This is a genomic window from Janthinobacterium sp. GW456P, assembly GCF_002127655.1.
GTDB lineage: Bacteria > Pseudomonadota > Gammaproteobacteria > Burkholderiales > Burkholderiaceae_D > Janthinobacterium.
This window is the reverse complement of the sequence record NZ_NEHB01000021.1, coordinates 1-101654: the sequence shown is the minus strand read 5'-3', so window position 1 is coordinate 101654 and position 101654 is coordinate 1. Positions and strand designations below refer to the sequence as shown.

Annotated in this window: 82 protein-coding genes, 2 tRNA genes and 2 pseudogenes; 36 read left to right on the top strand and 50 right to left on the bottom strand. The window is 59.9% G+C overall.

Translation table 11 applies throughout. The annotated features are described in order from the left end of the window. Window positions 1–548, bottom strand: a pseudogene (locus CBW66_RS19230) (peptidase M24); the annotation flags it as partial. After that, window positions 545–1648, bottom strand: coding sequence for a galactose-1-phosphate uridylyltransferase (gene galT / locus CBW66_RS19225; RefSeq protein ID WP_086137628.1), 1104 nt, complete (start codon window positions 1646–1648; stop codon window positions 545–547). The pseudogene CBW66_RS19230 and the gene galT, both read right to left, overlap by 4 nt. A gap of 261 nt (window positions 1649–1909) precedes the next feature. Between galT and CBW66_RS19220 the strand changes: the two genes are divergently transcribed. Together CBW66_RS19220 and CBW66_RS19215 are read left to right on the top strand one after the other, a co-directional pair. After that, the gene (locus CBW66_RS19220) at window positions 1910–2908 is read left to right on the top strand and encodes an LLM class flavin-dependent oxidoreductase (RefSeq protein ID WP_086137627.1); all 999 of its coding nucleotides are present in this window, start codon (window positions 1910–1912) and stop codon (window positions 2906–2908) included. A gap of 150 nt (window positions 2909–3058) precedes the next feature. Further along, a complete protein-coding gene (locus tag CBW66_RS19215; protein WP_086137626.1) occupies window positions 3059–4273 on the top strand; it encodes an MFS transporter in 1215 nt (404 codons plus the stop codon). A gap of 41 nt (window positions 4274–4314) precedes the next feature. Here the strand turns inward: CBW66_RS19215 and CBW66_RS19210 are convergent, their stop codons facing one another. The 6 genes from CBW66_RS19210 to CBW66_RS19185 all read right to left on the bottom strand — a co-directional run bounded on the left by CBW66_RS19210 (window position 4315) and on the right by CBW66_RS19185 (window position 11633). Next, window positions 4315–5928 carry a M28 family peptidase gene (locus tag CBW66_RS19210; protein ID WP_086137625.1) on the bottom strand — a complete coding sequence of 538 codons (1614 nt, stop codon included), beginning with the start codon at window positions 5926–5928 and terminating at the stop codon, window positions 4315–4317. Between the two features lie 135 nt (window positions 5929–6063). Beyond that, window positions 6064–6900, bottom strand: a complete 837-nt coding sequence (locus tag CBW66_RS19205; protein ID WP_070218149.1) for an HDOD domain-containing protein — start codon at window positions 6898–6900, stop codon at window positions 6064–6066. Between the two features lie 120 nt (window positions 6901–7020). Then, window positions 7021–8106 (bottom strand): BMP family ABC transporter substrate-binding protein, encoded by a 1086-nt coding sequence (locus tag CBW66_RS19200; protein ID WP_086137624.1) that lies wholly within the window; start codon window positions 8104–8106, stop codon window positions 7021–7023. Window positions 8107–8127: 21 nt separating this feature from the next. Continuing rightward, window positions 8128–9057, bottom strand: a complete 930-nt coding sequence (locus CBW66_RS19195) for an ABC transporter permease (protein WP_086137623.1) — start codon at window positions 9055–9057, stop codon at window positions 8128–8130. Next, window positions 9050–10126: an ABC transporter permease gene (locus CBW66_RS19190; RefSeq protein WP_086137622.1), complete on the bottom strand. Its 1077-nt coding sequence runs from the start codon at window positions 10124–10126 to the stop codon at window positions 9050–9052. The genes CBW66_RS19195 and CBW66_RS19190 overlap by 8 nt, the downstream gene beginning before the upstream one ends. Beyond that, a complete protein-coding gene (locus CBW66_RS19185; protein ID WP_086137621.1) occupies window positions 10119–11633 on the bottom strand; it encodes an ABC transporter ATP-binding protein in 1515 nt (504 codons plus the stop codon). The genes CBW66_RS19190 and CBW66_RS19185 overlap by 8 nt, the downstream gene beginning before the upstream one ends. Before the next feature lie 22 nt (window positions 11634–11655). Between CBW66_RS19185 and CBW66_RS28640 the strand changes: the two genes are divergently transcribed. The 9 genes from CBW66_RS28640 (at window position 11656) to gluQRS (ending at window position 26055) form a co-directional block, all read left to right on the top strand. Beyond that, window positions 11656–11868: a hypothetical protein gene (locus CBW66_RS28640; RefSeq protein WP_139841609.1), complete on the top strand. Its 213-nt coding sequence runs from the start codon at window positions 11656–11658 to the stop codon at window positions 11866–11868. A gap of 214 nt (window positions 11869–12082) precedes the next feature. Beyond that, on the top strand, window positions 12083–12895 hold the full coding sequence (locus CBW66_RS19180; protein WP_086137652.1) for an outer envelope protein: 813 nt from the start codon (window positions 12083–12085) through the stop codon (window positions 12893–12895). Window positions 12896–12973: 78 nt separating this feature from the next. Further along, window positions 12974–14815, top strand: a complete 1842-nt coding sequence (gene tssF, locus CBW66_RS19175; RefSeq protein WP_086137620.1) for a type VI secretion system baseplate subunit TssF — start codon at window positions 12974–12976, stop codon at window positions 14813–14815. Beyond that, entirely contained in the window at window positions 14779–15819 is a 1041-nt protein-coding gene (gene tssG / locus CBW66_RS19170; protein WP_086137619.1) for a type VI secretion system baseplate subunit TssG, read from the top strand. Before tssF ends, tssG begins: the two co-directional genes overlap by 37 nt. A 78-nt stretch (window positions 15820–15897) precedes the next feature. After that, window positions 15898–18054 carry a type VI secretion system Vgr family protein gene (locus CBW66_RS19165; RefSeq protein ID WP_086137618.1) on the top strand — a complete coding sequence of 719 codons (2157 nt, stop codon included), beginning with the start codon at window positions 15898–15900 and terminating at the stop codon, window positions 18052–18054. 2 nt (window positions 18055–18056) lie between these two features. Beyond that, window positions 18057–19352 (top strand): DUF2169 domain-containing protein, encoded by a 1296-nt coding sequence (locus CBW66_RS19160; protein ID WP_086137617.1) that lies wholly within the window; start codon window positions 18057–18059, stop codon window positions 19350–19352. Then, complete coding sequence (locus CBW66_RS19155) at window positions 19349–24307, top strand: RHS repeat-associated core domain-containing protein (protein WP_086137616.1); 4959 nt, start codon at window positions 19349–19351, stop codon at window positions 24305–24307. Before CBW66_RS19160 ends, CBW66_RS19155 begins: the two co-directional genes overlap by 4 nt. Continuing rightward, a complete protein-coding gene (locus CBW66_RS28635; protein WP_139841608.1) occupies window positions 24304–24936 on the top strand; it encodes a hypothetical protein in 633 nt (210 codons plus the stop codon). The genes CBW66_RS19155 and CBW66_RS28635 overlap by 4 nt, the downstream gene beginning before the upstream one ends. A 192-nt stretch (window positions 24937–25128) precedes the next feature. Further along, window positions 25129–26055, top strand: a complete 927-nt coding sequence (gluQRS, locus tag CBW66_RS19150; RefSeq protein ID WP_086137615.1) for a tRNA glutamyl-Q(34) synthetase GluQRS — start codon at window positions 25129–25131, stop codon at window positions 26053–26055. Window positions 26056–26132: 77 nt separating this feature from the next. Here the strand turns inward: gluQRS and CBW66_RS19145 are convergent, their stop codons facing one another. Next, window positions 26133–28364, bottom strand: a complete 2232-nt coding sequence (locus CBW66_RS19145; protein WP_086137614.1) for a TonB-dependent receptor — start codon at window positions 28362–28364, stop codon at window positions 26133–26135. Window positions 28365–28879: 515 nt separating this feature from the next. Between CBW66_RS19145 and CBW66_RS19140 the strand changes: the two genes are divergently transcribed. Together CBW66_RS19140 and bla are read left to right on the top strand one after the other, a co-directional pair. After that, entirely contained in the window at window positions 28880–31555 is a 2676-nt protein-coding gene (locus CBW66_RS19140) for a PAS domain-containing protein (protein WP_086137613.1), read from the top strand. Then, window positions 31548–32441, top strand: a complete 894-nt coding sequence (gene bla, locus CBW66_RS19135; protein ID WP_086137612.1) for a class A beta-lactamase — start codon at window positions 31548–31550, stop codon at window positions 32439–32441. Before CBW66_RS19140 ends, bla begins: the two co-directional genes overlap by 8 nt. On the opposite strand, the gene CBW66_RS19130 is transcribed toward bla, so the two are convergent. The 13 genes from CBW66_RS19130 to CBW66_RS19070 form a co-directional block, all read right to left on the bottom strand. Continuing rightward, on the bottom strand, window positions 32442–32876 hold the full coding sequence (locus tag CBW66_RS19130; RefSeq protein ID WP_086137611.1) for a DUF695 domain-containing protein: 435 nt from the start codon (window positions 32874–32876) through the stop codon (window positions 32442–32444). Window positions 32877–32918: 42 nt separating this feature from the next. Then, entirely contained in the window at window positions 32919–33563 is a 645-nt protein-coding gene (locus tag CBW66_RS19125) for a hypothetical protein (protein ID WP_139841607.1), read from the bottom strand. Window positions 33564–33663: 100 nt separating this feature from the next. Continuing rightward, entirely contained in the window at window positions 33664–33930 is a 267-nt protein-coding gene (locus CBW66_RS19120) for a PAAR domain-containing protein (protein ID WP_086137609.1), read from the bottom strand. Window positions 33931–33943: 13 nt separating this feature from the next. Beyond that, window positions 33944–35560, bottom strand: coding sequence for a DUF2875 family protein (locus tag CBW66_RS19115; RefSeq protein ID WP_086137608.1), 1617 nt, complete (start codon window positions 35558–35560; stop codon window positions 33944–33946). Between the two features lie 79 nt (window positions 35561–35639). After that, on the bottom strand, window positions 35640–37919 hold the full coding sequence (locus tag CBW66_RS19110) for a DUF3274 domain-containing protein (protein WP_086137607.1): 2280 nt from the start codon (window positions 37917–37919) through the stop codon (window positions 35640–35642). A gap of 18 nt (window positions 37920–37937) precedes the next feature. Continuing rightward, window positions 37938–40733: a type VI secretion system Vgr family protein gene (locus tag CBW66_RS19105; RefSeq protein ID WP_086137606.1), complete on the bottom strand. Its 2796-nt coding sequence runs from the start codon at window positions 40731–40733 to the stop codon at window positions 37938–37940. A gap of 81 nt (window positions 40734–40814) precedes the next feature. Then, the gene (locus CBW66_RS19100; RefSeq protein WP_139841606.1) at window positions 40815–41690 is read right to left on the bottom strand and encodes a hypothetical protein; all 876 of its coding nucleotides are present in this window, start codon (window positions 41688–41690) and stop codon (window positions 40815–40817) included. A 76-nt stretch (window positions 41691–41766) separates the two neighbouring features. Continuing rightward, on the bottom strand, window positions 41767–42756 hold the full coding sequence (locus CBW66_RS19095; protein WP_086137604.1) for a PHB depolymerase family esterase: 990 nt from the start codon (window positions 42754–42756) through the stop codon (window positions 41767–41769). Window positions 42757–42895: 139 nt separating this feature from the next. Then, the gene (locus CBW66_RS19090) at window positions 42896–45106 is read right to left on the bottom strand and encodes a TonB-dependent receptor (protein ID WP_205701150.1); all 2211 of its coding nucleotides are present in this window, start codon (window positions 45104–45106) and stop codon (window positions 42896–42898) included. A 147-nt stretch (window positions 45107–45253) separates the two neighbouring features. Next, window positions 45254–46048, bottom strand: coding sequence for an alpha/beta fold hydrolase (locus CBW66_RS19085; RefSeq protein WP_086137602.1), 795 nt, complete (start codon window positions 46046–46048; stop codon window positions 45254–45256). Between the two features lie 116 nt (window positions 46049–46164). Beyond that, entirely contained in the window at window positions 46165–46803 is a 639-nt protein-coding gene (locus tag CBW66_RS19080) for a TetR/AcrR family transcriptional regulator (RefSeq protein ID WP_205701149.1), read from the bottom strand. Between the two features lie 106 nt (window positions 46804–46909). Beyond that, window positions 46910–47866: a bifunctional helix-turn-helix transcriptional regulator/GNAT family N-acetyltransferase gene (locus CBW66_RS19075; RefSeq protein ID WP_086137600.1), complete on the bottom strand. Its 957-nt coding sequence runs from the start codon at window positions 47864–47866 to the stop codon at window positions 46910–46912. 82 nt (window positions 47867–47948) lie between these two features. After that, window positions 47949–48380: a hypothetical protein gene (locus tag CBW66_RS19070; protein WP_086137599.1), complete on the bottom strand. Its 432-nt coding sequence runs from the start codon at window positions 48378–48380 to the stop codon at window positions 47949–47951. 128 nt (window positions 48381–48508) lie between these two features. Between CBW66_RS19070 and CBW66_RS19065 the strand changes: the two genes are divergently transcribed. From CBW66_RS19065 to CBW66_RS19050, 4 genes are read left to right on the top strand one after another with little or no spacing between them, the layout of a single operon-like run. Beyond that, complete coding sequence (locus CBW66_RS19065) at window positions 48509–49003, top strand: hypothetical protein (protein ID WP_139841605.1); 495 nt, start codon at window positions 48509–48511, stop codon at window positions 49001–49003. A gap of 52 nt (window positions 49004–49055) precedes the next feature. Further along, a complete protein-coding gene (locus tag CBW66_RS19060) occupies window positions 49056–49577 on the top strand; it encodes a DUF1993 family protein (RefSeq protein WP_086137597.1) in 522 nt (173 codons plus the stop codon). Beyond that, window positions 49561–50292 carry a DUF1566 domain-containing protein gene (locus CBW66_RS19055; RefSeq protein WP_086137596.1) on the top strand — a complete coding sequence of 244 codons (732 nt, stop codon included), beginning with the start codon at window positions 49561–49563 and terminating at the stop codon, window positions 50290–50292. Before CBW66_RS19060 ends, CBW66_RS19055 begins: the two co-directional genes overlap by 17 nt. A 51-nt stretch (window positions 50293–50343) precedes the next feature. Further along, a complete protein-coding gene (locus tag CBW66_RS19050) occupies window positions 50344–50862 on the top strand; it encodes a hypothetical protein (protein WP_086137595.1) in 519 nt (172 codons plus the stop codon). A gap of 13 nt (window positions 50863–50875) precedes the next feature. Here the strand turns inward: CBW66_RS19050 and CBW66_RS19045 are convergent, their stop codons facing one another. Beyond that, a complete protein-coding gene (locus CBW66_RS19045) occupies window positions 50876–51592 on the bottom strand; it encodes an SDR family oxidoreductase (RefSeq protein ID WP_086137594.1) in 717 nt (238 codons plus the stop codon). Between the two features lie 152 nt (window positions 51593–51744). Between CBW66_RS19045 and CBW66_RS19040 the strand changes: the two genes are divergently transcribed. Continuing rightward, window positions 51745–53049, top strand: a complete 1305-nt coding sequence (locus tag CBW66_RS19040; RefSeq protein ID WP_086137593.1) for an MFS transporter — start codon at window positions 51745–51747, stop codon at window positions 53047–53049. A gap of 347 nt (window positions 53050–53396) precedes the next feature. Then, window positions 53397–54977, top strand: a complete 1581-nt coding sequence (locus tag CBW66_RS19035) for an isocitrate lyase (protein WP_086137592.1) — start codon at window positions 53397–53399, stop codon at window positions 54975–54977. A gap of 388 nt (window positions 54978–55365) precedes the next feature. Here the strand turns inward: CBW66_RS19035 and CBW66_RS19030 are convergent, their stop codons facing one another. Next, window positions 55366–56196, bottom strand: a complete 831-nt coding sequence (locus tag CBW66_RS19030; RefSeq protein ID WP_086137591.1) for a helix-turn-helix transcriptional regulator — start codon at window positions 56194–56196, stop codon at window positions 55366–55368. Between the two features lie 118 nt (window positions 56197–56314). Here CBW66_RS19030 and CBW66_RS19025 point away from each other — a divergent pair, with 118 nt between their 5' ends. From CBW66_RS19025 to CBW66_RS19005, 5 genes are all read left to right on the top strand, one after another. Next, a complete protein-coding gene (locus tag CBW66_RS19025) occupies window positions 56315–57754 on the top strand; it encodes an MFS transporter (RefSeq protein ID WP_086137590.1) in 1440 nt (479 codons plus the stop codon). Between the two features lie 441 nt (window positions 57755–58195). Further along, window positions 58196–58666, top strand: a complete 471-nt coding sequence (locus tag CBW66_RS19020) for a nuclear transport factor 2 family protein (protein WP_170932909.1) — start codon at window positions 58196–58198, stop codon at window positions 58664–58666. A gap of 9 nt (window positions 58667–58675) precedes the next feature. Next, on the top strand, window positions 58676–59236 hold the full coding sequence (locus CBW66_RS19015) for a TetR/AcrR family transcriptional regulator (protein WP_086137589.1): 561 nt from the start codon (window positions 58676–58678) through the stop codon (window positions 59234–59236). Window positions 59237–60263: 1027 nt separating this feature from the next. Next, entirely contained in the window at window positions 60264–61766 is a 1503-nt protein-coding gene (locus tag CBW66_RS19010; RefSeq protein ID WP_205701148.1) for a hypothetical protein, read from the top strand. 5 nt (window positions 61767–61771) lie between these two features. Next, a complete protein-coding gene (locus tag CBW66_RS19005; protein WP_139841604.1) occupies window positions 61772–62806 on the top strand; it encodes a hypothetical protein in 1035 nt (344 codons plus the stop codon). Window positions 62807–62986: 180 nt separating this feature from the next. Here the strand turns inward: CBW66_RS19005 and CBW66_RS19000 are convergent, their stop codons facing one another. Next, window positions 62987–63304 (bottom strand): BPSL0067 family protein, encoded by a 318-nt coding sequence (locus CBW66_RS19000; protein ID WP_230492035.1) that lies wholly within the window; start codon window positions 63302–63304, stop codon window positions 62987–62989. 484 nt (window positions 63305–63788) lie between these two features. On the opposite strand from CBW66_RS19000, the gene CBW66_RS18995 reads away from it, so the two are divergent. Together CBW66_RS18995 and CBW66_RS18990 are read left to right on the top strand one after the other, a co-directional pair. Continuing rightward, a complete protein-coding gene (locus CBW66_RS18995) occupies window positions 63789–64388 on the top strand; it encodes a hypothetical protein (protein WP_086137586.1) in 600 nt (199 codons plus the stop codon). A 4-nt stretch (window positions 64389–64392) separates the two neighbouring features. After that, on the top strand, window positions 64393–65451 hold the full coding sequence (locus CBW66_RS18990) for an ATP-binding protein (RefSeq protein ID WP_139841603.1): 1059 nt from the start codon (window positions 64393–64395) through the stop codon (window positions 65449–65451). 311 nt (window positions 65452–65762) lie between these two features. Here CBW66_RS18990 and CBW66_RS28630 read toward each other — a convergent pair. Together CBW66_RS28630 and CBW66_RS28625 are read right to left on the bottom strand one after the other, a co-directional pair. After that, window positions 65763–65906: pseudogene (locus tag CBW66_RS28630) on the bottom strand (integrase core domain-containing protein); the annotation flags it as partial. Window positions 65907–66300: 394 nt separating this feature from the next. Further along, entirely contained in the window at window positions 66301–67029 is a 729-nt protein-coding gene (locus CBW66_RS28625; RefSeq protein WP_139841602.1) for a hypothetical protein, read from the bottom strand. Between the two features lie 1119 nt (window positions 67030–68148). Here CBW66_RS28625 and CBW66_RS18980 point away from each other — a divergent pair. Beyond that, window positions 68149–68466, top strand: coding sequence for an AlpA family transcriptional regulator (locus CBW66_RS18980; RefSeq protein ID WP_205701147.1), 318 nt, complete (start codon window positions 68149–68151; stop codon window positions 68464–68466). Window positions 68467–68503: 37 nt separating this feature from the next. Here the strand turns inward: CBW66_RS18980 and CBW66_RS18975 are convergent, their stop codons facing one another. From CBW66_RS18975 to acs, 4 genes are all read right to left on the bottom strand, one after another. Next, entirely contained in the window at window positions 68504–69127 is a 624-nt protein-coding gene (locus CBW66_RS18975; RefSeq protein WP_086137582.1) for a DUF4102 domain-containing protein, read from the bottom strand. Window positions 69128–69137: 10 nt separating this feature from the next. Next, a complete protein-coding gene (locus CBW66_RS18970) occupies window positions 69138–70427 on the bottom strand; it encodes an integrase arm-type DNA-binding domain-containing protein (protein WP_086137581.1) in 1290 nt (429 codons plus the stop codon). Between the two features lie 221 nt (window positions 70428–70648). Next, window positions 70649–70739, bottom strand: a tRNA-Ser gene (locus CBW66_RS18965). A 208-nt stretch (window positions 70740–70947) separates the two neighbouring features. Then, window positions 70948–72954: an acetate--CoA ligase gene (gene acs / locus CBW66_RS18960; protein WP_086137580.1), complete on the bottom strand. Its 2007-nt coding sequence runs from the start codon at window positions 72952–72954 to the stop codon at window positions 70948–70950. A gap of 297 nt (window positions 72955–73251) precedes the next feature. On the opposite strand from acs, the gene CBW66_RS18955 reads away from it, so the two are divergent. The 6 genes from CBW66_RS18955 to CBW66_RS18930 all read left to right on the top strand — a co-directional run bounded on the left by CBW66_RS18955 (window position 73252) and on the right by CBW66_RS18930 (window position 77398). Further along, the gene (locus CBW66_RS18955; RefSeq protein WP_086137579.1) at window positions 73252–73866 is read left to right on the top strand and encodes a YqhA family protein; all 615 of its coding nucleotides are present in this window, start codon (window positions 73252–73254) and stop codon (window positions 73864–73866) included. Window positions 73867–73945: 79 nt separating this feature from the next. Continuing rightward, the gene (locus tag CBW66_RS18950; RefSeq protein WP_070218188.1) at window positions 73946–75487 is read left to right on the top strand and encodes a fumarate hydratase; all 1542 of its coding nucleotides are present in this window, start codon (window positions 73946–73948) and stop codon (window positions 75485–75487) included. A gap of 65 nt (window positions 75488–75552) precedes the next feature. Next, window positions 75553–76398, top strand: a complete 846-nt coding sequence (gene murI / locus CBW66_RS18945; protein ID WP_086137578.1) for a glutamate racemase — start codon at window positions 75553–75555, stop codon at window positions 76396–76398. Window positions 76399–76540: 142 nt separating this feature from the next. Next, window positions 76541–76616: transfer RNA gene (locus CBW66_RS18940), tRNA-His, on the top strand. A gap of 281 nt (window positions 76617–76897) precedes the next feature. Beyond that, on the top strand, window positions 76898–77128 hold the full coding sequence (locus tag CBW66_RS18935) for a hypothetical protein (RefSeq protein WP_086137577.1): 231 nt from the start codon (window positions 76898–76900) through the stop codon (window positions 77126–77128). Between the two features lie 69 nt (window positions 77129–77197). Continuing rightward, window positions 77198–77398 (top strand): hypothetical protein, encoded by a 201-nt coding sequence (locus CBW66_RS18930; RefSeq protein ID WP_086137576.1) that lies wholly within the window; start codon window positions 77198–77200, stop codon window positions 77396–77398. A 171-nt stretch (window positions 77399–77569) separates the two neighbouring features. Here the strand turns inward: CBW66_RS18930 and CBW66_RS18925 are convergent, their stop codons facing one another. The 5 genes from CBW66_RS18925 to CBW66_RS18905 all read right to left on the bottom strand — a co-directional run bounded on the left by CBW66_RS18925 (window position 77570) and on the right by CBW66_RS18905 (window position 81251). Beyond that, window positions 77570–78280, bottom strand: a complete 711-nt coding sequence (locus CBW66_RS18925; protein ID WP_086137575.1) for a hypothetical protein — start codon at window positions 78278–78280, stop codon at window positions 77570–77572. Between the two features lie 62 nt (window positions 78281–78342). Continuing rightward, complete coding sequence (locus CBW66_RS28620; RefSeq protein ID WP_139843061.1) at window positions 78343–79392, bottom strand: hypothetical protein; 1050 nt, start codon at window positions 79390–79392, stop codon at window positions 78343–78345. Between the two features lie 411 nt (window positions 79393–79803). Next, window positions 79804–80259, bottom strand: a complete 456-nt coding sequence (locus tag CBW66_RS18915) for an STY0301 family protein (protein ID WP_139841600.1) — start codon at window positions 80257–80259, stop codon at window positions 79804–79806. Window positions 80260–80267: 8 nt separating this feature from the next. Beyond that, entirely contained in the window at window positions 80268–80654 is a 387-nt protein-coding gene (locus CBW66_RS18910) for a BPSL0067 family protein (protein ID WP_086137572.1), read from the bottom strand. 150 nt (window positions 80655–80804) lie between these two features. Then, complete coding sequence (locus tag CBW66_RS18905; RefSeq protein ID WP_086142924.1) at window positions 80805–81251, bottom strand: response regulator; 447 nt, start codon at window positions 81249–81251, stop codon at window positions 80805–80807. A gap of 289 nt (window positions 81252–81540) precedes the next feature. On the opposite strand from CBW66_RS18905, the gene CBW66_RS18900 reads away from it, so the two are divergent. Continuing rightward, on the top strand, window positions 81541–83646 hold the full coding sequence (locus tag CBW66_RS18900) for a TonB-dependent siderophore receptor (protein WP_086137570.1): 2106 nt from the start codon (window positions 81541–81543) through the stop codon (window positions 83644–83646). Between the two features lie 108 nt (window positions 83647–83754). Here CBW66_RS18900 and CBW66_RS29265 read toward each other — a convergent pair whose 3' ends face one another. Beyond that, on the bottom strand, window positions 83755–83931 hold the full coding sequence (locus CBW66_RS29265; RefSeq protein WP_216356463.1) for a hypothetical protein: 177 nt from the start codon (window positions 83929–83931) through the stop codon (window positions 83755–83757). A gap of 42 nt (window positions 83932–83973) precedes the next feature. On the opposite strand from CBW66_RS29265, the gene CBW66_RS18895 reads away from it, so the two are divergent. Both CBW66_RS18895 and CBW66_RS18890 read left to right on the top strand, forming a co-directional pair. Next, window positions 83974–84633, top strand: coding sequence for an FxDxF family PEP-CTERM protein (locus CBW66_RS18895; RefSeq protein WP_086137648.1), 660 nt, complete (start codon window positions 83974–83976; stop codon window positions 84631–84633). A 259-nt stretch (window positions 84634–84892) separates the two neighbouring features. Further along, on the top strand, window positions 84893–85342 hold the full coding sequence (locus CBW66_RS18890; RefSeq protein WP_086137569.1) for a hypothetical protein: 450 nt from the start codon (window positions 84893–84895) through the stop codon (window positions 85340–85342). Between the two features lie 355 nt (window positions 85343–85697). On the opposite strand, the gene CBW66_RS18885 is transcribed toward CBW66_RS18890, so the two are convergent. The 13 genes from CBW66_RS18885 to rluB form a co-directional block, all read right to left on the bottom strand. After that, window positions 85698–86081: a hypothetical protein gene (locus CBW66_RS18885; RefSeq protein WP_086137568.1), complete on the bottom strand. Its 384-nt coding sequence runs from the start codon at window positions 86079–86081 to the stop codon at window positions 85698–85700. A gap of 159 nt (window positions 86082–86240) precedes the next feature. Next, on the bottom strand, window positions 86241–86813 hold the full coding sequence (locus tag CBW66_RS18880) for a hypothetical protein (protein WP_086137567.1): 573 nt from the start codon (window positions 86811–86813) through the stop codon (window positions 86241–86243). Window positions 86814–86981: 168 nt separating this feature from the next. Further along, on the bottom strand, window positions 86982–87329 hold the full coding sequence (locus CBW66_RS18875) for an energy transducer TonB (protein WP_070218202.1): 348 nt from the start codon (window positions 87327–87329) through the stop codon (window positions 86982–86984). Window positions 87330–87389: 60 nt separating this feature from the next. Next, window positions 87390–89150, bottom strand: a complete 1761-nt coding sequence (locus CBW66_RS18870; RefSeq protein WP_230492024.1) for a methyl-accepting chemotaxis protein — start codon at window positions 89148–89150, stop codon at window positions 87390–87392. Window positions 89151–89671: 521 nt separating this feature from the next. After that, on the bottom strand, window positions 89672–90136 hold the full coding sequence (locus CBW66_RS18865; RefSeq protein ID WP_086137564.1) for a hypothetical protein: 465 nt from the start codon (window positions 90134–90136) through the stop codon (window positions 89672–89674). After that, window positions 90136–91131 (bottom strand): tRNA dihydrouridine(20/20a) synthase DusA, encoded by a 996-nt coding sequence (gene dusA / locus CBW66_RS18860; RefSeq protein WP_076569141.1) that lies wholly within the window; start codon window positions 91129–91131, stop codon window positions 90136–90138. Before dusA ends, CBW66_RS18865 begins: the two co-directional genes overlap by 1 nt. Before the next feature lie 120 nt (window positions 91132–91251). Then, window positions 91252–93084, bottom strand: a complete 1833-nt coding sequence (gene typA, locus CBW66_RS18855) for a translational GTPase TypA (protein ID WP_086137563.1) — start codon at window positions 93082–93084, stop codon at window positions 91252–91254. A gap of 207 nt (window positions 93085–93291) precedes the next feature. After that, window positions 93292–94227: a tRNA pseudouridine(55) synthase TruB gene (gene truB / locus CBW66_RS18850; RefSeq protein ID WP_086137562.1), complete on the bottom strand. Its 936-nt coding sequence runs from the start codon at window positions 94225–94227 to the stop codon at window positions 93292–93294. Window positions 94228–94229: 2 nt separating this feature from the next. After that, a complete protein-coding gene (gene rbfA / locus CBW66_RS18845; RefSeq protein WP_086137561.1) occupies window positions 94230–94646 on the bottom strand; it encodes a 30S ribosome-binding factor RbfA in 417 nt (138 codons plus the stop codon). Between the two features lie 118 nt (window positions 94647–94764). Then, a complete protein-coding gene (infB, locus tag CBW66_RS18840) occupies window positions 94765–97623 on the bottom strand; it encodes a translation initiation factor IF-2 (RefSeq protein WP_086137560.1) in 2859 nt (952 codons plus the stop codon). 46 nt (window positions 97624–97669) lie between these two features. After that, a complete protein-coding gene (gene nusA, locus CBW66_RS18835) occupies window positions 97670–99235 on the bottom strand; it encodes a transcription termination factor NusA (RefSeq protein WP_070222358.1) in 1566 nt (521 codons plus the stop codon). Then, window positions 99232–99720 (bottom strand): ribosome maturation factor RimP, encoded by a 489-nt coding sequence (gene rimP, locus CBW66_RS18830; protein ID WP_086137559.1) that lies wholly within the window; start codon window positions 99718–99720, stop codon window positions 99232–99234. The genes nusA and rimP overlap by 4 nt, the downstream gene beginning before the upstream one ends. A 344-nt stretch (window positions 99721–100064) precedes the next feature. Beyond that, on the bottom strand, window positions 100065–101654 hold a 1590-nt coding region (gene rluB / locus CBW66_RS18825; protein WP_086153658.1), incomplete at its 5' end, for a 23S rRNA pseudouridine(2605) synthase RluB.

Below are 101654 nucleotides of genomic sequence, written 5' to 3'. Positions count from 1 at the left end.
GACCACAGGGCGCGGGCGCAGGCGCCGGCTAGCTCCTGCTCGCTCCAATCGGGACGCGCGGCGCGCAGCGCTTCGCTGGCGGCGGCCGAGGCCAGGCGGCCGACATCGCGGTAGCGCACCTGTTCCGGCGCCAGCAGGGGCAGGCGCTCCTCGCGCAGGGCGACGGGCAGGCAGCGCTCGTGCAGGCCGGGCCGGTCGCACAGCACGCTGCCCCCGCCTGCCGCATGCTGCACGAAATGCTCGCGCAATTCGGCCAGCCGGGGCTGCATCCACGGCGTCACTTGCCAGGTCCAGCAGCCGCGCACCTCTTCCTGGCGCAGGCGCTGCGCCTCGGCCGCATCGGTCAGGATGTAGGCCGCATCGCGCGTGACGAGCACCTCGGCACAGCCGCACTCGGCCGTCTGGCAGGTGCTGCCCGAGGCGCCCGCCGTGGCCCAGGCGAACCAGTCCACGCCGCGCAGGCGCAAGGCGCCGGCCCTTTCCTGTTCCAGCCAGCCACGCATCTGCGCCAGTTTGTGCGCAATTTCCAGTTCGACATTCCAGTTCATGCGATTTCCTCTGCCATTTCCCATGCCACGCGCACTTGCTGCAGTTGCCGCGCCGATTCCTCGGGCAGGGCATCCATGGCGTACATGCCGGCGGCCAGCTCAGTGCCGGCCAAATATTTGAGCCGTTCGCGCGTGCGGTACGGCGGATAAAACTGCGCGTGCAACTGCGTTTCCGGATGCGCGCGTCCGTCTGGCGGCGCCTGGTACCAGGCCATCAGGTAAGGCATGGCACGCTGCCACAAGCCGTCGTATTTCAGCAGCACGGTCTTGAGGGCGCGCGCCAGGTCGTCGCGCTGCTGCGCCGACAAGGCCGCAAAGCTGTCCGTCTGCCGCAGCGGCATCACCCACGCTTCATACGGATAGCGGGCGCAGGCGGGCACGAAGGCGATCGCCTCCGGCCCCAGGTACAGCAGGCGCGCGCCGCCATCGGCTTCGCGCCGCGCCATGTCCACCAGCAAGGCCTGGCCATGGCTGGCGAAATATGCGTGTTCCTGCTCCAGCATGCGCGCCGGCACGGGCGGAACAAAGGGGTAGGCATAGATCTGGCCATGCGGCTGGTGCAGGGTCACGCCCATTTCCGCGCCGCGGTTCTCGAACGGCAGCACGTACGCGATGCCGGGCCGGCTGGCCAGCTGTGCCGTGCGCTCCCCCCACACCTGCAGCAGTAAGGCGATGTGACCAAGCGCCAGCGTGCCCATCGAGGCGCCCGCATCCTGCGCGAACACCACCACTTCGCAATGGCCGCGGGCGGGCGCCGTGGCGACCGTCAAGTCGGGCGGGTCATGGGCGTGCGGCGCCAGGGTGGGAAAGCGGTTGTCGAAGACGGCGATCTCGTAGTCGCCAGCAGGCAATTCCGTCGGTTGCGCGGGATCGCGCGTGGGCGCCAGCGGGTTGTAGCGCGCCGGCGGCAGGAAGGGACGGCCCTGGCGGTAAGCCGCATACGCCACCCATTCGCCGCGCAAGGAATGCCAGCGCAAATGCGGATTGGCCTCCTGCGGCTCGGGGAAAGGACTCGGCGCAACGCCAGCGACGACGATGGGACGCCGGCTGTACAGGGTCAGCTGGCGCCCGTCGGGCTTGGCAAGTTGCTTGCAATACATGATGTTTCACAATCTTAAGACGTGAATTCTTAAGACTTGCACTGGCAACAAAAGTTCCACAGTCTGCAAATATTTCCCAGGTTCGCTCAACATCGATTTTCCATTGAGACGAGTTTTTTACCGATCAGTACGCAAATTCCCGATTCGCATTATCATGTGCACAGCCTGTCATCCCTGCCGCTTTCAAGGCCGACCCTATTGTCGTCAGGGGATAGACAAATCGTCCATTGTGATTTTCCACCACGTCCCGATATCGCTACCATGATTCCATTTTCCATACTCGACCTCGCGCCCATCGCCGAAGGCAGCAATGCCAGCCAGTCGTTCAAGAACACGCTGGACCTGGCGCAGCACGGCGAACGCTGGGGCTACAACCGCTACTGGCTGGCCGAACACCACGGCATGCCCGGCATCGCCAGCGCCGCCACGGCCGTCGTGATCGCCCATGTGGCGGCCGGCACGACAACCATCCGCGTGGGCGCGGGCGGCGTCATGCTGCCGAACCACTCGCCGCTCGTCATCGCGGAACAGTTCGGCACCCTGGAAGCGCTGCACCCGGGCCGCATCGACCTGGGCCTGGGCCGCGCGCCCGGCTCCGACCAGACGACGGCGCGCGCGCTGCGCCGCGACCTGCAGTCCGACGCGGAACAGTTTCCGCAGGACGTGCTGGAACTGATCGACTATATGTCCGACGAGCCGCGCCAGCGCGTGCTGGCCGTGCCCGGCAAGGGCGCGAAAGTGCCCGTGTGGATACTCGGGTCCAGCCTGTTCGGCGCCCAGCTGGCGGCCCACCTGGGCTTGCCGTATGCGTTTGCCTCGCACTTCGCGCCGCAAATGATGCTGCAAGCCGTGGCCTACTACCGCGAACACTTCAAGCCGTCGAAGCAGCTGGCGAAACCGTACGTGATGCTGGGCTTTAACGTCTTCGCCGCCGACACGGATGCCGAGGCGCACCTGCGCGCCACGTCGATGCAGCAAGCCTTCGTCAACCTGCGCACGGGCCGCCCGTCGCGTCTGCAGCCGCCCGTGCCCGGCTACCTGGAGCAACTGGGGCCGCAGGAACGCGCCATGCTCGACTCCGTCCTGTCCTGCACGGCCATCGGCGCGCCGGACACGGTGAAGGCGAAGATGGCCGCCTTCATCGCCGAGACGGGCGCCGACGAACTGATGATCACCTCGCAGATCTTCGAGCACCAGCACCGGCTGCGCTCGTATGAAATCACGGCGCAGGTGCATGCGGAGCTGGCGCGCGCGCAGTAAGTTTTAACACTCTCCCCCGGTATATCCCCCTATACCCTTTTCCCGGCCGTCGGCAACGATCGCCGGGATTTTTTTGCCGTGCCCGGCAAGAAATGCGCCACCCCGCTATCATGCTGATCCAAAAGCGTCATTCCAAGAAAGTTGTATCGCATGAAATCCGCACCATCGAATGTCGACGCCAGCGCCCTGCTGACGTCGACCCGCATCCTGTTGTTCGCCCTGTCCGCCGGCGTGCTCGTCGCCAGCCTGTATTACGTGCAGCCGCTCACCTCCATGCTGGCCGCCTCGTTTGGCGTGAGCGTGCCGCAGGCGGGCTACCTGGTCACGGCCACGCAGATCGGCTACGTGCTGGGCATCGTGTTCCTGGTGCCCCTGAGCGACGTGCTGAACCGCCGTCAGTTGCTGACGTGGATGCTGATCGCCAAGATCGCCGCCCTGCTGCTGGCCGCCACCAGCCAGAACATCATCGTCTTTGCCATCGCCAGCGTCTTGATGGGCATCACATCCAGCGCTTTGATGGTGGTCACGGCCATGGTGGCCTCGTATGCGCCCGATCACAGCCGGGGCCGCATGGTGGGCACCGTCATGACAGGTTTATTATTGGGCATCTTGCTGGCGCGTACCGTCTCCGGCACCGTGTCGCAGATCAGCGGCGGCTGGCGCACCGTCTATGTGCTGGCGGCCATCGTCGTGGCCGCCCTGCTCGTCATGCTGCGCCGCATCCTGCCGAACGAGGCGCCGCGCGGCACGCTGCAATACGGCAAGCTGCTGGCTTCGCTGGCCGACATCATCCGCCAGGAACCGCTGCTGCGCCAGCGCGCCCTGTTCTCGGGCCTGGGCCTCGGTACTTTCAGCGTGTTCTGGACGGGACTGACCTTCTTGCTCAGCGGCGCGCCGTATCACTATTCGGAAATGCAGATCGGCCTGTTCGGCCTGGCGGGTGCCACCGGCGCCTTTGCCGCGAATACGGCGGGCCGCATGGCCGACCGCGGCTATGCGCGCCAGGCCACGTGGCTGCTGGCCGTCGCCTCGATCGCGGGCTGGGCGCTGATCGGCTTCGGCGCCCATTCGCTGGTGCTGCTGTTGATCGGTATCGTCCTGCTGGACATGGGCGTGATGGGCTTGCAGGTGACGCACCAGTCCATCATCTATAAACTGGCGCCGCATGCGCGGGCGCGCGTGACCACCGTGTTCATCGCGGGCGGCTTCATCGGCGCATCGGCCGGCTCGGCCCTGGCCAGCGCCAGCTTTGCCGCTGGCGGCTGGCCCGCCCTGTGCATGGTCGGCGGCGCCATGCCGCTGTTGCTGCTGATCGTGTGGAGCAAGTACCGGCATACGCAGCGCAGGCTGGAACGGACGGCTTGATCCGGCACTGAGGCAGCAACAATGTTGGCACGGACCACGTCTTATTTCGCGGCCTGCGCGCGCGCCTTGCCAAACGCATCGCCCGCCTTCCAGGCCGGCATCTTCGCCGCGTTCGCCACGGCTTGCCCCAGGTTCAGCGTAAATTGCGCCTGCTGCGTCATGCCCGACAAATCCCAACTGGCGTCGTACTCATCGGTGACCTGATGGTAGCGGGGGCCGTAGGCGGCCGCCTTGGCTTTCGATTTTTCCACGTCCTTGATGTACTCGCGTCCGCCATTGATGGAAAACGCGGGTACGCCCGCCTTGGCAAAGCTGAAATGGTCGCTGCGGAAGTAGCCGCCGGCCAGGTCGGGACGCGCGGCCGCAATGTGCATGCCCATGGCCTTGGCCGTTGCCGCCGCCATCGCGCCCAGCTCCGTGCGCTCGCTGCCCTGCGCGCCGATGTCGTGCGTGGCGCCCACGAAGTTCAGGCTGTCCAGGTTCAGCGCCGCGGCCGTCTTGTCCAGCGGCCACAGCGGATCAGCCGCGTAAGCGGCGCTGCCCAATAGCCCCTGTTCCTCGGCCGCCACCCACAGGAAGATCTGCGTGCGTTTTGCCGGCTTTTTCACGGCTTCCTGCGCCATGGCCAATAAACCTGCCGTGCCGGACGCGTTGTCGACGGCGCCGTTGTAGATCGTATCTCCGCTGTCGCCTTGCTTGCCCAGGTGATCCCAGTGGCCGCTGTAGATGACGGCTTCCTCTTTCAATGCCGGGTCGGAGCCCGGCACCATGCCGGCGATATTGAATTGATCCACCTTGCGCACGATGGACTTCATTTCGCCCGACAACTTGGCGTCGAGCGCGACGGCCTTGAAATTCTTGTTTTCCGCCTGCGCGCGCAAGACGTCCAGGTCTTGCCCGCCCGCCGCAAACAGCCGGCGCGCCGCGTCTTCCGCGATCCAGCCCTGCAGCGGCGTGCCGGCCGTGCGGTCGGCCAATTGAAAACGTTCGCTGCCGCTCCAGCTGTTCTGCACGACGCTCCAGTCGTACGAGGCGGACGGTTTCGTGTGGATCAGCAATACGCCCGCCGCGCCCTGGCGCCTGGCTTCCTCGAATTTATACGTCCAGCGGCCGTAATAGGTCAGCGCCTTGCCGGCAAAGCGGTTCGGCTCGGCGGTAGTGGGCTGCGGGTCGTTGACCATCATGACGACGATCTTGTTTTTGACATCGGCGCCCTTGAAATCGTTCCAGCCCTCTTCCGGCGCCGTGATGCCGTAGCCGACGAACACCAGCGGCGCGTCGAACGTGTGCGCGGCAACGGAATCGCCCGTGGCCCAGACCCAGTCGGGGCCGAACGCCAGCGGCACGGCCTTGCCGCCCGCCAACGCCTGCAGGCTGCTATCTTGCGGCAAGGATTTCACGCCGGCGATCTGCACGCTCTGGCGGTAGCTGGTGCCGCGTACAGGTTGCAGGCCGGCCATCTGCGCCTGGGTTTCCAGGTAGGCCACCGTCAGGTCGGCGCCGCGCTGGCCAGTGCCCCGGCCTTCGAGCAAATCGTTGGACAGGAAGGCCAGGTGGGCGCGCAAGGGCGCTTCCTGCACCACGGGCAAACCGGTAGCGGCCTGGGCGGAAAACGCCAGCGCAGTCAAGGCCAGGGAAGAAAACAGCTTCTGCATAAGATCCTTTGGATAAGAGGAAACATTCAGTCCGGCGGATAGCCGGGCCGGCGATTGTATGCCATGGGGAAGGCGCGGCAAAATGCGGACGAAAAAAATCCCCGCGGCAAGGCGGGGATGTCATGGCCGAGTAAATTACACGAGCAAGGCGGCCGCCAGCGATTCGATCTCTTCCGCCGATTCCTCGAGTATCGTGTGCAGGGTGCTGCCGCCGATGCCGAAGTCGATCTTCGCCGCCGCCTGGCGCCGCGCGGCGCTTTCCGGCGGGTGCAGGGGCGAGCCGACGGGCGACAGATCGTTGGCCAGCACCAGGGTCGCGCCCAGGGTGCGGGGGGGGAACGTGCTGCCGCCGTGCCACATGCCTTCCACGGCCTGCAAGACCATGTCCGGCACTTGCAGCTGGCGCAGCACGCCGCGGCCGATCAGTTTTTCGCCGTATTCGATCCAGTCTTCGGTATTGTCATCGAGCAAACCCGGATATTCCTCGGCGCGCGACAGCAGATAAAAGCCGCCCACTTCATGCACGATAGCGGCGAACATGGCCGTTTCCACGTCCACGTGCGTGACTTTGCGGGCGATCACCTGGCTCAGCGCGGCCACGTGGGCCGTGTGTTCCCACAGCCTGGCCGCCTTGGCGCGCAATTGCGGGTCCGTGATCTGGCTGCCCAGCTGGCGCACGATGACGGACGCCACCATCGACTTCAAGGTGGCAAAGCCAAGGCGCGAAACGGCCGCGCGCACATTCGCGATTTCATTGCCGGAGCGGTTGTAGGCGGCCGAGTTGGCCAAGGCCACGACCCGCGCCGACAGCAGCGGCTCGGCCATGACCATGCGGGCGGCCGCTTCGATATGGCAATCGGGGTCGTCCAGCGCTTCCTGCAGCTTCAAGGTGGCCTTGACGTTGGCGGGGAACGTCAGCTCGCCCTTGCTCGCTTGCAGCGCGATAATCTTGAATACTTCCAGTCTGTCCATGGGTCTATCTCCGGTACGGGCCTATTGGGCTCTGCTGTGTGGGTGGGCCGGGAACGCGCATGGTTCCCCGGCCTGGCTCCCGTTTCCGGCAATATTACAGCAAGTTTATACGCAACCCTATTACTTTCCAGAAACTTTCCCTGCCACGCCTTCGACAAAATAATCCATCTTCGTCAGCGCCGCATCGTCGAGCACGCCTTTGTCCAGGCGCACCTTGCCATCGTTATCCTTGATCGGCGCGCTGAAAGGGCTGAGCTTGCCAGCTACCAAGTCTTTCTCGCGCGCCAATACAAACTGTTTCACGTCGGCCGGCACGGCAGGGTTGATGCCTTCCAGCTTGACCATGCCATCCTTGATGCCGCCCCAGGTGCTGCTGGACTTCCACGTGCCGTCCAGCACGGCTTGCGCCTGCTTCGTGTAGTACTCGCCCCAGTGGTGGGTGACGGCGGCCAGCTGCGCCTTCGGCCCGTACTTTTTCATGTCCGAGTGGTAGGCGATCGCATACTTGCCCTTCTCTTCCGCCGCCTGCACCACGGCGGTCGAGTCCGTATGGTGGGTGACCACGTCGGCGCCCTGGCCGATCAGGGTGATGGCCGCGTCGCGCTCCTTGCCCGGGTCGAACCAGCTATTCACCCACACCACCTTGACTTCCGCCTTCGGGTCGACGCTGCGCATGCCGCGCGTGAAGGCGTTCACCCCCTGCAACACTTCCGGGATGGGGAATGCCGCCACGTAGCCGGCCACGTGCGTCTTGCTCATCTTGCCTGCCAGCACGCCGGCCAGGTAGCGGCCTTCATAGAAACGGGCATTCGTATTGGCCACGTTGACGGCCGTCTTGTATCCGGTCAAATGAATGAACTTCACATTAGGAAATTGTTTCGCCACTTTCAAGGTGGGATTCATGTAGCCGAACGAAGTCGTGATGACCAGCTTGCTGCCCGTTTGCGCCAGGTCGCGGATCACGCGCTCCGCATCGGCGCTCTCCGGCACGTTTTCCACGAAGCGGGTGCTGATCTTGCCGCCCAGCGCCTTTTCCATTTCCTTGCGCGCCAGGTCGTGCTGGGTGGTCCAGCCCGCGTCGCCGATGGGGCTGATGTAAACAAAACCGACATTCAGCGGCGCGGTCGCGGGCGCGGCGGCCATGGCGGGCATGGAGGACATCAGCGCCACACTGCAAACGGCGGCGCACAATAGTTTCTTGGACATGGTTTTCCTTGTAGTCAGTGATTAATTTCCGGGATTGAAATTTTTCCCCAGCGAAGCGGGCATGTTGAGCTTGATGTAATTGGCATTGCTGGAAATGAGCACGAGCACGACGATGGCCGCCACATACGGCAGCATCGACAGCAGCTGCGACGCGATCGGCACACCCAGCGCCTGCGCGTGGAAGGTCAGAATCGTGATGCCGCCAAACAGATAGGCGCCGCCCACCACGCGCGCCGGGCGCCAGGTGGCAAACGTGGTCAGCGCCAGCGCGATCCAGCCCCGCCCCGCCACCATGCCCTCGACCCACAGCGGCGTGTACACAAGCGATAAAAACGCGCCGGCCAGGCCGCAGCAGGCGCCGCCGAACAGCACGGCCGCCAGGCGGATGCGGCGCACGGGGTAGCCGAGCGCATGCGCGGACGCCGGCGACTCGCCCACGGCGCGCAGCACCAATCCTGCCCGCGTGCGGTACAAAAACCAGGCAATGGCCAGGCACAGCAACAAGGACAGATACACCATCGGATGCTGGCGGAACAGGGCCGGACCCAGCACGGGAATGTCTTCCAGGTAGGGGATGCCGAAGCGGCCATTCTGCAAGCTGTTGCCCACATACTTCAGGCCGATATACGTGGACGCGCCCGCGCCGAACAGCGACAAGGCCAGGCCCGTCGCATACTGGTTCGTGCCCAGCCATACCGTCAGCCAGGCAAAGAAACCTGACAGCAGCATGCTGGCCCCTGCTCCCGCCAGAAAGCCCAAGGTGGGGCTGCCCGTGTTGACGGCCACGGCAAAGCCCGTGATGGCCGACACCAGCATCATGCCTTCGGCGCCCAGGTTCACCACGCCCGCCTTTTCATTGACGAGCAAGCCCAGCGCGGCCAGCATCAGCGGCGTGCCCGCGTTGATGCTGGCGGCGAGCAGCGGCGCAATGGTGAGGGCCAGGTTATCCATGTTTTCTCCAGCGCAGTTTGTATTGGATCAGCACGTCACAGGCAAGCAAGGCGAACAGCAAGATGCCCTGGAACACGCCCGTGATGGCGCTGGGCAAACCCAGGCGCGATTGCGCCAGTTCGCCGCCGATATAGAACAGGGCCATGACGAAGCTGGAGAAAATCACGCCGACCGGATGCAGCCGCCCGACAAAGGCGACGATGATGGCGGCAAAGCCGTAGCCGGGCGACACGCTGGGCGTGAGCTGCCCCATCGGCCCCAGCACTTCGCAGGCCCCCGCCAAGCCGGACAGGGCGCCGCAGATCAGCATCGACGACCATAAGGTCTTGCGCGAGGAAAAGCCCGCGTAACGGGCGGCGGCCGGCGCCATGCCGCCCACGCGCAGGCGAAAACCCGCAATGCTTCTGGATAAATACAGCCAGCCGCCCAGCGAGGCCAGCAGGGCAAAGACGATACCGACATGCAAGCGTGTATCGCTGATCACCATCGGCAACAGCAAGCCGTCGGACAGCAGTTTCGATTGCGGAAAATTAAATCCTTCCGGATCGCGCAGCACGCCATACACGAGATAGCTGAGCAGCAATTGCGCGATGTAGACCAGCATCAGCGAGACGAGGATTTCGCTGGCGTTGTAGCGGTCGCGCAGCCAGGCCACCAGGCCCGCCCACGCCATGCCGCCCGCCATGCCGGCCAGCAGGGACACGCCGATGATGGCCGCGCCGCCGACGCCGTCATCGAGGTACAGCGCCGCCGCACCGCCGCAGATGGCGCCCAGGGTCAGCTGTCCTTCCGCGCCGATGTTATAGATGTTGGCGCGAAAGCAGATGGCCAGGCCGACGGCGATCAGCAGCAAAGGCGCCACTTTGATGCCCAGCTCGGACCAGCCATGCGCGTCGCGCAAGGGTTCGACGAAGAACACGGCCAGGCCCGCCAGCGGATCGTGGCCCAGCGCGATAAACAGCAGCGCGCCGCACAGTACCGTGAGCAGCACGGCCAGCACGGGCGACAGCCACGACATCAGGCGCGACGGTGTGGGCCTGGCCTCCAGGCGCAAGGCGAACTTAGCCATGGGCAGCCTCCTGCGGCCACAGCCCGCTCATCCATTGCCCCACGAGATCGACGCTGGCCTCTCCCACGTCCAGCGACGGCGATATCTTTCCTTTCGCCATCACCAGCAGGCGGTCGCTGATCTCGAACAATTCATCGAGCTCTTCCGACACGACGAGCAAGGCACAGCCCGTGTCGCGCAGCGCCAGCAGTTCGGCGCGGATTTGCGCGGCCGCGCCCACATCCACGCCCCACGTCGGCTGCGCCACCACCAGCACCGTGGGTTCGCGCATGACTTCGCGTCCGACTATGTATTTCTGCAAGTTGCCGCCCGACAGGCTACGCGCCAGCGCCTGCGGCCCGCCCGCCTTCACCTGGAAGCGCGCGATGATGGCAGCCGCCCGCTGCGCGATGACCTTGTGGCGCACGAAGCCGTGGCGGATGGTAGCGGGCGTCTGCAAGCTCAATAAGACGTTGTCGGCCAGCCCCATGTCGGGCACGGCGCCGCGTCCCAGCCGCTCCTCCGGCACGAAGCCGAAACCGAGGGCCCGCCGGCGGCCCGGCGGCAAGCGGCCGGCAGGCGTGCCGTTCAGCACAATGCTGGCGGGCGCCGCGCGCATGTCCTCGCCCGACAGGGCGGCCAGCAATTCCTGCTGGCCATTGCCGGACACGCCCGCGATGCCGACGATCTCGCCCGCGCGCACGTCGAAACGGATATCGATCAATTGGGTGGCGAACGGATGGCTCTTCGGCAAATCCAGATTGCGCACGCTCAGCATGGCGGCGCCGGGCGTGCGCGCCACGCGCGTGACGGCGGGCGGCTCGGCGCCTATCATCATGCGCGACAGGCTGGCCGCCGATTCCTGGGTGGGATCGCACACGCCCGCGTTCTTGCCGGCGCGCACCACCGTGCAGGTATGGCAAAGGGCGCGAATCTCGTCGAGCTTGTGGCTGATGTACAGGATGCTGCAGCCTTCGGCCGCCAGCTGGCGCAGGGTAGCGAACAGCTTTTCCACGGCGCCCGGTGTCAGTACGGACGTCGGTTCATCGAGGATCAGCAGTTGCGGCTTAGCCAGCAAGGCGCGCACGATTTCCACGCGCTGGCATTCGCCCACGGACAAGGTGTGCACGTGGCGCCGCGGTTCCAGGTCCAGGCCATACTGGCGCGCTGTGTCTTCGATGCGCTGCGCCAGCTCCGCCATGTTGGTGCCGGCGGGCAAACCGAGAGCGATGTTTTCCGTAACCGTCAAGGTATCGAACAGGGAAAAGTGCTGGAACACCATGGCGATGCCGAGCGCGCGCGCGGCCGACGGGTTGGCGATCTCGACCTCGCGGCCATTCCACAGGATGCGGCCGCCGTCGGGCTGCACGGCGCCGTAGATGATTTTCATCAAGGTCGATTTACCGGCGCCGTTTTCGCCGAGCACGGCGTGAATCTGCCCCGGCGCGACGGTGAGGTCGATGCCGTCATTGGCCACCACGGCCGGATAGCGCTTGCTGATGTCGTGTAATTCCAGGCGTGCCGTCATTGTTTTTTTCGTGCCTCGCTGCGTGGTCGCCGGCATCATCGCCGGTGGAAAAAATCAAGCTCTTGTCTCTATCGTATCGGCATCCGCGGCGCTTGGGGGACGGCGTGGCGGCGCGCATTTCTATTTCCGCAAAAAAACAACACCTGTATACAATTTTGAAAAAAATTATCAGCTTTACAGCGGCCGCCTTGCCCCGCAAGGGCGAGAAGGTGCGATGATTATATGCAAGAACTGATAGTCAGTATGCAGACAAGACATATCGCCCAACGCGGCGCTTCTCGCATCATGGATTGAACGGCGCGCAGTGCTCCATCGCAGCGCTGCATGCGCGCTAGTGTGCTTCCCCCTGCGCCCAGTCATTCCCAGTTCCCGTTTTCTCACACCATCAGGAGCCGAAAGTGCCAAAAACCATACCGTGTCTGTTGCTCTGCCTCACTACCACCCTCGGCGTGGGCGCGACCGCCCAGGCTGCCGAATGGAGCGATACCGCGCTGAGCTGGCGCGCTGGCAATGACTACCGCGAGCCGTTCAATCCGGACGACATCAAGAAAAACATCTTCGCCATCACGCACGCCAGCGGCTACAAATACGGCAGCAATTTCGTCAACCTGGACTTCCTGATCTCCGACAGCAAGGACCCCGGCGCGCTGGGTAAAACGTCCGGCGCGCAAGAGGCATACCTGGTGTACCGCAACACCATCGACATCGGCAAGGTGCGCGGCAGCGACATCAAGTTCGGCCCCGTGCGCGGCGTCGGCGTGACCCTGGGCTTTGACGTCAACACCAAAAATGACGTCGGCTACAACTCGCGCAAGCGCATGCTGGTGGCCGGCCCCACCCTGATGTGGGACGTGCCCGGCTTCTTCAACACCAGCCTGCTGTTGCTGCGCGAAAGCAATGCTCCCAGCGGCGCCTTCCCACCCATCTCGCAAGTGACGGGACGCTACACGTTTAAAACGCACGCCATGCTGGCGGGCGCCTGGGCCATCCCCTTGTCGCCGCTGTTCTCGTTCGAAGGTTTCTTCAACCTCATCGACTCGAAAGGCAAGGATGAAGTGGGGCGCGATACGGCCGTGGAAACCAATATCGACATGCAAGTGATGTACGACGTGGGCGCGGCCCTGGGCAGCGCCAAGAACACCTTCCGCGTGGGCCTGGAATACCAGTACTGGAAGAACAAGTTCGGCAATTCGCCCGCCACCACGGGCAACGTGGGCCAGACGGCGAAGACGCCGATGATACGCGCCGAGTACCATTTCTAAGAATCATTGTCACGCATCAACATCCACCGTCGCGCCTGATGCCAGCATGAAGCTTTCCTGCTGGCGGAGAGCGCGACTGTGGAACAACTATTGCCGTATTACGAGCGCGAGCTGGGCCTGTTCCGCCAGTACACGCGCGAGTTTTCCAGCCGCTATCCGAAGGCGGCCGGGCGCCTGCTGATCGCCGGAGACACTTGCGAAGACCCGCATGTCGAGCGCCTGATCCAGTCCGTCGCCCTGCTCACGGCCAGGGTCGCCAAGCGCCTCGACGACGCCTATCCGCAATTCACCAATTCCCTGCTTGAAACGTTGTACCCGCATTACCTGCGGCCTTTTCCTTCCTGCTCCATCGTGCGCATCGCCGCCGACGAGGCGCCGGGCGGCGGCCAGCTGGCCCAGCTTGTCCATGTTGCGCGCGGCACGGTGCTGCGCTCACAGCCGGTGCAGGGCGTGGCTTGCAAATTCACCAGCGCGTATGACGTGACCCTGGCGCCGCTGGCTATTTCTCGCCTGCATTTCTCACCGCTCATCGACGCGCCGCCCGGCCTGCGCCTGCCCGCCGGCGCCAGCGCCTTGCTCAGCATTCAGTTCACCAGCAGCAGCGACAACTACCACCTGGACCGGGCCGGCTTTTCCTACCTGCGCCTGTTTGCCGATGGCGAACCGTCCGTGCGCGCAGCCCTGCTCGACGCCCTGTTCCTGCGCGGCGCAGGCGCGTATGTGGCACTGGACGAGCACAGCCCGTGGCATGCGGTCGACGGCATGCCGCTGGCGCCGGCCGGCTATGCGGATGACGACGCGCTGATCCCGTTTTCCGCCCGTTCGCACCCGGCCCTGCGCCTGCTGACCGAGTATTTCGCCTTCCCGGAAAAATTCCATTTCATCGATATCGAGTGGTCCCGGCTGGCCGCCCTGCTGCCGAAACAATGCCGTCAGTTCACCCTGCACTTGCCCTTGAAGGGCGTGCGCAGCGACAGCCACGAAGCGCGGCTCTTGTCCAGCGCCAGCCGCGACAACCTGCTGACCGGCTGCACGCCCGTCGTCAACCTGTTCGCCAAGTCCGGCGTGCCGATCCGCCTCACGCATACGGAGCCCGATTATGCCCTGGTGGCCGATGCGACACATGCGTTTGCCTACGACATCCACAGCATCGAGACCGTCACTTTGGTGCGCAAGGACGAGGCCGGCGAGCGTCTGAGCACCATCCTGCCGCTGTATGCCTCGCTGCAAGGCTCTCAGACAGAGCATGGTCAATACTGGCTGGCGCGCCGCGACGACGCCGTGGCAGCCATCAGCCCCGGTCATGAGATGCGCCTGAGCCTGATCGACCCGCAGTTTTCCCCGGACAACGCCGCCTGTGCCACCGTCTCGACGCAGCTGCTGTGCAGCAACCGCGACTTGCCCACGCAGCTGCATTATGGCTTGCCCGGCGGCGATCTGCTGGCCGAAGACGTGCCCGACGGCATCCCCGCGCGCTTCCTGCGCAAGCCCACGCCCAGCATGCGCTTCCTGGAGGACACGCACTGGCGCCTGATTGCGCACCTGTCGCTCAATTACTCGAGCCTGACGCAAGCGGGCCTGGGCCAATTCCAGAAAATGCTGAGCCTGTACGACCTGCCCCGTTCAGCCACCACGCAACGCCTGATCCGCGGCATCGTCACGCTTGAGCACGGCAGCACGCGCGCGTGGATTCCAACCTTGCCGTTTCCCACCCTGATGCCCGGCATCGCCATCCGTGTGGGCATCGACGAGCAAGCCTTCGCCGGCTGCAGCCTGTATATTTTTGCCCAGGTGCTGCAGCGCTATTTCGCCCTGAACAGCCAGCTCAACTGCTTTAGCCAACTGACGCTGCTGTCCCAGCGCAGCGGCGAGGAACTGATACGATGCCCGGAACGCAGCGCCGACGCCACGCCAGCGTGATCCAGCAATTGCTCGACGCGCCGCAGCGCTTCGAGTGCTGCCAGGCGCTGCACCTGCTGCAGGCGTGGCTGGCCGAACACGGTATCGATGAGCACACGGCGCTGGCGAAGATCATACGCTTCGACAATAGCGTCTCGCTGCGCTTTCCGGCCAGCCAGGTCGAGGCGCTCACGACAAACGGCATCGCCGATGCGGATGCCTTGCTGCAAGCGCTGCTGTCGGGTCATTTACACCATATCCACATCACGCCCACCTTCATGGGCCTGCTGGGTTGCCAGGGCAGTTTGCCCAGCCACTATTCGGAGCGCATTGCCGCGCATCAGTACAGCGAACGCGAGAATAGTCCGCGCGCGTTTCTCGACCTGATTTCCAGCCGTGCCGTGGCCCTGTTTTACCAGGCCTGGCAAAAATACCGCATCGAGCTAGCCGACCACAGCAGTGAATTCTTGTCGCGCCTGCTGGCCCTGGCCGCATGCCCGCCGCTCCAGGATGAGGCGGTGGTCGGCCTGTACGCCGGCTTGCTTCAGCAGCGCAACATCTCGTCCATCGTCATGATGCGCCTCCTCGCCGACCGCTTCGGCGTGCCCTGCCATATCGACGAAGCGACAGGCGCCATGGACGTGCTGGTGCCGCGCGAACAAACGGCGCTGGGCATGGCAAACGCCGTGCTGGGCCAGCGCGCCACCGTCGGCGAGCGCTGCCGCCGCCCTGACCTGGCCGTGCGCGTGCGCCTCGGCCCGCTCACGGCAGAGCAGCACGCCAGCTTCCTGCCGCGCGCTCCGGCCAGCGAGGCGCTGCGGCAGATGCTGATGCTGTTCCGCCAGCCGCTCCTGCGCTACGACATCGTGCTGGTGCTGCACGCCAGCGATGTGCGGGGGACGACGTTGGCGGCCACAGGGCAGGCTGGCCTCGGCCGCAACAGTTTCCTGGGCGAGACAGCAACGCCGCACGACCGCGATGACATGCATTACGAAATGCAATTGATGCCCTCACTCAACGATTAAACCTTGCGGCCGCGCAAAAACGCTTGTGTTCGCTATTGCTACAGTCGGCCAACGATTCCTACCGTAAAGCGATGCGCGATGAGCCAGTTTCCCGATATGACGGCGGCATGGACGGCATTCGTGGGCGACATGCAGGGCCAGCGTTTGCTGCGCCTGCACTTTCCGCACAGCGACGGCCCTGCCGGCATCCAGTTCCTGGCCAACAGCCTCGCCGCCAGCGAAAGCCTGTCACGCGACTTTTCCTACGTGGTGGAAGTATTATCCGACGACGCCACCATCGCCCTCGACAAAGTGATGGGCAAGATGGTGACCATCGAACTGGTGCGCGAAGACGGCAGCTTGCGCAACTTCAATGGCTACGTGTTCGAATTCCGCTCCCTGCGCACGGACGGTGGTTTCGCTTTCTATGAAATGGTGCTGGAGCCGTGGCTGTCGCACCTGCATTTGCGGCAAAACAATGTCGCCTTCCACGGCTTGACGGTGGCGGCGCTGACGGACAAGGTCTTCGATGACTACCTGATGCGCGACTACAGGCTGGCCGCCAGCGGCATCGATCCCGCCATCACCTACACTTGCCAGCACAACGAGAGCGACCACAACCTGCTGCACCGCCACTGGGAACAGCTGGGCTGGCATTACCGCTACGAACACCGCCATGACGGCCACACCCTGTGGCTGTCCGACGACTCCACCACCGGCCAGCCCATCGATGGCGATCTGAGCGAAATACCCTTCCAGCACCAGGCCGGGTCCCTGGAAGACGATGGCGTGCATCAATGGAGCACGGTGCGGCGTATGGCCCCAAGCCAGATGACGGTGGCCAGTTTCAATTTCAAGAATCCGCGCAGCGCCCGTGCCAGCCGCGACTCGCTGAACCGGCAAGGCGCCGTCCCCAGCCTGGAAGTGTATGAAAACACGGGCAGCTACGGTTTTAAAAACATCGACGATGGCGAGCAGCTGGCGCAGCGCCGCATGGAAGAGCTTGATGCCCAGGGCCAGCTGTTCGAGGCGCAGGGCAACGACCGCACGACGCAGCCAGGGCGCTGGTTCACCCTGAGCGGGCATTTCGACAGCGCAACTTCCGGCAAGGGCGCCGGCGAATACCTGATCCTGTCCGTGCACCACTACGCCAGCAACAACTATCAGCAGGGAGACGGCGCCACCTCTCACTACAGCAACACATTTACCTGCATCGCCCGTGACATCCCCTGGCGTCCGGGGCGCAATTTTCATAGCCGCGAACCGAAGATCTACGGCGTGCAGACAGCCACCGTAGTCGGGCCGCCCGGCGAGGAAATCCATACGGACGGTTACGGACGGGTGAAGGTGCAATTCCACTGGGACCGCCTGGGCACCTTCGACGACAAAAGTTCGCCGTGGATAAGGGTGATATCGAACTGGGCCGGCCCGAATTTCGGCCACATCAGCCTGCCAAGGATCGGCATGGAAGTGGCCGTGCAATTTCTCGACGGCAACGTCGCCATGCCCCTCATCATCGGCTGCGTCTACAACGCGCGCAATATGCCGCCATGGGAGTTACCGGCCAACAAGACGCAAAGCGGCATGCTGAGCCGCTCGTCGAAAAAAGGGTCCGCCGCGCACGCCAACGCCCTGCGCTTCGAAGACCGCAAGGACGCCGAGGAACTGTGGCTGCATGCGGAAAAGGACCAGCGCATCGAAGTCGAGCACGACGAGTCGCACTGGGTCGGCAACGACCGCCGCAAAACCGTCGACCGCGACGAGACCGTGCACGTCAAGCGCGACCGCACGGAGACGGTGGACCACGATGAAGACATCACCGTGCATAACAACCGCAAGGAGCGCGTGGACTATGACGAACACATCGACATCGGCGACAACCGCCGCGAACACGTGGGCGGCAACGAGCAGGTGCAGATCGACGGCCACCGCTCGGAACGGGTGATGCTGGCCAAGGAGGAATCGATCGGCCTGGCCAAGGTGCTGACCATCGGCGCCGCCTACCAGACCACCGTCATCGGCGCCATGAATACCACCGTGGTGCTGGCGCAGGCGGAGCAGGTCGGGCTGACGAAAAGCGTCATCCTCGGCGCCGACAGCACGCTTACGGCCACCGATTCGCACACGATGACGGTGGGCACGTCGAGCATCACCATCACGCCGGGACGCATCGAACTGGTTGCCGATGAAATCATCATCCGCGGCAGATCCAAGGTGCAGATCCACGGCGACGACATCGACAACAATCCGGGCTGACGATGAACGACGCCGGCACAGCCCATTTCAATATCCCTAACCTGCTCTTCGACAACCGCACGCCGCACGCGGCCAGCCAGTTCGACATGATCGACCAGTTTGGCGAGGCCTTTCACGTGGTGGTGGCGCGCATGGGCTACACCCTGGGCCCGTGCGGCGCAGACGGCCTGGCCAGCCTGCTGCCCCTGGCGCGCCCATCGCCGCTGGCCACCGAAGACCGCCACCTTGACGGCGACACGCAGGCAGGCACGCTGCAGGAAAGCGACTTCGCGCCCTATAAACCGCGCTGCGACGTGATCGTCAATGGCGTGGCGCACGCGCCGCGCGGGCAGGCGCAGCCGCAGTTTCTCGTCAACCTGCAGGTACGGTCGGAAAAGAAGACCCTGATCGACAAGACCCTGCAGGTGTGTGGCGAACGCGCCTTCCGCAAGAAAGCCGTCCTGACGCGCCTGGCGCAAGGCTGCGCCCGCATCGCCACCGTGGGCTTGCTGCGGCCCAATCCGTGGCAGCTATCAGCGCCTGAGCCTTTCCTGCAATTGCCGCTGCACTACGCCTACGCCTATGGCGGCCAATGCCGCATCGAGGCCGATGACTGCAACGCGGCGAAGCACGACTCCTGCCAGGGCAATCCGCTGGGACGGGGTTTCGCACGGCACTGGTACCTGGATGCGAAACATATCGACGAGATGCCCGCGCCCCGCATTACCCATCCTTCGCTGCCGTGCACGGTCGCCCAGTTCTGGCAAGGCGCGGGCGGCAAGGAGCTGCCTGCGCCGGCGGGGCTGGCCGTTATCGGCCGCGGCTGGCTGCCCCGCCGCGCGCTGGCGGGCCACTTCGTGGAAAAAAACACATGGGGTGCCGATGAAGTCCCCACCCTGCCGGAAGATTTTGATTTCGCGTACTGGAACAGCACGCCGCCGGACCAGCAATGCCCGTATCTGGCCGGACGGGAACAATTTACGCTGACCAACCTGTGCCGCCACGACCATCCCTCCGCCCGCATCGACCCGCGCGGCAACACCGTGCTGCGCTTCGCCCTGCCACAACAGGTGCTGTGCCTGCTGCTGGCGGACAAGAACGACCAGTTGCTCGTCTGGCGCCTGGCCATCGATACGGTGCTGATCGACCCTGAAGCGGCCAGCGTGGAACTGGTGTGGCGCGCCATCGTGCCGGCCGACGCAGGCCAGGTCGCCTCGCGCCTGCTGCACCTGACGGAGCCGGCGCAGATCGCCCGCATCGAACTGCTGGAGCAGGCGCAGGAAGCACTCAGCGAAGCAGCCGGGCAAGGTAAAAAATGACCAACGAAACCGTCACCAAGTCGGGGCGCTTCTATTGCGTCAGCGTCAGCCCCGACATTTGCAAGACGCCTGTCGGCGCCAGCACGCCTCCACTTCCCTACAGCATTATCGGTGAATTCTCGGAAGCACAAAACGCCTCGCCCAACGTCAAGTCGCACAGCGAGCCCGTCATCCTGCACCAGCGCAGCACCATTCCCACCGTCAAGGGCGACGCGGCCGGCAAGGCGGGCGGCGTCAAGAGCGGTACCGTCGGCAAGCAGGTCGACACCAAGGTCGCCAGCGCCATCCACCGCGCCAACGGCGCCAAGCTGGTGCAGGTGGGACGCGAAGTGTGGATGAATTCGCGCAATACCGTGGGCAAGATTTACGAGCGGGGCGGCGAGGCGGCGAAGCCGACACTCAACTCGATTTCCTTGGCCGTTAAGCGGGCGCGAGAGGAACTCAAACCTGCGGCAAAGATTTATCAGGATCAAATATCAGAGCAATTACATCAAGAGAGTGATGCCCTGGTAAATACTGGCGGCAACCTTGTGATGAGCGGCGGAGCAATGGTTGCTGCAACGGTCGTGGCGCCTCCAATTGCCCCTGTCACCATTCGTGCAGCCCCCGTCGCCGTAGGCAGTGGAAACCTTGCCATGGCAGTTGGCAGTGTAGTCAATATCACTGCAACAGCCATGGATCACACTGCAGACTATGTGATCACTGGCCATCTCCCAAGCTTGGGAGAACTCGGAAGTAGCGTCATTCGTGACGTCGCGTATCCCTTGGTTGATGCACTGGCACTCAATAAAATTCCCTTTGGCAAAGTACTGAATTCAATACTGGGGAAAAAACTGGCGCCATACATAAAAAAACTGACAGACAAGCTGCCGGCAAAAAAGAATATCAAGGAACCTCCCAAACTCGACAAACCTCCCCCAAAAAACGGCGGTGACGACGGCAAAAGCCGCGGCAAGAAGGAACCGAAATCGGAGCCGCCGTCCGACTGCTGCCCCAAGGATAGCGGCCCTGCCAAAAAGCCCGTCAAGGGCCGCAAGCCCGTGCATTTCGGCACCGGCCAGGAAATCCTTTACCAGACGGATTTTGCGCTCGAGCGCAGCATCCCCATCGCCTGGACGCGCTGCTACCGCTCCGGCGCCGAATGCGAAGACTGGGGCTTGCTGGGCGCGCGCTGGTCCACGCCCTACACCAGTAGCCTGTCGCTGTGCGATGCCGGCATCGTGCTGCACGACGACAGCGGCCGCGCCCTGCGCCTGCCCCACCTGGTAACGGGCCAGCGGCACGACAGCCGCAAGGAAGGTTTTACGCTGACGCGCGACGGCACCGACACTTTTAGCTTGCTGTGGCGCGACGGCAGCAGCGACCGCTACGCGCGCGCGGAAGATGGCTGGCTGCCGCATGGCTACGACGGCGTCAACGCCATGCTGCCCCCGTCCGCCCCCGTCGCCACGCAGCGCTTTGCGCTCGTGCGCAGCGAAGGGCGCGATGGACGCGGCATCAGCATCGAACGCTTCATGCATGCCAAGCCGGGCGAAGTGCTGCTGCGCCTGCGCAGCGACGATGGCAGCGTGCTCGAAGCCCTGCGCGGGGAGTCGGAAAAAGCCACCCACATCGGCAGCATCGACGAAGTATTGCCCGACGGCAGCCGCCTGTGCCATGTCCGCTACGCGTATGCAGCTGAGACAAACGATGCCCAGCCGCCGTTCGCGCCGCGCCACAACCTGGTCAGCCAGTCGAATGCCCTGGGTGACACGCGCCGCTACAGCTACCGCCACCACCTGCTCACGTCATGCAGCAGCTACAGGGGTTTTACGTACGAATTGGAATGGATCAGCCTGGACGCGCTGCGCGCCCGCTGGAGCGGTTCCCCCTTGAGCGAACCGGAGCTGGCGCAGCGCCATCCCGTCAGCGTGGCCAACAGTTACCAGGCGCGCGCCATCGCCACGCGCGCCCAAGATGGCAGCGAGCACACGCGCATCGATTACGTGGACAACGACACCAGCAGGGTCGCGGAAAACGGCGGTGTCCTCGAATATACATTCGACGCCAACTGGCTGGTCACCGAGGTGCGCCGCGTAAATGGCGACAAGGCCGCCTCGCTGGGCCGGCGCGAATGGGACCGCGATGGCATGCTGCTGGCCGATATCGATGCCAACGGCGCCGCCACGCGCTACGCCTATGATGCGGCCGGCAACCTGATCCGCAGCACCGATGCCAAGGGATATGGCAGCAGCATCGCATACGATGACCGGAACCAGCCCGTCGCCTTCACGGATGCGCTGGGCAACACCACCTTGCGCGAATACGATGCGGCAGGCCGCCCCGTCAGCATCACGGATGCGCTGGGCCATGACACGCGCTACCGCTACGACCAGCGCGGCCAGCTGGTGGAACTGATCGACGCCAAGGGCGGCAGCAAGCATTTTCTGTACAACCGCCAAGGCTTGCCGATCAGCTACACGGACTGTTCCGGCAACAGCAGCGAATACAGCTACGACCAGCAGGGAAGATTGACGGCGGCACGCGATGCCATGGGCCATGTCAGCAGCTATGAGTACGATGGCCTCGGCCGCCTGACCGGGCTCATCGCACCAGACAAAACACGGGAACACTACGCCTACGATGCGGATGGCAATCTGGTCTTGCACGTGGATGGCGCCGGCCAGCAAACGCGCTACCGCTACAACGGCCAGGGCTTGCCCGTGGAACGCACGGACGCCATCGGCCAGACGGTGCAGTACCGCTACGATGCCGCGCTGCAACTGACGGAATTGATCAACGCCAAGGGCGAAAGCTACCGGCTCGCGTATCACGCGGAAGGCTGGCTGATCGCGGAAACGGGCTTCGACGGCAAGCGCACGCAATACAGCTACGACCAGGCCGGCAACCTCATCACCACCGAGTGCGGCGGCCAGCGCACGCAGCTGCTGCGCGACGCGCTCGGTTTGTTATCCGTCAAGACCACGGCGGACGGCGTGTTGCGCTACGCCTACGATGCGCTGGGACGCCTGACGGCCGTGTCCGCGCCGCAAGCGGAACAGCGTTTCGTCCACGATGCGCTGGGCCAGCTGACCGAAGAGCGCAGCGCATATTTCCTGCGATCCCTTCCCGATGCCGGCAGGCTGCCCAACGCCCCGCGCGTGCCGGATGCCAGCTTCGTCATGACGCACGCCTATGACGAACTGGGCAACAGCATCCAGACGGTCTTGCCGAACGGCCGCCGCATCGACACCCTGCGCTACGGCTCCGGCCACTGGCATGGCGTGCTGTGGCAGGGGCAGGCCGTGGTCGACGTCGAGCGCGACAAGCTGCACCGCGAAAAACAGCGCACCCTGGGCAACAGCGGCCTGATCGCCACGCGCCAGTACGACCCGCAATCGCGGCTCACACGGTTGACCCTGGCGCGTGGCGCCGACGCGCCCGTCCCCGTGCGCGAACGCCGCTTCGACTACGATGCGCAAGGCAATCTGACCACCATTTTTCAAACAGGCGCCACCGCTACCGGCCCGCTCGGCAAACTCAGCTATACCTACGACCCCGTCGGTCAGTTGCTGGCCGCCGTGCAACCGGGCCTGGCGGAACGCTTTGCCTTCGATCCGGCCGGCAATCTGCTCGACAAGGCGCCCGCGCCCGGCAACGTACTGAAACGCTATGGCGATACCGAATACGATTACGACGAACAAGGCAATGCCACCGGCAAGCGCTTCCATCCGCCGGGCAGGGAGTCGACCTGGAGTGAGCTGGAGCTGCACTACGACGCCGAAAACCGCCTCAGCCACGCCACCAGGATGGAGCGCCAGTCGCGCCACCGCGCCCGCTACTTTTATGACGCCTTCAGTCGCCGCATCGCCAAGCGGGTAGAAGAAGCACGCTGGAACAAGCAACAAGACATCAGCACAGACCAGCCCGCCCGCACGAGCGCTGCCACCACCTTCTTCGTCTGGGACGGCGACACGCTGGTGCAGGAACTTGGACACGAAGAGACGGTCTCATACCTGTATGAACCGGACAGTTTCGTGCCGCTGGCCAGGATCGCTTCGCCAGCCTGCCGCCAGGCAAGCGCCGTACACCTGCCACGCGTGGCGCAATGGGATTTACGCGCCACCCGGGACGACGCCGAACTGCAGGCGCTCATTGCGCAAGAACAGGCGGACACCGAAGCGCTGCATGTCTCCGCATGGCAGCATGCCCTGGCGGCAGCCGACGGTGCGGCAGCACACGACCGCATCACCTACTACCACTGCGACCACCTGGGCACGCCACGCGAACTGACGGATGCGCAAGGGAACGTGGTCTGGAGCGGGCGCTACAAGGCATGGGGGCCCTTGCTGCACGTCGAGGGAGAAATCAAGCAGCCACTGCGGTTTCAGGGTCAGTATGAGGATGGGGAAACGGGGCTGTTTTACAACCGTAATCGGTATTATGAACCGAATTGTGGGCGTTATGTCAGCCAAGACCCGATCGGCCTTTCCGGCGGACTGAATGGTTATGCGTACGCACCAAACCCCATCCACTGGAACGACCCGCTAGGGCTGGCAAAATGCAAAGTCATCATCAGTGCCGCGGACGAAATAAGAAATTTGCCCGCATTGCACAATATGCTCCCCAGCAAGATCAGAAATATTTTACGGAACAGAGGATACACGATGGTAGGTTCCAGAAATAATGCAACAGGATCAAATACAGCAGGACAAGTCTGGACAAAAAGTCTGCCGGACGGATATACAGCATCAGTGCGAATTGATCCAGCGGAAAGTCGCTCACCACCACTAGGACGTGCTGATGAAATACCGCACGCCCATAAAGAAATTGTCCCTACGTCCAGCGTATCAAACGGAAATTATGGGCCTCCAAGGCTCTCCGGATCACTCTTATGCGACGATACTGGAAACATCGCGATGCAGGGTGATTTTAAAGGAATGCATATTGAGATAAAAAAAGGTAAATTAAAATGATAAAAAATACCTCAATAAAAAATACAGTATCAAACTCAGAAAACATGGATAACTTAGATGTTAAAAACATACTAAAAATACTCAAACAAAAGGAAACCGAAAACAAATTAACAAAAGAACAAATTGAAATTTTAAAAAAAATTGGCAATTCCAAAAAAGACAAAGAAATTGTCTGGAGTTTGCTTTTTGAAATAGACCCAATAGAAAAAATACTCAATATTGCAAAACAAAAAATGCAAGAAATTTATACCTTTGAAGGAAATCAAATTATCTCAAATGAACTACGCCATGCGATAGCATATGCATTACTAAAATCAAATAATGAAAATTTTAAGAAAATAATTCACAAACTGACGTCAAGCAAATCTAACGTACTAAAATTAATAGCGTCAGAATACTATCTATACAAGAAAAACAATCACAAAGCAATTGAAATACTTCTAAAAATTCTAGAGGATGAAGAAATAGATCACAATATTTCAGATGCAATAGATATGCACATATCAAGCTGCACAAATTCCGAAACGCTATCTTTTATTGAAAAAAAGATAAAATCCAACATTGGAAATAAAAAAACTCAGGAAATATTAAATTACGTATTATCAATCATGAAAATCTCCATGAAATAAAAATAACAATTCCGACAATATTTCACAATTCGCCAACTTGAAAACATTTTCAATTTAAATACGCTCGACTGCAGTAATGCATCAGCACAACACACTCCAGCAAGTTTGACTTGAACCATTTCATCAGCGATACTTAATACGGAAGCATTAATTTTGTGTGTTTTACTATTTTTCTGATTCTATTTTTCCTGAATGATATCCTTACACGGAAACCCTCCCTACATCGGCCGCTTCGCCCCCTCCCCCTCCGGTCCCCTGCATATGGGCTCGCTTGTTGCCGCCATGGCCAGTTATCTCGATGCCAAGGTGCATCACGGCACGTGGCTGCTGCGCATCGAGGATCTGGACTATGACCGCAATGTCGAGGGTGCCGACATGGGCATCCTGGCCAGCCTGCAGCGCTGCGGCATGCACTGGGATGGCGAGGCGACATGGCAGAGCCGGCGGCTGCCGCTGTACGAGGCGGCGCTCAAGCGCTTGCAGAACGATGGCCTCGTGTACGCGTGCGGCTGTTCGCGCAAGGAGATCCAGGATTCTCTGCTGCAGGCAGGGGCGGCGAAACATGGCGCGACGGTGTACCCGGGCACTTGCCGCCACGGCCTGGCGCCGGGCAAGGCGGCGCGGGCTTGGCGGCTGCGCGTGCCGCAAGGGCCGCAAGCCGTGTACGCGTTTGCCGACCGCTGGCATGGCGCGCAGCGGCAGGATCTGGCCAGCGAGGTGGGCGACTTCATCGTGCTGCGCGGCGACGGCTTTTGGGCTTATCAACTGGCGGTGGTGGTCGACGATGGCGCGCAGGGCATCACGCAAGTGGTGCGCGGCGCGGACTTGCTCGATTCCACCCCGCGCCAGTTGTACCTGCAAGATGTACTGGGCTTGCCGCATCCGCGTTTCATGCACGTGCCTGTCGTCACCAATGACAGCGGCGAAAAACTGTCGAAACAGACGGGCGCCCTTGCCTTCGATACGGGCACGGACCCGGCCGCCCTGCTGACCACGGCGCTCGTGCCCGCCGCCCGCTTCCTGGGGCTCGACGTGCGCGCCGACAAGGTGGACGATTTCTGGCGGCAAGCCATTCCCGCCTGGGCGCAACTGTTGTCGCGCCTGCCCGCCACGCCATAAAAAAACCCGCTGCGGCGCAAGGCGGCAGCGGGTTCGCATCGAGCGCCAGCCGTCAGGACTGGCGCCGGTGTACAGGCTTAGAAATTGCCCTTGAACTGCACGCCGAACTGGCGCGGCTCATTGATGAAGCCCGTGCGGTTGTTGAAGTCGATGGCGCCCGTGATACGCTGGGTGTCGGTGATGTTGCGGCCAAAGGCGGCCACTTCATACTTGCCGGCATCCCAGGTGTAACCCACGCGCAAGCCGCCTTCGACCATCGGCTTGCCGGTGAACTCGGTTGCTTCATACAGGAAGAAGTTGATCTTGCTGCGGTAAGCCCAGTCCGTGAAGACGAAGAATTCGCCGTTTTCCATCGGGATCGAGTAGCGGCCCGTGGCGGTGATCGTCCACTTCGGCGCTTGCGGCAATGGATTGCCGTCGATGACGGCGCGGTTCGCAGCGTTGATCGGATCGGTCACGGTGCAACGCGTTTGGGCGCAGGTGGCGATCGACAGGCTCGGGTCCTTGATTTCCGTGAAGTTGTAGCTGCCGCCCAGCGACATCTTCAGGCTCGGCGTGACAAAGCCTTCCAGTTCCAGCTCGGCGCCGCGGCCGTTCGTCTTGGCGGCATTGATCAGGCGCGTGACGTTCGACGTGCCGCCCACCACCGTCAATTGCTGGTTTTTCACCTGGTAGTCATACACGCTGAACGCGACGCGGGCGCGGCGGTTGAACAAGTCGGCCTTGATGCCCGCTTCGTACGAGGTAATGGTTTCCGCATCGGCAACTGTCACGGCCACCTTGTCGCTGGCAGGGGCGATACTTGGCGCGCGGAAACCGGTGGCGATACGGGCGTAGAAGTTCACGTCCTTGTTGTATTTATAGGTGCCGCTCAAGTCCCAATTGACCTTGGCTTTGCTGACATCGGCGCTGGTCGGGTTGACCTGCACGATGTTGGTCGCTTCCACCGTGTTGAAATCCTTCTTGTCCTTGGTGTAGCGCAAACCGGCGCGCAGCATGAAGTCATCGTTAACGGCGTAGTTGACGGAACCAAACGTGGCCCAGGCCGAGTTTTTCTGGCGGCTGGCCAGGTGCGTGGTCAGCACGTGCGTGTTGGTATCGAAGTTGTCGGTGAAACCGTTGGCATCTTCGTTGAAGTAGTACACGCCTGCCTGCCAGTTCAGGGGACCGGCATTTTTCGATTCAGCGCGGAACTCCTGCGAGTATTGTTTCACGCTGCTGATGCCGCCGGCCGTTTCAACCTGGAAAGGGATGAAGCCGGGACCCGTCGGCGTACCGCCGTCGATGTCGCCATGCGACACGTAACTGCCGACCTGCTCGAAGCCGGTGATCGAGTACAGTTTGATACCGTCCAGGTCCCAGCTCAGGCGGGCGCTGGCGCCGTTGGTGCGCAGGCGCTGGAAGTTCGGTGCATTGGTAAACGACTTGTTCGGGTCGAAACCGTCGACGATATCGTTCGTGCCCTGCTTGATCAGGTTGGCGTAGAAGACGCGCGCGCTGCCCGTGGTGTTGCGCTGGTGCACATTGAACAGGGCGTTGAACGTGGCGTTCGGCGCATACATCAATTGCACGCGTTCAGCATGTTCGTTGTAGCCATCCAGCGCGTTTTTCTGGCCCGTAAAGGTGTTGTCGACGTAATCGTCGCGGTGCTGGCGCAGGGTCGAGAAGCGCAGCGCCCATTCCTTGCTCAGCGGCACGTTGACGGCGCCGTCGAAGTTGGTCGTGTTGTGCGTGGCGGCGGAAACGTTGTAATAGCCTTCAACCTTGTCCAGCTTCGGCTTGACGGATTCGAACTTGACCACGCCGGCCGGCGTATTGCGGCCAAACAAGGTGCCTTGCGGGCCGCGCAGCACTTCCACGCCAGCCACGTCGAAAATCGGATACCCCTTGAGGATAGGATTTTCTTGCACGACATCGTCGTAAATCAGGGAAACAGGTTGCGATGCGAAGATGTTGAAGTCGGTATTGCCGTAGCCGCGGATGTAGAAGCGGGGGAAGGTGCGGCCGTTCGACGATTCCACGTTCAGGCTCGGCACTTTGCCGGCCAGCACGCGAATGTCTTGTCCGCCGGACACCAGCACGTCGAGCTTCTCGTCGCGCAGCAGCGACACGGAGACGGGTACGTCGCGGATATTTTCCTTGCGGCGCTGTGCCGTCACGGTCACGGTTTCCAGCTGGCTGGCGGCAGGGGCCGTATCAGCAGCGACTTCATCAGCATAGGCCGAGCCGATAGGCAGGGCAGCGGACAGTGCCAGCATTGCAGCGCTTTTGGCGCACAAACGCTTGTGCATCTTGGACATCTTGATCATGTGGTTTCCCAGAAGTTTAAAAAAAGAATTGCGAAATCTGTCTTTCTAGCAACCTGTCTCCGGGTTATATACGGCGCTGGACGATCGTTTGCACCATCACGGTGCAACAGCGCGAGCGGATGTTCCCCCGCTCTCGGCGTCACTGGCTCTGCCCTGGCTGTCACTCAAGTTGACAGCGGTTCCGGCCGCATCTCTGGGATGTCTGATGAACACCAACTTTTAAGTAAGGCGCCAATTTAATTCAAGCGGCTGATGCGCTGCAAGAATATTGTTATGTAAAATATTTATTCACCACTATTCAAGGCCGACTAGTGGTTATTCAGCCACAATACGCCGATCGGCTTGCTGTTTTGCCATTGTCCCGCCCTGGCGACGTAATTGCGGCAATGCGGCGCAAAAGCGCCTGAAGGACAGGCCCAGGCCGGTATTTGACTGTAATATCGCCATACCTGAGCTTGCCGCGCTGCCCCATCCCAGTGCAGCGGCGGCGCGCCGCACCATTATTTATCCTACCCATGCCAGAACCGAGCCAGCACAGCCACGAGCCCCCGCCTTCCCCCGCCGCCGCCCAGGCCGCGCACATGCTGCTGAGCGCCCATTGCGACATCGTCTGGAGCACGAAAACCTTCGGCCAGTTCGATGCCGACCAGCCGTCCTGGCGCGCCTTCACGGGCCAGACGGAGGCCGAACTGCGGGGCCGCGGCTGGCTCAATGCCCTGCATCCGGACGACCGCAACTTGCCTTACGTCATGCCGTCGTACCTGACGACCGTGTTCGAGGCGGAATACCGGCTGCGCCACGTCAGCGGCGCCTACCGCAATATGCTCGTGCGCATGCTGCCCGTGCTGGCGCCCGACGGCAGCATCGTTGAATGGCTGGGCTCGCATTGCGACGTGACCGAGCAGCGGCAGACGGAACAGCGGCTGCGCCTGGCCATGCAGGGCGGCCGCATGGGCACGTGGGAAATCGACCTGGGCAGCGGCAGCATGGCGTGTTCCGACGCATTCAAGGCCAATCTGGGCTTGCCGCCAGCCAGCCACATCGATTACGCGCAGCTGACGGGCGCCATGCTCGACGGCGACCTGCAGCACTGGCAGACGGTGGTGCACGCGGCCATCGCCAGCGCCAGCGATTTCGAAATCGACATCCGCGTGCGCTGGCCCGACGGCTCGCTGCACTGGGCGCATATGCGCGGCACCTGCGCCAGCGATGGGAGCGGCAAGGTGATCGCCCTGTCCGGCATCTCGCTCGACCTGACGGCCAGCAAGCAGAACGAGGAAACCTTGCGCCTGACCCTGGCGGCGGGCGAAGTGGCCACTTGGAACTGGGACATCGTGGCCGACCGGGTCACGGCCGACAGCAATATGGCGCGCCTGTTCCCCGTGAATGCCGATGCGGCCACGGCGGCGCCGCTGGCGCGCTACCTGGACATCATCCATCCGGATGACCGCGAGCAAGTCAGCGCGCAGATCGCCGAGGCGCTGCACGCGCACACGCCGTTCGAGGCCAGCTACCGCATCGGCCCTGGCGATGGCCAGTACCGCTCGGTCATCGCGCGGGGACGCGTGGAATACGCGCCCGATGGCACGCCCTTGCAATTGCCCGGCGTGCTGCTCGACGTCACGCGCCAGAAACAGGTGGAAGATGCGCTGCGCAGCAGCGAGGAACGGTATCGCACCCTGATCGAACTGATGGACCAGGCTTTTTGCGTCATTGAAATGCTGTACGACGAGCAAGGCCGCCCGGTGGATTTCCGCTACCTGGAAGCGAACCCTTCTTTCGTCAAGCAGTCGGGCCTGGACAATGCCATCGGCAAGACCATCCGCAGCATCGTGCCCGACCACGACCAGCACTGGTTCGACCTGTACGACCAGGTCGTCAAGACGGGCGAGCCCGTGCGCTATGAAAACGAAGCCGTGGCCATGGAGCGCTGGTTCGAAGTCTTCGCCGCGCGCCTGGGCGGCCCCGGCAGCCGCCTGCTGACGGTGCTGTTCAGCGACATCAGCGAACGCAAGCGCTCGGAACAGCAATTGCGCCAGCTGGCGGACAACCTGTCCGAGATGGACAGGCGCAAGACAGAATTCCTGGCCACCCTGGCGCACGAACTGCGCAACCCGCTGGCGCCCATCCGCAACGGCCTGCAAATCATGCGCCTGGCCGCCGACAAGCCCGCCACCGTGGCGCGTGTGCGCGACGTGATGGAGCGGCAAGTCAATCAGATGGTGCACTTGGTCAACGACTTACTGGACGTGGCGCGCATCACGCGGGGCCAGATCGAACTCAAGCTCGAACGCACGGACTTGAAAACCATCATCGCCAGCGCCGTGGAAACGAGCATGCCGCTGATCGAAGCGAACCATCACCAGTTGCAGGTGACGCTCGACGAGCAGGCACTGCCGCTTGAGGCCGACCCCACGCGGCTGGCACAAGTGCTGGGCAATTTGCTCAACAACGCCGCCAAGTACACGCCCGCCGGCGGCCATATCGCCTTGCGCGCGGTACGCGACGGCAATGAGGCGCTGATCGAGGTGGAAGACAGCGGCGTGGGCATCCCCGCCGAATCGATCACGACCGTGTTCGACATGTTTACGCAGGTGGGACAGAACATGGGCCGCGCTCAGGGCGGCCTGGGCATCGGCCTGTCACTGGTGCGGCGCCTGGCCGAGTTGCATGGCGGCAGCGCCACGGTGCTCAGTCCCGGCACCGGCCTGGGCAGCATATTTACCGTGCGCTTGCCGCTGCTGAAGGAGGAAGCCAACGCCCCCGCCGCACCGGACGCGCCCGCACCCGCCGCCAGCGCCCGCCATTTCCGCGTGCTGGTGGTCGACGACAACGTCGATGCGGCCGATACCCTGGCCGCCGTGCTGGACATGATGGGCCATGCCACGCAAGTCGCCCACGATGGCGCGCAGGCCCTGGCCATAGCGCCGCAATTTTTGCCAGACGTCATCTTCCTCGATATCGGGCTGCCCGGCATGAACGGCTATGAAGTGGCGCGCGCGCTGCGCCGGATACCGGCCGGCGCCAGCGTTGTGCTCGTTGCATTGACGGGCTGGGGCGCGGAAAACGACCGCAGTCAATCGAGCGCGGCCGGCTTCGACCACCATCTGACCAAACCGGCCAACCTGCTCGCCATCGGCGAACTGCTGGCCACCCTTTCCACTCCTAAAATACCTACAGACCATGACTGAATCGACGAACCATCTGCGCCGCCACCTCCTGCTGGCCGGCGGCGCCGCCCTGCTGTGCCCGGCTCCGCTGCTGTTTGCCGCACCAGCCACCAGCATCGCCAGCGCCCACACGCAACTGGCCGCGCTGGAACAGGCCGCGGGCGGACGCCTGGGCGTTTCCGCCTGGCGCCAGGGCGGCGAGCTGCGCATTGCCCACCGTGCCGACGAACGCTTTCCCCTGTGCAGCACTTTCAAGGCGATGCTGGCGGCCGCCGTGCTGGCCCACAGCGCCAGCGAAGCGGGCTTGCTGGCACAGCGCGTGCGTTACGAGAAAAAAGATCTGGTCACGTATTCGCCCATCACGGAAAAGCATCTGGCCGACGGCATGACGGTGGCCGAGCTGTGCGCCGCCACCTTGCAGTACAGCGACAATAGCGCTGCCAATTTCCTGATGAAAATATTGGGCGGGCCGCAAGCCGTGACGGCGTATGCGCGCAGCATCGGCAACAAGGAGTTCCAGCTCGAACGCTGGGAAACGGAATTGAATAGCGCCATCCCCGGCGAAGTGCGCGACACGGCCAGTCCCGCATCGATGGCACGCAGCATGGAGCAGTTGCTGCTGGGCGATGGCTTGCCGGCGCCGCAGCGCCAGCAGCTCGATACCTGGATGCGCGGCAACACGACGGGCGACAAGCGCATCCGCCCGGCCCTGCCAGACGGCTGGAAGGTAGCCGACAAGACAGGCTCGGGCGCCTACGGCAGCATCAACGATATCGGCGTGGCCTATCCGCCCGTCGGCGCCCCGCTGGTGATCGCCGTATATTACACGCGCGAACTGAAAAATGCGGACAACAACCAGGACATCATTACGGCCGCGACACGCATCGTGGCCGCCGCGCTGGTGTAATTACTTCGACAAGGCGGCCATGAAACCGGCGTAGGTCGACCAGGCCGGGTCCGCCGCGCTGCGAATTTCGATCGGGAATTTCGGACGCGGCGCCAGCGCCGTGTTCAGGCGATTGAAGAATTCCTCGCCCGACTGCGTGTAATAAATCCATTCGCGCAGGTTTTCCCCCGTCGACACCAGCGCCAGGGTGGCAAAGCCGTCTTCTTCCACCACGGGCGCCAGCGCCGCTTCCAGCTCTTCCATATGCTCGCGCTCGTTCGGTGCGGGCATGCCCGTTTCGTCTTCGTAGCGCCAGGCGATGATGATGCGGTCCGGCTGCGACGACAGGTCCCAGTCGTCATGGAAGGCGTCGACATAGCGGTAGATGATGGCCATCTCGTCGCTATGCGTGACGATGGTGCCCCAGCTGCGGGCGGAAGTGGAATTTTCGTTCATGGTTGCAACAGTCAAAAAAGAATCAGGCAAAGGGCGAGCAGTCTACAGCACTGGCGGGCAAGTCACGTTCCAGGCGTCATACTGGGCGCCGCTCTTGCGCAGCCAGACGCGGACGTAGCTGTCGCGGTCGCTCTTGAACACCAGCGCATAGCGCTCTTCGGCACGCGGGGCGGCAGCGCCCACGTCGACGGCCGCCAGCGCAAATTTCAAGGCCCGCAACGGGGCGCAGGCCGTATTACCTGCCATCAATAATCGCGCCCGCTCCAGCAGCGGTTTCTGGTACAGCAACACGCCTTCAAGCTCCGCATCGGGGACGCGCTGCAGCATGCGCACGGGTTCGGCCACCGCGCGGCATGTGCCGCGATCGAGCCAGGCGTAGTATTCCATGCCCGCCTCTTGCCAACGCGCCTGCTTGCCCTCGCCGTGCAACACGAACTTGGTGCGCTGCGTCCGGCACAGAGCGCCATGGCCACGATACGGCGGCGTTTCCACGCTGCCCACCACTTCGCTGCCGCGGCCACCGACCACGGGCACGCTCTCGAACACGGTGCGCGCAGCGGGCTCGTCCGGATACTGCTGCGCATAAAATGCCAGCAAGGACGCGCGCTGCTGCGCATCCACCACCGCCTCGGCGGCACTGGCAGAGATGCACACGGCCAATACGGTAAAGAGCGCTACAGAGCGCATAAAATATCCTGGCATGGCATTCCTTCAATCGACGTTCGGGGGCGGATATCGCCCAAGCGCAGATTATATAGTTACCAGGAAATACCAGGAGCGTACGGCGTCAGGACGTCCGGAGGTTGACGCCACCAGCGAGCAGCTTGGCGCCGCAGGTGGTGCTGTCGCCTTCGAAGGCGATGGCGACGCCGTTGATGCTGTGCCGGGACGAGCCGCTGGCAATCTTGCAGCCCTGGTGTCCTTTGACGGGGCAACTGCACACATCCCCGACGCAGGCGACGGCAATGCCATTGACCGTGAAATGCGTGGCGGCACAACTGATCACCTTGCCGCCGTGCGACGTGGCGTCGCCCAACCGGATGACTTTGCGCATGCTGTCTCCCGTTCTACTTGCCCACCGAGCTTTCCAGGATGGATTCCACCGATGGCGCGGCATAGTTGGCCGGATCGACCGCCGGGATGATGCGGCTGCGGAAGATATCGCCATTGGCATCCTGCTGCCGGCGTTTGGCGTCCGACGGCGGCGTGACGAAGATAATACTGGCCTCGTCACGGTCACGCAAATTGATCGCCGCACTGGCGCCGCCATCGCGATAGCTGCCCATCACCCCGATGGCCATTTGCATGAACCACGTAGCCGCCCCCGTGTTGCCCAGGCGAAGATCGGTATTGATGAACTGCGCGCTCTTGCCGCTGTCGATTTCCGGCCCGCCCTGCGCCGCATAGTCGTGCAGCATGCTTTCCAACATCAGCAGCTGCTCCGGCTGATTTCCCGTGCCGGCCACGATACGCGCCGGCCCCTTGCCACGTTCGGCTTCCGGCAAGGTCTGCAGCGCCTGCCGCCAGCCTGCATTGAAAATATTCTGGCGCGCATCGCTCCGTGTGACGGGCTTACCCTCCTCATCCGCGAACTTGACGAACACGGGCCGGTGCACGAAACCGAACGAGGGCAGGCGGTCGAAGGTTTCCATCTGCTCCCGGTTCCACGGAATGGGAAACCACGGCGTCGGTTTCCAGTCGCGCGGCGGACGATTTTCCCAGGGATTGATCTGGCCGAAAGCGTGCAAGCCGACGCCACGGATATCGGGCCGCTGCGCGAAGGCGGCGGCGGCGGTGAGCCATTCGGCGACGGTGGGTTGGCGCTCGCTGAAAGCCTCAGGTCGTTGCTGTTTCGCGCGCGAAGGAAGCGATTGCATGACGTTGTAATACATGCCACGCAATTTTTCTTGGACGAAATTATTCTCCGGGTCATCCCATACAAAAGGGCGTAACGGTTCTATACGTTCGCGCCGCGCCAGGATAAATACTGCCGTGGCATCAGGCATATCTGGAATGAAATATCCATTGATCAACTTTCTGGCCGTGCCTGGCTTGCGATTGCCATCCCGCGTGCCAACGCTGTCCTCGGAGTGCAAAACGACATAAGGTACGTCAGGATGCTTATCGAAAAAATCAAATACTTCAACAAGCAATTGGTCAGGGCGTTCGTCTAGTTTCCAGGACGCAATCGAAAATAGATGCCAAGCCATGCCCGACGTGCCTGCGCCAGCCACAAGTCCCGCCATCGGCTCTATCAAGCTCGGCTGCGCAGCCGGGTCGAGAATGGGCGTACCCGCATAAAATGAAGGCAAACCCCAATACAGCGGGGTAAAATTGACGCCATTTTCCAGCGCGTCATATGCCCTGCTGCCGCCTTCCCCGTCCTTATCATCGCCCGTCCATGGGTATTTCTTCGGATCTTGTTCGCGTATGCTGGTGTACGCACTTCCTTTTTGCAAGGCTTTCCACAATTTTCCCTGACGGTATTTATCCAGTGTCACACCGAGTCCGATCACTTCCAGCACGTACTCTTGCTTTGGCTCCACTGGCTTCTTGGGCTGTTGCGCCTGCAGTTGTGACGCAATTTCACGTGCCTGACTCTTAGATACAGCACCTAGCCATAACCAACCAAAAAATAAGATTACAAGAACCATCGATATTCCCAACCAACGAAGCGTCATCATAGCTACACCTTTTGGCCTGCAATCATGGAGAAAACGATAAGCAGTCAAAGCAAACTGTTACCGACCAGACTTCGACAATTCATTTATTTTGCTTTTTTCGCTCACCACTCACTACCTTTATATTTTTGGTCTGTGACATTACAATTTTCCACAACGGCCCTGATAGCAAGGGCAATCCTAAAGGCAAGATTCCGGTGTTGTAATAGTCAATGCTGCCATTGATCGCAGCACTTCTCCATCCGGGTTCTACGGATAAGTATGGCGCGAACTCCAATATGAACTTTTCTTTTATGCGTATTCCCTTACGCCCTCTATCGCTGTACTTTAGATCCTTCACCCGCCAATCCGCCACCGCACATAGATACGCGTAGAACTGCGGATCTGAGCTAGCCTTGCCGCTGCCAATCGCCACGTCATACGCCGTCACTTGGCTATGATTCTTCGCGCTACCGATAATGGAACTGTGGAAAGATTTGGCACTGACTTCGCGCTGCCAGCGCAAGCGCGCCTCGTTCGGGCTTTCCTGAACTTGCGCGACGACCTTGCTATCAGGGTAGCGTTTCGCCGATACGATTTCGCGTTGATCAAGCTTGTCTTTCACGTCCAGTCCTTTTTCCTTGTTATAGCTTGCCGTCATCAATGCCAACTCTCGTGGGCTGAGGTATTCTTCCCTTTCGGGAAACTTTTGATAGCCCCCCGGATCGGGGCGATACTCGCTGCGTAGCAGCATGCCAGTCGCGCTCGTCAGCGCGACCGAAGCATCACAAGGATCAACTTCCTCAACGGGTCCCTGATCGGTAACAGGACGGTTTCTCATCATGGACGTTGCGGGGATACTCGCCGCTTCGATTTGCGAAGTGCCGCGCAAATCGGCCTGCACCGGCTGTTTCAATGCTTCGCCTGTAATGGTGCGTATGCCATTGCGCTGCTCGGTTTTGCTCAATCTGGTATCAATAGGCCACGCCAACGCCTTGTGTTGTGCACGATGACTACGCAAAGAAACCTCCACATGCGACTGCTCGTTTTCTGCCGTGAGCCTTAGTGGAAAATCAAAAGGAGGCGGCTTGCCTACCAACGATACCGTGGTCTTTCCCGTGGCCGTATCCAGCCTGCTCTTGTTGCTGAATACCCGCTGATAGAATCTGCCGCCCAGTTCCGCCAATGCGCCGCGTACCTGCAAGCGTTCCACCATCTTGGTATTTCCGGAGGCAACGCTAAGTCCATCAACGCTGAATGTCTCCTCCTCTTCTACCAACTCGCTTCCCGATGCATAATCGGGCACGCCATCCCATCCCATGCCCTGGATATTATCGAGCGCCACCGTCATATCTTCAGGGCAAAAATACAGATACACTTTGCGGCGGTTGTCACGGTCCTCGGCGCTCTGCCATTGACTGCCCACCATGCCGCGATGTTCGTCCTTCTTCAAGTCGCCGAACGGCGGCGTGCAGGCCTTGCCGCTGCCCCTCGCCACACCAGCCACAATATTCACCAAGGTCTTCAGGCGTGCCCCCATGGTCTGTGCACCACTGAGCAAATGGTAATAGGGCTTCATCACCGCATCCTCGCCGCCGTCGAACCAGGCCGCGCCGCGCATCAGCAGAGGCAGGCTGTCCACCAGACTGTAGGGCGGATGCGTGAGGATCAGATTGTCGGCCGGCGCCAGCCCCTTTTCCATCAACATGGCTTGCGCCAGCAGCGACAGCAGGCAACCCTGGCTGTGCGCGACGATGCTGACGGTATCATCCGCATCGTAATCGCGGATCATGGCAATGAGCGCGGCCAGACGCTGCGCGGCCAGCACCATGTACATGCGGCCAGGAGCCGTCCTCAATGGACGCAAAGCATCGCCCATCGGGTCAACTGGCGCATAGATACCCGGACGCCACATATCGGGCAAATTGCTGGTGGCATTGCCAAACGGCCCGCCTTCCTTCGACAGGTCCTTGTCCAGGCGGTTACCGTAACGGTCAATAAACTGGCCGTTTTTAGTGCGGCATTTCTCGCCCACTTCACGGTAGCCCCAGTAAAACGGAATCACGGGGCTGTTGGTATCCTTGGCCATCGTGCGCTTGAAGAAGACGGCGTCGGGATCGTCTTCCAGCTTGTCCTTGTCCGCCGCCACAGGCATGCGGTAAGAAGCCGGCGTAAAGCCGCGCCCCAGCCTTTGCGCCAAGCCCTCACACAAGCCATGTTCCACCGCCTTGTAGCTGACGCCCACATCGTTGACGCCATGAATGACGATGATATTGCCTGGCAAGTTGCGGCGTATCTTGACCTTCTTGCAGACGCTGCGTTCACAATGCAGGAGCGTCACGTCTTCGCCCACCACGTACGGCACTTTCGGATAGCTGCCCATCGCACTCTCCCGGCGTCATCAATCCTTGTTGTTGAACACTTCGATGGCGGCCAGGTGCATCGCGGCGCGCTCCAGCACCTCCGTCTTGCCGTCCCCGTCACTGCGGCCATCAGTCGACGAACCATCGCCCAGCTTCACGGCAAACTGGGCTTGCGGCGCCAACTGGGGGGCTGGCGGCACGCCATCGACGGGACTGTCGTCGCCCTCATACTGAAAAATGAATTGCTGATCGGCCTTGCCCTCGGCAAAGCCTGGCAATTGCACCTCCATGCTTTGCGGATCATTGAAGACGAAGTTGGGCGCATTGAAGTTCAGCGGCGACTGGCTGCCAAAGGTGATGCCGTCGGCGATGCGGATGAAAGCGCCATGCTTGGAAATGAGAACAATTTCATCGGCCATGCCCGTCAGCTTGCCCTCGCTGGCCGTCAGCTTCAGGTTTTTCCCCGCATTGATGTCCGTGTCGTCATGCTGGCTTTGCAACAGAAGCTTGCCGTGATGGGCGATGGCGCGGATGCCATCCGCGTGGGCAAACAGCGAGATGCCCTTGCCCGCATTCACGCTGTAGCGCTGGCCCGCCACCGCCTGCAGATGCTGCTGCGCCACCGTATCGATATTGCTGACGGCATAGCTGACGATGGCCTTCGAACTGGCAAAGCTGATGCCGGCTGGTGCCGTGATGGCAATCGCCGAAGCACCGCCCAGTTCGGCACGTGGTTCGGTATTGCTGCCGCCTTCCCAGCCTTTCAAGCTGTGCTGCAATGCTTGCTGCGCCTGGTCTTCCTGCTCCAGCGCCTGATGCGTGGCCGCATAGCTGCCCAGCGAGCGAAACAGCTCCAGGCAGTTTTCCATCAAGCCCAGATATTCGCTGCGGGCCATGTGAGCGCCATCGCCGTTCAGGCGCTTCCAGGCCGAGATCAGCATGCCCTTGCTCGCCCGCATGGCCAGTTGCTCATCGGTGCGCAACTCGGCACCCTCGCCGCGCGCCACAGCCTGGCCGTTGCGCCGGTCCTGCGTCAACCAGCCCAGGTTGAGCTGGGTGGAACCATGGTCACTGGCAAGCTGGGCATTAATTTTCCCATGCCCATCGTCAAAGCGCAGCTGGTTGCCACGCGTGCCCTTGATCTCGCGGCTCTTGATGCCGGACAAATAACGGTTGCCCGGCAAGTCGCCCGCCTTGCTCAAGGCAGGAGGCTGCGCGCTGTGGTTGTACAACTGGCCAACGATGATGGGACGGTCCGGGTCGCCGCCAAGGAAAGCCAGCAAGACTTCGCTGCCCACGCGCGGCAAGCCCAGGTAGCCGCATTGCTGCATGCTGCCAGGTCCGTTGCCCGCCCAGCTCGACGCGACTCTGACCCAGGCCGAATCGGCATCCGTGTCGGAAGCACCTGTACCGCCGGCGTGCTCGTGGTCCAGCTTGCGCGTGGCGGGAAAACGCACCTTGACCCGGCCCATGGCGTCGCAATGAACTTCCTCGTTGGCAGGCCCCACCACCACGGCGCTTTGCATGGAAACCGGCGGCAGGTCGATGCGCGTGTCATAGGCGGGCACGATGGCCACGCCGCGCCGCACGGCGCTCAGCTCGATATGCATGCGCAAGAGGCCATTGTCCACGGCCGCCGCCAATTCGCGCTGTTGCAAGGCCGTGCCATCGGCCAGCCAGCGGTTGCGCGCGAACAAACGCGCCACCCTGGCGGCCAGTTCCTTGGGTAAATTATTCTGCGCCACCACCTGCAGCGCCGTCACGACAAAATCGCGCTCGGCCGCTGGCAATGCGTCGATATCGGGATGCTCGGCCAGACTAAAGTACTCGCCCGGATACAGGTCGCGCACGCTACCCTCGGCATGAAAGCAATGGCTCTCGTAGTCATGCTGCTGCATGGCCAGTGCACCCAGCTGGCATAGCGCCTCGTGGTCGCTCCCCGCACGCGGCGGCAGCACGCGATAATCGTCGAGGCTCGCCGCGATGGCGTTGCCATGCATGCCTTGCCTGCCCTGCCCCATGGCGCCGGCAGTCATGAACGGCCGTGCGCGTGGATGTTCCTCATTCCAGCTATGGCGCGTCACCTTGCCCGCCTGCAACTTGCGCACTTCATTCCACGACGTCAGGGTATCGCGCTGTTCCGTCGCGCGGTCCGCGTGATAGCGCACGGTATCGGCCACGTTTTTCCGCAAGCCATCGGCATGATTGAACAGCACCAAGGTATGCGCCGGTTCGGCGTGCGCGTCCGCATTGCCTTCCGCACGAAAAAACCAGGCGACGCCGCTGCGCTTGAGCAGGCGCCGCACGAAGGCTGCATCGGACTCATTGTGCTGCATGACGAACTCGCGCTGCGGATACGTTTGCGCCTCGAAGAAATCGGCAAACACGTACTGGAAGGCATGCGCCAGCACGGTATTGCTGCGTATCCACTCATCGAGCAGAGTCTTGACGATGTCGATATCCGTCAAACGCCGAAAGACGCGCGTATTGCAGCGCTTTTCCATGATGGCGAAGGCATCCGTCAGCACCAGCTGATAGCTGGCCAACGCGCCGTCGCTGTCACCGGCACTGGCTTGCGTGACGATGCCGCAGATGCTGCGCAGCTGGCCCTGGTCGGTGACGATATCGATAGCGGCAGGCAAGGCAATCAAACTACTGAGCGGCAAGTCCGCATGCGTCGAAATGCACAGCACGCGGTACTCGATGCCACCGCAGATGGCTTCGCTTCCGGCGATACGCTGCGGTATCAGCACACCGACAGGCACCTTGGGCGAGACACCCAGGCGCAAACGCAAGGGACGCTGGGTACCCGATATCGCCTCGTCTCCATCCATGGCGCTCTCCTCATTCACACTTGCATTTAATCAAGTAGGAGAACCGACAATGCCATGGGATGACAGGGAAATACTTGATATTTAATAAGAACCAGACAAGGTACCCATTACTTCCATCAACAATTGCCGCTTCGCCAATAAGACGGGATCAAACGCCGTCCATTGCTCCAGCCGCAACGCATACGCCGGCGTCATCATCCAGCCGAACACTTCCGCCTTGTCTTCCTCGGGGCCGTAGGCGGCATACAGGCTGACGAGGCCGGGCTGCGGGTGGCCCAGGTTCTGGAAACCCTTGCCGTAGGCCGTGGCGCCCCCCTGGCCATAGGTGGTGCCGGACGGGTTCAGGGCAAGCCAGGCGGGGTCACGGTAATAGAAATCGTTGAACAGCCGGTATTCGATGAAGTGGTAATACTCATGGTGCACGCGCAACTCCATGCCGGACGGACACAGGGCGGCCAGCATATTGTCGGCATAGACCACGCTGTCGATGTCCGGCGCCGGCATGGCCAGGCGGCGCTGGCCGTCCACGCTCAAATCCTTGACCAGCACGACGTGGCGCAAGCCCGTGCGCGCGAAGACGCCGGCCGGGTAGCGTTCCATGGTGGGCAGGACGATGCTGAGAAGCAATTGCAGCCCGGCACGGTCCTGCGCCGAGTCCGTGAAAGCGTGCGCCTCGCCGCCGGGCATGGACAAGGTCCAGGCCGGCGCCAGTTGCAGCGCCGCCAGGCGCGCCGTGGCGATGGCCTGCAATTGCGCCACGCTGGCGTCCGCCGGGGCGACGGGCGCATAGCGCACGTTCCAGTCGCACTCGCTGCGCATGCTGTCTTGCCCGGCGGCGCGCTCGAACGCTTGCGCATAGGCGGCCGATGGGGCGGGCGGGCTGACGCCGGCACAGGCGGACAACAATACAGCGGACAGCAAAGCGGCAAGAAAGGACAGCAAACGGCAAGCAGGCATGGAATCTTTCGCGGGCATAAAAACGGGGCGCAATCGCTGCGCCCCATTGTACAAGCTGAAAAATTCCCTTATGCCATCAGCGCTGGTAATTCTTGAAGAAATTCCAGCTGATCGCGGTGGCGTCCGGACCCAGCTCGTCGCTGAATGGCCAGCCGGGAGGACCGCCACTCCACGCGTGGTTCATGCCTTCGACCGTGTACTTTTGCGCGATGACGGCGCCGTTGTGCAGATACGTGTCGATGGAGTAGCTGCGGCCGTAGGGCACCGTCTGACGCACGATGCTGTCGGCGCGGTAGCGCACGCTGTCATTGTCGAGGCCATCGTCACCATAATCGCTCGTTTGCAGGAATTGCTCGATGGTTTGCTCGCCGTTGACGGGATTGACGACGATGTCGGACGTGCCGTGGAACACCATCGTCGGCATCAGCCGGCGCGGCGAACCGGAGCAGCGCCAGGCATCCTTGCCCCGCACTTTCGGGTCGAACGAGCTGCCGTTGAACAGCGAATCGGCGGCTGTGACCAGACCGGTGGCGCCCTTGTACATGCCGCCCGAATGCACCATCACGGCGGCGAACACGTCGGAATAACAGGCGGCCATGATGGACGCCATGGCGCCGCCGGCCGAGATGCCCGTCACATAGATGCGGCGGTCGTCAACCGCATATTTATTCTTGACCTTGTTCAAGATGCCCATGAATACGGCCGGCTCGCCCGTGCCCCTTTCCTGGTTCAGCGGCAGCATGAAATTCCAGCAGCGCATGGGGTTGGCCGTGACGTTCTGGCGCGGGTAGACGACGATGAAATTCTCGCGGTCGGCCATCTCGTTGTAGCGGCTGACGGCGGCCATGCTGTTGGGCTCGGAACCGCAGCCGTGCAGCATCAGTACCACGGGCAGCGGCGTATTCGGATTGTAATTGCTCGGCAGCCAGACCTGGTATTCGCGCGAGCCCCACAGGCTCGCGTACAGGCCGAAGTCCCACTGCCCGGCGGCAGCCGGCAGCGCGGCCAGCAAGCCGCAGGCGGCGATGAGTACAGATAACAGGTGACGCAGTTTTGTATATGCCATGCCAGTCTCCATGATTGTTATTGACGACGAAAACAGCGACAACAAACCGGCGTGATACACATCAATCGATATACATCAAGCCGGCGCTTCCGACCGGCGAGGCCGGACCCAACGGGTCCAGCCCCGGCAGTGAAGAACTTTAAAATTTGTAGCCAGCCTTGGCGATGATCTGGCGCGGCGGTCCATAGAAGCCATCAAGAATGGTCACGGCGGGAATGTTGTAGCCGTCCGTGCGGTAGCGTTTATTGCCCAGGTTGCTGCCATGCAGACTGAAGGTCCAGTTCTTCGGCGCTTCCCACACGATGCCGGCCGTCCAGATGCTGTAGCCGCCCTGCGCCAGCGTCTCGCTCAAGTCCGTCGTCGGGTAGACCTTGCTGCGGTAGCCGTAGCCGACCATGCTGCGCAAGGCGCCGCCAAACACGCCGCGGTCCGTGCGCGTCAGGTTCAGGCCCACTTGCCGGGCTGGCGTATTGCTGAACTTTTGCGTATCCGCGATGTTCTTGCCGCCGCTCATGAACTCGTCATAGCCGGCATTGAGCAAGGCCAGGAAGCCGTTAACTTCCCACTGGCGGTTCGGCCGCCACGAGAATTCGAACTCGGCCCCTTTCACCGTGCCCTTGCCCGCATTCGTGAAGTCGCCATAGAAGCCCGGCACGCCGCCCGGCTGCACATAGCTGGTGAAGACGGACAACTGAATATCCTTGTAACGGTTGTAGAACAGGGCCACGTTGGCATCAAAGGTGTCGTCCGGCGCCGCATACTTCATGCCCACTTCCAGCGCGTCGAGTTTTTCATCCTTGTAGGGGCGCGCGGAATCGGGCACCACCAGGTTGTTGGCGCGCACATTGTAGCCGCCCGACTTGAAGCCGCGCGACAGGTTGCCGTAGAAATTCGTCGTCTTCGATGACTCATAGCGCACGGACAGTTTCGGCGAGGTATTGCTCACCGAGAGCGACTTGTCGAAGTCGGCCGCCGTCTGGATGGGCCGCGTGAAGCCCACGTCAGCAAAGGCACGGTTGAGCACGATCGCGCGCTTTTCCTCGCGCGTGTGGCGCAAGCCCGCATTGATGCTCCACGCCTTGCCCAGCGGCCAGGTCCAGTCCGTGTACAGCGCCGTGCTGTCCGTCTCCACCGTGCTGACGGCCGTCGTGAACTGGCGTCCCAGGAAATTGTTGTAGATGCCGCCGCCAGCCGTGCCTTCGAAGCGGTACAGGCCGATCACCCCGGCGCCATAATCGCCGCTGTACGAGGCCTGCAATTCCAGGCTTTTCTGCTCATCGCGCGAATCGCCGAAGACGTCGGCAATCGGCAGCGGCAAGCCGTCAAAGTCGATGGTTTGCTCGGACGTGCTGCGCCGCTTGGCGCCGACGACTTTCACGGACCAGTCGCTCGACAAGGTGTAGTTGGCCACCAGCGAGCCGCCCCGGTTATGCGTAAAATTGTGCCCAGGCATGCCGCTCTGTATGTCGTACGCATCCGTGCTGGCGGGCCGCTTGAGCGGGTCGAAGGCGCTCACGCCCATGCGCTGGAAACCGCGCACGCCCGACTTGTCGTCGGTGGCGTCCAGGCTCAGCACGACGGTGAGGGGGATATCCTGCGGGAAGTAGCCGATCGACAGGCGCGCGGCCGTGCTGTCCTGGTCGCTGACCTGTTCGCCGTTAAACGTGTTGCGGCCGAAACCGTCGCGGTCCAGCTTGGCCGCCGCCAGGCGCGCGCGCCACGTGCCGCTCTCGTTGGCGACATTGAAGGCGGCCTTGAAGTTGCGCTGATTGTAGTTACCCAGGCCCACTTCGGCCGAGGCGCCGTTTTCCTTCGCCAGCGGACGCGAAATATACTTGATGGCGCCGCCGATGGTGTTCTTGCCGTACAGAGTGCCTTGCGGGCCACGCAGCACTTCGATGCGCTGCACGTCGAACACGTCGAGCAAGGCGCCTTGCGGACGGGCCATGTAGACGTCGTCAAAATATATGCCCACGCCCGGGTCCACGCCCCAGACGGGGTCGGCCTGGCCCACGCCGCGGATAAAGGCCGTCAAGGTGGTGTTCGTGCCGCGCGAAGCGTACACGGTCAGGTTCGGCACGCGCTCCTGCAAGTCGGCCAGGTTCTGGATATTCGCCCGTTCCAGGGCCTTGGCGGAAAACGCCGTGACGGCCAGCGGCACGTCCTGCAGCCGTTCGTCGCGGCGGCGGGCCGAGACGGTCACGGTTTCCATGCGTTCTTTCGCATCGCTGGTGTCCTGGGCGCTGGCGGCGGCAGACGTGGCGGCTTCCTGCGCCAGGGCCTGGGTGGAAAAGCTGAAGGCACCGGCAAGAGCGAGGGCGGCGGGCATTAATTTCAAAGCAAGTTTCATAGCGTCTCCAATGTCAGGCTTGCACACCACCAGGAAAGACGGCCGGATATCAGGATCACAAGACGTAACGGTACCCGCGCGCGTGAAGCGTGCACCTGCCCTGCGATGACTGGCTCCCGGCCCCTGCCCGTGCGGCGAGTGGCCTGTTTATTTTGAATGTGTGGCGAGGAAGGACTGCAACAAGGTATTCACACGCTGCGCCTGGTCCAGGGGCGTGGCATGGCGCGAGTTCGCGATGATCTCGATCTCGCACTGCTGAAACTGTGCGGCAAAGGCCCGCTTGCTGGCGACGGGCGTGTAGTCCTGGTCGGCCGCCATGATGAAGACGGGCATGGCCAGGGCCTGGAAATGGATGTCGATATCCCAGTGAAAGATGGCGTCGAGCGCGGCCAGGTAGGCGCGCTTGTCCATGCCCGCCATCTGCGTGGCGAAGCGCTCGACCAGAGGTTGCTGTGGCGGATCGGGAAACAGTTTCTTGCCGATGATCTTGCCCATGGCTTTCAGGCCGAAAGTGGCGATCACCGTGCGGCGCAGCCAGTAGGCAAACAGCAAGGACGCGGGTTTGCTGCCCTGGAACGGTTGCGAGTTGATCAGGCACAAACTGGCCACCCGGCCCGGCGCGCGGTTGGCCATTTCCAGGCCCACCATGCCGCCCAGCGAAAAGCCGACGATGTGCGCGCGCGGCACGTCGAGCTGGTCCATCAGATTGAAGAGGTCGTTGGCGAAGTCGCCGATCTGCCAGTCGCCGTTGGGCGCGGGGCTGGCGCCATGGCCGCGCATATCGGGCACGATCAGGCGATAGCTGCTGCCGAGGGCGTCGATCTGCGGGCGCCAGTCCGCGGCGCAGGAACCGAGGCCGTGCAATAAAAACACGGGATCGCCGGCGGCCTTGCCCAGGTCGAGGTAATGCAATGGAACATCGGATGTCGTGTGACGCCGCATTCTGTCTCCTTGCTGTTGAACATGCTTTGTGTTCAGGTGCAGGAATATGTTTTCCTGCTGTTAGAAAACATAATACGGAATCCGAATTCCGATTTCAAGTTAAATCGCTAAATAGTTCAAGTCAGGTAATTTAAAGCAACACGCACCAGTTCATCTTCCAGTGCCGCGCCCGACAAAAAGGACAGCGAACCCGTCAAGGTATGCTGGTTCAGGATGCCCAGCAGCACGGGCGGCACGACCATCATCGCCTGCGTGGGGTTCGGGTGGCGGATGCTGGAGGACTTGCTGGCCAGCACGGCCACCGTGCGTTGCGAGATCAGATGATTGATCTGGTGCACCCTGTCGCGAAATTGCGCATCCTGCGACGCGCGCGTGATCAAGGCCCGCAAGACGCCGCTGCGCCCGCCATTCACGGCCACGAACATGGCCACCATGGCGCGGATGAAGTCTTCCAGGCTGCGTCCTTCCCACTGGCGCAGCTCCGTCAGGGTCTCGACCTTTTCCACCATGTCGGAAAAAAAGCGCTGCAGCAGCAAGCGGCTCAGGGTGTCCTTGTCGCCCAATAAACGGTAAAACGTGCCCACCGAGGTTTCCGCCAGCCGGGCCAGGTCGGCCACGCCGATTTCATCGAAACGGTTTTCCGCCAGCAACTGTTCCCCTACCTGCAGCAGGCGCTCGAACGCCTGCTTGCTGCGCGTCTGGGTAGGTTCCGGGGGAACGATCATCTGCGGGAAGGGCATCGGGAAGGAAGGCATGCGGCGTCGGCGTCTCGAATAGTGGAACTAGGGTTCCGTTATGGGAGCGCGTATTGTAACGCGGGAGACGGCCGATGGGGAGCGCCGCGTGGCGCCCTGGCGTGCGCTACCTGCCCTGCCACTCCATATAGACGTCGGCGCGCTGGTAATGGGTGTCGCCGGCAGGCCGCGCCACATGGGTAAAACCGCTGCTTTCGTATAGCCGGATGGCAGGCGCCAGCTTGCTGTTCGACTCCAGGAACAGCAGCTTGGCGTCGCTGGCCTCGAAGGCGTCGAAGGCCCGTTCGATCAGCCGGCGCGCGATGCCCAGACCCTGGCATTCCGGCGTGACGGCCATCTTCGACAGCTCGATGCTGTCTCCGCCGGCGCGGATCAGGGCGCAGGTGCCGACGATCTTGCCGTCCAAACGCGCGAGGAAAATCTGCCCGCCATCGTCGAGGATCGAGCGTTGCGGATCGGACAGCACCTTGTCGTCGAGCGCCTCGACATAAAAGTATCGTTCCAGCCAGGCGATATTCAGGCGCTTGAAGTCCGCCGCGTACTGGGCGGCGTAGTCGATAATTTCCACGGCCGCCCGCTCGCGCTGGCGCCGGCAGGCGGCGATCATCTCGCCAAAGCCTTGCGCCTGCAAGCGCGCTTCGGCCCGGTCCAGGCTGGCCATCAGTTGCGGCGTGCCCTGTTCGAACACTGCATCGACGGCGGCGCGCACGTCATCCCACAGGGGCGCCATGTTACGCAGCAAGGCTTGCCCCGCGTCGGACAGCGCCAGCAGGCGACGGCGCTCGTCCCTGGCATCCGGCAGCTCCGCCACCACGCCGGCGTCGAGCAGCTTGCGCCCCAGCTGCACCACGACCGGATGCGTCTGCCCGATCTGCGCAGCCAGGGCCGTGATCGCCGTGGGACCGTTGTCGCGCAGCAGCAATAACAAGGGGAAACAACGCGACGTCAGCTCGACACCGGCGGCCAGGTAGCTGGTATCGACGCCCGCATATAGTTGATCGGAAAGACGGCGCAGGCGGCTGGCCAGCATCAGCGAGCCGTAGGTTTGCAGATTGGAGGACATTTTTGGCAGATATATGTAAGTAGTTACGTATACCCTAACGTAAACGTGCTTTCGGCGTCAAGCGCCAGCGCTTGTTGATCGTTTATTCCTCATCGTCATCGGCCAGCGCCGCTTGCAGCCTGGCCTGGAACACGGTCTCGACCAGTTCATCCAGGCCCGGCCACACCTGCGTCAGCCAGCGTCTGCCCTCCTCGCTCACTTCCACATACGGCGCCTCGCGCGTGGCGCAAGCCAGGCCGAGCGCGATGACTTGCCCGGCATCGTCGAGGCCGCCGGCGATCATGGCGTCGAAGGGCAAGGCGATCAGTTCGGCGGTCAGATGCGGACGCAGCAGGCAGGCTGGGGCGATGATGGCGAACGACGCTTCCACATAACTCCAGCAATTGGTGGGCCAGTGGGCATTTTTCACGTGTTCCAGGAAGACAGCGTCACTGATCGTTTCAGGATGGGCTTGCGCCCGCGCATAAAAGGCGGCAAGGGCGACGAGTTGGGGCGGGGAAGTCCAGGTGGGCATCAACTTGATCCAGGCAAGGCCGCGCCAGGCTGGCGGCAGAGGCGGACTGTAGCATGTTCAATCGGCACGCTGAAATACCAATGAACGGGGCATAATCATGGCCGACGCCACTCTCGCCAGCCACAGCCATGCCGACATCGTTCGAACACTGGAAAACCGAACTTTTAATTTTGGGCAACATCATCCAGGATGACGACACCGTCACGCCGCCCGAGGAAGCCCAGCGGCGCTTCCAGCGTTACTGCGCCATGCTCGACGCGCTGACGGGTAATGAGGGCGCGCGCTACGCACTGGCCATTTTTCAGTCCGTGCAAGCCGAACACGATTACGGCGCCTACCAGACGGCCAGCCGCGCCGCCTGGCGCTTCGGCGAGACGGCGTATTGCGCTGCCCTGCTGCATGAACTGCCGCGTTTGATCGCCACCTTGCCAGACTGGGCCGGCGACTTTCTCGTCGGTATCGCCAATGGCGCCGGTACCGCCCACGCCCCAGTCATCGCCTGCTTCAACACCCTGCTGGCCGCCGCGCCGCCCAAGCAGCAAGCGCTGATCGCGGCCTTTATCGCCGAAGAAGAAGACGACGGCTGGTTCGAGCATTGCCCGGGCGTGCTGGGACATCCGTAGGGGCCGCCTGCCTTCCCCACTCCCTGTCCAAGTAACTACTTGAGGAATATCAATGTCGGTCTACGCCATCACCATCCCCTGTTTTGCACAGATGCTGCGCTCCCTGACGACGCTGTTAAATAAAGGCGAAGAACGCGCCCAGACACTGGGTTTCGATCCGAAAAACCTGCTCGATGCGCGCCTGGCGCCCGACATGCACACCCTGGCACGCCAGGTGGAATTTACGTGCACGCAAGCGCAGGAAGCCGTGTGCCGGCTGACGCGGCAGGCGCTGCCGCAGCTCGCCACACCAGCCAACTTGCCGCAAGCGAAGGCGCTGATCGAGGACACCCTGGCGCTGCTCGCTTCGGCGGACCGCGCAGCGGTCGATGCCGGCGCAGAGCGGCCAGTGTCGATCACGCTGGCTGGCGGCTTGAGCTTCGACATGACGGGCCTGGAATATGCGCTCAACTGGGCCACGCCGCAGTTCTATTTTCACCTGGTGACGGCGTACAACATCCTGCGCCATAACGGCGTGCCGCTCGGCAAGGCCGAGTATGTACAACATATGTTTGCCTATGCACGCCAGGCATAACGACCAGGGCGCCGTTGCCGGCGAGCGCTACGCGGGCATCATGCCTGGCCGCGACGGCGCCGCCGGCTACCAGCTGTTCCTGCTACCCGGCGAGGCCGGCGACCTGCCGTGGCAAGCGGCGCTAGACTGGGCAGCGGCGCGCAACGCCTGCCTGCCCACGCGCAGCGAGCTGGCCTTGCTGCACGCCAACCTGGGCCATGCTTTCCCCGATGCCTGGTACTGGTCGTCGGAAGCGGACGCCATCCTGCCGCGCCTGGCCTGGAGCCACGATTTCGATAACGGCACCCAATACAACTTCCGCAAGACTTATTCAGGCCGTGCCTGCGCCGTGCGCCGGGCCGACTTGACGCCATCGGCCGCCTCGCCCGTCCCCTTGCAGCAGGGCGAGCGCTATGCCGGCCTGATCCTCGGCCGCGATGGCGCGCCCGACCACCATCTGCTGCTGCCGCCGGACGAGCCCGAGCTGGAGTACCTGTCGTGGCACGCCGCGACAGCCTGGGCCGCCAGCCTGGGCCACAGCTTGCCGGGACGGCGCGAGCAGACCTTGCTGTATGCGATCTTGAAAGAAGCATTCCGGCCCAACTGGCACTGGTCAAGCGAGCCGGGCGACATCGAGGACGAAGCCTGGTGCAAGGATTTCGACACGGGCGTTGCCTATCAGACTTTGCGCGAGTTCGACGGCTACGCGCGCTGCGTACGCCGGGTGCTTGCTTAGTGCTTGTATAGTGCGCGTTTGCTCAAGCGAGCTGCTTCATCAAGGAAACCCATGCTGCTATCACTCGACGATCCCCTCTGGCCCACACTGGAAGGCGGCTACCGCATCCCGTATGACGCCAGCGAGCCGCTCAAGGCCATGCAGGCGGGCGAAGATGTCTGGCATGAACTATGGGAGGAGCTGCACCACCAGGGCGACGTGGGCGTCGCCTCGTATGCGGCCGTGCCCCAGCTCGTCCACCTGCTGGGCAACGCACCGTCGCGCGAGGAAGATTTCTATGCGCTCATCGCCCTTATCGAGCTGGAGCGCCACCGCCCGCACAATCCGCCGCTGCCGGACTGGCTGGCCGCCAGCTACCAGGCTGCCTGGGCGCAGCTGCCCGCCATCGCCGCGCGCGACCTGCAGGGCCAGCTGGACCCCGTCATGCTGGAATCCGTGTTCGCCGTGCTGGCCCTGGCCAAGGGCAGCTTGCGCCTGGGCGCCCTGCTGCTGCACATGGACTCGTCCGAAGCGGACGAGTGGCTGGAAGAGCGTCTCGGCTGGTCCGAGGTCTACGGTAAAGACGCGTAAAGCTTGAAGTAAGCTAGAAACGCTCGTCGCGCAGCGCCGGCAGTACCAGTTCGCGCACGAACGAGGCATTCGACAGGCTCAGCAGCATGCGCACGACGGCAACGACGTCATGCACGGGAATCAGCTCGCCTTCGCCCCGCGCGGCGGCGTCCGCCAGCGGCACCGACAAGCCGTCGTAGGTATTCAGGTAGCCCAGCTGCAACGCCGTCACGGCCAGCCCCTGTGCGCGGAACCCTTCGCGCAAGGCGTCGGCGATGCCGTTCAGGGCGAATTTCGAGGCACTGAACGTCACTTCCGGGCGGCCGCTCTGGCGCAGGCCCGATGTCGAGCCCGTGAGTATCAACTGCGGCTTCTTACTCGCCAGCAAGCGCGGCACCAGGCGCTTGAGCAGCAATATCGTCGCCGTAATATTCGTATTGACCATGTCGACAATGGCGTCGTCCGCATCGCCGAGAAACGCATAGTCGTCGCTGAAGGCCTTCTCTTCCCATACGCCCAGGTTGTAGATCACCGCGTCCAGTACGGCTGGTGCTTCGTGGGCGATGCGTTCGACGGCCTCGGCGGGTGCGGCCAGGTCCGCCGCGATCCATTGCAGCTGCGCGCCCTGGCCGGCAGGCAAGTCGGCGGGTGGCTGGCGCGATACGCCGATGACGGCATGGCCGTCAGCGAGCAAACCGTCCACCAGCGCGCGCCCGAGGCCCCGGCTGGCGCCCACGATCATGATATGCATACTGTGTCCTTTGCAATGAAGTCAACGCTGATGATAGCGGCGTTGTATTAAGCACAGCTGAGGCGGCTGCCCATGCGCGCCGCGTTTACTCACGCGGCGGAAATGCGTATGCTAGATCTGGCAATCTCCGATAACATACAAGAACGAGACACATGCCTACATCCAACACCGCCGCCATCCACGCCGCAAGCCGTCCCCTCACCCAGCAAGACTATAAAACCCTGTCGCTGGCCGCCTTGGGCGGCGCGCTGGAGTTCTACGATTTCATCATCTTCGTCTTCTTCGCCAACGCCATCGGCCAATTGTTCTTCCCGCCGGAAATGCCGGAATGGCTGCGTCTGCTGCAAACCTTCGGCATCTTCGCCGCCGGCTACGTCGTGCGTCCGCTGGGCGGCATCGTCATGGCCCACTTCGGCGACTTGCTGGGCCGCAAGCGCATGTTTACCCTCTCCATCCTGATGATGGCCGTGCCGACCTTGCTGATCGGCCTGCTGCCGACCTACGCCGCCATCGGCCTGGCCGCCCCGCTGCTGCTGCTGTTGATGCGCATCTTCCAGGGCGCGGCCGTGGGCGGCGAAGTGCCGGGCGCGTGGGTGTTTGTGTCCGAACACGTGCCGAGCCGTTTCACGGGCTTTGCCTGCGGCGTGCTGACGGCCGGCCTGACGGTCGGCATCCTGCTCGGCTCGCTCGTCGCGACGGGCCTCAACACCGTCTATACGCCGGCGGAGATCGCCGATGGCGCCTGGCGCTATCCCTTCCTGCTGGGCGGCATCTTCGGCTTCGGCGCCATGTATCTGCGCCGCTGGCTGCATGAAACCCCTGTTTTTGCGGAAATGCAGCAGCGCAAGGCGCTGGCTACGGAAATGCCCCTGAAATCCGTGCTGCGCAGCCATCGCGGCGCCGTCGTCGTCTCGATGCTGCTGACCTGGATGCTGTCGGCCGGCATCGTCGTCGTCATTTTGATGACGCCAGCCCTGCTGCAAAAGATCCACCACATCGCGCCGCGCACCACCTTGGTCGCCAATACCGTGGCCACCCTGTGCCTGGCCTTCGGCTGCATCATCGCCGGCATGCTGGCCGACCGCCTGGGCGGCAAGCGCGTGATCTTCACCGGTTCCGTGCTGCTGGCCATCAGTACCTATCTCTTCTACACCACCGTCGGCAGCCGTCCCGACCTGCTGCTGCCCCTGTACGCGATGACGGGTTTATTTGTCGGCGTCGTCGGCGCCGTACCCTACGTGCTGGTGCAGGCGTTTCCGGCCCAGGTGCGTTTCTCGGGACTGTCGTTTTCCTACAACTTGTCGTACGCGATATTCGGCGGCCTGACGCCCGTGGTCGTGACCCTGATGCTGAAGAACAACGTGCTGGGCCCCGCCTATTACGTGATCGGCGTGTGCGTGATCGGCATGCTGACGGCCCTGTTCATCAAGGATCAGCGGCAGACCGTGGGCCGCTAAATCAGCCACCAGCGGCCAAGGCCACCTTCGGGTGGCTTTTTTTTCGCCCCGATTTGTCGCGCTGCACCAAATTCTGAAAAGACGTTTCACATCGCAAAATCTCAAGCAGCAAACTCAGCCATGAATCCTCTCACTTTTTGAAAATTCATTTCACATCCTGAAAAACCATAATTAAACCATTAAAAAACAAAGACTTAATTTAAGTTATATGTCTTATATAAGACTTGAAGATCAGCGCAAATCGGCCTACTATTTAGTCATGCAGTTTGCTTCGACAAACGAGCTGGCGCACTCGGCGACGCACTTCCATATTTCTCAAACATAGCTTTTCTTTTTAGGAGATTCACATGTCCCAATATCAAGACGACATCAAGGCTGTTGCCGGTTTGAAAGACCAACAAGGCAGCGCATGGAACGCCATCAATCCCGAGTCCGCCGCCCGCATGCGCGCCCAGAACAAATTCAAGACCGGCCTGGACATCGCCAAGTACACGGCCAAGATCATGCGCAACGACATGGCCGCCTACGATGCGGACCCATCCAAGTACACCCAGTCGCTCGGTTGCTGGCACGGTTTCATCGGTCAACAGAAGATGATCTCGATCAAAAAGCACTTCAACAGCACCGACCGCCGCTACCTCTACCTGTCCGGCTGGATGGTCGCTGCCCTGCGCTCCGAGTTCGGCCCGCTGCCAGACCAGTCCATGCATGAAAAAACCGCCGTCTCGGCACTGATCAAGGAACTCTACACCTTCCTGCGCCAGGCCGATGCCCGCGAACTGGGCGGCCTCTTCCGCCAGCTGGACGCGGCCCAAGGTGCTGAAAAGCAAGCGATCCAGGCCAAGATCGACGGCCACGTCACCCACGTCGTGCCCATCATCGCTGACATCGACGCCGGTTTCGGCAATGCCGAAGCGACCTATCTGCTGGCAAAACAGTTCATCGAAGCGGGCGCCTGCTGCATCCAGATCGAAAACCAGGTGTCCGACGAGAAACAATGCGGCCATCAGGACGGTAAAGTCACGGTGCCGCACGAAGACTTCCTGGCCAAGATCCGCGCCATCCGCTACGCCTTCCTGGAACTGGGCGTGGACGACGGCATCATCGTCGCCCGCACCGATTCGCTGGGCGCCGGCCTGACCAAGCAGATCGCCGTGACGAATGAACCAGGCGACCTGGGCGACCAGTACAACGCCTTCCTCGACTGCGAAGAAGTGTCGGCCGACGCGCTGGGCAATGGCGACGTCATCATCAAGCGCGAAGGCAAGCTGCTGCGTCCAAAACGCCTGCCAAGCAACCTGTTCCAGTTCCGTGCCGGCACGGGCGAAGAGCGCTGTGTGCTCGACTGCATCACCTCGCTGCAAAACGGCGCCGACCTGCTGTGGATCGAAACGGAAAAACCGCATATCGCGCAAATCGGCGGCATGGTCAGCGAAATCCGCAAGGTCATCCCGAACGCCAAGCTGGTGTACAACAACAGCCCATCGTTCAACTGGACCCTGAACTTCCGCCAGCAGGTGTATGACGCGATGAAGGCCGATGGCAAGGACGTGTCCGCCTACGAGCGCAGCCAGCTGATGAGCGTGGAATACGACCAGACGGAACTGGCGATCGCGGCCGACGAAAAGATCCGCACCTTCCAGGCCGACGCGGCCCGCGAAGCCGGCATCTTCCATCACCTGATCACGCTGCCGACCTACCATACGGCAGCCTTGTCGACCGACAACCTGGCCAAGGAATACTTCGGCGACCAGGGCATGCTGGGCTACGTGGCCGGCGTCCAGCGCAAGGAAATCCGCCAGGGCATCGCCTGCGTGAAACATCAAAACATGTCCGGCTCGGACATCGGCGACGACCACAAGGATTACTTTAGCGGCGAAGCGGCGCTGAAAGCGGCTGGCAAAGACAACACCATGAACCAGTTCTGAGCGTTTGGCTTGCTCATGGAATAAAAAAACCCGCTTCGGCGGGTTTTTTTTGCGTCTGCGCTGCGGACAAGCGGCAATTTCGTAGGTCGGCTTAGCGGAACGCGTAAGCCGACATGCGCAGGCGCAAGCCCCTGATTGCTGGATTGCTTGTTGCGTGCAAACAGCCCGCTTCCTCGAGCTTTTTCTGCATTTTGAACTCGAGCTTTTTCTGCATTTTGAACCCTGGTATCGCAGCGATTATGCTGAAATACACACTCAATTCAATCACAGGGAGCGGCCATGTATATCCCCGTTGTCGTTTTTAAAGATGCTGCCAGCGTGTACGCATCGTCCAAGCGCGTGCCTGCCCGATCTCAATGATGGGAGGCAGCCGATTGATGCCAATGCTTCAACTGCCGCCAACAGAACGCGCCGCAAAGTATCGTGCCGGGGAGTCGCCGAAGGAACGGCGAAACATGGCGATGAAGTTGCTCGGTGAGGCATAGCCCAGCGTGTCGGCAACATGCGTGACCGACTCTCCTCGCGCAAGCATTTCCAGGGCGTGCGTGAGTTGTGCCTGCTGGCGCCATTGAGCAAAGCTCAGGCCTGTTTCAGCCTGCATCTGACGGCGCAGCGTTCGAGCCGACATCGCGCCCCAATCTGCCCAAGCTTCCAACGTTCGCATCGAACCTGGATCGTCCAGGATCGCCCGAGCGATGCGCTCCAGCCGAGCATTTGTCGGCATCGGCAAGTGCAGCGACTCATGCGGCGCACGACGGATTTCGTCAAGGATTACGGTAACGACGTGCTCTTGGTCTGGTGCCAGCTGAGCGGACTTGTCCCATTCGGCTGCCCGGCGCACCAATGCGCGCAACACCTCCGTGATGCCGATCACGCAAGGCTGGTTCGGCAAGCACGCACTAGATTTCGGGGTGATGAACACGCTCCAGCCGGCAAGAGCACCGCTGACACGTACTTGATGCGGTACCCCTGGCGGCATCCAGCCGGCGCGGTTCGGCGGCAGCAACCACGATCCTTGAGCTGTCCGCACATGGATGAGCCCGGCGTCTACGCAGAACACCTGCCCTCGATGATGATGATGCAAACCGTACTCGCGTGTTCCGAGGCGGTACTCGCTGGCCTGATCGTCATTCCCCAACAACGCGATCAGACGAGGGCCATCCGACCACTCGCTGAAGTCGTCTTCCGGTTGCTCATGCTCAGGATTCAGTTTGGCCATTTATCACCATTTTAAGTCCATTTACCGTTATATGACTTTTCATACTGTTCAGCATACTTGGCTCCTACCAAACTTTTAGGCGGCAGTCGCCGCCGCCATCGTGCTGAGAGGTCAACAAATGTCTATATCTTCCGTACCGGCGATGCCGCCACCGCTGCTGCGCAGTGGCGTATCGACCTGGATCGCTACCTTCGTCGCCTGCGTGTGTGCCTTCATGGTCGTGGTGGACGGTGCCATCGTGAACGTCGCGCTACCGGCGATGCGCGATGACCTGGGTCTGTCACCTGTCCAATTGCAGTGGGTAGTCGACATCTACCTGCTGTTGCTGGGTGGCTTCATGTTGCTCGCTGCACGCGCCAGCGACATCTATGGGCGCCGGCGCCTTCTGCTGTGGGGTCTGACGCTGTTCACTGGAGCCAGCCTGGCAGGTGGCTTTGCGACTTCCGGGAGCATGCTGCTGGCATCGCGCGCAGTGCAGGGTTTGGGCGCGTCGATACTGGCGACCTCACCGCTGGCAGTCATCGTCGCCGCCCACCCCAAGGGGGCGAGTCAGGAACGAGCGATCGGCCTGTGGGCGGCCTGCGCCGCGATGGGCTCCGCCTTTGGCGTGGTCATTGGCGGCTTGCTGACGAGCCTAGCCAGCTGGCGCTGGGTGATGTTCGTCAACATACCTGTCGGTATCGTCTTGGCCGCGGTTGTTGCCGGCTGTCTGCGCCCACAGCTCACAGGCGACGCCCGGGCGAAGCTGGATGTTCTGGGAGCGTCCACTGTCACGCTGGCGTTGGCCTCGTTTCTCTATGCGATCTCAGAATCGGCACATGCCGGTTGGATATCCAGTACCGTGCTCAGTGCCCTGGCTACCGCGCTGATCATGTTCGTCGCCTTCATCGCGGCTGAACGCCGTTCGGCTCAGCCCCTGATCAATTTCGAAATATTTCGCCTGCGAAACGTAACGGTCGGAATGGCTATGGTGTTGAGCCTCGGCGCGGTGCTCACGGTATCTATGTTCTTTCTGTCGCAGGCGCTGCAGCGGATTGACGGGCGCAGTCCGCTCGACACCGGACTGGCTTTACTACCAATGGCTTCGGCGCTGGCTATCGCATCGATCGCATCACGCCATTTGCGGGACGCTGGCTTTAAACAGTTGCCCTTTATTGGCAGCCTCGTGTCGGCAGCAGGCCTGATCTGGCTCAATTGGCTACCTGTTCATCCATTGCAGGTCAGCGAATTTCTGCTGCCTACATTGCTGGTCGGCGCTGGCAACGGCTTGGTGATGATGAGTGCCACGCAAGCAGTTCTTGCAGGCGTTCCACGGAAAGACTCGGGACTCGCAGCAGGACTACAGAACACTGCACGCCAGTTAGGCGGCGCGGTGGGCATAGCAGTGCTAGGTGCAGTCGCCCATTCGGTAATGGCAACGCAACTGGCCACCGGGCAACTCCCCCAGGCGGCCGAACTTGCAGGTTACCGGTTCGCATTCTTGATAGCAGGCATCGTCAGCGTTGTCTCGGCAGTTGCATCGTTAATGCTGAAGCAGGCGCCCGCAACACCAGAGTAGCGAGGAATTCCTTGGCGGCAGCCTGAACTTGGAGGTCGGAATCGGGGCCGGGGTCAGATACCAGACGCGGGGTCAGATCCGTCATTTGGACACGGATTGGTGCTTGGGGTGCCGTAAAAGCCTTTAGGTTTCTGTCGCCGGCATCGCGCGCCGAGGACGTGCGTTCGTAGCTCTAACTGAGCCGGCCTCTGCAGTGTTCAATGTATCAGCCCGTGTCCAAATGGCGGACCTGACCCCCGCCCTCGCAAGCAAACACACCACCGCAGAGGAACATGCAAGGTTTCTCTTGCCAACATGGCCAAAAACACGATCGCCTGTAGTGGCCGGTGTAAGCCCCACTTTTCCCTAAAAAATCGCTTGCAATGTGCGGGGGACTGGACTAAAGTCTCTGTACTGATCGGTACATTGTGTTCCGATCAGTACACTAAAGGAAAAATTACCATGTCTATCCGTCCACCACTGCCACCTTTCACCCGCGAAACAGCAATTGAGAAAGTCCGCCTTGCCGAAAATGGCTGGAATACTCGCGATGCAGAGAAAGTCGCCCTCGCCTACACCGAAGATAGCTGGTGGCGCAATCGCGCCGAGTTCGTTCAAGGCCGCGAAGCCATCATCGCGCTGCTGAAGCGCAAGTGGACGCGCGAGTTGGACTACCGTCTGATCAAAGAGTTGTGGGCCTTCGATGGTGCACGTATCGGCGTACGTTTCGCCTATGAATACCATGATGATTCTGGTCAGTGGTATCGTGCCTATGGCAACGAAAACTGGGAGTTCGATGAACATGGTCTGATGCATCACCGTCATGCTTGCATCAATGAACATCCGATCAAGCCTGAGGAGCGCAAGTTCCTGTGGGACAATAGTGGCCCACGCCCGGCTGACTATGCAAGCCTGAGCGATTTCGGGTTCTAAGGAAGATTAATGGCTAGAGTAATTGCGGAGCGGGAAGATGTCATCCCGATGCTGGCGGAAGTGTTCCGCACCTATGGTTTCGAAGGAGCGAGCCTGGCTCGTATTACCGAAGGTACGAAACTAGGGAAGAGTAGCATCTATCACTTTTTCCCGGGCGGCAAAGAGGAAATGGCTGAGGCCGTGCTTGCTCATGTTGATGACTGGTTCAAGCGGAATGTCTTCGAATCGCTGAATGAACGTTCAGATGCCGTAGAAGGCATCACGGCCATGTTCGACGATGTGGGTCGTTACTTCCTCTCTGGCCGCCGTGTCTGTCTCGTTGGCGTATTCGCACTTGGAAATGAGCGCGATCGCTTTGCCGACAGAATCCGCGATTACTTCGCTGCCTGGATCGACGCGCTTGCAGCTGCGCTGGAACGGACTGGACGCAAGCCACAAGAAGCCCAAGCTCTCGCCGAAGAAGTGGTTGGCAGTATCCAGGGTGCCTTGGTTTTGGCCCGTGCTTTTGACCGAACGGATGTCTTTACGGAGACATTGAAGCGCCTCCGAAAAAGCCTGCTGACTGATTGAGCGCATACACATACTCCCCAGAGGCGCTGGGGTCGGCTGGGCGCTGGGGTCAGGGTCGGCACGCACTGGTGCTTCAGGAGTTTTAACAGGGGCGCCAGAGTCAGCTCAGCCATTTGGACATGGACTGATGCATCGGGCGCTGTAGAAGCTTACTCAGTCGAAACCTGATTAGAACCACGAACGCGCGCCGCAGGCGCGCGAAGCTGCCGCGCAGTTGGTTTCGGAAACGGCCGGACCCGGTAGGCCCGGCCCTTCAAATCCCCGCGCAGGGCACGCAGGCGCCCTGCTTCTCTTCGCCACGCACAAAAGCAAAAGGCCACCCGAAGGTGGTTTTTTGCGAGAGGGGGATTCGAATCATATCTGGCAAAGCGCATGGACTGCTGATTTCGACAGATGGTAGATTAAAGAATACCCCCAACGATGCCCTTACCAAAAAGTTTCCTACCTACACCACGAATTAATGCAACAAAAAATATCCATTCGAGCTAAGGATTGAAAATCCTTGTGTCGGTGGTTCGATTCCGCCCCGGACCACCAAGAATATGCCTCACGAAACGCCAACCATCACCGGTTGGCGTTTTTGTTTGTAGAGTAGAAAGTCCTTGCGTCCGGTCTATTTCCGACCAGCGTCCCACCACACTCCCCTCCGCGAAACCGCCAGAATCATCCAATCGTCCGGAGTGTCCAGCGCCTCGTCATCGTGCTGCCCACAAATGACCGAGATGCCCATGCATCCATTTGTTCTGCGTTGACCAGTTTGACAATCCCCTCAGGTGTAAGACCACACCATTCCCCCGCGCCGCCACGTCCCAAGTGTCCAGCTTGGCCTTTAACAGCTGTCCAGTTTCAGCGGAATACGCACGCAGACGCAGGCCATCGGAACGTTTGGTGGCTGCAAAAGTTTTGTGGCTGCAAAAGTATATTCTCTGCTCCGGATGTTGATGCAATACAATTGTATTTCCAGGTAGAACGGCATCGCGGGCGGTAGCGCAAACGAAAAGCCTACGCTCAACAACACAGGTGCCGCATGCTTCACGAATCGAACGAACTCCGACTGGATCTTCCCGCCTTCAAGGTCGTTGATGACAGCATTGAGGTCGTATTCGATTTCTGCGCGACCGCGCCGTCTTCTGGGCGATCAGCATCCGACGACATTCTCGCTGGCTTGAACCACGTTCAACGTGAGATGCAGTCCACACAAGATCGGATCGATGAGCTGGACCAGCAGATTGACCGCCTGACCAACCATGCAGACCACATTGATAACAGGGTGGCCGTTGGAAGCGGCTTGCTGGCGGGACTGATAGATGTGTTTTGGGTAGGCGAATTCAGCTTCGAGCGTGGCAAAGCCTGGAGTAATCATGCGGTTAACGACTTCGTCATGAAGAGTGCCAAGGCGCAAGGCTACAAAGGCGAACGCCTGGATGGCGCCATCGAATTCTTGGAAAAGAAGTTTCCGCTCCCAACCGACAACATCTGGAAAAACCAAAACGCAAAAATCTCGGCCAGAAGTCATCACCTTGATGACTTGGCTCACCATCCGACGCCAATCGGCCTGTTCTTTTCTATCCTGACACAGTTTACCAAGACAGGATATTTCCAAAATAGTGAGGGCACCTTCCTGCCCATCGACATTGATGAAAATGGGTTGAAACTGATCGGCTCTGACATTCCCTCGAAGATCTTTTGCGGCACAGTCAACTGGTTTTTTCACCTTGTCAGCGATATGTCTGGCAGCAACAAGACGGCCGGCGCAGGCATGGGCATCCCCGGACCTATGGTGTCTTTGCTCAAGGAGCTCTCAACCATTCCAAGCTTGGACAAGACGGGCCTGCCAAAAAAACTTAAGGAGATTTTTGTAAACGAGCGATTCGATCTGCGCGCTGAATTGGCCGTCTTGCACGAAGTAAAACGCCAGGCAGTGCCTGTGTTGATCAACGAAGTGCTGGTACGTGCCTTTTATTTCATTAGCCGCCTGGTGACGGAGGTAAAAGCCAAAAAATCGTTCCAGGACATCGAATGGAAAAAGACGCTGCCTTGGAAAAATCGCACCATCGCACGGATGCTCACTATCGCCACCGGTACCTTTACGGCCGTGGACCTTGCTGATGCGGCCATTCGCGCCGCACTGAAATCTGGCGGCAACTGGGGACAATTTGGCGCACAGCTGCTACTGCGCGTGAACTTCGTGGGGATTGGCCGCTTTACGGTCGCGGTGTACTCCGACGTATCGATGGGCGCACAAAGGAGCCGGGCACGTGATGAGCGCATCGCGGTGCTGAGCCAGCAACTGCACTGGGCCAATGCCAAGGTCGCCTATCTGCAGGCCGACATGTGGCAAACCGCTACGCACACCGAAACCTGCCTACGGGAGGCCGAACAAATCATGTCCCAGTCCATGGACATCTTTGCACGTGCATGGAAAGAGAATCGCTCGTCCCTGCAGCGGATCGGGACGATGCGAACCGGCATTGAAGCCAACAACCCTGGACTTATTGACGACATTCACCAGCTCCTTAAATGGGGCTAATTAATATGACTGCTTATCCGGAAATACAGCGCGACGACAACAGGCTGCCTGAACTCATTCAGGCCCAGATCGGGAAACTCAATGAACTGGATGAGGGAGTGAAAAAAGCGCTCGCCGATGCGGAACTCGCCGAGACCAGTGCGAAAAAAGCACGCGAGCAATCAGCAGACCGAGGTTTTTTTACCGACAAGAAAAAAGCCGCCATTGAGGGGCTTCAGCAGGCGGGTATTGCACTGGCTGACGCAGTCACATCGGGCACTAAGGCTCAGAAGCTGTCTTTTGAAATGCAAAAACGGCTTGCCGATGTCACCAAATATCTCTTTACCTTGGGGGTAAGCAACATCGCCGCCAACCGCACCGTGGTGCGGGAACTGGAAATGCGCCTGCGCAGCGCTTCTGAGGAGGAGTTGTCCGAGCTGGCACGCACTGAAGTACTATCCGTCATCAAGCAATTGAAGGAGCAGGAGGATTTGCTCCGAAAGCAAGATCAGATGGGGAGAACGCTCGGCGGGCACGATACCAAAATCAGCCTCTTGCTGGATCAGACCGATGATCTAGGGCAGGCTGTCAAAGAGCAGGTAGACCTTTACCATACTCTTGCCGAAACGGTCGGCACATTACAGCAAGAATCCGAGCGGCAGCAAGCAGACCTGTCGAGCCTTCAGAAACAGTCCCTTGCACAGCAGCTCGAACTCGAAGCGCTCGGCAAAGGGCTGGTTCATGCGGACTCTCGGACTCTAGCAGAAACCCAGGAATTGAAGCTACGGCTCCAGGATCAGCATGCCCAACAAACCACCTTTGCCAACTTGCTGGAATACTTGGAACAGTCTTCGCAATCGCGGCAGCAAGAAATCAAGGCCCTTCAGCAGCACATCGCGGCACAGCAAGAGGAGCTGGAACACCTTAGAACCGCATCTAATCAAGCTGGTTCGCAGGCTGAGCAATCAATCGCCAGCCTGCGCTCACGCCTCAATATGCGCACCGCTCTACTGGCTATATGGGTGATGGCAACTCCTGTCGCAATCTATTTTCTGCGCTAGCGGCGTCTTGGCGCAGCGGGATGAATGATTTTGGTGCAACAACAAGTCCCGGCTTGAAAATCCTTGTGTCGGTGGTTCGATTCCGCCCTGGGGTACCCAAGGAGCATCTTTCACGCAACGCGCGTGAGGTCAAGTCCGCCATTTGGACACGGATTGGTGCTGTGGTTGCAGTAAAAGCCCTTAGGTCCTTGTCGGCAGCATCGCGTGCCGAGGAAGTGCGTTCGTTGTTCTAACTGACCCGGCTTCTGCAGTGCTCAATGTATCAGCCCCTGTCCAAATGGCGGACCTGACCCCGGCCTGCGACCAATGATCCATGACAATGATCCCGTCCAGCGTCTGTCCCATATACAACGCCGCGTGATTGCCTTGCTGATGATTCGCGTACTTCCCGTTGATAAACGTGGCAATGGCCGTGCCCTTGCGCAGCAAACGGTTACCCAGCACTGCCTCGCCCTGCTTCCAGGCAAATGTGGCTGGGGCGCCCGCGTAATGGCGGATCAGCGCAACGCATTAATGATTGCTAACCATGGAGGTTTTTTCCAGGTCGGCGACTTTGGCGTAGGTGTAGGGCATGGGACCCTCCTGGATTGGCGGGAGAGGCTTACGATACATGTGGAAAACTGTGGCGGATTGAGATGGGATAAGGTTTGAGCGGGAACGGGTTATTTCGTATGATAGGTCCGTGTCCGCAGAAGCGGGCCGCGAGACGGGTCAATCATTCAAAGTGGCAAGGTTTCATGCGAAAACGGCATCTGAATAACGTAGCAGAAAATGAAATTGAGCAGGTATTGTTAGGTAAAAGCACTCGATAAATAGCTAAGGTTGTACTCACATGGCATAGCCAAACCTGCTTCTGGGAGGTCATAAATTCTTACACGTTACTTTCAAATTGATCAACTTGAATTGCATTCCAGAAATTTTTGCCGTACCATGAGCATTTTAATAATTTGACGATTTCAATGTCAACGTCCAAGAGGAAAAAATGTTTACATGGCTACAAACAAATGTTGAGTGGATCTTTAGCGGTTTTGGCGTGGCAATCGCGATTACGCTTTGGGGATTTGTTAAAAAACCCAGACAAGAAAAAATAGAGCCATCGCCAATCACAATAAATAATACGATCTCTAACAACGTCACCCCAGAAAAAAACAATGAAAAAAAAATAGGCCAACCAGAAAATTTGGAAAATGAAAATCCATTTAAAAAAAATACTAGGATATTATTTATAGACGACGACATAAAATTTCAGGTTGTAAGTATACTAAAAACCGCAGGCTGGAAAAACACAAAGATATTAAAAGACATTCCTGCATTAGATTGCTTTGATGTAAACGATTCGAACATTCTTTTCATAGACATCCAAGGTGTTGGAAAAGCCTTGGGATTTTCCGATGAAGGGCTTGGCTTAGCGCTAGCTATAAAGAAAAAATACCCAATGAAGAAAGTCATAATTTACTCAGCACAAACAACGGGTGAACGCTTTCATCAAGCTCTCAGAACTGTTGATTATTCGCTTCCAAAAAATTCAGAACCATATGAATTTATACGGCTAATCGAAGAGTATTCGTGTGAAATAGGATGATGGAGTGGAAAATTTACATATTTTATTAAAAGATATTCAAAACAACACAATATTTTCCAATTTGCCGCCTCAATGTGGTGCATGTGTACAGTTGTGCAATTCTGAAAATGAAATAACAAATTCTTGTGGCGAAAAAGGAAAAAGACGAAGAGGTTTAAGTCTTTCGACTAATGGTAGCATTTTCATATGTAGCAATGAATTAAACCTACTTGAAAGTGGAAAAGTTTTCAAAAAAACCTTACACCTATATAGGTCAATGATTTCACATTTTCATGAAGTAAAAACTGCAATTGCAAAGAAAGAAGCAGAACGCGTAAATCGCTTATTTCACAATTTAACATCACTAAACGGACATTCAATACAGGAAATTTATGCACTAATCCCCCAAGAAAAACTTTTAGAAAATTTTCGAAATCAAAAGAAGGTAGTTAAAGAGTATCTTGAAATAGATCCATCGGCGGCGGCTGAGACGATATTGAGACTACTTAAGAATGAAATGTCTGCAAAAAGCGAATTCTCAGTCTACAGAAAACTATATGATCCGAACCCTGTTTTGCGAGTCGCAAAACATGAAATTCACAAGGTTATTCTAAATGTAGTAACTTTATTTTTTCAAGACTTAGCAGACAGAAATGTAAAGGTATACATATCAGCAAGCAATCAAAAATTGAATTTTGACTACGATTCATTTCAAGTAGCAATTTATCACATTTTAGATAACGCTGCGAAATACGCGGAACCAGACACCGATATTATGATCGGCTTCGTCTCAGAAGTTGATAAATACAAAATTTCCTTCGAAATGACAAGTCTTCATATCTCACCAGATGAATTGGATCTGCTATTCGAGGAAGGGTACTCTGGAGTACAGGCTAAAATCTTTGGCGGGGCTGGATCGGGCTTGGGAATGGGATTGATTCGACAACTTTTAGAACTAAACAATGCAAAAATATATATTAAGGCCGGGGCACCACAACCTTCATCAAAAGCTATTATTTTTGAAGAAAGAAAGTATGCAAAAAATAGTTTCACAATAGAATTTCCAAAAAATAATATCGCATAATAAATATTAAAATATTAATTTAAAAGTATTTACCCATAATGCATATTATTATTTGGTTATTTTTGGAAGAGCCAAGCCAGTAGGTCTTCCGCCCCCCCCCCACAGAGGGGAGCAAGGGTCAGGTCCGCCATTTGGACACGGATTGGTGCTGTGGTTACAGTTGATGCCTTTAGGTCTTTGTCGTCAGCATTGCGTGCTGAGGACCTGCGTGCGTTGTTCTAACTGACCTGGCTTCTGCAGTGTTCAATGCATCAGCCCGTGTCCAAATGGCGGATCTGACCCCGACCTTTCAGTTATACCGGTGCATCAGGTTCCCGTTGTGCCTCTCGTGCCGTCATGTAACCAGTTGACGGTAGCCTCTCCGTTTTGAAGCTGCTGAACAGCCGTTCCATGAGTGAGTTATCCCAACATTTTCCCCGACGGCTCATACTCTGCGGTATCTGATAGCGCCACAAGCAAGGGAACGAGGGTCACAAGGGAACGAGGATCAGGTCCGCCATTTCGAAACGGACTAAGGTATTGAGCGCAGTAGAAGCATGCTCGGTCGAAAACCTGATTAGAACAACAGAAGCGGCAATGACCTGCAGCCAAGCGCCTCAGCGGAAGCGAATCCCGTAAAGCGTATCCACTCATAAATCTCTTCAAAATTGTTTTTGGCTAGATACCTCCTCTGTTGCAGTGGCGGGGCTTTCTGGCTGGCGAGAAATTACACATTAAATAAGAATTATTTTCGTTAATTTTTTTAGGTGAGGGTTTAGGTTAGAGTGCAGGTGTTAAGTGGCAGTAAGCATGGATAACCGATTTCGACGCATGGTAAAGCGCCACTTCATCAGTAAGAACTTCGTCAGACTACATTTTCCACTCAGCAAGGCACGCTAAGTACCCCCCGAGGACCAGTTTGATCCTAACCATGTCGCCATAATCTGCAGCGTGGTAGCGATACCGATCCTCCTGCACTTCAATCCAGTCGTTGAACATCATACCTTGGGTTCGTTGCTCTCCCATCTCACACCAATTGAACTGCAAGAGCATCATGCGCTGCATGCCACGAGATCCAATTTCACCGTATAAAGGAGCGATGTCGCATTCCTCGAACGCATCTCTTTGCTCATCGCTTAGCATTGCAAGCGGATGACACCACAACAACGTAGGATCACCTCTGCAAGGCTGACTCAACTCAAATGCCGCATGCCCTCGCGCCAACTTCACAATCACGCTATTGATGCGCGCCAGTTCGATTGCAAATATGGTTTGGTCATTATTAATCGTTTTGGCTGCATCCAGTTTTGCCCTTAGTGCTGGAGAGCGGTTGAGAATATCAGCAATATTTCTGCGTCTTATTTTATCTGGACTAGTTGAGCCTGCTATAACTGCCTCTACAAGACACGCAACGTACTCTTCGTCCAGCGAGAATCCGTTATTACAAGGTCGGCACGCACCGACGATAGGCAAATTCTCAGGCAAGGGGGCGTCTAAAAATACTTTTGAAGGGACATGCTCTCGCGTTTCTGCCATGCCACCGCAATAAATGCAGCCAACGATCAGGCGATTATCTGCAAACGAGTCCAAGTGCTTCATGTTTTTTCCTTGGTTAGTATTTCATACAAGTTGTAGTGGTTTAATGTACCCGGACACTGATTTAGGCGATCATGTTCACCACGGAGAGGTGTTTGAATCTCCCCATTTTTAGAGCACTAAAAGTAGATGTTAAATGGCACAGCCAAGCTTCATTTTGATACTTCCTCTCGCCGTAAAACAAACCCTGCCTGCAACTACAAAGACATCCCCGTTTAACCGTTGAGCACGAAGTGCGAATAAGCAGGTGGGAAGTTAGCTAACCGCAGGTTAGCTAACTTCACCTATCCTGCCCCGCTTCGCGCAGCGACTAATCCACAAAAATCGTCGGACACAACTTCGACCAAACCATTTTTTTACAGGTACGAAAGCAAATTTAGCAGGAATGTATGCCGAAACTAGCACGGTAGTTCCGCCCTGTACAGCGACTGAAACCCTTAAATCACCGGGTAGTACCTCGGTCGAACCATTTTTTTGCAGGTACGAGAGCAGATTTAGCAGGAATGTATGCCGAAAGTAGCACGGTTGATCAGCGGTAATAGGCAGCGTCCAAGTGGGAACATTTGACATGCATCTGTACCGACCTTGATCAATGTCAGCAACAAATTTTTATAGTCTGCTGTACGAGTGCTACACGGCAATAACGCGTTTCTCGTCCAATGGCCGCGCCTGTCTGCACGGACAGAAAAACAACTTCCCTGGAGGTCGTTCGAAACGATTGCTGGAAGGTATTGATGACACGGGATGCAAGCAATCGCATGCGCATGTTGCGGCTGTACGGTAAAAGGGGCCAATGAAATCCAGTCGATGGCAATGCATCTATCGCATGAAGGATGCGCCCTCGATTGCCCAATTTTTAGCTGCTAAAGCTTCCACGAACCGGCTCCTGTGTCCAGCCTTGATCTCACGCATAGTGCGCGGCAGGCTTGATCTAAGTGGCATGGCAGGCCAATTCTTGTTGCGCCAGCCATTACGGCATTCGATACTGGACACGTATTTTCGGAATAATGATTGCGAGCGCGTTTCCGCGAAGGACGAATCGGTGGCAGGGCAAGGCCTGCCGCATATGCCATTCGCCCCGGTGTTGCCGCTGGCATTTTTGGTTTACGAAGGGGGGACGCCATGAAACCTGCGACAGCCGAATACCTGAACAAGCACCGTGTAGAACCGCGTATGGGCGAAGAGCGCTTCATCCGCTTGGGCGAAGTGCTGGCAACCTGCGGCAAGTCGCGCAGCAGCGTTTATGCGAGCATCAAGGAAGGCACTTTCCCTGCCCCGGTCAAGCTGCAGGGACGCTCCTCCGCCTGGCTCAAAAGCGAAGTGATACGGTGGATGCAAGCGTGCATTGAGGCGAGCAGGCCAGCAACCACAGCATCCACGGCAATCGAAAATTCATCAACCAGCAGGCACATAGGCACCCAAGGACCTGGAGCAAAATGACCCCGAGAATATAGCAGGACACCTGCGGATAGGTAGGCTACTTCCGCCGCTGCGCCACCCTGGCATCCCTCATGGCCTCGATCAAATCATCTTCATCGATGCCCGATCCAAGGCAGCCAAAGACGATGTCGGCACAGTAGTCGTACAACAAATCAATCACCTCTACGCTACGCTCCTTCTGGATTTTCTCCAGCATCGCCTGCATGTCGCTTCGCACGGATTCATCGGCCTCGACGCGGCTCAGCGCAGGGAATACAAGGCCGTGCAACCGCTCCAGCGCTTGCCTGCCAACCTGGCTTACGCAGCGCTCCACCTTTCTATCGTCCATGGCAACGGGAAGCAGGCAATGCCGCCTGACGGGCTTCGGTGAACGCATGTGGGCCGCGTCGAACTCTGTACGCGGGTCCAGCCCGTCATGCAGCATCTGGCGTGCGACTGCACGGCGGCATCGAGCAAGCGTTGGCGATACCTCCGGGTAGTGGCCGAATGTCAGGGCATTTTCCTTACCGTCCTTTTGCCGAAATTTCATGCGCCAGATCTTCGAGCCAGTCGGCATGACTTCAACATACAGGCCGTAGCCGTCGAATAACCTGAATGGTTTGTCCCCAGGCTCCGCATGTATCAGCTGTTGCTCTGTCAGAGGTTCAATTCGTCTTGGCATGGCTGTCTCCTTAACGACGCGGCGCTGGCCAAACCAGTTCCAACGATCCATGATGGCCTGGCTGCGGCGTATCACCGCGCTCCACGGCCTCCAGGTAGTCGGCCCACTCCTGCATCATCTTGCGGCGCTCCGACAGGAACTGGGCGCGGTCGTAGGCGCTGGCCACCTTGTCCTTGGGCGCGTGCGCCAGCTGGCGGTCCACCACTTCATGGCGGTAGCCCAGGCGCTCCTTGATGGTGCTCATTGCCAGCGCCCGGAAGCCGTGGCCCGTCATGCGGCCCTTGTAGCCCATGCGGGCCAGCGCCACCAGCAGCGTGTTGTTGCTCAGCGGCTTATCGTGGTCGCGCTGGTTTGGAAACAGGTACGTGCCGCGGCCCGTGATGGTGTGCAGCTGGCGCAGCAAGGCCAGCGCCTGGCGCGACAGGCAGACGTGGTGATTGGTCGTGTCGGGGTTGACGGTCAGCTTGCCGCGCTTCATGCGTTGCCAGGGAATGATCCACTCGCCCTTCTCCAGATCGACTTCGCTCCATGGCGTTTCTATCAGTTCGCTGGTGCGCACGAAAACCAGGAGCATCAGGCGCAGCGCGATGCGCGTCGGCTCGAACATGCGCGCCTCGTTGCGCGCCAGCGCGTCCAGGAAGGCGGGCAATTCATCGGCGTCGATGGCGGCGTAGTGCGAGGCGCGCTTGGTCTTCAAGACGTCCTTCATGTCCACCACCAGGTTGCGGTCGGCCAGGCCGCACTGGATGGCGTAGCTGAATATCTGCGAGCAGACGGCTTTCAGGCGATGCGCAATCTCGGTCGCACCGCGCGCCTCGATCTTGCGCAGCGTGGCAATCAGTTCGCGGTGCCGGATTTCCGTGATCGGCCGGTCGCCGATGCTTGGAAAAATATCGGCTTCCAGGCGCTGCAGCATGTTCCTGGAAGTGCGCTCGCTCCATGTCGGCACCTTGTTTGCGTACCACTCGCGGGCGATTTTCTCGAAGGTATTGGATGCTTTTTCGGCGGCGAGCCGCCTGGCGTCATCGCGGTACTTGCCAGGGTCGATACCCTGCAGCTGCAAGCGGCGCGCCTCCGTGCGCTTTTCACGCGCCACCATGATCGAAATTTCCGGATAAGGTCCGAAGGTCAGCGTATTTTCCTTGCCATTCGATTGACGGAATTTCATACGCCAGATCCGCGAGCCGCTGGGCATCACTTCAACGTACAGGCCACCACCATCGAACAGCTTGTATGACTTTTGCCTGGGCTTGGCATTCTTGACCTGGAGTTCGGTCAGGGGAGGGATAATCTTGGCCATGGCTGGTCTCCTCAGCATATGCGTCAGAAATCACTTTAGACCAGCGAATCAGGGCTTGGTTCGAGACATGGGGTAAGCTCATCTGTAATCCAGCCCTGATTTGGACTGGCTGCAGCTGGACAGTACTGGACGCCAGAATACAAAAAAACCGCTTTAGCACGGGCTAAAACGGTTTTTTGTGGACGTTCTGGGACTTGCTTGAACTGGCCAATTTGTATCTGTGGCGGAGAGAGGGGGATTCGAACCCCCGATAGGCTATGAACCTATACACGCTTTCCAGGCGTGCGACTTCAACCACTCATCCACCTCTCCTGCAGGCAATGCGTCTACTTGCTCGCATTGCGTACTATTTCTCGCTTGTCGCGAAGCCGCAGATTATAGCAAAGATTCTACGGACTGCCAAAGTTATTTACCGTGGGGTAAAAGTGCAACCCCGGCAAAGGCTGGGGGCAGGCCCTCGGCAACGACGACGCACCGTCATTGCCAACCTAACCGGGACTCCCCCATGCACCCAGGGCTGTTACGACGCTTCCTTCAGCTGCTCCAGGATGGCCGGGTTTTCCAAGGTCGAGACGTCTTGCGTGATCGTCTCGCCCTTGGCCAGCACGCGCAGCAGGCGGCGCATGATTTTGCCGGAGCGGGTTTTTGGCAGGTTGTCGCCGAAACGGATTTCCTTCGGTTTGGCGATCGGGCCGATTTCCTTGCCGACCCAGTTGCGCAGCTCCAGGGCCAGCTTCTTCGCTTCCTCGCCTGTCGGGCGCGCTTGCTTGAGCACCACGAAGGCGCAGATCGACTCGCCTGTCGTGTCGTCCGGACGCCCCACCACGGCGGCTTCGGCCACCAGCGGGTTGGCGACCAGGGCCGATTCGATTTCCATCGTGCCCATGCGGTGGCCCGACACGTTCAAGACGTCATCGATGCGGCCCGTGATGGTGAAGTAGCCGGTGTCCTTGTTGCGGATGGCGCCGTCGCCTGCCAGGTACATCTTGCCGCCCAGTTCTTCCGGGAAGTAGCTGGACTTGAAACGCTCGGGGTTGTTCCAGATCGTGCGGATCATCGATGGCCATGGGCGCTTCACCACCAGAATGCCGCCCTGGCCATTCGGCACGTCCTGGCCCGCTTCGTCGACGATGGCGGCCATGATGCCAGGCAATGGCAGGGTGCAGGAACCGGGTACCATCGGCGTCGCGCCAGGCAATGGCGTAATCATGTGGCCGCCTGTTTCCGTTTGCCAGAAGGTATCGACGATCGGGCATTTCTCGGCGCCGATGTGCTTGTAGTACCACATCCACGCTTCCGGATTGATCGGCTCGCCGACCGTGCCCAGCAGGCGCAAGCTGCTCAGGTCGTAGTTGCTTGGATGGACTTTCGGGTCCACGTCGGCCGCCTTGATCAGCGAACGGATGGCCGTCGGCGCCGTGTAGAAGATGCTGACGTTGTGTTTCTTGATGGTTTCCCAGAAGCGGCCCGCGTTCGGGTAGGTCGGGATGCCTTCGAAAACCACTTGCGTGGCGCCCACGGCCATCGGGCCGTACGCGATGTAGCTGTGGCCCGTCACCCAGCCGATGTCGGCCGTGCACCAGAACACGTCGTCGGGCTTGATGTCGAAACTCCACTTCATCGTCAGCGCGGCCCACAGCAGGTAGCCGCCGCTCGAATGCTGCACGCCCTTCGGTGTGCCGGTCGAGCCGGAGGTATACAGAATAAACAACGGATGCTCGGCATCGACCCATTCCGGTTCGCATTGCGCGCTCTGGCCTTCGACCAGGTCGTGCAGCCACGTGTCGCGGCCGGCCACCATCGGCAAGTCGCTCCCCGTGCGTTTATATACGATAACGTTTTTGACGGAGTCGCAGCCGCCCAGCGCCAACGCTTCGTCGACGATGGATTTCAAAGGCAGCTTCTTGCCGCCGCGCAATTGCTCGTCGCCCGTAATGACGGCCACGGCGCCCGCGTCGATGATGCGTTCCTGCAGCGATTTCGCCGAGAAGCCGCCGAAGACCACGGAGTGGGTGGCGCCGATGCGCGCGCAGGCTTGCATGGCGGCCACACCTTCGACGGACATCGACATATAGATGATGACGCGATCGCCCTTGGCGATACCCTTGGATTTCAGGCCGTTGGCGAACTTGCAGACTTTTTCGTGCAGTTCTTTATACGTTGCCTTGGTGACGGTGCCGTCGTCCGCTTCGAAGATGATGGCCGTCTTGTCGCCCAGGCCGTTTTCGATGTTGCGGTCCAGGCAGTTATACGACACGTTCAGCTGGCCGTCCTCGAACCATTTATAGAATGGGGCGTTGTCTTCGTTCAGGGTGCGGGTGAACGGCTTTTTCCAGCTCAGATTCTCGCGCGCCAGCTTGGCCCAGAAGCCTTCGTAGTCGCGTTCGGCATCAGCCACCATGGCGCGGTAGGCGTCCATTCCGGAAATTGTTGCCTGCGCGGCAAACGCTGCCGACGGTTCAAATATGCGCGACTCTTCTGGTCCCTGCTGCTGTGTGCCCTGCCCTTGGTTCTCTGTACCGGCCATGCTAGTCTCCAGTGTAGTAATTGTTTGCTAACACAATATTCCTGCTGTCTTACGGACGCCTTACAGTCGGCGCTTTCCTCGATCAATTCTAACCATAATCGCCACAGGCGATGGGCGTCAAGGGGACGCTGTACAGTATTTTCACTGGGAAAATGCAGGCTGCGCCGAAGCTTCAATACCACTTGGTATTTCATCAAACGCAATAATCCAGAGCCAGGCCATGCGCAGTGATCGGTAGCAAGTGTAAAATATCGGGCATGCCAAAAATTGGTATTTACTCCCCCAGGAAACCTCCACATGATCGACCACCTACCACCGTCCAAAGAACAGACCAAGCTGCATCCGCTATCCGCCTTCATCTTCATGTCGCGCTGGCTGCAGTTGCCGCTGTATCTGGGCCTGATCCTCGCACAATGCGTGTATGTCTTCCATTTCTGGGTGGAACTGTCCGACCTGATCGGCGCCGTGTTCGGCAATGACGCGGCCCTGCAGCACGTCTTGACGGCCGTGGCCGTACCGGGCGGCGCCCTGCCGACCAAGCTCAATGAAGCGACCATCATGCTGGTGGTATTAGGCCTGATCGACGTGGTCATGATTTCCAACCTGCTGATCATGGTGATTATCGGCGGCTACGAAACGTTTGTGTCGCGCATGCACCTCGACGACCACCCAGACCAGCCGGAATGGCTGTCGCATGTGAATGCGTCCGTGCTGAAGACGAAATTGGCGATGGCCATCATCGGTATCTCGTCCATCCACCTGCTGAAGACCTTTATCAACGCCAACTCGTACAAGATCGAAGTGATCATCGCGCAAACGGTGATCCATATGGTCTTCATCCTGTCGGCGATGGCGATTGCCTACACGGACCGCATCATGACGGTGACCCAGAACCAGGCCCGTCCGCACTAAACCAGAAGCCCATGGCTGCCAGCGGCGCCATGGGCTTTTCACCAAGAGTCTTACCCTTCTTATCCACCGCGAGAACACCATGACTGTCATAAAGCAAGAAGACCTGATCGAATCCGTCGCCGCAGCGTTGCAGTACATTAGCTACTACCACCCTGCTGATTACATCGAGCACCTGGCGCGCGCCTACGCGGCCGAGCAAAGCCCGGCGGCAAAAGATGCGATCGCGCAAATCCTGACCAACTCGCGCATGTGCGCGGAAGGCAAGCGTCCTATCTGCCAGGACACGGGTATCGTCAACGTCTTCCTGAAAATCGGCATGGGCGTGCGCTTCGAGGGCTTCAGCGGCACCGTCACCGACGCCGTCAACGAAGGCGTGCGCCGCGCGTACAACTTCGACGATAACAAGCTGCGCGCCTCCATCGTGGCCGACCCGCACTTCGACCGCAAGAACACCAAGGACAACACGCCGGCCGTCGTGCACATGGAACTGGTCGAAGGCAATACCGTCGACGTGAAAGTCGCGGCCAAGGGCGGCGGCTCGGAAAACAAATCGAAGATGATCATGATGAACCCATCCGACTCGCTGGTGGACTGGGTCATGAAGACCGTGCCGACCATGGGTGCCGGCTGGTGCCCGCCCGGCATGCTGGGCATCGGCATCGGCGGCACGGCCGAAAAAGCCATGCTGATGGCAAAAGAAGTGTTGATGGAAGACATCGACATGTTTGAGCTGAAGCAGCGCGGCCCGCAAAACAAGCTGGAAGAACTGCGCATCGAACTGTGCGACAAGATCAACTCGCTGGGCATCGGCGCGCAAGGCCTGGGCGGCCTGACGACCGTGCTCGACGTGAAAATCATGATGCACCCGACGCACGCCGCGTCGAAGCCTGTCGCCATGATCCCGAACTGCGCCGCCACGCGCCACGGCCACTTCGTGCTGGACGGCTCCGGCCCGGCCTACATGACGCCGCCATCGCTGTCGTCGTGGCCGGAAGTGCACTGGACGCCGGACACGGAAAAATCCAAGCGCGTCGACCTGAACACCCTGACGAAAGAAGAAGTCGCTTCGTGGACGCCGGGCCAGACCTTGCTGTTGAACGGCAAGATGCTGACGGGCCGCGATGCCGCGCATAAACGCATCCAGGACATGCTGGCACGTGGCGAAGAGTTGCCGGTCGATTTTAAAAACCGCGTGATCTATTACGTCGGCCCCGTCGACCCTGTGCGCGACGAAGCCGTCGGCCCGGCCGGTCCGACGACCGCCACGCGCATGGACAAGTTCACCGACATGATGCTGGAAAAGACGGGCCTGATCGCCATGATCGGCAAGGCCGAACGCGGCCCGGTCGCCATCGAATCGATCCAGAAGCACCAGTCAGCCTATTTGATGGCCGTGGGCGGCGCCGCCTACCTGGTATCGAAAGCCATCAAGCACGCCAAGGTGCTGGGCTTTGCCGACATGGGCATGGAAGCGATCTACGAATTCGACGTCGTCGACATGCCGGTGACGGTGGCCGTCGATGCGAAGGGTACGTCGGTGCACAACACGGGCCCGAAAGAGTGGCAGGCGAAGATCGAGCAACTCAATAGCGTCAGCAAGATTCCCGTGACGGTTGCTTAAACAAGCTCTACCATGAACGCCGCGCGGCACACAGCGCGGCGTTTTTTTATCTTCTTCGGTTTTATATGACTTCTATTGCAAGCACTGCCCGCCCAGACGCACCCATCGGCATTTTTGACTCCGGCGTGGGCGGCCTGTCGGTGCTGCGCCATATCCGCGCGCAGCTGCCGCAGGAAGATTTGATTTACTTCGCCGATTCCGCCTACGCCCCATATGGCGACAAGACGGAACAGCAAGTGATCGACCGTTCGCTGGCGATCACCGCGTTTTTATTGCAGCAAGGCGCGAAAGCACTGGTGGTGGCGTGCAACACGGCCACCATCGCCGCCATCAAGGCGCTGCGCGCGCGCTATCCGGACTTGCCCATCGTCGGCGTCGAGCCGGGCCTGAAACCGGCAGCCGCCATCAGCCACAACGGCAAGATCGCCGTGCTGGCCACGGAACGCGCCTTGCGCGGCGACAAACTGCTGGCCCTGCGCGAACAGGTGAGCGCCGCCACGGGCGCCACGTTCATCTTGCAGCCCTGCATCGGCCTGGCCGACCGCATCGAACAGTGCGAGCTGGGCAACGATCCGCTGGACGCCACCAGTGCCATGCTCGATCGCTACATTGCGCCCATGCTGGAACAGGGCGCCGATACCCTCGTGCTCGGCTGCACCCACTACCCGTTCGTGCAGGACGCCATCGTACGCACGGTACGCGCACATACGCAGGAAACGATTACCCTGGTCGACACGGGCGACGCCGTGGCGCGCCAGCTGGCCCGCCTGCTCGACGCTGCCAGCCTGCGCCGCACCGGCAACGATGCGCCGCAGCTGCAAGGTTACACGACGGCCAAGGTCGAATCCCTGGCGCAAGCCTTCGCCGGTTTGCTGGACTTGCAGCCGCCCGTCGCGCACCTGTCCGTGTGAGCCGTGCGAGCAAAAGCGGGCGTTTTCATGCAATCTTTCGATTCTTTAAAAAAGACTGCATTTAGATTTGCCACTTTGCCGAGTTCTTTGTATAATTCGGCACCTGTTCAGCAAAACAGCTAAACAGGCAAGTAAGACAGTGGTGGCTGTAGCTCAGTTGGTAGAGTCCAGGATTGTGATTCCTGTTGTCGTGGGTTCGAGCCCCATCAGCCACCCCACAGAATGCGTAGGAAAATTAAAGGGTTACATGTTTCGGCTTGTAACTCTTTTTTGCATTTTCCAACGGGTTTTCTTATTTTCCAATGCGATCAAATTTCGGCGCTTCCACTGCGCAGGGCCAGTATGGGCCGCGACCGCTTTTTCCAGATCCGCTTGAGTGGTAATCACTGAAACCTCTGTTTCCCCATCAAGTGGCACCAGCACTCGTCCAGGCCGCTGATCCGCCACAAGCTCAGCGCTCCAACCTATCGCCCCCAATGCCGTACGCGAGCAAATGGAAATGGAAACTATCGAGCTTGAGAACGTCCAGGAACACCAGTTCAGCACCATCATTGCCAACGCGGACTGGCGCTTGAACGACCTCACCAAATTCATCATTGCCGAGCAGACGCACTCGGTGCCACGCCAGTTCCTGTCCTCCAATTCAAAAGGCCAGACCTATACGCGGTCGGGGATGGGGTCAGTATGGCAGGATGCCATGTTCGAGTGGATCGCGTCGTTCGATGCATAGGCGGCGGCACTCGCTCGCAAGCGGGCCGCCGAGCTGGAATACATTCTGGCGTACAAGAAGGGGCTGAAAGTGGCGAAGTACGAGGCCGACTACAGGCTGGCAGACCACGCACAGTATTTTTCACTGCAGGATATCCGGCCGGCCGCCATCACGGCCAAGTTCGACCAACGCAACGTCGACGCGTATGATTTTGCTGCTCATGCGAACCCAAGCACCACGCACAAGCACTATTACCGTAGGAAAATAAAAAAAGCTGGCGCTACCGAGTGAGCAATCTCTTTCGGCTGGTCACTCACACCCATCTCGAAATGGAGCCCTACTATCATCCCAGCCCGGACGATGTCTTTCTGTCCGGGACTCATTATTCAACAAATGACGCAAACAGAGGCATACGCCTTTAAGCGGCTGTTCATCAACGCCTGCGAGCCACTGGACTGGTCCCTACAGTTCAAACCAATTTTCCAAGTCTCGCGGGTCGACAAGGATGACTCTCTCAAAACTATGCTCAATCGGTGGATTCAAGCCGCAGCCAAATTTGCAATAGTCCTCGGCCTCCATGTGAAGATCAACACGGTTGATTAGAACGAGCCACCATTCCCTGTATTTGCGCCTATGCGAAGCAATCTTTCGCTCCTTTTCTTTCACACAAAGCCGTAGATTCTGTTCAACTAACTCCATGACGGCACCGCCGGCATCCATATTAGAACTTCCCATTAAGGTAAAAAAATGGTCCGACTTCCTACGTGTGCGCACGAGGTCAAGCTCAAATTTTTCACTGAATTTTAAAGTGATTGCATCGCGAGGATCGGTGACCTTGAACTGATTTAGTTGAGCGATCAATACAGGTTCAAGACTCTTCCAATCAAGAGGTCTACGGAACTGCATAACAACGTTCCATGACTCTCCCGCAATCGATGGCCCTAGCGTCTTTAAAATTCTATCCATGCGTTTCCATGCACCAGTGACAATTTTCTCAAAACCTTCCATTTTATCATCCGAAAGAACATAGTTCATATTCAATCGTCTGACCTCAACAGCAATGGTTTTATCAATTAAAAAATCCGGAGTAACGTTACCATCGGGCTCTGACTCAACTATACCTACATTCAGAGAATTCAAAAAATCGGAGGCGATTAGTTCATCTCTATTCATAATCGTATAATTTTTTAAAAGGAGGGCGAGAACGCAAACATGCAAACTTCAGGTGCGGGCCGTCAGGAGGCGAACCCACCGATTCGGATTGCACGCGTGGCCTCATAGAAACAACAATCTCGGTCGTTGAAGGCCATACGGACAACCAATCTTTTCCCAGCTGGAATATCAAGCGCAGTGCGAATTGCCAGAACATTTTGAGTGACGACGCTTTGCCAATAATCAATCTCCAAAAATATTTTAWCGCAGTTGACCACGTCCTCGAGCAAATCTCCAGATGCAACCGTTCCGCCAGTTGGTGGAAGGTACACAGTGCCATCACTAACTGCAATCGGAAAGTTAGCATTGTAACTACGGAGCGTGGAACGATCAGCAGCCGTGAACAGCTCCTGGTGCAAGCCGCCATGCTTTCCCTTAACGATAAGCGCAGGCCAGTTATCATGCAGAATTTGAAGGAGTTGCGTATTAACCCAGTCGTTGTGAGGTAACACCTGAATCAAGAACACCTCGGCGTCCGTTATCACGCAGAATAACAATTGGCCAGTGCCTTCCTGACGAAAATGCAGATGGTGTATCCCCCACGAGTTGAGCAGTGGATCATTTTTGTCGGATTTCCCTTTGAGAACAGCCCGGCTCAAATAAGGCCTTAGATCCCCGCCAGCCTGAATTATTGTCACAAGGTTCTCATAATCTAAAAGATGCTCTGAGGGTATCGAAAGTTCGCGAGATTTATAGGTTGCTCGGGGTTTGATTTCCGGAATACGACGGCGGTAAGCATTGAGAAAGCGTATGGTGTTTTTTTCTGGTGTGCAGAGATTATCGTACTTGAGTTCACATTCAGGAAGAGCCGTATCTCGAAGGTGCGCTACCCAATCATTTTTGAAATCCGTGTCAACTTGATCGGGGGTAGAACCGATACTAAGCTCCTCCATAGCAACAACTTCTACATTTGGAATAAATAGATCTGAGACGCGAAAATACGATCCTGCCTCCTGGCATCGAGCTGCCATCTTTCCCATCGCCGCTGCAGCCGCAAGGGGGCCGTCCTTGGAATGGGTTACAAACGTCCGGGTGAAGCCCTTAATTTTTGAAAGATATTCTTCATTCATCATTTTTACCCTGAAAATTATCTTCTAAACAACCACCTTATCACGAGAGCTTGCATACGCAATTGAATGAGAGCACTGAGACATATCTGCAGAGCACTAAATTTTGTAGGAGTCAGTGCCGCTCAGATTTGATCTATACAGTAACACCCATCGGATAGCAAGCATCAGAATCTTCCAATGAGTGGGCTACAGGCCGCATAGACTGGCGAAGAAAAAAGCAGCGTCGTTGGAAGTATAAATTTCCAAGCCTTTGATTCAATATGATAAATTACTGTTAAGCGCTAGGGTTTTGATTCCTGTTGTCGTGGGTCCGAGCCCCATCAGCCACCCCACAGAATAAAGAAAAGCCCGGTTTTCGAACCGGGCTTTTTCTATTTCAGAGCAGGTTTTTATGGCGTCCATCAAACACCATGACTATTTGCACAGGATGGCAATGTTGCGCTCACCGACATGCTCACCTTGCCGATAAGTGAAAGTACAGCTGTCGATGCTGTCGTCGAGCCGCATCGCCAAGGTCAGCTGCCCCGTGCCGCCGTAACGACAGGCCAGCCATTTCCCTTCCGGAAACTTGCCATCGAGCCGATACGTATCTACCCAACCGTTTTTCAAGCGCTTTTGCCGGAAGTCCGACAGTTCGCCCAACTGCTCCGGTGGCCCGCTCATCGGCGCCGCCGCATGCAGGTAAAGTGGCGAACCGACATAGCTGGTCCAGCCTTGCGGTACATCGGCAAGCTGCAGCGAGTCCCGGGAAATCGATACTGGGCAGGCAACGGGCGCGGCGCTGGCTGTCGATTGCAGGCACGCTATGGCCAGCAGTGCCATTGCAGGCCAGCAGGCGCGTGCTGCCATTGGCGTTTTTGAGTATGCCATGACCAACCTCATTCAATCACGGAAAAGGCATCGGCGTTATCGCTGGCGTGGATGTAATTACCGTGCTTGTCCTTGCCTTGCGAGCGTATCAGCCGCACCGAGATCTCGGTCTTGCCGTCCGCTTTCCATTGGTCTGCAATATAGATGCCGCCTATCGCCTGGCCGATGAACAAGGCGGCATGATTGCCATGTGGTCGGTTCGGGTAACGCCCCCTGACAAATGTGGCGATCGCGGTTCCCGGTTTGACGGTGGCGTTCCCCAACACCGCCTCACCCTCGCGCCAGTTTGCCGTGACCGGCGCGCGAGCATAGTACTGCACCAGTGCGACGCAGTGGCGACTGCCGACAACGGGCCTGCCTTTCAACTCGGCGACATTGGAATAAATATAGGGCATGAATCATCTCCTGAGATAGATGTCATGCCACTCTATGCCGGATCAGGGACGGTGCTTTTAAGCAAGCACAACTGTTTTTCCAATCCCAGGCGCATTCTTGCAAAAAAGCCGGCATGCAGCCGGCTCTCTTCGTCTTTTACTGCAGGATACCTACCCCGCCAGCACCGACTGCACCGTCGTCGCCAGGTCTTCCAGGCGCACGGGCTTGACGAGGAAGTGGCGGAAGCCCACGGCCAGCGCATCGTCCATGTACATGGGCAGGCTGTGGCCCGTGACCGCGATCAGCACGGCATTGGCCGTTTCGGGATTGTGGTGCAGGCGGCGGCCGATTTCGATGCCGCTGATGCCGGGCATTTCGATATCGAGGTAGACGGCGTCGGGCACGCACAGCTTGACTTGCTCGACGGCCATCTGCCAGTTGCGCACCACCACGGCGTGATGGCCCAGCGCTTCGAGCAGCATGGCCAGCGATTCGCCCACTTCCTGGTTGTCATCGACCACCAGCAGATTCAATTTGCGCGCAGCACTTGCCGGCTGCTCGCCCTGGCGGCGTTCCACGGAGGAATTGCCTGGTGTCGCTTCAGTTGTCTGGCTCATTGTACGTTCACGTCTGACGGCTGCAAAAGCGGGAGTATACAAGAAGCACGCAGAATGCTGCCGCACCCGAGCAATGGTGCCAAGCGGCAATCCAATGCGCTGGCCGTACCGCGCCAGCAACACTTCCCCATCCCGCAGGCAGGCATCTAGTCACTACGCAACATTCGCAATTGACGGATAAAATGAGAATCATTATCATTCCTATCCCCTTGCGCCGGATGTTCACGCCACGATGTTGTCGCGCCGCCCGATTGCCCCGCGCAAACATTGTCATTACGGAGATCCATGCATGGCTGCCACCCCTTTCACACCGCCCTTTTCGCTGCGCCCGTGCGCGCTGGCCATCGCCCTCGCCTGCCTGGGCACCCCGCATGCCGCACAGGCACAAGATGCGAATACGGCCGAGAATCCCGGCCCCATCCTGGAATCGATCCAGGTCAGCAGCAACCTGCTGGGCACCAGCATGGCCGCCAGCACGAAAAATTTCGCGGGCGCCCGCACGGTGGTGCAGAAGGACGATATCGACAACTCGGGCGCGGCCAGCTTCAGCGACGTGATGCGCCGCATTCCCGGCGTGCAGATCAGCGACAACTCGGGCAGCGCCGGCAGCGCCATCTCGCTCAATATCGGCGTGCGCGGCCTGGCCGGACGCTATTCGCCGCGCAGCACGGTGTTACTTGACGGCATCCCGATGTCGGTCGCGCCGTATGGCCAGCCGCAACTGTCGTTCGCGCCCGTCAGCCTCGCCAATGTCGAGACGGTCGACGTGGTGCGCGGCGGCGGCGCCGTGCGCTTCGGCCCGCAAAACGTGGGCGGCATCATCAACTTCAAGACGCGCCGCGTGCCCACCACGCCAGGCATCACGGGCGACGCCAGCGTGCGCTACAACGCGTACAGCGAAGTGGGCCACAATACGCAGGCCAGCGTCTTTGCCGGCACCCAGTTAGAGAGCGGCCTGGGCCTGGCGGTGCTGTATTCCGGCATCCGCGGCAGCGACTGGCGCGCGGGCAGCGATGAAAAAGTCAACGACTTCGCCCTCAAGTTCCGCTACGACCTGAGTCCCACGGCCGAGGTCTACGGCAAGCTGTCCTACTACGACGTGACGTCGCGCACGCCGGGCGGCCTGACTGCGGCGCAATACAAGGCCGACCCGTTTCAGAACACGCGCCCGACCGACTTCTGGAGCGGCGAGCGCAAGGCTTTCGACATCGGCTACCTGAATGCTATTTCGAACACGCAGGAATTCGAGGTGCGCGCCTATTACAACAAGAGCTCGCGCGAAAGCACCCTGATCAGCGGAAAAAACCTGGGCCACCAGCCGCGCAACTATGAAACGACGGCCATCGAGCCGCGCTACACGCAGCGCTTTATTTCCGGCAAGGTATCGCAGGACGTCACCGTCGGCTACCGCTACCTGGCCGAGCGCGCCGACGAGGCCATCTACAACGTCGTCATCGCCAGCGGCGTGCGGCAGGCGCCGACGCGCTTCGCCGACAATGCTACCGATGCGCAAGCCGTGTATATCGACGACAAGATCGCCATCGACGCCTGGCGCATCACGCCCGGCGTACGCTATGAACACATCAAGACGGAACGCTTCAACCACCTGCCGGTCGACCAGAAAATCGAGTTGCTCAACAACAAGGCCCTGCCCTCGCTGAACGTGGCCTATTTGTTCAACAACAACGTGACCCTGTTCGGCAACTACAACAGCTCGTTTGGCGCCGTGCAAAATACGCAGCTCAATGCGCAATCGAGCAAGAACCCGCTGCAGCCGGAACTGGCCAAGACGGCCGAGCTGGGCGCGCGCTGGAAGAGCGGCCAGCTGTCGGCCGAAGCGACCTTGTTCAACATCAAGTTCGACAACCAGATCCAGTCCGTCGGCAGCGGCGAGAACGTCGTCTTCTACAACGTCGGCGCCACGCACCACCGTGGCCTGGAAACAGCCGTCGACTACCATTTCGACAAGTCCGGACCGCTGGCCGGCTTGAATGCCTACGCCACCTACACCTACACCAAGGCGACCCTGCAGGATGGCGCGAACGCGGGCAACGACGTGCCCTTCTATTCGCGTAACACGGATACCGTCGGCGCCCACTACCAGCTGGGCGCCTGGGGCTTCGACCTGTCGAGCAGCCACCAGAGCCGCCAGTTCGCCGACGAAGCCAACACCGTGGCGGAAAACGCGGCTGGCAACCTGGGCGTGATTCCCGGCTTCCGTACCTGGAACACGCAAGTGAAATGGAAAGTGCCGGGCCAGAACGGCCTGGAGCTGGTCGCCGGCGTCAACAATCTGACGGATAGACGCTACTTCACGCGCACCTCGGACGGCAACCTGGGCAAACTGGTGGGCGCGCCGCGCATGGTCTACCTGCAGGGACGGCTGGCGTTCTGATCCCCGCGCACGGCTGCCTATCAAATCGATATGCCGCCGCGCACGGCAGCAAAGTGAAAAAGACCTGCATCGTTGTTGTTTCGATGCAGGTTTTTTTTCGTCCCGATGTCACAAAAATACTTTGGCGCAAGCCAACTCAATGACGCGTTCGCCTTGGCCGTCCGCAGCAATGAATTCGCCACGGAAATTAATTTCCCTGTAGACATAAATGATTTCACAATTGCACATATTTTTAGCGAGCGCGTGTTCTTTGTGTGAGTTTTGGTGATATTCTTTAAATGTCATTTGAGAAATTAAATTATCCTTTAATCAAGTAAAAGAGAGCCCATGAAAACGCCAGCCACCCTCCTGAAGATCGCCGCACTGGCCACCCTGGTCACCGCTGGCGCCGCCAATGCCGCGACCGAACTGGTGGTCAATGGCAGTTTCGAAAACAACGTCATCGCCTCGGCCTGGGCCCCGCTCAGCAGCGTGACAGGCTGGACTTCATCGGCCAGCGGCAATTCAGCCTTTGAAATCCAGAAAGGCGCCACGCAAGGCGGCCAGGGCGGATTCAATCCCGTCGCCGCCAGCGGCACGCAATACCTGGAACTCAACACGGACCGCCTGACATCGGTATCGCAAGCGATCGCCACCACGGCCGGCGGCACCTATGCACTGTCGTTTGCCTACTCGGGCCGTCCCGATACGGCGGGCGGCGCGAACAGCCTGATGAATGTCTACTGGGGTTCGACTCTGCTGACGCCAACGGCATTGATCGGCAACACGAGCGGCGTGTGGCAAACCTATAGCCAGAACGTGACCGCACTCGGCTCGTCGAGCCTGCTGCGCTTCGAATCGATCGGCCCCGTCTCCGCACCGACCTACGGTTCCTACCTGGACAACGTCTCGGTGACGGCCGCCGTGCCGGAACCTGAAACCTACGCCATGATGCTGCTGGGCCTGGGCTTGCTGGGTTTCATGGCACGCCGCAAGACAGCCGCCTGATTCCGGACAGGCGCCGCGCAACAGCCGTCCCGCCGTTTGGCCGGGCGGCTTTTTCACGTCCATAGAAGCGTGCACTGTCACAACAAATGTTGCCCAAAAGAATTAAATTGGCGCTACAATAGCGGGGTATCAAGCAATGCCAAGCATCGCTCCGCCAGGGCCCCTACCCCGCCCTGATCATCAGCACGCATTTTTTGAACAGGATGACTGGCGCTGCCGGACCCGATTGCGCTCCCGGCACGGCCACCACACACGCACCATGTCCGCAGAAAAAACCATTACCGAAACGAGTTCCTACGGCAAGGAAACACCCGTGGGACGTCCCGACATCGATGGCCGCGCCGGCATTTTCGTGCCCACGGCGGAATTCGACATCAACAACACCACCACCATCCGCAAAGGCGCGGGCATTGTCGGATTCGGCAACCTCGACGGCACCCTGACCGTGTATTTCGAAGCGAACCGCTTCGACGAAAGCAATCTGCACAAATGGGAACACAAGGCGCGCAAGGCATATGACCGCATGGTCATGGGCGCGCCCACGGTGTCGAAGGCGAAGATCGATGCGCGCATGCTGGAGCAGGTCGGCATCATCGATGGCATGGGCATCAATCTCAAGCACCCGGAACGCCTGGCGCACTGGCTGGCGATTTCGAACGTGCCGGACACGGCGCCGGAAGAGCCGGTGCTGCGCTGGAAAAACCGTTAAGCAGCCGGAAAGCGAGGCGGGGCGCCAGGCACGAGGTGTTGTCCTACATCGTGGCGGACATTCATCCGATGCCCGAGAGCATTTATTCGACCTATGATGAAAGCCTGACAACCCACCTCACACCATTCAGGAGTACGACATGTCCCGCCTCATCCCGATCAGCTTTGGCGCCTTGCAAATAGGTCTGGCAGCGGCGGCGATGTATATCCTGTGCTCGGCGGACGTGCTGCACCAGAGTTCGGTATATTTCCACTGATTCAGCTTCGCGGCGCTGCTCGTCATCGCCACAAGAAAGCGCGCCGTGCTTTACGCAGCACGGCGCGCTTTCTCACGCCACAAGGACTACGCCCCCCGTCTAGCGGCGGCCGTGGTAATGCCCATGCCCGCCCCAGCCGCCGCGGTGTCCGCCATAGCGTCCAAAGCCAAACATGAAGTCCAGCCCGATCGATACGGGCGGATTGTAATAATACGGTTGCGGCGCGTACACGGGCGCCGGCACATACACGGGCTGCTGCACGTACACCGGCTGCGCTTGCACGTAGACGGGCTCGCTCGTGTATTCCACACGCGGCGCGCTCATCACGCGGCCCGACTGCACCGGTTCGGACGAGACCGTGTGCCATTCATAGGGATTGTAGGCCCCCTGCGGCGCGCGTGAACCGTAATACGCGGGCCCTGGCGGGGCCACGACGCAGCCACCCAGAGCGGCCAGCGAAATTACTGCCAACAGGGTTTTCATCGCAATTCTCCTCAATACCAATTCTATGTACTAGCTTAATTATCTACTATAAGAAATTACGCCGTGCTTTGCTGCGCTTTTACCGATTGTTACACCCCGACGCACGCCGCAACATGAGTGTGGCAATGGCGCCACAAGCGGCCCGCGCGGCAGGTTTCCTCAAATAAAAGGAATCTCGCACGTGTCGATGGCCTTGCCGGCCGCATCGTAGCGCTGCACGCACACCTGGTAGCGCACGCCGTAATCGAGCTCGACCTGCTCGACCTTGCCATACTTCAACTTCCAGCTGGGCCGCACGCGCTGCTTGCCCGCCAGGGCCGCCACGTCCTGCGGTATCGCCATCGCCGTTTGCGTCTCGCCCTGGCGCGCATCCTGGCGCCGCGCCACGTCGATCGAAACGTTCACGGCCAGGTCGACGCCGCCGTCCGCATAGGCCAGCGTCGGCGCGCTGCGCTGCGCCCGCATCACACCCCAGCTGCAAGCCTTGCCGCCGGCCTCGCATTGCTTCAATTGCGCCAGCGGGAAATATTCAGGGGCAATCTTGCCATCCTTGATGGGCCAGCTGGTGCGTACGCCGTCGCGCTTGCCCGTCAGCGGATTGTCCCAGCTCAAACTATTGACGACGGCAACGGTCTGCCCCGCCTGCAAGCCCACAGGCGTGCTCAAGGAAGCGCAGGCGGAAAGCAGCAAGCCGGTGGCCGCCAGGGAAGAAAGTGTCAGGATGCGCTGCATGGTAGGCCTCTTGTGGTGGGATATCCCGAAGGTATGTTTCGAGGGTAACAGAATCCGCGGCGGCGGCGCCGTTGGCTGCCGCACATAACAATACGGGCGGCACCCTCGCAGGCGCCGCCCGTAGCGGATACGGTCTTGCCGGGAGCCGCGCTCCCGGCAATGCGTGGATCAGTCCAGCTTCCAGGCGTAGTCGACCTTGGTCCAGGTTTGCGCAGGGGAACCATCCTTGGTGCCCGGCTTGAACTTGCATGCGGACAGGGCCTTAATGGCGGCCTTGTCCAGGTTCTTGAAGCCGCTGCTCTTCTCGACTTTCGAATCGGCAACGCTGCCATCGGCATTGACCAGGAAGGACATCGACACGGTGCCCTGCTCTTCGTTCATCAACGAGGCTTTCGGATAGTCGGCCTTGCAGTTCTTGGCATCGAACGACGCCGGCACCTCGGCAGCGAAGGCTGCGGAAGAAACGGACACCAGCAAGGCTGCTGCAACACTCATCAAACGCTTATTCTCAAACATGTGCTTCCCCATGATTATCAGATACGGTAATTACAACTTGCTGTGCGCTGTTGGCCGCGCTTAAAACTCTTCCCACTCGTCATTGCTGCTGGCCGCCGCCGCCTTGCGCGGCGCCGGGGCGGCCACGGGTTCGGCCGCTTCTACCTTGCGCGACAGCGACTTGACCGGGCGCAATGCCGGCGCCGGCTTGCGCGCGGCGACAGGAGCCGCAGCCAGCGCTACCGGTGCAGCGACATACGCCGCCGGCTTTTCTTCGCCTTCGACCAATTTGAAAATGCTGACCACGTGCGCCAGTTCGGCCGCCTGGTCTTGCAAGCTTTGCGCCGCGGCAGCCGCCTGCTCCACCAGGGCCGCATTTTGCTGCGTCATGCCATCCATTTCGATGATCGACAGGTTGACCTGTTCGATGCCGGCGCTTTGTTCCTGGCTGGCACTGGCGATCTCGCTCATGATGTCGGTCACGCGGCGCACGCTGTCGACCACTTCGCCCATCGTCACGCCAGCCTGACCGACCAGGCGCGTGCCGCGTTCCGTCTTCTCGGCCGAATCGTCGATGAGGATCTTGATTTCCTTCGCGGCGCCAGCGGAACGCTGGGCCAGGTTGCGCACTTCCGACGCCACCACGGCAAAGCCACGGCCTTGCTCGCCGGCACGTGCCGCTTCCACGGCCGCGTTCAGCGCCAGAATATTCGTCTGGAAGGCGATGCCGTCGATCACGCCGATGATGTCGACGATTTTCTTCGCCGACTCATTGATGGAGCTCATGGTGTCGACCACTTGCGACACGACGGAGCCGCCCTTCAGGGCCACGTCCGACGCGGTCGCGGCCAGCTTGTTCGCTTCGCGTGCATTGTCCGCATTCTGTTTCACGGTCGAGGTCAGCTCTTCCATCGCCGACGCCGTTTTTTCCAGCGCGCTCGCCTGCAGTTCCGTGCGCGACGACAGGTCGATATTGCCATCGGCGATCTCGCGCGAGGCCGTGCCGATGGTTTCCGTGCCGACACGTACCTGGCCGACGATGCCCACCAGGCTGTTGCGCATTTCCTTCATTTCCGCCAGCAGGCTGGAATTGTCCGATGGCTGGGTATGGATGCCGATCGACAGGTCGCCATTGGCGATGCTGCCGGCGATCGATGCCGTGTAGTCAGGTTCGCCGCCCAGCTGTTTCAGCAGGCCGTGGGTAATCACCAGTGCCGCCGCCACGCCCATCGCCACGGCCAGCACGCCGAGGATGATCATGAACAGGCGCGCGCTGTCGAAGGCCTTGCGGGCGTCCGCTTGCATCTGCTCATTGAGCTTGTCTTCCAGGGTGGCCAGCTGCTCCAGCGCTTCCATCCATTTTTTCTGCACCGGGCGGATTTCCTTGATCATCACGCGCGTGGCGCCTTCCGCATCGTTGGCCATCCACAGTGCGGATGCCTTGGCGATGGCCGGCATGGCGGCCGCTTCGTATTCCTTGATCGACGCGAGCAGGGTTTTTTCTTCGGCAGTCGACTCGACGGCGAATTTCTCCTCGAGCTTCTTCTGCGTTTCCTGATAGGTGCTGGTCTGCGTCTTGATACGCGCCATTTCCGGCTCCATATCGCTCGCGTCGGTCATCAGGGTGAGGATGCGCAGCGAGGTGATGCGGTCGCTGACGTTGCCACGCATATCGATCACCAGGCGGGTGACGACGTTGTTGACATTGATCACGTGATCGAGACGTTCCTGGATTTGCGCCATGCGCGCGATGCCGAGGACGGTCACGGCCACCAGCAGAACCAGTACCAGGGCGAAACCCAGGCCCAGGCGGGTACCAACCTTCATTTTTGCTAAATTCATTTCGGCTCTTCGTAAATGAAACTATTGATAAGGATTTTTTGCCCGGCACGACAAGACGAAGGCTGCGGTACACCGGTATCCGCCCTTACCCATTGGTATGCTGGCGGTATCCGGCTGCACGCAGCCTGGGGTACTTCCTGGTCCTTCGCCAGCCCTGAAACAGCCAGTGACTGCGAATGCAAACTTGCTTCACACGCTGAATTTTTGACACTGCTGATATGAGATCAACATCAAACATTCATATGAGAAATATTTGTCTATAATCAATTATAGGTGTAAATTTTGCCTCAAAGCAAGCAATAAGTACCTGAATAAATAGCAGATTAACTTTCTTCGGGGAAATGGCAACAATGCCGATTCTTGCCTCCTAGAAATGCCCCATGGCAGTGCGGGCGTGCGCCGAAACGGCGCATTTACAACACATGGCGTAGCCATATTGCATCGTTTTGGAGGAGGTGCTCAGAGGAAGGGGGAGTACGGACAATACCACTGCGCAGAGGCAGCGGTATAGACAAGTTGGCTCAGCTGTCCCAGCTGCAATGCATCACATAGGCGTGGCACTCTGTGCCAAAGACAAAGACGCTCCAGATGGCGCCCAATTGCCCGGCCAGGCTGATCTGACCAGACGATACCAGTTGATACCAGCGGGGCTCGGCGCGCAGCAGTTCGGCCAGTTCGCGCTCGAAACCGTCATATAAACGCGCATCGAGCGGCTGGCGATCCGCCTCGCTCATGGGACGAAACCGTTCCAGCAGCCACTGGCGCGGCGTGCAGGCGATGCCGCTGCACGCCACGCTTTCGAGCGGCTGCAAGGACAAGCCCGCCGGCGCAATCCGCAGCACGCGGCACAGCGCGTCGAGCGATGCCTGCGGCGCGACGGGTCCCAGATACTCGCAAAGAAACAAGCTGCCGTCATCCTTCAGGGCGCTGACGGCCAGCAAGTAGCCCTCGATTACGCGCGCAAGGCCGTGGCAGTCGCCGCTCATCAGGCAGGCAGCGACAGCCGCGCCGCCGCTTCCAGCAGCAGGCGCGGATCACCGGACGCCAGCTTCTTCGAGTCCGACAGGGTCTGGCGGAAGCCGCGCGCGCCGGGCAGGTTTTGCATCAGGCCCAGCATGTGGCGCGTGACGCTATTGAGCTTCAGGCGCCCTGCCTCCTTTTCCAGCTGCGCGCTGATATAAGGAATCATCGCCTCGAGCACCTGCTCGCGCGTTTTGACAGGAGCGTCGTCGCCGTAGTAGCGCTGGTCGAACTGCGCCATCACGTAGGGGTTGTGGTAGGCCTCGCGGCCCAGCATCACGCCATCGAGGTGCTGCAAATGCAGGTCGATCTCGTCCAGGGTCTTGATGCCGCCGTTGATGATGAACTCGAATTGGGGGAAGTCGCGCTTCAGGCGGTAGGCGTAATCGTATTTCAGGGGCGGCACTTCGCGGTTTTCCTTCGGGCTCAGGCCTTTCAGGATGGCATTGCGCGCATGCACGATAAACGTCTTGCAGCCGGCATCGGCCACGGTGCCGACGAAGTCGCGCACGAAGTCGTACGATTCGCTGTCGTCGATGCCGATGCGGTGCTTCACGGTCACGTCGATATCGACCACGTCGCGCATGGCTTTCACGCAGTCGGCCACCAGTTGCGGTTCGGCCATCAGGCAGGCGCCAAACGCGCCTTTTTGCACGCGCTCGGACGGGCAGCCGCAATTGAGGTTGACCTCGTCGTAGCCCCACTGCTGTCCCAGCCTGGCACTGGTGGCCAGGTCTGTCGGATCGCTGCCGCCCAGCTGCAGCGCCACCGGATGCTCTTCCTCGTTGAAGCGCAAATGGCGCTCCACGTCGCCATACACGAGAGCGCCCGTCGTCACCATCTCGGTGTAGAGCCAGGTGTGGCGCGTGATTTCGCGGTGGAACTTGCGGCAATGGCGGTCGGTCCAGTCCATCATCGGGGCGACGGACAGGCGGCGGGAAGGCAAAGAAGAGGAAGTCATGGTGTCTACAAAAAAACAGGAGCTGCAAATGACAAACCCGCTGCGCGCCTTACCGGTGAAGGAAAGGCGGAGCAACGGGCTTGAGCGCGGCATGGCCCGCAGGCCATGCTTTACAACAGATTACGAATCACGCGACGCTTTTTTACGCTCGTGCTCTTTCAGGAAGCGCTTGCGCAGACGGATCGATTTCGGCGTGATTTCCACCAGTTCGTCGTCCTCGATGAATTCGACTGCGTATTCCAGCGACATCTGAATTGGCGGTACCAGGCGCACTGCTTCGTCGGTACCCGACGAACGCACGTTGGTCAGCTGCTTGCCCTTGATCGGATTGACGACCAGGTCGTTGTCGCGCGAGTGGATACCGATGATCATGCCTTCGTACACTGGATCGTTGTGCGACACGAACATGCGGCCGCGGTCTTGCAGTTTCCAGATAGCGTAGGCAACGGCGGCGCCGTCATCTTGCGAGATCAGCACGCCGTTGCGACGGCCAGCCATTTCGCCACGGGTGTTGTCGACTGGTGCGTATTCGTGGAATACGTGGCTCATCAGGCCGGTACCGCGGGTCAGGGTCATGAATTCGCCCTGGAAGCCGATCAGGCCACGCGCCGGGATCAGGTACTCGAGACGCACGCGGCCCTTGCCATCCGATTCCATGTTTTGCAGGTCGCCGCGACGACGGCCCAGTTCTTCCATGACGCCGCCCTGGTTGGCTTCTTCCACGTCGACCGACAGGTTTTCAAACGGCTCGTGGCGCACGCCATCGACCATCTTGAACACCACGCGTGGACGCGAAACGGCCAGCTCGAAGCCTTCGCGACGCATGTTTTCGATCAGAATCGTCAGGTGCAGCTCGCCGCGGCCCGAGACTTCAAAGATCGTGTCGTCGTCGGTCGGCGCGACGCGCAGAGCAACGTTGGCTTTCAATTCTTTTTCCAGACGGTCACGCAGCTGGCGCGAGGTCACGAACTTGCCTTCGCGGCCAGCCAGTGGCGAGTTGTTGACCATGAAGTTCATGGTCAGGGTCGGCTCGTCGACGGTCAGCATCGGCAGCGCTTCTGGCGTGTCGATTGCGCACAGGGTCGAACCGATACCGATTTCGTCGATACCGTTGATCAGGCAGATGTCGCCGGCAACGGCTTCGTCCACCAGCACGCGCTCCAGGCCCTTGAAGTTCAGCACCTGGTTGATGCGGCCTTTGATAGGCGTAGCGCCTGGACCATTGATGACCAGCACGTCTTGACCAACTTTCACGGTACCGCGGTTGACGCGGCCAATGCCGATCTTGCCGACGTACGACGAGTAGTCCAGCGAGGTGATCTGCATTTGCAGCGGGCCTTCCGGATTGTCGTCGCGCACTGGAACGTGTTCCAAGATGGCGTCGAACATCGGCTTCATGTCGCCGCCGCGCACGTCTTCGGTCAGGCCGGCATAGCCGTTCAGGCCCGAAGCGTAAACGATAGGGAAATCCAGTTGCTCGTCGGTAGCGCCCAGTTTGTCGAACAGTTCGAACGTCTGGTTGATGGCCCAGTCCGGGCGTGCGCCTGGACGGTCAATCTTGTTGACGATAACGATAGGCTTCAGACCCAGTGCCAGCGCCTTGCGCGTGACGAAACGGGTTTGCGGCATCGGGCCTTCCTGCGCATCGATCAGCAGCAGAACCGAGTCCACCATCGACAGAACACGTTCCACTTCGCCACCGAAGTCGGCGTGGCCTGGGGTGTCGACGATGTTGATGTGGGTGCCTTCGTATTCAACAGCGCAGTTCTTCGACAGAATCGTAATGCCGCGCTCCTTTTCCAGGTCGTTCGAGTCCATGACTCGGGTGTCGACCGCTTGGTTTTCACGGAAGGTGCCGGACTGGCGCAGCAGCTGATCCACCAGCGTGGTTTTGCCGTGGTCAACGTGGGCGATAATGGCGATATTACGAATTGCGCGTTTTGTATTTGACATGGTCGTAGTAGTTACTGAAAAACTGCGGAGTGCGTACAAGATGTACGAGATACCCGAATGCTAATCTATTTCCGGAACCGCGTAGTATAGCATGTTGCGTTGCAACGCTATCTAAAAATGCTGGCGGCTCCTGCTGTCGGGGACGGATTGTTTAAAAAAGCGACACTGTTTAACGAGTGTCGCTGGGTAATATGACGTTGCTGTGACTTAATGGTGTGCCGTGGCGATCAGCCGTTCGGGGGCCAGGATGCTGTACTCCTGCAACTGGCCCGTGCCCAGCAGCTTGCTGTCGTGATACACGCGCACCCTGCCCGGCTCGTTTGGCACGGCGACGTCTTCCTTGCCCAGCGCGATGCGCTGGCCATGCAGGAAACGTTTGGCCAACTCTTCCGTCAACTGCACGGCGGGAAAGCTCGACAGCAAGGCATCGACGGGCGCGAGCAAGCTCAGCGGCGCGGCATGCGCCGTCAGTTCGTCCAAGGTGACGACGCCATCCAAAGTCAGGCTGCCGACCTGCGTGCGGCGCAAGGCATTCAGATGGCCGCCGCAACCCAAGGCATGGCCGATGTCTTCGCCCAGCACGCGGATATACGTGCCCTTGCTGCACATCACGGACAATTTCAGGAACGGGGCTTCATAGCCGAGGAACTCGAGCTTGTGGATGGTCACCGGACGCGCTTCGCGCTCCAGGGTGATGCCTTCCCGGGCATACTCATATAAGGGCTTGCCGTCGCGTTTCAAGGCCGAGTACATGGGCGGCGTCTGCAGGATAGGCCCGCGGAACCGCGCCAGCACGGCCTCGATCTGCTCCGCCGTCACGTTGACGTCGCGCGTTTCCAGCACCTCGCCTTCGGTGTCGCCCGTATCCGTCGTCTGCCCCAGGTGCACCAGGGTTTCGTAAGTCTTGTCGGCTTCCAGCAAGTCCTGCGAAAACTTCGTCGCCTCGCCAAAGCACAGCGGCAGCAAGCCCGTGGCGAATGGATCCAGCGTGCCCGTATGGCCCGCTTTTTTCGCGTTCAAGACGCGCTTGGCCTTGATCAGGGCGTCGTTGCTGGACCAGCCCACGGGCTTATCGAGCAGCAAGACGCCGTCGACCAGGTCGCGCACCCGCTTGATGCCGGGCGGTTTCTTCGGACCGGCCACTGTTATTGCTCGTCCGCTTCTGGCTTGACATCGGGCTCGGCGTCGGCCGCGCGCGTGGCGTTGGCCTTGTCGATCAGCAAGGACATTTCCATGCCGCGCGAGGTCGAGCTGTCGTGCACGAAATGCAGCATCGGCAGGGTGTGGATGTGCAGGCGCTTGCCCAGCAAGCCACGGATGAAGCCGGCCGCGGCCATCAGGCCTTCGGTGGTGTTCTTCACGGCTTCCTTGCTGTCTTTCAACATCGTGAAAAACACCTTGGCGTGCGCGTAATCGGGCGTGATCTGCACTTCGGTGATGGTGATCATCGTGCCCACGCGCGGGTCTTTCAATTCGTAGGCGACGATTTCAGCCAGATCGCGCTGAATCTGGTCGGCCACGCGCAAGCCGCGCGCTGGCATGGTTTTGCTATGTTTAGCCATGATTTTTATGCTGTCCTAAGTGCCGCAGGGCGCATGGGTCAAACGGTTGCCCGTTGACCAATGCGCCCCACGTGTTTGCGCGGACATCACTATGTCCGCGCCTTTGTTCTTGCTGTGATTACAGGGTACGAGCGATTTCCTGGACTTCGAACACTTCCAGCGTGTCGCCAACCTGAATGTCGTTGTAGTTCTTCAGCGACAGGCCGCACTCCAGACCGGCGCGAACTTCTTTCGCGTCGTCCTTGAAGCGTTTCAGGGAGTCGATCTCGCCGCTCCACACCACGATGTTGTTGCGCAACAGGCGGACGGAAGAAGCACGCTTGACCACGCCATCGGTGACCAGGCAACCGGCAATCGCGCCCACTTTCGAGACCAGGATAACCTGGCGGATCTCGACCTGGCCGATGACGGTTTCGCGTTTCTCTGGTGCCAACATGCCCGACAACGCCGATTTGATCTCGTCGATCGCATCGTAAATGATGTTGTAGTAGCGAATGTCCACGCCATTCGACTCGGCCAGCTTGCGTGCCTGGGCATCAGCACGGGCGTTGAAGCCGATGATGACCGCTTTCGAGGCGACTGCCAGGTTGACGTCCGATTCCGTGATGCCGCCGACGGCCGCGTGCACAACTTGCACGCGCACTTCGGAGGTCGACAGTTTCTGCAACGAACCGACCAGCGCTTCCTGCGAACCTTGCACGTCGGTCTTGATGATCAATGGCAAGTTTTTCACTTCGCCTTCGGCCATCTGGTCGAACATGTTTTCCAGTTTCGCCGCTTGCTGTTTCGCCAGTTTCACATCGCGGAACTTGCCTTGACGGAACAGGCCGATTTCACGCGCCTTGCGCTCGTCAGCCATGACGACGACTTCTTCACCGGCAACCGGCACTTCCGTCAGACCCTGGATTTCAACCGGAATCGAAGGACCCGCTTCAGCGATGGACTTGCCGTTCTCGTCCAGCATGGCGCGCACGCGGCCATACGAAGAGCCGGCCAGAATCACGTCGCCGCGTTTCAGGGTACCGGACTGCACCAGGATCGTCGCGACAGGACCACGGCCCTTGTCCAGACGCGCCTCGACGACCAGGCCGCGCGCAGGCGCTTCGACCGGTGCCGTCAGTTCCAGCACTTCGGCTTGCAACAGCACTTGTTCCAGCAGGTCGTCGATGCCCTGACCCGTTTTGGCCGACACCGGCACGAATGGCGATTCGCCACCGTATTCTTCCGGCACGACTTGTTCGGCGACCAGTTCCTGCGTCACGCGGTCCACGTTGCCGCCCGGTTTGTCGACCTTGTTGATCGCCACCACCAGCGGTACGCCAGCTGCTTTCGCGTGGGCAATCGCTTCTTTCGTTTGCGGCATCACGCCATCGTCGGCGGCAACCACCAGGATGACGATGTCGGTTGCCTTGGCGCCACGGGCACGCATGGCGGTAAACGCTTCGTGGCCCGGGGTGTCGAGGAAGGTGATCATGCCGCGTGGCGTATCGACGTGGTAAGCGCCGATATGCTGGGTAATGCCGCCCGCTTCGCCGGAAGCAACCTTGGCGCGACGGATGTAATCGAGCAGCGAGGTCTTGCCGTGGTCGACGTGACCCATGACGGTGACCACCGGTGCGCGCGGCTTGGTTTCGAAGTGCGCGTGTTCGCCCACGTCGGCCAGCAGCGCTTCCGGATCGTCCAGTTCGGCGGCGAACGCCTTGTGGCCCATTTCTTCCACCAGAATCATGGCGGTTTCCTGGTCCAGCACCTGGTTGATCGTGCACATCTGGCCCAATTTCATCAAATGCTTGATGACTTCGGATGCCTTGACGGACATTTTGTGTGCCAGTTCGGCCACGGTGATCGTTTCCGGTACGTGCACGTCTTTGACGACGGCTTCCGTCGGTGCCTGGAAGTTCGATTCACGGTCGTCATGGTGCGTCGGGCGACGGCCCTTCGCGCCACCGCGCCAGCTGTCACGGCCGCCTGGGCCGCTATTGCCGCGTGGCTTGGGACCACCGGTGGTGCCGCGTTTTTTCGCGTCATCGGACCAGGTGGACGACACATTGGCCGACTTGATGGATTTCTTGTCTGCAACAGCAGGCTTCTTGTCGCCCGGCTTGTCGCCAGGTTTCTTGTCAGCAGGCTTGTGCAGGGTGCCTTCCGGCGCCTTCGGCTTGACGGGAACCGGTGCTGGTTCCGGTGCCTTGATGGCGCGGCGTGGCGCGTTCATCATGGCCTTGATCTGGGCGACTTCGTCGGCAACGGCCTTGCGTGCGCGCTCGGTGGCTTCCGCTTTGTCAGCGGCTTCCTTGGCGGCAACAGCAGCGGCAGCGGCTTTCTTTTTCGCTTCTTCGGCGGCAGCGGCTTTTTTCGCTTCGGCGGCGGCGTCGTCAACGACAGGCGCGGCGGCGCTTGCGGCAGGCGCGGCAGCAGCTTTGGCGGCCGCTTTCTTCGCTTCCGCTTCCGCTTCTTTCTTCGCAGCCAATTCAGCCTGTTGCGTGGCTTTCGCCTGGGCTTCTTTTTCCGCGTCGAGCTTGGCCAGACGTTCTTGCTTTTCACGCAGATCGGCTTCCTGGCGGGCGATCAGTTCAGCCTGTTTACGGGCTTCTTCCTCACGGCGCGCCACGTCGGCGGGATCGATCACCGGTGCGGCAGGCGCGACCGGTTCTGCCGCGACCGGCGCAGCTTCGTCACGCTGGACGAAAGTGCGTTTCTTGCGCACTTCCACCTGGATGGTGCGCGATTTGCCGGTGGCGTCAGCTTGCTTGATCTCAGTCGTTTCCTTGCGGGTCACGGTGATTTTTTTCTTTTCTGTGTCAGCCGCTGCGCCGTGTGTGCGGCGCAGATGATCCAAAAGCTTGTCCTTATCATCTTTCGACAATGGATCTGACGTCGAACTTTTCTCGACGCCGGCAGAACGCAGCTGCGTCAGCAGCAAATCTGCAGGCATCTTCAGTTCGGTGGCAAATTGGGCTACGTTGTTACTCGCCATTCAGTCCTCTTTTCTATGTGTCGCGGAGATGATAAAGATACTCAAATTAAGCCTTTGCGGATTCGGCCAGACTCCATGCCTTGGCTTGCAACGCCTTGGCACGATCGTCGTATTTCGAGTCAACCAACTTCATCTCATCGTCGGTCACATCTTTAAATTCACTTGTAATCAGTTCACGCGCACGGTCCGCAGACAAGGCCAGGATTGCGCCAAATTCGTCGTATGCCAGTGCTGCAAATGCTTCTACGGTCTTGATACCAGCCAGACCCAGCTTGCCGGCGGTGATGCGATCCATGCCTTCCAGATTCACCAACGCCTCGTCCATGCCTTCCAGACCCTCTTCCGAAGCGATCGCTTCGGTCACGAGCGCATCACGCGCACGGGTACGGAGTTCATTGACGGTATCTTCGTCAAACGATTCGATTTCCAGCATTTCGGAAATTGGCACGTAAGCGATTTCTTCCAGACTGGCGAAACCTTCTTCCACCAGAATATCGGCCACTTCCTGGTCGACATCGAGCTTTTCCATGAACAGGATGCGCACGGCAGCCGTTTCCTGGGCAGCTTTGTCGGCCGATTCTTCGGCCGTCATGATGTTGATCTTCCAGCCGGTCAGGTCCGAGGCCAGGCGCACGTTCTGGCCGGAACGGCCGATCGCGATTGCCAGGTTTTCTTCATCCACGACGACATCCATCGCGTGTTTTTCTTCATCGACCATGATCGACGACACGTTCGCCGGCGCCAGGGCGCCGATGACGAACTGCGCCGGATCTTCCGACCACAGCACGATGTCGACGCGTTCGCCGCCCAACTCGCCGGTCACGGCCTGCACGCGCGAACCGCGCATGCCGACGCAAGTACCGATCGGGTCGATGCGCTTGTCGGCCGTGTAGACGGCGATCTTGGCGCGCACGCCGGCATCGCGGGCTGCGGATTTAATTTCCAGCATGCCTTGCTCGATTTCCGGCACTTCCAGCTCGAACAGCTTCATGATGAATTCCGGCGCGGTGCGCGACAGGATCACTTGCGGGCCGCGCATATTGCGGTCGATGCGCAAGATGTAGGCACGCACGCGGTCGCCGATACGCAGATTCTCTTTCGGAATCATCTGGTCGCGCGGCAAACGTGCTTCGATCTTGCCCGATTCGACGATGGCGTCGCCGCGCTCCATGCGCTTGATGGTGCCGGTGACGAGCGAATCGCCGCGCTCCAGGAAGTCGACCAGGATCTGTTCACGTTCAGCGTCACGCACGCGCTGCAGGACCACCTGTTTGGTATCCTGGGCGAAACGGCGGCCGAATTCAACGGATTCGATCGGTTCTTCGATGTGGTCATCGACTTCGATATCGGGAATCTGTTCTTTTGCCTCGAAATGCAGGATCTCCTGATCCGGCAATTGCAGGCCCGCTTCATCGGGCACCACGTGCCAGCGGCGGAACGATTCGAATTCGCCCGTTTCGCGGTCGATCGAAACGCGGATGTCTACTTCACCCTCATACCGTTTCTTCGTGGCTTGCGCCAACGCGAATTCGAGGGCGCCGAAGACGACATCTTTATCGACGTTTTTTTCGCGCGCCAGCGCGTCAACCAATAATAAAACTTCGCGGCTCATGCTTTGCGTCCCTTAAAAACCACCTGCGGCACCAAGCGTGCCTTATCCACATCGGCGAGCGTAAACTCCAACATCGCCGGACCATCCTTACCTTCAAATTCCAACGACAATTTATCGCCCACGGGTTCTTGCAAGATCCCCTGGAACGATTTCCGGTTGTTCGTACCCGGCATCGCCAGCATCAGCTTGACGATGATTTCCTGGCCTGCGAAACGGACAAAGTCTTCCAGCTTGCGCACCGGACGATCGAGACCCGGGGAAGAAATCTCGAGACGCTCGTAAGGAACGTTCTCTACCGTCAACACATGCGATAACTGGTGACTGACCGTGGCACAGTCTTCGACCGTGATCGGACCTTTTTCAGCGGCATCGGCGGCGCTGAAATCAATAAAGACGCGCAGCAGTCCGCGCTCGGCACGTTCGACATCAACGAGCTCATAGCCCAGACCTGTAACTGTCTTTTCAATTAATCCCAACTGCTGCAAGAAATTCTCCAGAAATAAGGCCCGTTTTCGGCATGACAGCGCCGCAATAAGCGCCGACAACACGCAAAAAACACGCGCAAGTCATATATGGCCCCTTGTTGGCGCCATTACAAACGGTTCAACAAAAAAAAAATGGGCATCTGCCCATCTTCTTGTATTTTCCCAACCAGATGAAAGCACTCCCCACCAAACAACCCTGCGGAGAACTTTTATTAGGCTGCAGATTATAACCTCTTATTAACTTCGCCGCAATGCCGCACACGAGGAGCGGCCCGGCTTACAACAGTTACAAGAGCGCGCACCCGCGGCAAACCGGCGGGCGCGCAAGAAGAAACTCTTCCCGATTAACCTTTGCTGCGGCGGCGCGGCATGCCATCCATGCCGCCACGCGGCTGCCCGCCGGAACGCGCTTGCCCACCAGCACCGCCCGCATTGCGGCGCGGACCCGTATTGGCGAAGCCGAATGCCGTTTGCAGCGGATCGGGCTGGCGCGGACCGCGCTGCGGCGCGCGGCCTTCGGCGCCCGGACGCCCCTGGCCGCCGCCACGCGGCGCACGACCCTGGCCTTGCGGCAAACCGTCGAACGATGCCGACGAGCGTGGCTGACCGCCCTGGAACGGACCTTGCGGCTGGCCACGGCCAGGACCACGTGCCTCACCTGGACGGCCGGCGCCGCCCGGGCGGCCCTGTCCTTGCGGACGGGCAAACTGGCCTTGCGGCTGGCCACGGCGCGGCGCGACGGGGAAGGGATCGGCGTTGCGGTTGCTCACGTCGATGCGGTTGCCATTCGGTTCGTCATCGCGGCTGGCCTTGCGCGCTTCACGGCCCTTGGCGGCGCCAGCGGCGCGCGGGTCGCCCGATGGCGGCATTTTCTTTTCGATGCCGTAGGCGGCCAGCAGGTCGCGCACGGTATTTTCATCCATTTCTTCCCAGCGGCCGCGCTTCAGGCCGCTCGGCAGGGTCATCGCGCCGTAGCGGGTACGGATCAGGCGCGACACGGTCAGGCCGATGGCTTCGAACATGCGGCGCACTTCACGGTTGCGGCCTTCGCCGATCACCACGCGGTACCACTTGTTGATGCCCTCGCCGCCGCCATCGGCGATCTTCGAGAACTGCGCCATGCCGTCTTCCAGCTCGACGCCGGCCAGCAGCTTCTGGCGCATGCCTTCTTCCAGCTCGCCCAGGGTACGCACGGCGTACTCGCGGTCGATGCCGTAGCGCGGGTGCATCAGGCGGTTGGCCAAGTCACCCGAGGTGGTAAACAGCAGCAAGCCTTCCGTGTTGAAGTCGAGGCGGCCAACGGCCAGCCATTTGCCGGCCTTCATGGTCGGCAGGCGGTCGAACACGGATGGACGGCCGTCCGGGTCGTTGTGGCTGACGATTTCGCCGGCAGGCTTATGGTAGACCAGCACGCGCGGCGGCTTCTTGCTGACGCGGCGCTGGATCAACTTGCCATTGATGCGCACATGATCGCTCGGCAAGATACGCTGGCCGATGTGGGCCGGCTCGCCATTCACGGACACGCGGCCCGAAATAATCAGGTCTTCCATGTCGCGGCGCGAACCGAGACCGGCTTCGGCCAGCACCTTGTGCAGCTTCGGCGCATCGTCGTCGGACGTCAGGTCGCGGCGCACGACGGCTTTCTGCATGCGGCCCGTGCCGCCGTCTTCGCTGTCGAACGCGTCGGAAGTGACGAACGAGAACACGGCATCAGCGTCGCTGACCTTGCCTGGCGCGGCCTGGCGGCCCTTGCCCTTTTTACGGCTCTTGCCGGCATTCTTGCCAGCGCCCGGCACGTCGTTGCGGGGGCCGCGCGGCAGGCGCGGGCCGGACACGAGCTTGCCTTCAGCATCGAACACGTCGGCGACAGGCGCGGCAGCTTGCTCTGCGACAGGCGCGGCTTCGGCGGCCTGCGGCGCGTCGGCGCGCGGCTG

Excerpts from the sequence above, each read along its gene's own strand:
- gluQRS (WP_086137615.1), top strand. The coding sequence starts at position 25,129 with ATGATATCCTTACACGGAAACCCTCCCTACATCGGCCGCTTCGCCCCC.
- CBW66_RS18995 (WP_086137586.1), top strand. The coding sequence starts at position 63,789 with ATGTTTACATGGCTACAAACAAATGTTGAGTGGATCTTTAGCGGTTTT.
- CBW66_RS19085 (WP_086137602.1), bottom strand. The coding sequence starts at position 46,048 with ATGCGGCGTCACACGACATCCGATGTTCCATTGCATTACCTCGACCTG.
- murI (WP_086137578.1), top strand. The coding sequence starts at position 75,553 with ATGACTTCTATTGCAAGCACTGCCCGCCCAGACGCACCCATCGGCATT.
- CBW66_RS19220 (WP_086137627.1), top strand. The coding sequence starts at position 1,910 with ATGATTCCATTTTCCATACTCGACCTCGCGCCCATCGCCGAAGGCAGC.
- CBW66_RS28635 (WP_139841608.1), top strand. The coding sequence starts at position 24,304 with ATGATAAAAAATACCTCAATAAAAAATACAGTATCAAACTCAGAAAAC.
- CBW66_RS18955 (WP_086137579.1), top strand. The coding sequence starts at position 73,252 with ATGATCGACCACCTACCACCGTCCAAAGAACAGACCAAGCTGCATCCG.
- CBW66_RS19080 (WP_205701149.1), bottom strand. The coding sequence starts at position 46,803 with ATGCCTTCCTTCCCGATGCCCTTCCCGCAGATGATCGTTCCCCCGGAA.
- bla (WP_086137612.1), top strand. The coding sequence starts at position 31,548 with ATGACTGAATCGACGAACCATCTGCGCCGCCACCTCCTGCTGGCCGGC.
- CBW66_RS19185 (WP_086137621.1), bottom strand. The coding sequence starts at position 11,633 with ATGACGGCACGCCTGGAATTACACGACATCAGCAAGCGCTATCCGGCC.
- CBW66_RS28625 (WP_139841602.1), bottom strand. The coding sequence starts at position 67,029 with ATGAAGCACTTGGACTCGTTTGCAGATAATCGCCTGATCGTTGGCTGC.
- CBW66_RS18950 (WP_070218188.1), top strand. The coding sequence starts at position 73,946 with ATGACTGTCATAAAGCAAGAAGACCTGATCGAATCCGTCGCCGCAGCG.
- dusA (WP_076569141.1), bottom strand. The coding sequence starts at position 91,131 with ATGACTTCCTCTTCTTTGCCTTCCCGCCGCCTGTCCGTCGCCCCGATG.
- infB (WP_086137560.1), bottom strand. The coding sequence starts at position 97,623 with ATGGCGAGTAACAACGTAGCCCAATTTGCCACCGAACTGAAGATGCCT.
- CBW66_RS19145 (WP_086137614.1), bottom strand. The coding sequence starts at position 28,364 with ATGATCAAGATGTCCAAGATGCACAAGCGTTTGTGCGCCAAAAGCGCT.
- CBW66_RS18885 (WP_086137568.1), bottom strand. The coding sequence starts at position 86,081 with ATGAAAACCCTGTTGGCAGTAATTTCGCTGGCCGCTCTGGGTGGCTGC.
- CBW66_RS18865 (WP_086137564.1), bottom strand. The coding sequence starts at position 90,136 with ATGAGCGGCGACTGCCACGGCCTTGCGCGCGTAATCGAGGGCTACTTG.
- CBW66_RS19010 (WP_205701148.1), top strand. The coding sequence starts at position 60,264 with ATGCTTCACGAATCGAACGAACTCCGACTGGATCTTCCCGCCTTCAAG.
- CBW66_RS19200 (WP_086137624.1), bottom strand. The coding sequence starts at position 8,106 with ATGTCCAAGAAACTATTGTGCGCCGCCGTTTGCAGTGTGGCGCTGATG.
- CBW66_RS18900 (WP_086137570.1), top strand. The coding sequence starts at position 81,541 with ATGGCTGCCACCCCTTTCACACCGCCCTTTTCGCTGCGCCCGTGCGCG.
- CBW66_RS19100 (WP_139841606.1), bottom strand. The coding sequence starts at position 41,690 with ATGCCTGCTTGCCGTTTGCTGTCCTTTCTTGCCGCTTTGCTGTCCGCT.
- CBW66_RS29265 (WP_216356463.1), bottom strand. The coding sequence starts at position 83,931 with ATGACATTTAAAGAATATCACCAAAACTCACACAAAGAACACGCGCTC.
- CBW66_RS19115 (WP_086137608.1), bottom strand. The coding sequence starts at position 35,560 with ATGATGACGCTTCGTTGGTTGGGAATATCGATGGTTCTTGTAATCTTA.
- CBW66_RS19015 (WP_086137589.1), top strand. The coding sequence starts at position 58,676 with ATGGCTAGAGTAATTGCGGAGCGGGAAGATGTCATCCCGATGCTGGCG.
- CBW66_RS19165 (WP_086137618.1), top strand. The coding sequence starts at position 15,898 with ATGAGCCAGTTTCCCGATATGACGGCGGCATGGACGGCATTCGTGGGC.
- CBW66_RS19050 (WP_086137595.1), top strand. The coding sequence starts at position 50,344 with ATGCTGCTATCACTCGACGATCCCCTCTGGCCCACACTGGAAGGCGGC.
- CBW66_RS19210 (WP_086137625.1), bottom strand. The coding sequence starts at position 5,928 with ATGCAGAAGCTGTTTTCTTCCCTGGCCTTGACTGCGCTGGCGTTTTCC.
- CBW66_RS18895 (WP_086137648.1), top strand. The coding sequence starts at position 83,974 with ATGAAAACGCCAGCCACCCTCCTGAAGATCGCCGCACTGGCCACCCTG.
- CBW66_RS19030 (WP_086137591.1), bottom strand. The coding sequence starts at position 56,196 with ATGGCCAAACTGAATCCTGAGCATGAGCAACCGGAAGACGACTTCAGC.
- CBW66_RS19075 (WP_086137600.1), bottom strand. The coding sequence starts at position 47,866 with ATGTCCTCCAATCTGCAAACCTACGGCTCGCTGATGCTGGCCAGCCGC.
- CBW66_RS19190 (WP_086137622.1), bottom strand. The coding sequence starts at position 10,126 with ATGGCTAAGTTCGCCTTGCGCCTGGAGGCCAGGCCCACACCGTCGCGC.
- CBW66_RS19070 (WP_086137599.1), bottom strand. The coding sequence starts at position 48,380 with ATGCCCACCTGGACTTCCCCGCCCCAACTCGTCGCCCTTGCCGCCTTT.
- CBW66_RS19025 (WP_086137590.1), top strand. The coding sequence starts at position 56,315 with ATGTCTATATCTTCCGTACCGGCGATGCCGCCACCGCTGCTGCGCAGT.
- CBW66_RS19160 (WP_086137617.1), top strand. The coding sequence starts at position 18,057 with ATGAACGACGCCGGCACAGCCCATTTCAATATCCCTAACCTGCTCTTC.
- tssG (WP_086137619.1), top strand. The coding sequence starts at position 14,779 with ATGCCCGGAACGCAGCGCCGACGCCACGCCAGCGTGATCCAGCAATTG.
- CBW66_RS19195 (WP_086137623.1), bottom strand. The coding sequence starts at position 9,057 with ATGGATAACCTGGCCCTCACCATTGCGCCGCTGCTCGCCGCCAGCATC.
- CBW66_RS19065 (WP_139841605.1), top strand. The coding sequence starts at position 48,509 with ATGCCGACATCGTTCGAACACTGGAAAACCGAACTTTTAATTTTGGGC.
- CBW66_RS19215 (WP_086137626.1), top strand. The coding sequence starts at position 3,059 with ATGAAATCCGCACCATCGAATGTCGACGCCAGCGCCCTGCTGACGTCG.
- CBW66_RS18910 (WP_086137572.1), bottom strand. The coding sequence starts at position 80,654 with ATGCCCTATATTTATTCCAATGTCGCCGAGTTGAAAGGCAGGCCCGTT.
- CBW66_RS19125 (WP_139841607.1), bottom strand. The coding sequence starts at position 33,563 with ATGCGCTCTGTAGCGCTCTTTACCGTATTGGCCGTGTGCATCTCTGCC.
- CBW66_RS18970 (WP_086137581.1), bottom strand. The coding sequence starts at position 70,427 with ATGGCCAAGATTATCCCTCCCCTGACCGAACTCCAGGTCAAGAATGCC.
- CBW66_RS19105 (WP_086137606.1), bottom strand. The coding sequence starts at position 40,733 with ATGGATGGAGACGAGGCGATATCGGGTACCCAGCGTCCCTTGCGTTTG.
- CBW66_RS19155 (WP_086137616.1), top strand. The coding sequence starts at position 19,349 with ATGACCAACGAAACCGTCACCAAGTCGGGGCGCTTCTATTGCGTCAGC.
- CBW66_RS18870 (WP_230492024.1), bottom strand. The coding sequence starts at position 89,150 with ATGAATTTAGCAAAAATGAAGGTTGGTACCCGCCTGGGCCTGGGTTTC.
- acs (WP_086137580.1), bottom strand. The coding sequence starts at position 72,954 with ATGGCCGGTACAGAGAACCAAGGGCAGGGCACACAGCAGCAGGGACCA.
- CBW66_RS18975 (WP_086137582.1), bottom strand. The coding sequence starts at position 69,127 with ATGCCAAGACGAATTGAACCTCTGACAGAGCAACAGCTGATACATGCG.
- nusA (WP_070222358.1), bottom strand. The coding sequence starts at position 99,235 with ATGAGCCGCGAAGTTTTATTATTGGTTGACGCGCTGGCGCGCGAAAAA.
- CBW66_RS19055 (WP_086137596.1), top strand. The coding sequence starts at position 49,561 with ATGCACGCCAGGCATAACGACCAGGGCGCCGTTGCCGGCGAGCGCTAC.
- CBW66_RS18925 (WP_086137575.1), bottom strand. The coding sequence starts at position 78,280 with ATGAATAGAGATGAACTAATCGCCTCCGATTTTTTGAATTCTCTGAAT.
- CBW66_RS19140 (WP_086137613.1), top strand. The coding sequence starts at position 28,880 with ATGCCAGAACCGAGCCAGCACAGCCACGAGCCCCCGCCTTCCCCCGCC.
- CBW66_RS18880 (WP_086137567.1), bottom strand. The coding sequence starts at position 86,813 with ATGCAGCGCATCCTGACACTTTCTTCCCTGGCGGCCACCGGCTTGCTG.
- typA (WP_086137563.1), bottom strand. The coding sequence starts at position 93,084 with ATGTCAAATACAAAACGCGCAATTCGTAATATCGCCATTATCGCCCAC.
- CBW66_RS19205 (WP_070218149.1), bottom strand. The coding sequence starts at position 6,900 with ATGGACAGACTGGAAGTATTCAAGATTATCGCGCTGCAAGCGAGCAAG.
- CBW66_RS18915 (WP_139841600.1), bottom strand. The coding sequence starts at position 80,259 with ATGGCATACTCAAAAACGCCAATGGCAGCACGCGCCTGCTGGCCTGCA.
- CBW66_RS19020 (WP_170932909.1), top strand. The coding sequence starts at position 58,196 with ATGTCTATCCGTCCACCACTGCCACCTTTCACCCGCGAAACAGCAATT.
- CBW66_RS19005 (WP_139841604.1), top strand. The coding sequence starts at position 61,772 with ATGACTGCTTATCCGGAAATACAGCGCGACGACAACAGGCTGCCTGAA.
- CBW66_RS18935 (WP_086137577.1), top strand. The coding sequence starts at position 76,898 with ATGGAAACTATCGAGCTTGAGAACGTCCAGGAACACCAGTTCAGCACC.
- CBW66_RS18905 (WP_086142924.1), bottom strand. The coding sequence starts at position 81,251 with ATGAGCCAGACAACTGAAGCGACACCAGGCAATTCCTCCGTGGAACGC.
- CBW66_RS18875 (WP_070218202.1), bottom strand. The coding sequence starts at position 87,329 with ATGTTTGAGAATAAGCGTTTGATGAGTGTTGCAGCAGCCTTGCTGGTG.
- CBW66_RS19035 (WP_086137592.1), top strand. The coding sequence starts at position 53,397 with ATGTCCCAATATCAAGACGACATCAAGGCTGTTGCCGGTTTGAAAGAC.
- CBW66_RS19040 (WP_086137593.1), top strand. The coding sequence starts at position 51,745 with ATGCCTACATCCAACACCGCCGCCATCCACGCCGCAAGCCGTCCCCTC.
- CBW66_RS18980 (WP_205701147.1), top strand. The coding sequence starts at position 68,149 with ATGAAACCTGCGACAGCCGAATACCTGAACAAGCACCGTGTAGAACCG.
- CBW66_RS19090 (WP_205701150.1), bottom strand. The coding sequence starts at position 45,106 with ATGAAACTTGCTTTGAAATTAATGCCCGCCGCCCTCGCTCTTGCCGGT.
- rbfA (WP_086137561.1), bottom strand. The coding sequence starts at position 94,646 with ATGGCTAAACATAGCAAAACCATGCCAGCGCGCGGCTTGCGCGTGGCC.
- CBW66_RS19120 (WP_086137609.1), bottom strand. The coding sequence starts at position 33,930 with ATGCGCAAAGTCATCCGGTTGGGCGACGCCACGTCGCACGGCGGCAAG.
- CBW66_RS19060 (WP_086137597.1), top strand. The coding sequence starts at position 49,056 with ATGTCGGTCTACGCCATCACCATCCCCTGTTTTGCACAGATGCTGCGC.
- CBW66_RS18890 (WP_086137569.1), top strand. The coding sequence starts at position 84,893 with ATGTCCGCAGAAAAAACCATTACCGAAACGAGTTCCTACGGCAAGGAA.
- CBW66_RS19095 (WP_086137604.1), bottom strand. The coding sequence starts at position 42,756 with ATGGCATATACAAAACTGCGTCACCTGTTATCTGTACTCATCGCCGCC.
- CBW66_RS19130 (WP_086137611.1), bottom strand. The coding sequence starts at position 32,876 with ATGAACGAAAATTCCACTTCCGCCCGCAGCTGGGGCACCATCGTCACG.
- CBW66_RS19045 (WP_086137594.1), bottom strand. The coding sequence starts at position 51,592 with ATGCATATCATGATCGTGGGCGCCAGCCGGGGCCTCGGGCGCGCGCTG.
- galT (WP_086137628.1), bottom strand. The coding sequence starts at position 1,648 with ATGTATTGCAAGCAACTTGCCAAGCCCGACGGGCGCCAGCTGACCCTG.
- CBW66_RS19110 (WP_086137607.1), bottom strand. The coding sequence starts at position 37,919 with ATGGGCAGCTATCCGAAAGTGCCGTACGTGGTGGGCGAAGACGTGACG.